Below are 111,324 nucleotides of genomic sequence, written 5' to 3' on the forward strand. Positions count from 1 at the left end.
GCGAACTGGAGGTTGCGCTCGCCCGCGTCCTTGGTGCGGATGCGCTCCTGCCACTTGCGCAGGCGGTGCATCTGGCTGCGCTTCTCGGAGGAGAGCGACCGGCCGTACGCGTCCTTGTTCTTCCAGTCGATGGTGGTCGTCAGCCCCTTGTCGTGCATCGTGTTGGTGGTCGGGGCGCCCACTCGGCTCTTCGACTGGCGCTCCTGGTGGTTGAACGCCCGCCACTCGGGCCCGCGGTCGACGTTGCGCTCCTCGACGACCAGACCGCAGTCCTCGCAAACTAGTTCGCTCCCGCCAGCGTCGGCGACTAACGACCCCGCCTCGCACTCGGGGCAGGTCTGAGAGTTCTCGGACTCGTCCTCTTGTACCGTCTCTTGCTCCCGCTCTCGCTGGCGGATCGGACCCGTCATGAGTCTGTAGGTAGGATGGTACGGTAGATAAACCCTGCGCGCCGATGCGCCGCAGGTTTCGACCCGCCCCGACCTTCGAAACCCTGGTCGCCCGGTGGTTCCGCCGGTCGTCGGCTCGTCCTGCACGGACCGCGCGTCGGCGCTCGACCGGCACCTCTCCGACCCGTCCCGCTTCCGCGATCCGCCGCGCGCTGTCGCGACCCGTCGCCGCGACTCCGCTACGGACCCCGCCTACTGGGACCCCTCTTCCGTCCCGTCCGCGGTGGCCTCCCGGTACTGGGCCCGCGTGACGGTGTATCGGTGGAGGTCCGCGACCCCGTCGTCGGTCGGCGCGAAGTTGCGGAGCACCCCGTCGTGCTGGCCGCCGAAGCGGTCGACGTACTTCTCGATGGCCCGGCGCGACCGGTCGTTGCCGACGCGGTGGGACGCGCCCACGAGCTCCAGGTCGAGGCGGTCGAACGCGAGTTCCAGCAGCGCCGCCGCCCGCTCCCCGGAGTACCCCCGGCCCCAGAACGCCTTCCGGAGCCAGATGCCCAGCTCGGCCGACCGGCGCTCCCAGTCGAAGTCGAGGCTGGTCGTTCCTGCGAGCCCACTCGCTTCCCCGTCGACCTCGTCGACGCGCACGCCCGTCTCGCCGGCCCCGTCCGGCGAGTGATCGACCTCGTCGTCGGCCCGGCCGGTCCCGCCGGCGGACGACTCGCTCGGCCGGGGGATCACCGCGTAGGTGGCCTGCTCGCGGTCGTCCCACTGGCGCTCGATGTCCGCGAGGTGGTCGCGGGTGTCCTTCGGCGTCTCGTGGGGGTCCCACATGGCGTACTCGCTGACCGCGTCCATGTTCGGCGCCCCGACCCGCATGTGGCGGTAGAGCTCCGCCGTCGTGACGTTCTCGCGGCAGAGCCGAACGAGTCGCAGTCGCTCGGTCTCGATCTCGTCGGGGAACACGTGTCGCACTCGGGACCGGACGGGGTTGTGTGCTTCGGCCCGCGCGGACCCGGGCGTCGCTCCGCGTCGGCCGCTGACCGCCGCAGAACAGCCGGAATCCAGTTTGGGGGTAGTGGTGACGGGATACCAGCCCGGGATGACAGACACTGACTATCAGCCAGGCCTGCGTTCGCCCGTTCGTTCTCCCGGGTAATCATTCTACGGATTCGTACGATACTGGCCATGGTCGGTGCGAAATAGACGACGTTGTCGGCTCGCCGCCGACTACTTTCAGTTTCACCGCGGTTGGCTCACCGCTTTAGTGGTGGCTCCCCACCGAACGACTATGGCAAGTTCGGTCGCGTCCGCCGGGAGGACCGAGCGCTTCGACGAACTCTGCGAGGCCATCGCCCGCGAGCGCGGCGGCGCCGACGTCTACCTCCAGGCCGCCGCCGTCCTGCGCCGGGAGAACGGGGCCTACTCGCTGGTCGGCCTGGAGGCCGGCGGCGAGCGCGCGGTCTACCACTACGAGGGCGTGTTCGCGTCGGCCATCCCGTTCGACGCCGGGGGCGTCCGCCAGCGCCAGGCCGAGACGCTGGCCCGCAACCGGAACGTCCGCGCGGCGCTCGCCGACGTCGAGTACGCGTGGGTCGCCCCGGCGTACCGGGACCTGGTCGAGTAGGACGCGTCGACAGACGGGGCCACTTCGCCTCCCGAGGTCCGGAACGTGACGTCCCGTCAACCGGTCTGCGCTCGCCGTACCCTACTCTTTTGGTGCCCCACTGTCAACGACCGCGCATGACCGAGGAGACCATCCTCTGCCCCGACTGCGGGTGGACCGGCGCGAAATCCGACATGGACGAGACCGCGGGGGTCCACTCGTGTCCGATCTGCGACACCGACATCGAGTTCGTGGACTGACCGCGGCGGTCGCGGCCGGGCACCGCGGACCGGCGCGACCCCCGGCCGACGCGCTCCGCGGGGCCGCGACTCCACCGCCGGTGGCCGGTTCTCGACCTCCGGAGCGGGCCGACCGAATCACCAACGACTAAGACCCCTCCAGCCAATCCGGCGTCCGATGAGACTCCAGAACTCGTTCATCGCCGCCACCGGCGTGGGCGAGAAGACCGAGCGGAAACTCTGGCGACAGGGGGTCACCCACTGGGACGACTTCGAGGCGGACCTGCTCGGCCCGAAGACGGGGGCCAACGTCCGGGCGTTCATCGACGACGCCCGCGACCGACTCGACGCCGGCGACGCCGGCTTCTTCGCCGACAGTCTGCCGAGCGGGAGCCTCTGGCGGGCGTACGGCAACTTCGCCGACGACGCCTGCTTCTTCGACATCGAGACCACCGGACTGGACAGCGCGCGCCACGACGTGACCACGGTCAGCCTCCACCGCGGCGGCGACACCCGGACCTACGTCAAGGGGGAGGACCTCACGGCCGACGCGCTCCGCGAGGAGTTCGAGGCGTCGAGCATGCTGGTCTCGTTCAACGGCAAGCGGTTCGACCAGCCGTTCCTCGAGGACTGCTTCGACCTCGACGTCTCGGTGCCCCACCTCGACCTGCTGTACACCTGCAAGCAGCTCGGGCTATCGGGCGGGCTCAAGAGCGTCGAACGGGCGGTCGGCATCGACCGCGACGACGAGGACGTCGACGGCCGCGAGGCGGTCCGGCTCTGGCACCGCTACGACCGCCAGGGGGACGACGCGGCGCTCGACCGGCTCGTCCGGTACAACCGGGAGGACGCCGAGAACCTGCAGACGCTGCTCGACCACGTCCACGAGCGGCTCCGCGCCGACGTGTTCGAGGCCCACCTGCCCGGATGACGTGGAAGCCCCACTTGCCCGGATGACGCGAAGGCCCACTTGTCTGGGTGACGCGGGGGCCCACTTGTCTGGGTAACGCGGAAGCCCACTTGCACGGGTGGCGACGGCCCACCGCGATTTGGCGCACGCGGGCCGACGAACCGTGCGTATCGGTCACAATAAAGACTAAATACGTATTCGTTGCCAAACTGGGTAGTGGCTCGAAAACGTCGTCTCCGTGCGGTTTTCGCAGTCCTGCTCGCAGTCACGGCGCTCACCGTCGGGACGGGCTACGCGATGCACTCGGCCGACGGGACGGTCGAGGACCACCTCGGTGCCGACGGCCCCCGCGACCCGAGCGCCCGGGTCGCCCCGCCCGCCGACGGCATCACCGTGATCGCGACCGACTCGAACTCGTGGCTCGGGAGCCGCGGGGAGGGCCCGCGAGCGCGGGCCGAACTCGTCGCGTTCGCGCCCGACGGGTCGTTCCTCTACTACAACGACTCCCACACCCGCTACTGGGACGTCGACCCGGTTCCGGGCACCAGGGCGACCGTCGAGTACGGCTACTCCGACCACCTCTCGGCCTCGGAGTGCCCCGACGAGTGGAACGTCTCCTCGTACGCGGTCGACCGCGAGACGTGGAACGAGTACCTGGAGGCCCAGCAGGACCTCTCTGTCTGCACGCGGAACGGCTACGAGCGCGTGAACCTCACGACCGGCGAGGTCTCCCACGTCTGGTCGCAGGTCACCCCCGGCAAGCCCGAGACCCGGTTCCACGACGTCGACCGCATCAACGACACCCACCTGCTGGTCGGGGACATCTACCTCGACCGGGTGTTCGTCGTGAACCAGGAGACCGGCGAGATCGGGTGGCGCTGGAACGCCTCGGACGCGTTCGCGCCCGCCGAGACCGGCGGCCCCTACCCCGAGGACTGGACCCACATCAACGACGTCGAACTCCTCCACGACGGCCGGGTCATGGTCAGCCTCCGGAACCACGACCGGGTGGTGTTCGTCAACCGGAGCGGGCTGATGGAGAACTGGACCCTCGGCGAGGAGGACGAGTACAGCGTCCTCTACGAGCAGCACAACCCCGACTACATCAACGAGTCGATGGGCGGGCCCGCGGTCGTGGTCGGCGACTCGGAGAACAACCGGGTGGTCGAGTACCAGCGGCGCAACGACACCTGGGTGGAGTCGTGGACCTACCGCGACGCCCGGATGCAGTGGCCCCGCGACGCCGACCGCCTGCCGAACGGCCACACCCTCATCACCGACTCGAACGGCAACCGCGTCTTCGAGGTGAACAGGCAGGGCGAGGTCGTCTGGAGCGTCGACGTCTCGTTCCCATACGAGGCCGAACGCCTCGGGACCGGCGACGAGAGCACCGGCGGACCGAGCGCCGCGAGCGCCGACCTCCCGTCCCGGACGCCGCCGATCGACGAGCAGGTCTGGATCGTCCTCAAGAACCTGATCCCGGGCAAGTACCTCAACGGGCTGATGTACATCACGCCGGCCTGGATGGGGTTCCCGGAGCTGTTCGCCGCGGTCCTCTTCGGGGTCGTCGCCCTCGTGTGGCTGCTCACCGAGTCGGTCTGGCTGGTCGCGCCCCGGCTCCGGTCGACCGCCGCGGAGTCGGAGCTCGACAGTCGGGTCGAGGACGACTGAGCCGCGGGACGCCGCCGACTCTCTGGCCCGAGTGGCGGATCGGGGGCGACAGCGGTGCTCGCCAGTTCGACACCCCTTCGCGTCTTCGCTCCTTGTCGCGAGTTCAACCCCCTCGCGCCTTCACTTCTTGTCGTGAGCTCGATATCTCTCGCGCCCTCACTTCTCGCCGGAGAGTCGCGACACCCGAATGGTCGGCAGCGACCCGAACAGTCTCTCGATGTCGTCCCGCGTCGGCTCGCCGGGAGTCGGCTCCGGGGCGTCCCGTCCGTCGACCGCTGGCTCGTCGGTGGTCACGAGCGACGACACGGCCCGACGGCCCTTGAATCCCGATTCCCACCGGTGCGTACCGCCGACGAGCAGTCCGTACCGCTCCCGAGGGCTCGGGAGCTACGGGTACGTCGACCGGAGGTGGGCGAGCGCGTCGCCGACGATCTCGTCGTCGTAGGTCCAGAACCCGGCGAACTCGCCGGGGCCGCGCTCCTCGGCGACGAGGGCGCAGTCCTCGCCGTCGGGGGCGTCGAAGACCACGAACCACGACTCCCGGAGCTCGGGGGTGTCCTCGGCGCGGACCGTCAGCCAGTCGGGTTCGGGCGGCCGCCAGTCGGGGACGCCGTAGGCGTGGACGTCGACGCCGCGGTGGGCGATGCGGGCGTAGAGCTCCCACTGCTCGCGGAACCGCGACAGGGCCTGGAAGCCGGCGTGGAGCTCGCCCCCGGCGGTCCGCCAGGCCCGCTCCTCGATCTCCCGGGAGGCCAGGATCATCCGGCGCCTGTCGTAGGTGCTGAACGTGGTGTTGCTGACGTGCTTGAGCACGTCCGGCGGCGACGCCTCGGCGAAGTCGGGCGCGTCGAGCAGGTCGGCCTCGAACGAGACCGAACGGCGGAGCTCGTCGAGGTCGCTGGCGGCGACGAACTCCCCGCCGTCGTGGAGCACGGCGAAGCCGTCGGGGCCGGCCGGGGCGTCGGCCTCCCGCACCGCGACGTTCTGGACCGCGAAGTGGTCCCGGACCGCTCGCACGGCCGCGTCGTCGCCGGCGTTGTACAGCGTCAGGGTCTGTTCGCTCCCCCGCAGGTCGGCGATGATGGACGAAAGCGTCATTCGATGGTCTATCGGGACGGTTCGCCGGATGGTCTTAAAAGTGATACGTCCGGCTCGGCGTCGGGATACACCGCAAGCGACAGGTATTACAGCGCACTGTCCTAACCCCCGATTATGTCCACTGGAGTCGTCCTGCTCAACTTCGGCGAGCCGGCCGAACCGACGCGGGAGAACGTCGTCGCCTACCTCGAGCGCATCTTCCTGAACAACGCCTCGCTCGAGGAGGCCGACACCGAGGAGGAGGCCCGCGAGCGCGCCCGCCAGCTGGCCGAGCGCCGGGTGTCCGGGCTCATGGAGGAGTACGAGGAGATCGGCGGCTCCCCGCTGAACCCGCAGGCCGAGGCCCAGGCCGACGCGCTGGCGGCCGAGCTCGACGACCGGGGGTACGACGTCGAGACGTACGTCGGCATGCAGTTCACCGAGCCGTTCGTCGGCGACGCGGTCGAGGCGGCCCGCGCCGACGGCGTCGACGAGCTCGTCGGCCTGCCGGTCTACCCGCTCTGCGGCGCGTCGACGACCATCGCGGCGCTCGACGAACTCGAGGAGGAGGCGGCCGAGCGCGACTGGGACGTCCCCGTCGCCGAGATCACGGGGTGGCACCGTCACCCGCAGTACAACGCGCTTCGCGCCGACAACGTCCGCCGGTTCGCGGCGGCCCACGACGTCGACCCGACCGACGAGGCCACCGAGCTCGTCTACTCGGCCCACGGCACCCCGCAGCACTACCTCGAGGAGGGCAGCCGGTACGACCTGTACGTCGAGGAGTTCTGCGAGGTGCTCGGCCGGAAGCTCGGCGTCGACTCCTACAGCCTGGGCTACCAGAACCACGAGAACCGCGACATCCCGTGGACCGAGCCCGACGTCGAGGAGGTCATCGAGGAACTGGGCGCCGACGACTCCGTGGAGCGCGTCCTGGTCGAGCCGGTCAGCTTCATGCACGAGCAGAGCGAGACCCTCTCGGAGCTCGACGACGAACTCCGCGAGGAGGCAGAGGAGGCGGGCCTGGAGTTCTACCGCGTCCCGGTCCCCCACGACGACGACCGGTTCCCCGGCGTCCTGGCGGACCTCGCCGAGCCGTTCGTCGGCGACTTCGACCCCGGCTACTACCAGTACCGGCGGTGCCAGTGCTCGGACTCGCCGAACGCGATGTGCCTGAACGCGCCCGTCGAGCGGACATGAGCGGCGACGGGGGCGAACCGCGGGGGAGCGACGAGCGTGCGTCCGGCGACGAGAGCGCGACCGCCGAGCGGAGCGCCGCCGCGGCCGGCCCCGACCGGCCCGCGGTCGGCATCGTCGGCGGCGGCATCACCGGCCTCTCGCTGGCTCACTACCTCGCCGAGCGCGGCGTGGCCTTCACACTGTTCGAGGCTGCGCCCACTCCCGGCGGCGTCGTCCGCAGCGACCGGGTCGACGGCCACGTGATCGAGCGCGGTCCCCAGCGCGTCCGGCGGACCGAGCGCGTCGACGGCCTCATCGCCGACCTCGGCCTCGGCGACGAGGTCCGGACCGCCGACCCCGACCTCCCGATCTGCGTCTACGCCGGCGGCGACCTCCACCCCGCGCCGTTCTCGGTCGAGGCGTTCGGCGAGACCGACCTGCTGTCGGCCGAGGCCAAGCGCGCGGTCCTGAGCGAACCGTTCACCGACCCCGCCGACCCCGAGGAGTCGGCCGCCGACATGTTCACCCGGAAGTTCGGCGCCGAGACCTACCGCAACCTGCTCGGGCCGCTGTTCGGCGGCATCTACGGCTCGGACCCGGCCCAGATGCCGGTCGGCCACGCCCTGTCGGGGCTGGTCGCGGCCGAGCGCCGGGACGGCAGCCTGCTGAAGACCGCCATCAAGCGCACGGCGGGCGGCCGCGACAGCCCGCCGGCCGTCTCGTTCGACGACGGGCTGGGGCGACTCCCCGAGGCGCTGGCCGACGCCCACGCCGACTCGATCCGGCTGGGGACGCCCGTGACGGCGGTGCGGGCGATCGAGGGCAACGACACCACTCGCTACGAACTGGAGACCCCGGAGGGAACCGAAGTCTTCGACCGCGTCGTCCTCACCACGCCCGCGGACCTCACCGCCGACCTCGTGGCCGACCTCGCGCCCGACTCGGCGGCGGCGCTCCGCGAGTTGAACTACAACCCGCTCGCGATGGTCTACCTCCGCGCGGACCTCGACGCGGAGGGCGACGTCGACCCCGCCGCGCTGGGCTACCAGGTCGGGTTCGACGAGGACCTCCGGACGCTGGGCGTCTCGTGGAACGACAGCATGTTCGACTGGGGAATCTACACGGCGTTCCTCGGCGGGATGCACGACCCGGCGGTGCTCGACGAGAGCGAGGAGCGGATGGGCGAGATCGCCGCCGAGGAGTTCGAGCGGGTGACGGGCGCACCTGCCGAGGCCGTGGACGTGAACGTCCTGCGGCGGGGCTTCCCGGCGCACGACGCCTCGTGGGACGCGCTCGACCGCGTCGACCTGCCCGAGGGCCTCCGGCTGGCGACCAACTACACCGCCCGGATGGGCGTCCCGAGCCGGCTCCGGGAGGCCGAGTCGCTGGCCGACGAACTCGCCGCGGAGCTATCGTAGTCGGCCGGGTCGGTCGCTCCGGTGGGCCCGCTGGCGAGGGCGGCCGCTCGGCCTACCACTCCCACTCCTTGGCCGTCTCGACGAACGCCTGCGCGTTCTCGACCGGCGTCTCGCGGTCGATGCCGTGGCCGAGGTTCAGGATGTGGCCCTCGGGGCCGGCCTTCTCGATGACCTCGGCGGTCCGCTCGCGCACGAACTCCTCGTCGCCGAGCAGGTACGCCGGGTCGAGGTTGCCCTGGACCGGCGCGTCGCCCAGCTGCTCGCGGGCGTCGGCCATGTCCACGGTCCAGTCGAGCCCCACCACGTCGGCGCCCGCCTCGGCCAGCAGGTCGAGCTTCCCGCCGGGGTTCCGGACGAAGACGACCGTGGGGACGTCGACCGCGTCCAGGATGCGCTGGTGGAGCGGCTGGACGAACGCCGCGTAGTCGTCGGGGGTCAGCAGGCCGGCGTAGGTGTCGAACAGCTGGATCAGGTCGGCGCCGGCCTCGACCTGGTACTCGACGTAGTCGACCACGACGTCGGCGAAGCGCTCCAGCAGCGCCCGGAACGCCTCGGGGTGCTCGACCCGGAAGCGCCGGACGGGCCGCTGCTTCTTGCCCGCTGGCCGGCCCGCGACGGCGTAGGCCGCGAGGGTGAACGGACCGCCGGTGAACCCGATGATGCTGGTCCGGTCGCCGACGCTCTCCTGGAGGCGCTCGAGCAGCGCACCGACGTAGTCGAGTTCCTCCCGGACGTCGGCGTGGCCCGCGGGCACCTCGTCGGGCCGGGTCACCGGGTTCTCGACCACGGGCCCGACCCCGCTCTCGATACGGTAGTCGAGCCCGAGCGGCTCCAGCACCGTCAGGATGTCCGAGAACATCACCAGCCCGTCGGGCTCGAACAGCTCCCACGGCAGGAGGGTGATGCGCTCGGCCACCTCGGGGGTCGAGATGGCCTCCCGGAACGTGTAGTCCTCGCGGATCTCGCGGTACTCGGGGATGTACCGGCCGGCCTGCCGCATCAGCCAGACCGGCGGTCGCTCGGTTCGCTCGCCGCGCGCCGCCCGCACCAGCAGGTCGCTCATTACCCCGGGCTTGGGACGGTGAGGGCTAATGGTTTCGGAAACGCGCCCGACGCACGGGCCGGCAGCCGGCGAGAGACCGGGTCGGCGAGCCCCTCTCGGTCGGCACTCGGTCCGGGCTACCTCGGCCCGCCGACCGCGAGCGACGTCACCGCGCGACGTCGTCGTCGAACTCGTCGGTCGCGACGACGATCTCGTCGACGGTGATGCGGTCGATGTTGTCCGACCGGAGCTCGTAGTACTCCTCGTCCTCGTCGAAGCCGAGCCGCGACATCACCCGCTCGGCGAGGCTCGGGTGGGGGTCGACGTAGGCGACCCCGTCGCTCACGTCGATGACCTCGCCCATCTCGTCGCCGTCGGCGTCGACGACCGTCTTGCCCTCGTCGCTGTCGTCGGGCAGCACGCGGACGTCGTCGGCGTCGGTCACGACCTCGCCGTCGGTGACGCCGGTGTCCGTCTCGACTCCGGTCTCTCGGACCTCGGTGTCGGTCTCGACGTCGGAGTCCGCGTCGCGCTCGACGAGCCCGGAGTCGACGGCCTCCTCGCGCACGACCTCGCGGTCGAGGAGCTCGCCCTCGATCACGTCGGCCGTGAGCCGCGACCGCTCGGAGATCTCCCGCTCGAGCAGCCGCCGGGAGGTGAGGTAGGTGGTGAGCACGTCCTCGTCGGTGACCTCGCTCTCGATGTCGTACGTCTCGGTGTCGACGACCTCCTCTCCCTCCGTCTCGGCGTCCACGTCGAAGTCCACGAGGTCGCCGCCGAGCAGCTGGCGGTGGACGGCGTCGACGTCGATGTCGGCGTCGACGTCCCGGGCCTCGATCTCCTCGGTCTCGGAGACGTCGACGTCGGTGATGTCGGTCTCGACCGTGTAGCGCTCGCGCTCCTCGATGGTGACGACCCAGTCCTCGCGGACCTCCACGGTGACGTCGAACGGGTACTCGTCGACGGCGACGGTCTCGACGTCGTCGGCGAGGAACCGGTCGGTCCCGTACGTCCTCGCGTAGTCGAAGTCGGCCTCCTCGGCGGTGACGTCGCAGGCCTGGCACTCGCGGTCCGCGAGTTCGACGTCCACCACGTCCCGGCCGACGACCTCCCGGTCGACGACCTCGCTCTCGATGGTCGCCTCCTCGACGATGGTCTCCTCGACCACCGTGGTCTCGGTGACGGTGCCGGTGACGGTCTCGCCCTCGACGAGCCGCCGCTCGGCCTCCTCGCGGTCGACGTCCTCGGCCCCGGAGACGACGCGGTCGAGCGCGTCGTCGCGGCGGCTCACCTCGAACGGCTCGCGGTCCTCGGCGTCGCCGTAGTACGTCACGGCGCGGTCCTCCTCGTCGACCTCCCGGTGGAACGTCTCCCAGTCGAGGCGCTCGTGGTCGTCTGTCAGGTCGGTCTCGCGGACGAGCCGTACCCGGTCGCCCTCGCGAACGGGGACGGCGTCGTGTTCGTCGGCCCACGCTTCGACGTCGTCGCGGTCGCTCGTGACTCGTGGTTCGGGCATGGTGCTCTCGTCCGAAGTTCGCGGCGCGATCCGGTTAAGCAGAACGGCCGCGAGAAGCGGTAAGAAGACGTTACGCCGGCGGTGAGCCAGCACACTCTTGAGGTCGCTGCCCCAACGACCCGACGGGGGAGAGACAGTATGAGCAACAGTGACGTTGACGCGGAGTACGACACGGACGACGTCGACGCGGACGTCGATCCGAATCCGTACGAGCGCGGGAAGTGGTTGTCGGGGCTCATCGCCCTCATCGGCGCGTGGATGGTACTGCAGGTGTTCCTGTTCGACATGGTCGCCTCGCAGTTCTGGAACGACATCATCGCGGGCGGGCTACTGCTCCTCGCCGGGGGCTACAACTACGCCCGTCGCGGCCGCGATCAGGTCGGCAGCGTCGGCGCCGCCGCGGTCGCCGCGCTGGTCGGGCTGTGGCTGGTCGTGGCCCCGTTCGTGCTCGGTGCAGACGCCAGCGCCGCGGCCGAGGCCGAGAACGCCTTCGTGTTCTGGAACGACGTCGTGGTCGGGCTGATCACGCTCGGCATCGGCGCGTTCAGCGCGTACGCGGCGCGCGACCAGAAGCAGGAGGCCCGCGCGCTGGGCCGCGAGACCTGACGCGGTGACCCGACCGCGAGTCGCTCACCGCCGTCGCGCCGTTCGCTCGGGTCCGGCTACCGAGTGACTCTTTTGCGTCGATACACCGCGACGTGGTACCGGGTGAGTACCACCGAGAGCGCGACGGCCGCCACCGCGAACAGGCCGACGTAGAGCAGCGCCCCGTCGTGGACGTAGCCGTTGATCAGTTGCAGCAGTCCGAACACCGGGAGACCGAACGAGTAGATGCCGGTCCGGACCGGGAACTCGCGGGCCATCCGGAGGAACGCGTCGCGGTCGTCTACCGCTCCATCGTCCATTGGTTCTCCCCCATATATCTCGTTCTTCGGCTTTCTGCGGCGGCCAATAGGCTTTTCGGAGCGCGGCGAGGCGGCCGGCTCGCGCGTCGTGTGGGGCCGCCCCACCGTCCGGGCCGGTCGGGGACGGCCGCGGTTTTCAAACCGCTCGCCACCGTTCTCACTGCCACACGACCGACCGCGACGACTCACCCATGCGCGTCCTCATCGTCCCCGAACTCTACCGGCCCGACGACCCGACCGCCAACGGCACCCTCGGCGACGCCGCGACGTGGGTCGCCGGGTGGTTGGACCGCGACCCGCACCTCCACGTCTACTGGCTGGTCCCGCCGGGGGTCCCCGACGAGGCCGTGCTGGCCGACCGCGAGCGGGTCACCGCGGTCCGGGCCGAGCCGTTCGGCGGGGCAGCGGCGGGAAGCGACATCTTCACCGAGGGCGGCTACAGCTGGGACGAGCTCGCCGCGCTGAAGCGCGAGATCTACGACCGGGGCGCGTACCTCGACGTCGTCGTCGACCAGCGCCGGACCGGCCGGTTCGACCTCCACAAGTGGCTCCGCGCGTTGACCGACCGGTGGGCCGCCGACGTCGAGCCGTTCGACGTCGTCGCCAACGTCCACGACCTCCAGGTGCCGTTCAAGTACCGCTACTGCTCGTACCGCGGCCCGTTCCAGGGCCGGATGGCGATGGCCGGCGCCCTGTTCGCCGACGGCATCTGGTTCAAGGCCGGCGTCGACGCCGACCGCCTCCGGGAGCACGCGACCGAGTTCTTCCGCCCCGACGTGGTCGACGAAGCGCTCGACGGGGCGGTCGAGACCGGGAGTCCCATCGACTTCTCGGCGTTCGAGGAGTCGTACGCCGACGAGCCCCGGACCCTCCACCTCGCGGGGTCGCTCTGGGCGAAGAAGCACGCCGACCGGTTGCTGGCGGTCGGCGAGCGCCTCCACGAGGAGCACGGCATCCGGACCCTGCTCACCAGCATGCAGCCCATCCCCGACGAGTACGCCGACCGCCCGTGGGTCGATGCCTACCCGGAGGCCGACCGGGCGACCTACGAGGCCGCGCTCCGCGAGGGCGACCTCGCGGTCTGCGCCAGCGAGTACGAGACCATGGCCCGGACCCCGTTCGAGCAGGCCGCCAGCGGGCAGGTGCTCGTGGTCCGGGACGAGCCGTGGGTCTACGACTGCGCGCCCGACGACTACGCGCTCGCCGGCCACCCGGAGGAGCTCGGCGACCTCGCGGCGGCGGCGGTCGAGGACTGGGACGCGGCGGTCGCCGAGAACCGCCGGCTCGTCGAGCGCGTCGAGCGCGTCCGGGACCCCGAGCGGTCGGCCCGCCGGACCCACGACGACCTCCGCGGACGCGTCGCGGCCAAGCGCGGGGCGTACGAACCGGGTCCGGCCGACGACCCCGTTCGCGCCGCGCTCGCAGACGGAGGCGATTCGGACGCGGCGCTGTCCTCGCAGACTCGCTCCCGGGCGGCGGCCCGAGCCTCGACGGCGGCGGAGGACGCGAACGCCGGCGGGCACGCTGACGCCGGCGGAGATGCTGACGCCCGGCCCCGGGCCGTCGACCTCGACGACCTGCGCGCGCGGACCGCCGACCACACCGACGACGGCCGGCCGGTCACCGCGGACGCGGACTACGCGCTCGCCGACCTGGTGTACGCGCTCCGGTCGCTGGGGTACCGCGACGCCGGGAACCCCGGCACGCCGGTCTTCGTCCGGGCGTAGCCGCGGGCGCTGTCGGTCGTGACCCCCGGCGGTCCGCGGGTCGCGACCGTCAGGACGAGGCCGAGGCCGACTCGTCGCTGTCCTCCTCGCCGCTCTGGCCCAGCTCGCGGGGGCCGAGCGAGGGCGCGGCGTCGACGTCCGGCGAGAGGTCGTCCCCGTGGATCAGGTCGGTCACGACGATGCGGACCGCCTGGATCACCAGCACGAAGAACAGCGGGAGCAGGAAGAACCCGTACCAGCCGAACAGCATCGGGCCGAGCAGGTACGCGAACATCATGATCCCGACGTGAATGTCGTTGCCGGAGATGTACGGCTGGAGGAACGTCTGGGGCAGGATGTCGAGGACGAGGAACGACACCACCAGCAGGCCGACGGGGTAGATCATCGCCGCGCCGCCCTGCCCGGAGGCGATCCACGCGAGGTACGCGACCACCGGGACGTAGACGACCTTCCCGACGACGAGCGGGACGAGGCTCGCCACGCCGGTCAGCAGCGCGAGCAGGACGGCGAACGGGATCGTGAGCGCGGGCGGCGCGAGGAAGTTGAAGCCGTAGTACACCACCGCCGCGAGGACGGCCATCACCAGCACGAACAGCATGTTCCCGTAGAAGACCGTCTCGAGCTCGTCGTCCACGGCGTGGGCGTAGGCGTGGCCCGTCGTCCCTCTGGGAGCGATCTCGTCGCGGAACCACGCCGCGATGCGGTCGTCGTCCCGCAGCAGGAAGAAGGCGAGACCGAACGACAGCGAGACGAGGACGAGAGCGCCCAGGACCGCGCCCAGCGCGGCCAGCGCGGCGTTGGCCAGCTGTCGGATCCTGCCGGTGTCGACCGACTGGACCCTCTGGGGGTTGTTCAACAGCGTCTGCAGGAGGTTCTCCTGGTTCGACGTGAGGCTCTCGACGTTCAACAGCGGCGACAGCAGTCCGGTGACCTCGGACATCCCCGAGAGCGCGGCTGCGTCCCGCAGGCCGGTCAGGAGGACGTATCCGACGGTCAGGAGTATCGGTCCTACGATGCCCAGCAGCGTCAGCGCCGCCGCCCAGCCGTCGCTGTCGATGTGCTCGTCGATCCGGTCGTTGACGGGTCGCGAGGCGTAGTAGAGGAACACGCCCAGCACGAACATCCCGACGAACGACCAGCCGACGTAGGCGACGCCCGCCGCTAACGCGACGACGTACAGCCACCACGCGATGCGGTTCCGGTCGTAGTCGAGGAACTCGTTCCAGTTCACGGGTATCGGGTCCGGTGGTGCTTCGGGTCGGTCGGCCGGTGGACCGCGTCGGTCGACCGCCGGCCGCGGTCGGGAGCCCGCCTCGTCGGGCCGAGGGCTCCGCCGGTCCGGTCGGTCAAATCGCGGTCGCCCCCGCGGCCACCGGGAGCGCGATGCCGGTGACGAACCGGGCGTCGTCGCTCGACAGCCACATGAACGCCGCGCTCACGTCCTCGGGCTGGACGATCTCGCCGAGCACGTTGTCCGGCCCGGACTGCTCGGCGATCTCGGCCATCTCCTCGCCGATGGACTCGACGATGCCGCCGGTCATCGGGGTGTCGACCGCCGAGGGGCAGACCGCGTTGACCGTCACGTCGTGCTGGGCCAGCTCCATCGCCAGGGTCTTGGTCAGCCCCAGCACCCCGTGCTTCGCGGCGGTGTAGTGGCCCAGCCCCGGCGACGCCACCATCCCGGCGGTCGAGGAGGTGTTGACGATGCGCCCGCCCTCGCCGCGGTCGACCATGTGCTGGCCGACGTGCTTCGCGCAGAGCCACATCCCCTTGAGGTTCACGTCGAGGGCGTGGTCCCAGGTCTCCTCGTCTAAGTCCATCAGCCCCGAGACCGGCGCGACCCCGGCGTTGTTCGCCAGGAAGTCGATGCGGCCGAACTCCGAGACCGCCTCCTCGACGCCGGCCCGGACCTCGGCCTCCTCGGAGACGTCCATCTGGACGCCCAGCGCCCGCTGGCCCCGCTCCTCGACCTCCCGGACGGTCTCGTCGAGCTCGGTCTCGTCGCCGAGCTCGTAGGTCGACTCGTCGGTGGTCTCGCAGATGTCGGCACACACCACGTCGGCGCCGTTCTCGGCGTACCGCAGCGCGTGCGAGCGGCCCTGCCCCCGGGCCGCGCCGGTCACGAACGCCACTCGTCCGTCGAAGTCGTACTCCGCCATGTTTCCGACGGAAGAACGGTAGCGAGTGGTAAAACGCTGTTCGCCGTCTGGAATCAGGGCTGGTCGCCGGAACGGCGCCTTTCGTCGGTGAGTCGTGCACTCGCGGTGTCGCAGTTTCCGTCCGTTCGAGAAGCACCGGTTCGGGCACGACGCGATCGGCGCTGGAACCCACCGAGTTCATTAAGCCGAAGTAACACGTACGTCGAATCACGGTAGCGGTCCCCGGGTGAGCACGAAGATGCCCGAACCAGACGACGTCGACACGTACATCGCCAACGCGCGCAGCGAGGCGCGGCCGACACTCGAGGAGCTCCGGAAACTGATCGAGTCCGCTGTTCCGGAAGCCCAAGAGGGGATAAAATACAACGTGCCCTTCTACGAGTTCCACGGTTCTCACGTCGGAATCTCCGCACAGCGGAACCACGCGACCTTCGGCATCGGTGCGGACGCGCTGCACAGTGACGACCGCGAGATGCTCGAAGAGAAGGGGTACAAGACCGGAACGGAAACCGTTCAGATCCGGTACGAACAGGAAGTGCCGACGGAGGAACTGACCCGCCTGCTGGAAGCGAAAGTGGCGGCGGCCAAACGAGCCGAAGAGTGAACGTCCGCTGGGGGAACCCGCTCCTGGATCAGGCGCGGTCGGGACCTCCGATTCGGCACTGAGACGACGAGGGCTGGGGATACCTCCGCCGGTCGTCGGCTGTCGCTCTTGGTCCAGAACCAGGCCCGGAGGCAGCTTTCGACCGGCCGACCCAGTAATTTAGGACTGCCCTTCGATTTTCGGATTCACGCGGCCGCTCGTCCCGATTATCCCATCTGATACTCGCGTCCAAAGGTATAACTTGGGTAGTTAAGAAGACGGGTCGTAATGAGTACACGTTCGCCCAGGCACTGGGTGACGGGGAAGTACAGCCACCGCCTCGGCGCGGCGCTGTTCGCGACCCTGGTCGCGACGATGGCGTTCGGCGTGGTGTTCGCGCTGGACGCCGCCCGGACGGGCGCCAGCCCGGTCGACGCGGTCGCGGCCACGCTGTTCGTCCTCGCGCTCCACGTCGGACTGCTCGGCATCGTCCTCGGCGGGAGCGTCGGCGTCGAGCTGCGGAACCTGACCGACGCCGCAGAGGCCGTCGAGCGCGGCGACCTCGACGTCTCGCCCGAGAGCGACCGGGCCGACGAGTTCGGGACGCTGGCGTCGTCGTTCGACTCGATGCGGGAGTCGCTCGACGAGGCGTTCACCGAGTCCGATGCGGCCCGCGAGGAGGCCGAGCAGGCCCGCCAGCGCGCCGAGGAGGCCCAGCGGGAGGCCGAGCGCCGGAACGACCGGCTCCGGGAGAGCGCCGCCGAGATCGCCGACGCCATGTCGGCGGCCGCCGACGGCGACCTCTCGCGGGAGCTCGACACCGACGCCGACATCGAGGCCATCGACCGCATCGGCGTCGCGTACGACCAGATGGCGGTCGGCCTGTCGGGCACCATCGAGGAGATACGGGACTTCGCGGCCGACGTCGAGCGGGCCAGCGACGCGGTCGCGGACGACGCCGCGGAGGTCGAGGAGTCCCACGAGGCGCTGGCCGACGACATCCGGCGACTGGCCGACGACGTCACCGACCAGACCGACCAGCTCGCGAGCGCGGTCGAGGAGGCCAACGACCTCTCGGCGACCATCGAGGAGGTCGCCTCGACCACCGACCAGGTCGCCGCGCAGGCCACAGACGCGGCCGAGGTCGGCGAGCGGGGCGCCGACCGGGCGACCGACGCGGTCGAAGCGATGGACGAGATCGCCGAGGCGGTCGCGGGGCTCGGCCAGCTTGTCGACGACCTCGACGACCGGATGGGCGACGTCGAGTCGACCACCGACCTGATCGACGACATCGCCGAGCAGACCAACATGCTCGCCTTGAACGCCAACATCGAGGCGGCCCACGCCGACGCCGAGGGCGACGGGTTCGCGGTGGTGGCCGACGAGGTCAAGCAGCTCGCGACCGAGACCCAGGAGGCCATCGACGAGATCGAGGGCATCATCGAGGGCGCCCGGGCCGACGTCACCGAGGTCACCCGGGAGATGAACGCCACCGAGTCCCAGCTCGACGTCAGCGTCGACATCGTGAACGCCACCGGCGAGACCCTCCAGGACCTGACGACCACGGTCACCGACGTCGACGACGCCATGGCCGAGATCAGCCGCGCGACCGACGACGGCGCGGCCGCGACCGAGGAGGTGGCGGCCGCGGTCGAGACCGTCCGGGAGTCGGCCATCGAGGTCGCGGACCGCTCCCACGAGCTGGCGGCCACCGCCGACGAGACCGTCGAGACCATGCGCGAGGTCCGGGAGCGCGCCGACGCGCTCGCCGACCGGACCGAGGACCTCCGCTCGATGCTGGCCGCGTTCGAGACCCGGAGCGTCGACCGCGACGTCGCCGGCGGGGTCGACCCCGATTCCGACGGCCCGGTGACGGGGACCGGTCGCTTCGACTTCGACGCGGTCGCGGGTGGTGACGATGATTAGCGCGTCGCTCCTCCACGCGGCGGCGGCCGTCGCCTACGGGGTCACCCTCGTCGTCCTGCTCGCGCGGCTCCGGCGGGTGCCGGCGAGCGCCCGGCGGTACTGCCGCCTCCTGGTCGGCGTGGTCGGCGTCGGGTTCGCGACCAGCGCCCTCGCGGCCGCCGGCGTCGGGGCCGTCACGGTCAACGGCCGCGAGCTGCTCCTCCCGAGCTTCGCCAACGACGTCGTCGCCTACTCGCTGCTCTGGGCGGTCACCGCGATGCTCGCCGACGTCCCTCGTCGCACGCTCGCGTTCGTCACCGGGCTGCCGGCCCTGCAGGTCGTGGCGTTCCAGTTCGGCGCCACCGCCGGCGGGCTGCTCGCCCTCGTCTCCATCGTCGTCGTCATCGGCGGCCACCTGGTGCTCGCCTCCCTGTTCCTCGGTCCCGTCTGGCGGGACGCCCAGGACCTGCCCGACGAGCGCCGGCTGCTCCACTGGAAGTCGCGCAACCTGCTGCTGTTCCTCATCGGGATGCTCATCGCGTTCGCGTTCGTCTCGCTGGCCGGCGCGTTCACCGAGTTCGGCACGACGGTCATCAGCCAGTACATCTCGGTGCTCATCCGGGTCGGCTTCGCCGGCTTCCTGTTCGCGAACGCCGACGCGCTGGCCGACGGCGGGGACGCCGCAACGCCCGTCGGCGGCGCCTCGACCCCCGAGCGCGGTCGGTCCGCGCCCGACGTCGCCGACGACTGAGCCGCCTCCCACTTCTCTTCCTCACCTCCCGGTCCTCTCGACGTCGCAATCGGCGAGTCCCCGTCGCGCCTAAACCCCGCCGTCCCCTACCGCTTCCATGGTCAACGCCTTCTGGCTGGACCGGGACCTCGAACAGACCGCGCGGTGGCTGGTCGACTCCCACGTCCTCTCGTCGGTGTTCGAGAACGCGATGGTGCTGACGACCGCGGTCCAGCTCAACGGCTACGCCGAGGGCGACCCCGAGGTCCGCGAGGCGCTCTACTTCACCCACGCCGACCACCCGCTGACGCGGTGGGCCGCAGCGTCGCTCGACAACTGGCAGTACCTCCGGGCGTACGCCGAAGCGGCCCACGAGGAGTGGCGCTACCGGTGGGACCACCCGCCCGAGAAGACCCACGGGAGCTGGGCGACCGTCGAGTCGCTGGACCGCGAGGCCGTCGCGGCGCTCGACTGGCCGGGCGAACCGGGCGACCCGCCGCAGGTCACCGGCGAGTGGACCGCCGACGACTACGTGGAGGCCTACCGGCTCTACTACGCAAACGAGAAGCGCGACCTCTACGAGTGGGCGAAGGACCGGACCGCGCCGCCGTGGCTCGACGAGTACCGGCGTGAACCCGCCTAGCCCCGGGCGTTCCGGAGGGGTGCGTCGACGCGGTTCGGACCGCGGTCGGGCCCCGCCCGTTTACGTAAACGCAAACGCTTGCACCGGTTCTGAACGATCTATCTCGTGCCGTGTGCCGTACCGAATCGCGCCGCCACCCGACTGTTGACACGGTCAGTCGTCCGCTGAAGCGCCGTCGGCGGGACGCTCGTCGCCCGCCGTCCCCGGGTCCTCACCGCCGACGGTTCCGCCGCCGAGCGTCCTGTAGCCCGCCGCAACCGCGTAGATGCCGACGACGCCGAGTCCCGCGCTCGCCAGCGCGCTCGCGGCGACCGTCGTCACGGGCGAGTGACCGTAACCGGTCGAGCCGTCGATGGCGGCGACCGCCATCGCGGCGACGAACCACGCGGCGGCCGGGACCGCGACGCGGGCGTTCTCGGAGAGCACGAGGCGGACGTCGTCGGTCGCGAACCGGGGAACCTCGGGCGCGAGCGCGACGCCCCGGACGACGACGTAGAGGCCGGCCATCACGACCCCGGCGGTCCGGGCCGGCCCGCCGACGTTCTGGTGCTGGACGACCCACGCGAGCAGGTTCCAGAACGCGAGGACTCCGGCGACGGGGACGCCTTCCGCGGCTAGTCGCTTCGGTAGGAGGGGCATGACCGACTCCTCTCGGGCCCGTCCCTTAAAGGGTGCTCTCCGTCGGCCGAGAGCCCTTTGTCCGTCTCCGCCGTCGTTCCGACATGCACCTCCTGGTCGCCGCACACGACTTCTACCCCGACCCGGGGTCCGGCGGCACCGGTCGCTACGTCCACGAGACGGCTCGGCGGCTCGCCGACCGCGGCCACGACGTGTCGGTCGTCACCCGCCGGCGGGGCGACGTCCCCGCCCGCGAGACCGTGGCCGGCGTCCGGGTCGCCCGCTACGACCTCTCGGTCGCCGAGCGGTCGGCGCCCGACATCGCGGCACAGCTCCCGGGTGCGGTCCGCAGCGTCCGCGACCACCTCGACGCGCTGCCCGACCCCGACCTCGTGAGCTTCCAGGGCACCGTCACCGACCCCGTCGTGGACCTGCTCGTCGACGACGCGGTCCCGCGGAGCGCCACCTTCCACAGCCCGTGGCCCACCGAGTACCGCATCCGGGCGGGCCACGAGGACCGGCCGTCGGCCCCGCGCCGCCGGCTCAACGCCGCGCTCCGCGAGCGCATCGAGCGGTCGGTGCTCGGCGACTGCGAGCAGGTCCTCGCGCTCAGCGAGTTCATGGCCGGGAAGCTCCGGGAGGTCCACGGCCCCGTCGCCGACCCCGACGTCGTCCCGGGCGGCGTCGACGTCGAGCGATACCGCCCGGACGCCGGGACCTACGAGCCGATGATCTCCGGTGGCGGTGACGAGGGGAGGCCGCGAGACGAGGGGCGCGATGCGACGACCGGAGACGAGGGGCGCACGGCGACGGTGACGCCGGACGGCGGCGCCGACGCCGAGACCGCCTTCCTGACGGTCCGCCGGCTCTCGCCCAGGATGGGCCACGGGATGCTCCTGCGGGCGTTCGCCAGGGTCGCCCGGACCCGCCCGGACGTCCACCTCTACGTCGCCGGCGACGGCCCGCTCCGGGGCGAACTGGAGCGGCGGGCCGCCGACCTGGACCTGGCCGACCGGGTCACGTTCCTCGGGTACGTTCCGGACGAGGACCTGCCGGCCGCCTACGCGACCGCCGACTGCTTCGCGTTGCCGACCCGGCGGCTCGAGGGGTTCGGCCTCGCCACGCTGGAGGCGCTCTCGTCCGGGACGCCGGTCGTCGCCACCCCGGTCGGGGGCACGACCGAGATACTGGCGGGCCTCCGGGACGACCCCCGGGTTCCCGCCGAGATGGTCGTCGAGTCGGTCGACGCGTCGGCGCTGGCCGACCGGCTGGCGGCGTGGGCCGACCTCGACCCGGCCGAGCGGGCGGCTGCCGGGCGGGCCTGCCGGGAGCACGCGACCGAGCACTACCGATGGGCGCAGACCGCCGACGCGCTCGACGCGCGGTACGCGGAACTCGTCTGACCGCTCGGAGGCGGCGTTCGATTGACCGTTCGAAGGCCGCGTTCGTCTGACCGCTCGGAGGCGCCTCAGAATCAGTCGTCGCTGCTTCGACTCGCTAGTCGCCGCTCGCGGGGCGCTCGGCCGGCGCGTCGGCGGCGGGCCCGGGAACCTCGGCGCTCGGCCGGTCGAGCGCGTCGGCGACGACCCGCCGGATGCGGCGCTGGAACCGCTCGCGGCCGAACCGGCGGCGGATGGCCCGCGGCCCCATGGGTCGGCGGAGCTCGCGCTGGCGGTCGGGGTCGCCCGCGACCGCGGCGAGCTTGTCGATCGCGTCCTCGACGCTCTCGTACAACAGCTCCTCGCGGTCGTTGACGATGGCGTGCTGGCCGCCGTCGTTCGGGACGAACGGGATGGCGCCGCCGGCCGCGAGCTCCGCGACGGCCATCCCGAAGTGCTCGTAGCGCTTGCCGTGGATGCCGTACCGGTGGTCGCAGACGCGCTCGACCAGCTCCTCGCGGGGCAGCTCGCCCTCAAGCTCGACGTACTCCCGGCCCGCGGCCATCGCCTCGACCTCCTCGCGGTACTCCTCGTCGACGGTCGGCCCGATGACGTGGAGGTGGAGGTCCTGCCCGCGCTCGCGGACGCCGGCGGTGATCTCGATCAGTTCCTTGATGCGCTTGCTGCGCTCGATGCGGCCGACCGTCACGATGCCGTCCTCGCGCTCGCTCCAGGGCCGGTCCTCGAACTCCCGGGTGTCGACCGGCGGGTGGACCACCTCGGGCCGGGTGCCGTAGGCGTCCTCGACCACGTCCGCGGTCCAGCCGGAGTTGGCCAGCAGCGCGTTCTGCCGGATGTCCTCGCGGTCGACCCCGGCGACCCGGGTCGCGAGCCGCTCGTAGAGGGAGTCCTCCTCGACGGTCGGGTGGAAGATGTGCTCGCGCTGGTCGCAGCTCACGGTCCAGTCGAACGGGAAGTGGACGTACTGGACCGAGTCCGATTCGAGGCCGAGCTCGTTGATGGTGCTGACCAGCAGGTCGAACTCGTCGCTCCGCCGCCGGGCGTACCGCCCGAGCAGCGCGTTCTGGAGCACGTAGTACTTGAGGCCGAACGTCCGGTTCAGCCAGGGCGCGAGCCGCCCCGCCCGCTCGACGGTCAGGTCCCCGACGTCGACCTCCGTGTCGAAGTAGTCGTTGAGCTCGCGGAGGTCGGGGTCGGTCAGCGTCAGGACCGTCACGTCGTGGTCGTCCTGGAGCGCCTCCAGGACGTTCATGGCGACCGCCTCGCCGCCCCCCTTCGACATCAGATCCATATGGATAACTGCAATTTCCCCCATCGTATCGCTCTCCTGTAAGATACAGTGGCCGGCCAAAGTTAGGCATTCTGGGCGGAGCGCGACACATCACCGGCGGAGTAGAAGCGACTGTAAGCCGGAAAACGTATTTTGGGAATGTGACGCGACGACGGAGGCGGTTCTGTGCCGGCGAGCGAACCGCTCGCGGGCAACCCGAAACTGTTCCGAGAGGAATCGGGTCCCGGTCCGGGCCGTCTGGGAACTGCTCGGCGCCGGACACCCCGTTCGACGGTGAGACGGGCTCTGGCGAATCGTCTCGCGGAAAAAAGCAGTTCGGTCGCGAACGGGCAGGTGCGTCCGCGCCGGATTCGTTCGGGTCGAATCGGGCGGTGGCGGGCCGAAGCGTTATCTACCCCTCGTCTGACTCAGTTGTCGCCGCGGTCCTCGAGTTCCTCCTCGATGTCGTCCAGTCGGTCCTCCAACCGCTCGATGTACTCCTCGACCTTGTCGTGCTGCTGCTCCCAGTACGCCTTCCGCTCCTCGCGTCGCTCGCCCTCGTACGTGCGCTCGACGTAGTCGATCCGGTCCTCGATGGCGGTCTTCTTCTCGTGTAGCTTGTCGAGCAGCTTTTCGAGCCGCTTCTTCTCGTACTTCAGCTTCTCGTACTTCCGGTCGTGGCTGTCCTGGTCGATCTCGGCGTCGTTCTTCTGGTCGACGTCGGCGTCGTTATCGCTGCCGTCCTGGTCGACGTCGGCGTCGTTCTCCTGGTCGACGTCAGCGTCGTTGTCCTTACCATCTTGGTCGACGTCAGCGTCGTTCTTCTGGTCGACATCCGCGTCGTTGTCCTTACCGTCTTGGTCGACATCCGCGTCGTTCTCCTGGTCGACATCTGCGTCGTTGTCGTCGCCGTCCTGGTCGACGTCAGCATCGTTTTCCTGATCGACGTCAGCGTCGTTATCGCTGCCGTCCTGATCCACGTCGGCGTCGTTCTCCTGGTCGACATCCGCGTCGTTGTCCTCACCGTTCTGGTCGACATCGGCGTCGTTCTCCTGGTCGATGTCGGCGTCGTTATCGCTGCCGTCCTGGTCGACGTCGGCGTCGTTGCGCTGGCTGACGTCTGCGTCGTTACATCCTCCGTTCTGGTCGACGTCGGCGTCGTTCTCCTGGTCGATGTTCGCGTCGTTGTCTCTGCCGCTCTGGTCCACGCTCGCCTCGTTGCTCTGGCTGATGTCGGCGGACGACTGTCCGTCACAGTCGTCGTCGACCGTGTGGGCGAGCGCGCCGCCGCTCATCGCAGCGCCGACGAGCGCCGTGGCGACCAGCAGCGCGAGTAGGGTTCGTAGTGCGCGTTTCATGGGTTGTCTCCTTGGTTCGGGTTCGCCGCTGGACTCGCGGGGTCGTTCCCCCGCAACTCCATCTGGACCGAAGCCCGCCCGCGCCGAAGAATGAGGTTCTCATTATCGCAAGCGCCTCGCGCTCCGACGATGCTAGCTATCTAGAGGCCGTCGGTCTCGGATACCTAGCCTCTCGATCTACCGCGACGGGGCGCCTCGCTCCGTACGTGAGGGAATCACGATGGCCTACAAACGATACGACTCGCCGAACCACCCCAGATGGGACGAACGGACGACCGATCCACAGCCCACCGACGCGCCGGCTCGGTGGCAGTCCGGCCGCGCTCGTTCCGGGAGATGCGCCGACCACGTCGACCACACGACCGGCACGGCGCCACCGTTGGTGACGCGCGCGGAGACGAACGACGACGTGCCGGTGGAACTCGCCGACGGGCCGAACTGGATCCGAATCACCGCCGAACTCCCCGACCGGTCGCTCGACGATGTCCGAGTCACCGCCGCCGGGGGCGCGATGCGGATTCGCGCCGCGCGCTCGTCGTCGGACCGGTCAGACGGCATCGACCGGACGATCGCGCTCTCGGGGGCCGCGGACCCCGGCGAAGCCGTCGTCGCGTACCGCGATCCGGCGCTGAGCGTCCTCGTTCCGAAGCACACCACCGGGTGAACGTTCACCGTGCCTCCGTCCTCACTTCCTGCCCCGGTTGATCGCGGCGAACTCCTCGAGCATCTCCTCGAAGCTCTCCGGCGGTACGTCGAGCCCCTCGCGGAGCTCCGTCGCCCGACGACGCATCCGGACGTACTCGCTCGACCCGTCGAGCTGCTCGGGGGTCTGCTCGGACTCGAGGACGGCGAGCTTGGCGGTGAGGCCGAACAGCTCCGAGACGGGGTCGTCGTACGACGCCGCCTCCAGCTGCTGGTCGATGGCGGCGAACAGGTCCTCCCTGTCGGTGGGCTTGCAGAGGTAGTCGTCGAACGGCATGTCGACGATCTCGAAGTCGGGGTTGACCGCCGTGACCATGATGACCCGGCACTCGTACCCACGCTCGCGGAGTTCCCGCAGCACCTTGTCGCCGGAGAACGGCATGCGGCGGTCGAGCAGGACCACGTCGACGTCGTCGTCCATCGCCGCCAGCGCCTCCTCGCCGCCGTACGCCGTGCGCACGTCGGCGTACCGCCGGCGGAGTCGGAGCGCGTACGCGTCGGTGACCTCGGGCTCGTCGTCCACCACGAGCACCGTGGCGTCCCGTGGTTGGTCCATGATAACAAAGGACAATGACTGTAGGACCCTGGCCGAGTTATACTTTTCGCGGCCCGGCGACGGGTGGCCGCCGAACGGCTCTGGCAGACCTCCCGGTGGCGGTTTCACCGCCGGACACCGGGGCCGAGCGAGTGGCCCAACCGAGAGCTATTAGTGACCATTGGTAGCAGGTATCACGGATGGGGCTGAGGCTACGGACCAAGTTCGTCGTCATCCTCGTGGCGATCACGCTCGTGCTGGGCGGGTCGATCTTCGTGGCCCTGGAGTCGTACCAGCGCGACGCAGTGGCCGAGACGCGCGCGAGTGTCGACCAGACCGCCCGGCTGGTCGCCGACCAGATCGACGCGTCGCTCCGGGCCACCCTCGACGACGTGGGGAGGGTCGCCTCGCGGCCGCGTGCGAGAGAGTTCGACGAGAGCGGCCGGTTCCTGGACGCGTTCCTCGCGAACTCGCCGTTCTACGCGGCGCAGGTCGTCGCCGCCAACGGGACGGTGGTGGCGTTCCGCGGGGACGTCTCGGCCGAGCAGCGCCGGGCGGTCGTCGGCGCCGACCGCGGCGACGTCCCGTACGTCGCGCAGGCGCTCCGGGGACGGACCTACCTCGGCGACATCCGGTACGTCGCCGAGACCGGCAAGCACGCCATCGTCTTCAGCGCGCCCATCATGCGGGGCGCCGAGGTCGAGGGCGGACTCGTGGCCGCGATGTACCTCGACAATCAGACGGTGTTCGACCTGCTCCCGCCGCTGAAGACCGACTCTCAGACGGTCGAGATAACGGGAAGCGGGGCGACGCTCAGCGAGAGCCACCGGACGTTCGGCGCGTCGGTCCGGAGTTCGGCGGTCGTCGAGTCAACCGGCTGGGAGGTGACCGTCACCAGGGACCGGACCGCGCTCGACGCGCGGCTACGGCGGCTGGTGGCGTCGCAGGTCGCGGTGCTGGGCGTGCTGCTGCTGGTCATGCTCGGGTTCGGCTACTGGCAGTACGCCGTGAGCCTCCGACAGACCGAGCGCCTCCTCGACGGGTTCGACAGGCTCGGCGCGGGCGAGTACGACCACAGGGTGTCGCTGCGCGGCGGTTCCGAGTGGGAGCAGATGAGCGCCGGCTTCGACGAACTGGCGGGGACGCTACGGGCCCGCGAGGCGTCGCTTCGCGAGCGCCAGCAACGCCTCGAAGTCCTCTATCGCGTGCTCCAGCACAACCTGCGCAACCGGATGAGCGTCATCCTGAACTACGCAGACGTCGTCGAGGAGACGGCCGCCGACGAGACCGTGTCGACCGCCGCCCGGACCATCCGCGACGTCGGCTGGGAGGTCACGAGCCTGAGCCGGAAGGCCAGACAGATCAGGAACGCCATCGAGGCCGACCACGAGCGCCGACCCGTCGAGGTGACCGACCTGGTCGCCGAGGTGGTCGCCGACGTCGGCGAAGAGTACCCCGGCGTCGCGGTGACCGCGTCGCTGCCCGACCCGGTCCGGGTGCTGGCCCTCCCGTCGCTTCGGCTGGCGGTCGAGAACGTCTGCGAGAACGCGTGCGAGCACAACGACAGCGCCGACCCCCGGGTCGAGGTCGAGGTCGCCACCGTCGAGCGCGACGGCGAGGGCCCGGACGGTGCGGGGTGGACGAGTGACGCGAGCGAGCAAGGAGAACTGGAGCGCGCCGAGGCCGAACCGGGCGACGGGGACAGTTGGGTCCGCATCGCGGTGGCGGACAACGGCCCCGGCATCCCCGCGCAGGACAGGACCGCCATCGGCGAGGGCCGAGAGACCGACCTCGAACACGCGAGCGGGCTCGGCCTCTGGCTGACCTACTGGGTGGTCGACAACTCCGGCGGACGGCTCCGGTTCGCCGAGAACGACCCGCGGGGCGCCGTGGTGACCCTGGAGCTACCGCGAGCCTCGACCGCAGACCGAAGCGACGGAGCGTCGTCCGGTCGCGAGCCCGGGGATAGCGTCCGGGCCGGTGGCTCCCCGACGGCCACTTGAACGTTCGAACTCGACCCGTTCGTCGTGGTTTCTGGGCTGACGGTGACGTTCCCGGCGAACCGGTCGTTGACGTACAGCTCGTAGGTGCCCGGTTCGTCGAACGACTCGACGAACACGGTCTGGCGGGTGCCGTTCGGCGCTATCGACAGGTCCCGGCGGTCGACCACGGCGTCGCCGCGGAGGAGCTTCACGACGTAGGTGCCGTCGGCCCCGCCGACGTTGGTCACCCGGACCAGGACCTCCACGTCGTCGCCGGTGCGGATCTCGGTGATGCTCACGACCGCATCCTCGATACGGAACTTCGCCTGCTTGATGCCGGTCGCGAAGTCCGCGAGCCCCGTCGCCCTCGCCTCGAAGATGTAGTGCGTGGGGTTCTCGTCGACGAGCTGGGTCGGGAGCTCGGTCCACGTGTCGTTCCGCTGCGTGTAGAGGGTGACGTCCTCCGGTCCCGTCTCGTTCCCGGCCAACTGGTCCTTCCGCACGCGGAAGACGACGCTGACGTTCCGGAGGTCCTCGTCGGGGATGGTGCTGTTCATGGAGACGAAGGCCGCGTCCTCGGTCCCGTCGCTCAGGTTGAACGGGGGCGTTCCCTCGAACCGCCGGGCGCTCTTCGTGACGTTGAGCGTGAAGTTGTCGCCCCGCGCGGGCGTGAACGTTATCGCGTCGATCGCCACCGCGTCGTCGCGGGTGAGCGGCCACGAGACGTTCACCGACTGGGTCACGTTCGCCTGGGCGTTCACGACGGACACGTTCACTATCGTCCGGTTGGCCAGCACCGTCGATGGCGAGACGTCGGCCACCATCGGCGTGTTCGTCAGCCAGACGTTGCGCTGGGGCTCGTCGGGGTCGTCGCTCATGACGTGGAGCGTCGCGAACCGCGCCCCCGATTCCGGCGGGTCGAAGGTCACCGCGACGGTCCGGCTCCGTCCGGGGTCGATCGTGAACGGACCCCCGTCGGCCACCTCGAAGACGCTCCGGTCGGGGCCGACCACGCTGACGGCCCGGACCGTCAGCGGCGCGTTCCCCTCGTTCGTCAGCGTGAGCGTCTCGGTGATCGATCCGTCGGTCGCGTTCTCGAACCGGAGCGTCTCCGGCCGGACCGCCACGTCCGGCGCGAGACCCGTCCCGCGGAGGTCGGCCGCGACCGCGTCGCCGTCGGCGGTTTCGACGCGGAGCGTCGCCGTCGCCGTCCCCGCCGCCTCCGGCGTGAACGCGACCGAGATCGCGCGGCGCTCGCCCGGTTCGAGCGTCCCCGCCCCGCCGCCGCGAAGAATCTCGAACGCCGCGGCGTCCGGTCCCGCGACGGCCGCCTCCTCGATGGCGACCGGAGCGTCGCCCGAGTTACTGACCGTGAGGAGCCGAGGGACGCGTTCGGTCGCCGGTCCGTCGATTCGGACGCGCCCGAAGTCGACGCGGGCCGGTTCCAGTTCGAGTTCGGCCGTCTGGCCCGTTCGGGCCGCGACGTCTGTGCCGGTCGGACGGAGTACCGCGGCGACCGGGGCCACGGACGTCGAGACGACAACGAGACACAGCAGAACCCCCGTCACGCTTCCCGCCCTCGATGTGTCTATTGGTATCATACCACGTACTTCGGTCTACGACCACCGCCGCCTTGTAGATACGGATGTCTCGGATTTCCGGAAGCGGGCAAGTCGCCGTCGGTCGGGACGGTGCGGAAGGCCGTGAGCGTGGCGAAGATTCACATGTAGTTGTGTGGTATACTATGGCATGGACAGCGTCCTCGACGACGTGACCGAAGGGGTGGTGGTCGCCGACCCCGACCTGCGGGTCACGTCGGCGAACGCCGTGGCGGCGGACGTCTTCGAGACCGACGCCGCGGCGCTCGTCGGAGCCGACCTCATGGAGGCGTTCCCGCGGTCGGCGGCGGCGACGTTCCGCGAGCACTTCGGCGACGGAGTCCCCGACCCGGCCGAGATAGCCTTCGAGGAGTACTTCCCGGAACTGGACGCGTGGCTGGCGGTCAGGACGGTCGCGGCCGGCGAGGGCCTCGCGGTGTACCTCCGCGACGTCACCGACCGGAAGCGCCTCGAACGGGACCTCGAGGACCGCGAGCGGGAACTGGCTCGACTCGATCGGAACAACGCCATCGTCCGGAACATCGTCAGGGACCTCGTGGGGGCGACGACCCGCGAGGAGATAGAGCGGACGGTCTGCGAGAAGCTGGCGTCGAGCGACCGCTACGCGTTCGCCTGGATCGGCGAACTCGGGATGACGACCGACGCGATCGAGCGGCGGGTCGCGGCCGGCGAGTACGAGGGAATCCTCGACCTCGTCGCGGCGGAGCGCGGCGACGACGAACCGACCGGCGCCGAGCAGGCGGCCGTCGAGACGGGCGAGACGCGGGTGATCGAACAGCTGGTCGACGACGAATCGGTGCCCGAACCGGTCCGGCGCGAGGCGTTCGCCAGGGGGTTGCAGTCGAGCATCGCGGTGCCGCTTCGATACGGAGACGCCACGTTCGGCGTACTCGGCGTCTACGCGACCCGCCCCGACGCGTTCACCGACCGCGAACGCGAGAGCCTGACGACGCTCGGCGCGACCGTCGGGTTCGCCATCAACGCGGCCCGACAGCGCAACCTCCTGCTGTCGGACACGGTGGTCGAACTCGCTTTCGACGTGACCGACTCCACGGCGTTCTTCGCGTCGGCATCGGCCCGACTCGACTGCGATATCGCCGTCGAAGGCATCGTCCCGCTGGACGAGAACTCGCTGCTCTGTTACGTCCGGGTCGATGGAGCCGACCTGGCGGACCTCTTCGACCTGGCCGCGGACCGGACCGACGTCGACATCGGCCGCATCGTCCACGAACCGTCCGCGGAGGCCGGCGGCCTCGTCGAGGTCACGCTGTCGGGCGGGTCGCCGGTCCTCGTGCTGGTCGAGCGCGGTGCGACGGTCCGGACCGCCGAGTTCGAGCGCGGCGCCGGGCTTGTCGTCGCGGAGCTCGGGGTCGGGGAGGACGTCCGGGAGGTCGTCGAAGCCGTCCGGGAGGCGTTTCCGGCGTCCGAACTCCGATTCAAGCGCGAGCGCGAACGGTCGGTGGAGACGGCCCAGGAGTTCCGGAGCGCGCTCCGCGAGCGGCTCACCGATCGGCAGCGCGTCGCGCTCCGGACCGCGTACGTCGGCGGGTACTTCGAATCGCCCCGTGACAGCACCGCCGAGGAGATCGCCGCGGCGCTCGGCGTCACCTCGCCCACGCTCCACTACCACCTCCGGGCGGGCCAGCGGAAGCTGCTCGGCGCCTTCTTCGAGGAGGAGACCACGGAGAAACGGCTCTCTGACGTCGACGAGTGGCACGCGAGGACCGGCGAATGACGACCGACGATACCCGCGGGGACGACGAGTCGCGGGGAGAAGCGAGCGACACGGCCGAACGGGGCGACCCGGCCGACCCGGGCGACGAGTCGCCGACGGAGACCGACGGCACCCGGTCGGCGGACTCCGGTTCGGGCGCCGACGCGCCGCAGACCTCCTCCCTGTTCCGGGCGTTCCCGGACCCGCTGCTCCGCTACGAGGGCGAGCGGGAGGCGGCCGTCGTCCGGGCGGTCAACCCCGCGTTCGAGCGGACCTTCGACGTCGACGGGTCGGCGGTCGCCGGCGACCCGCTGGCCGACCATCTGTCGGTCGATGCCGAAGGGACGACCGCGGCGGACGTCCGGTCTCGTCTCGACGACGGCGACCGGGTCGTGGTCGCAGTTCGGTGCGGTGACGACGAGCGGTGTCACTTCCGACTCCAGGCCGTCTCCGATACCGACGACGGGGCGGACACCGTCGTGGTCTACACCGACGTCACCGACATCGAGCGACGGGCGCGCGACCTCGAGGCACGGGTCGAGCGACTCGAGCGGTTCGTCGACGTCGCCGCCCACGACCTCCGGAACCCGCTGGACGTTGCCAAGATTCGGGTCGAGGCGGCCCGCGAATCGCCGGCGGACGTTCACCTCGAGAAAGCCGAAGCGGCCCTGGACCGCATCCAGCGCATCGTACGGGACGTGCTCTCGGTCGGGAGCGCGGAACCGGACCTCGCAGAGGGAACGTCGCTGAGAGGCGTCGCCGCGGCCGCGTGGTCGACCGTCGACACCGGCGCGGCGACGCTGGTCCTCGACGACGACCTTCCGACCGCGGTCGCCGACGCCGACCTCCTCCAGCACCTCTTCGAGAACCTGTTCCGGAACTCGATCGAACACGGCGGCGGCGACGTGACCGTGCGGGTCGGCGACCTCCCGACCGTCTCCACGAAGGGAACGAATAGAGGGCAAGCGGACGAGCGCGGGAAGTCTTCCGGTGCCCCGCCAGAACGGCGCGAGGACGAGGCTCGCCGGGGAACGAAGCCGACGGGCGGCGGATTCTACGTCGCCGACGACGGCCGCGGCGTCCCGCCGGCGGAGCGCGAGCGCGTGTTCGAGCCCGGTTACTCGACCGCCGACGGCAACACCGGCCTCGGACTGGTCATCGTCAGGCAGATCGCCGAGGACCACGGGTGGCGCGTCTCGCTCACCGAGTCCGAGTCCGGGGGTGCGCGCTTCGAGTTCACCGGCGTGCGGGCAGACGGCTCCGACTGAGTGACGGGGAATCCGATCTTCCCGACGCTTTGGCGGCCTCGGAACGGTCGAGCGCCACCACGTCCTCGTCGGAACTCGGACGAGACGGCTTCCAGCAATCGGTAGCACCGCTACCGCGCTGACTCACGTACTATCTAGAGCGGTTCTCCGGGCTCGCACCGCAAGCAGCTAGAGCCGCGTTCTACCGGAGTCGAGGTCTAATTACGACCGAGGAAGACAGATGATAGACGAGCGCCACGATACGGACGACAGGATCGCGGAGTACCCCGCCCGGGAGCCGGTGATTCCCGAGACCCACGACAGCTTCGAACTGACCGACAGCGCGGTCGTCGTGTACGACCGGACCGACGCCGACCGGTGGCTCTGGTCCGACGCGGCCGTCCGGCTGGCGGACCGTCGATGAGCCGTCCGGGAGCACCTCCCGGTGTTTCGGCCCGCCTCGGCGTGCGCGGCCAGCCGTCACAGACGGGCAGAACGCGGTTCGGCGGCCGCACTCGCCCGACCGAAAAGCCTACATTGAAGAGTTCCCGCGCGGACCGTATGGCGATTCGACTGGGCGCGATCGGACTGGGCGGCCTCGGGAGCATCGAACTCGGACTCTACGACGAGATGGACGACGTCGAGATCGCCGCGGGCGCGGACGTCTCGGCGGGCGCCCGCGAGGCGTTCGCCGAGCAGTACGGCGCGCCGGTCTACGAGGACCACGCGGCGATGCTGGCCGACCGCGACCTCGACGCGGTGAACATCGTCACGCCGCATACCCTCCACTACGAGCAGGCGATGGACTGCTTCGAAGCCGGCGCGGACGTCTTCCTCGAGAAGCCGATGGTCACGGGCATCGAGAACGCCGCGGCGCTCGTCGACGCCGCGGCCGAGCGGGGCCGGGTCCTGCAGGTCGGCTACCAGCGCCACTTCGACCCCCTCTTCCGGGAGCTCAGGCGGGTCGTCTCGTCGGGGCGGATCGGCGAGGTCCACGCCGCCAACGCCTACCTCGGCCAGGACTGGATCGAGCTCCAGCGCGGGTCGTGGCGGACCGACCCAGGGCTCTCGGGCGGCGGCCAGCTCTACGACTCGGGGAGCCACCTGCTCGACGCGCTGCTCTGGACGCTCGACGCGGAGCCCCGGCGGGTCGCGGCGCTCGTCGACGACCGCGGCGAGGCCGTCGACGTGAACTCCGCGCTGGCGCTCTCGCTCGATCGAGAGGTCGACGGTGGCAGTTCGGGTGACAGCGTCACCGCAACCGTCGGCGTGGTCGGCGACGGCACGAACGGCGAGCCCGACGAGGAGCTCGTCGTCTGGGGGTCGGAGGGCCACGTCCGGTACGCCGACGACCGGCTCACCGTCCACGAGGGCGGTGCGACCTACGAGGGCGAGGTGACGGGCGATCGCGACTTCGAGACGCTCACGCGCCGGAAGCTCGCGGACTTCGTGCGGGCGGTCGCGGACGGGACCGAGCCCGCGGTGCCGGGGTCGTTCGGACTCCGGGTGACCGCGCTCACCGAGGCGGCCTACGAGGCGGCCGAGACCGGCCGGACGGTCGACGTGGCCAAGCGGCTGGCGACCGCCCGCGGCGGGGCGGTCCCGGCCGACGACTGAGTTCTATATACCGGTCCCCGGTCCTATTATAAACGGCTTATAGCCGGTCTCGAAAACTCCGACGTAGAACATGTCCGCGCGGAGTACGGGACGGCGGGGGGCCAACCGATGACCGGTTCGCCGACGACCGTGCTGGCGGTCGACGACGACCCAGACGTCGCCGAGATGTACGCGGCGTGGCTCGACGACTGCGCGGTCGAGACCGCCGCCGGCGGCAGGGAGGCGCTGGGCCGCGCGAGCGAGGACGTCGACGTGATGCTGCTCGACAGGCAGATGCCGGACCTCTCGGGCGACGAGACGCTCCGGCGGCTCCGTCGTCGCGGGTTCCGGTTCCCGGTCGCGATGGTGACCGCCGTCGAGCCCGACGTCGACGTCGTCGAACTCGGCTTCGACGCGTACGTCTGCAAGCCGGTCCGGGGCGACGAGCTCCGCGAGACGGTGGCGGACCTCCGCCGCCGGGCGGCCTACGACGCCGAGCTCCGGGAGTACTTCGCGCTCGCGTCGAAGCGCGCCGCGCTGCGGTCGTCGCTCGACGACGAGGTGCTCCGGTCGTCCGAGAAGTTCCACCGGCTCACGGAGACGTTCGAGGCGGCGGCCGAGCGGGCGAACGCGTCGCGGGACGACCTCCTCGCCGACGCGGGGTTCGAGGAGACGCTCCGCCGGACGGTCGACCGCCCCGAGGACGGGTGAGCCGGCCGGTGTCGCCGGACCTCTCGCGGGCGCTCCCGGGCGTCGTGCGCCGGAGCTACACCGCCAAGCTGGTCGCCGCGCTCGCCGGCATCGCGCTCGTGGTCGCGGTGTTCGGCGGCTACATCTACTTCTACACGGGGAGCGCGCTCGAGGCCGACACCCAGCAGGAGACCATCGCGGCGGCCGAGACCGGCGCCGACCGGCTCGACGAGTGGCTGCGCCGGATGACCCTGGAGGCGAAGGCGGTCTCGGAGTCGGCGGCGTTCCAGTCGGGCGACCGGTCGCGGGTCGCGGTCCAGCTGTGGAACGTGGTGGACCGCGACGAGGACATCGAGGCGGCCTACTACGTCGACACCGCCTCCGGGAACGTGATCACGTCGACCGGCAGCACGGACGTCGTCTCGGCCGCGGGCATCACCCGTGCGTCGGGCGACCGCCGGCTGACCGACCTCGCCCAGCGGTCGCGCCGCGCCGTGTTCGTCTCCGACCCCTTCAGGCCGTACGAGGGGAGCGCGTCGGTCGTGCTGTTCGTCACCGGGGTCCCCGGCGAGGCCGACCGGGCGGTCGTGCTGGTGGTCAACATCCGGTCGGTGTCCCGGTCGCTCGCCGACGGCAGCGACGCCGAGTTCGTGGTGGTCAACCGGACCGGCCGGGTCGTGATGGCCGAGAACGGCAGCCGCATCCTGACCCGCGACACGGTGGCGCCCCGGCGGTTCGTCGGCGAGTCGGGGTTCCTCACGGCCGACGCCGGCGGTCGGTCGACCGCGATCGGCTACGCCGCGCTCGACTCCCGGCCGTGGACGGTGACGGTCCGCGAGCCGACCGCCGCGGCGTACGCGCTCCGCCGCGACATCGTGGCCCAGCTGCTCGGCCTGCTCGGGATCGTGCTGTGCAGCGCGGTCGTCATCGTGGCGACGTTCGGCCACAGCACCGCCCGTTCCATCCGGCGGCTCGCCGACAAGACCGACGAGCTACGGGACGGCAACCTCGAGGTGTCGGTCGACACCGACCGCGAGGACGAGCTCGGACGGCTCTACCGGGCGTTCGACGAGATGCGTCGCTCGCTCGGGGCCAGCCTGGAGGAGGCACACGGCGCCCGCCGGGACGCCGAGCGCGCCCGGGCGGAGGCCGAGCGCGCCAGGCGGGAGTCCGAGCGGCTCACCGCCCACCTCGAACGCACGGCCGAGCGCTACGGGGCGGTGATGCAGGCCTGCGCCGACGGCGACCTCGCGCGCCGGATGGACCCCGACGGCCGGAGCGCACCGATGGCCGCGATCGCCGAGTCGTTCAACGCGATGATGGACGACGTCCAGGAGCAGAACGAGCAGCTGGAGACCGTGACCAGGGTGCTGAGCCACGACATCCGCAACCCCCTGATGGTCGCGCTCGGCCGGGCCGAACTGCTGGCCGACGAGACCGACTCGGAGCACGCCGCCCCGCTGGTGCGGTCGCTCGACCGGATGGAGGACATCATCGCCGACGCGCTGCTGCTGGCCAGGGGCGACGCCGTCGACGCGACGACCCCGGTCGACCTCCGCGACGCCGCCGAGACGGCGTGGCAGCACGTCGAGACCGACGGCGCCACGCTCGCGGTCCCCGAGACCGCGACGGTCGAGGCCGACCCCGACCTGCTCGGCCACGTCTTCGAGAACCTGTTCCGGAACGCCGTGGAGCACACGGGCCCGGACGTCGACGTCGAGGTCGCGCCGACCCCGGACGGGTTCGCAGTGGCCGACGACGGGCCGGGCATCCCGCCCGAGGAGCGCGAGGCGGTGTTCGAGATGGGCCACACCACGAACCGGGACGGCGGCGGCACCGGACTCGGGCTCGCCATCGTCGACCGGGTCGCGGCGGCTCACGGCTGGGAGGTCTCGGTCGGCGAGAGCGAGACGGGCGGCGCCCGGTTCGCGTTCGCTATAGCGTAACCGAGCGCTACGTTCGGCTCCGTTCGACTATTAGCAACCGTTTTCCCGGTCGATTATCACTGTCTCGACAAATGGACGCGACCGAAGGCGGACGTTCCGCGCGGACGAGTCGCCGCCGCGCGCTGGCCGCAGTCGGGACCGGCGCAACTGCGCTCGCGGGCTGCGTCGGCTTCGGCGGGAGCGTCGCGACGACGACCACCACGTCGACCGGCGACGACCTCGCGGGCACGATACACGTGGCCGGGAGCAGCACGGTGTACCCGGTGACCGTCGCGGTCGGCAACAGGTTCTCGAAGCGCCACCCCGAGGTGACGGTGTCGGTGACGCCGACGGGCACCGGCGGCGGGTTCGAGAACTTCTTCTGTCCGGGCAAGGCGCCGCTGAACAACGCCAGTCGGGCCATCCGCGAGGGGGAGCGCGAGGCGTGCGCCGACAACGGGGTCGACCCGCTCGCGCTCCGGATCGCCACCGACGCGCTCACCGTGGTGGTCAACGAGGACGCCGACTGGGTCGACTGCGTCACGCCGGCGGAACTCGGGGCGGTCTGGCGGGAGGACGGCGCGGAGACGTGGCGCGACGTGAACTCGGCGTGGCCCGACGAGCCGCTCGACCTCTACGGGCCGACGACCGCGTCGGGCACCTACGACTACTTCTCGGAGGCCATCCTGGGAGACAGCGCCCACCGCAGCGACTACGAGGGCACCGAACAGGACAGCACCATCGTCGAGGGCGTCAGCGAGTCGACGTACGGGATGGGCTACTTCGGGTTCGCGTACTACGACCAGAACCGGGACGCGGTGAAGGCGCTGGCCATCGACGACGGCGAGGGGTGCGTCGCGCCGTCGCTCGACACCGCCAAGTCCGGAGCCTACACGCCGCTGTCCCGACCGCTTTTCGTCTACGTGGACCGGAACGCCCTCTCTCGTCGGCTGATACGGGCGTTCTGCCGGTTCTACGTCGAGCAGGCCGCGACCGACCTCGCCGCCGACATCGGCTACGTGCCGGTGTCAGACGAGCAGGCCGCGGCCAACCGGGAGGCGCTCGCCGCGGCCATCGACGCGGCAAGGACCGACGCGGCGACGACCGACTCGCCCGACGAATAGCGGCGCTGTCCGCGGAATCCGCCTCCACCGGGCAGCCCGGGTCGGCTTCCGCCCCGAGGCGTGACGAAAAGTGTTTCTATCGTGGACACACAATTGCGTTGATAATGCGAGAGCTCGACGAAACAGACCTCGAAATCCTGCAACTGCTCGTCGCCGACGCCCGCCGCCCGTACAACGAGATCGCCGACGCGGTCGACCTCTCGCCGCCGACGGTCTCCGACCGGATCGACCGCCTGAAGGAACTCGGCGTCGTGCGGCGGTTCACCGCCGACCTCGACCGGTCGCTGCTCTCGGAGGGGGTCGCGGTGCTCGTCGACCTCCACGTCGAACCCGGCCGGGTCTCGGAGGTCCGGCGCGGCGTCGAGGAGATCGACGGGGTCGAGCACGTGTTCGTGACCGCGGGCGGGAACGTGGTGTTCCACGCCCGCCTGCGGGACGGCGCGGTCGAACCCCTGCTGGCCGACGCGCTCGACACCGACGCCATCCGGGAGTACGACGTCCGACTGCTCACCGACTCCGCCTGGCACCCCGAGCCCCGCGGGGTCGAGTTCGCGCTGGAGTGCGACGAGTGCGGCAACACGGTCACCAGCGAGGGCGAGTCGGCCCGCATCGACGGCGACCTCTACCAGTTCTGCTGTCCGTCGTGTCGGGCCCGGTTCGAGGAGCAGTACGAGGAGCTGCAGGAGGCGGCCTGAGTCGCCCGCCCGTCGGACTCCGCGCGACGACCGGTGGCCTGATCGCGGTCCGACGCCGTCCGTGCGGTCCACTGCGACGGTCCCCAGTGCGGTCGCGTCCGACGGCCGTGCGGTCTCGCGCCACGGCCGGCCGCGGTCGCGGCACCGTCGTCGGCGTCCCGCCCGGTCTCTTTCCCGCCGAGACGGGTGTGAATCAATACGTATCGGGAACACGAACATTTATGATGGCGCTTTCAGAACCACCGTGTAAGACGCGCGCAAGACGTCTCCTCGGCCGGTGTCGGACCGACGCCGCCGAGCGGTCGCGCGGCGCGAGGTGCTACCAGCGTGCACGGACGACACACTCACTCGGCGAGCGCCGGTCGCGGATTCCGTGACCGGCCGGGCCGTCCCGGAGGTGGTCGCCGGTGACCGACGCCGACCGCGACTTCGGACCGGGCGAGTACCTCTGCTACCGGCTGCTCGTGGAGCTGGAGGCGTCCCGGAGCTACCCGGTCTCGGGGTCGCGGTTCCACAAGCTCAGCTGCATCGCCGACCGCCACCTCGCGTCGGAACTCGGCCGCGATATCCGGTTCCCGCGCCACTGGTACGTCTACGGCGAGGTGGTCGACGAGCAGTCGCTCGCCGGCGACTTCTACATCGCGCCCTCGGCGAACCACTGGTCGGGCCGGCGCTACCTCCCGGTCGAGGACGTCCACGACTGGGAGTTCGACGTGGGCACCGAGGCGAGGGCCGACATCGACGCGGCGGTCGACTGGACCGTCGACCAGTTCGAGCGGAGCAACGCCGAGGCGGTCGAGACGTACCAGTACCGCCACCACGTCCCCAACGAGTTCATCCGGACGTACAGCGACCTCCGGACCCGGCTGAAGGCGGTCGACCTCAACGAGCAGTACACCCTCGGCGACTTCCGGGTGACCGACCGCTCGACGAAGGGGTTCGTGGTCGACTCGCTCGCGACGATGGTCGACACCTACCCCCGCGACGACTACCCCGAGGCCTACGAGCTGTTCCTGGAGTGGTACGACACCGTCGAGCTCCTGCTGGAAGCCGAGGACCCCGACTACGACGCGGTCGAGGAGTTCCTCGACTCGTTCGTCACCATGCTCGCCCGCGTGGAGCTGCGGTTCCACCATCGGCGCCACATCCCCGACGCCCGCATCCGGGTCTGGGAGGACGAGCGGCTCGACGCCAAGGAGACGTTCGCCCGGAAGCTGGCCGAGCGCCGGGCCGACCTCCTCGACGAGCGCGGGCCCGCGAGGACGGTCGACCCGACCCGGCGGACCGACGGGGCGGCCGACTCCTCGGCGTCGGTGTCGTTCTCGCGCCGGCTCGACTCGTTCGACTAGCCCCGCGGCCGGTCGCGGCGTCCGGTGTCGTCCGGTCACGCTCGGCGCCGTCGTCGATGCACAGGCTGGGAGTCGCCAGCACCGATCGGACGCCGCCGATTCGACCTAAACACCATTACATGTCCGCCCGCAGGCTTATCCGGCCAGTATCAGAAAACCGAGAGTAATGAGGGCCGACTGATGTCGCCCGCGGAGCCGCTGTTCGCCGCGGCGGTCGCCTGCGCCAGCGCCTTCACCGCCGTCACCGGCGCGCTGTTCTGGGGCCGGAGCGACGCCGCCGTGACCCGCACCCTGGCGGTGATACTCGGCGCCCACGCGGTGGTGGGCGCGTTCGTCGTCGGCCAGGTGTACGCACCGACCCGGGCGCTCTCGCAGCTCGCGTTCCACGCCCAGCAGCTCGTCGGCAACGCGATCCTGCTGCTCTGGTTCCTCTTCACGGTGCTGTACGCGGGTCGGTCGGAGTGGGTCACCCGGCGACTCCTGGGGGTGCTCGGCGTCTACTACGCCGTCGAGGCCGCGGCGGTCGTCACGAACCCGGTCCACGGGCTGGTCTGGCCGAGCTTCCGGCTCGTCACCGACCCCTTCCCCTACCTGACGGGCGTCCCCGGGGTCGGGTGGCTCGTCACGCTCCCGGGACTGCTCCTGTACGTGGCGGGGCTCGGCCTCCTCGTCGAACACCGCTTCTCGAAGTCCCGCCTCGGCCGGCGACGCACGGGCCTGCTCGCGGCGGCCATGACCGTCCAGCTCCTGCTCCCGTGGCTGACGGCCTTCCGGCCGCTTGGTCCCACCAACGGCGTCCTGGTGCTGGGGTCGGTGCTGGTGGGCGCGCTCGCCGGCTGGGCGGTGTTCCGCGGCGAGCCGTTCGACGTCGCGCCGGTCGCCCGGATGACCATCTTCGACCAGCTCGACGAGGGCGTCGTCGTGGTGGACCGCGAGCGCCGGGTCCTCGACTACAACCGCCGCGCCGAACGGCTGTTCCCGGCGCTGGCCGACGGCGCGGGCGACCGGCTCGACGACGTCGCGCCCGAACTCGTCGACGACGGCGAGGTCGTCGACCGAGCCGTCTGCTTCCCCGAGGGGGAACGCCGCGAGCTCGCGGTCGGCGTCTCCACGCTCGCGACCGGCGACACCGTCAGGGGCCGGGCGCTCATCGTCCAGGACGTCACCGAGCGCGAGCGCTACCTACGCGACCTCGAACAGCACGCCGACCAGCTCGAGCGCTTCGCGAGCACGCTGTCCCACGACGTGCGCAACCCGTTGAACGTCGCCCAGGGGAACCTCGAACTGGCGCTCGAGACCGGCGACCGCGAGCGCCTGGAGGCCGCCGACGAGGCGCTCGACCGCATCGAGGGCATCGTCGACGACCTGCTGACGCTCACCCGCGAGGGCCAGACCGTCGAGGGCCGCGAGGCGGTCCCGCTGGCCGACCTCGCCCGGGCGGCGTGGCGGACCACCGACACCGGGGACGCCGCGCTGGAACTCGACCTCGGCCCCGAGGTGGCCGTCTACGCCGACGCGACCCGGCTCCGGCGCGTCTTCGAGAACCTGTTCCGGAACGCCGTGAAGCACGGTGGATCACCCGAGGAGGGCGACCGTCCCGACGAGACGCCGGTCACCGTCCGGGTCGGCGCGCTGGGTGCCGGTTCCGAGGGGCAGGCGGGTGGTTCGGCAGACGAGCGCGGCGAGGCCTCCCGCGGCTTCTACGTCGCGGACGACGGGCCGGGCATCCCGCCCGGGGACCGCGAGCGCGTCTTCGAGTACGAGTACACCACGTCCGCGACCGGGACCGGGCTCGGGCTCGCCATCGTCGAGACCATCGCCAGCGCCCACGGCTGGCGGGTGTCCGTCGAGACCGGGGCGGACGGCGGCGCCCGGTTCGCGTTCTCCGGCGTGGACTTCGTCGACGCGTCCGCGACCGAGGACGGCCGGGAGCCGCCGGGCGACGGTTCCGGCGACGCGGACGGCGTGAACGGAGACGCTGCTGACGGCGACGCCCCGGTCTCGACGGAGTGAGTCGACGCCACGTCCGTAAATATAAGCACGATTACCAAAACTCGTTTCCGGGAACCGTTTTGAGGTGTGCTCACGAATCTCGGGGCATGGCGACGAACGACTCGAACGACGCCCCGGACGACGCCTCGTTCGTGCGGGTGGCCGACGCCGACGAGCTCCGCGAGGCGGGCCGGACGGTGGCCCGGGCCGACGGCCGCGCGCTCGCGCTGTTCCACCACGAGGGGGAGTTCCGCGCGGTGGACAACCGGTGTCCCCACATGGGGTTCCCGCTGGCGGAGGGCACAGTCGACGACGGCATCCTGACCTGCCACTGGCACCACGCCCGGTTCGAGCTGTCGTGCGGCGACACCTTCGACCCGTGGGCCGACGACGTCCGGGCGTTCCCGGTCGAGGTCCGGGACGGCGAGGTGTACGTCGACCCCCATCCCGACCCCGACCTGCCGCCGGTCGAGCACTGGACGAACCGCCTCCGGACCGGCCTGGAGGAGAGCCTGCGGCTCGTGCTCGCGAAGTCGGTCGTCGGGCTGGCCGACGAGGACGTCCCGTACACCGACCCGCTCCGGGAGGGGCTGACCTTCGGCGCGCGGTACCGCGAGGACGGGTGGAGCTCCGGGCTGACCGTCCTCTCGGCGATGGCGAACCTCCACGACGAGCTCCGCCCCGCGGACCGCAAGCGCGCGCTGTACACCGGCCTCACCCGCGTCGCCGAGGACTGCCAGGGCGAACCGCCCGCGTTCGACCAGCCGTCGTTCTCGGCCCGGGACCTCTCCCGGGACCGCCTCGAGGACTGGTTCCGCGAGACCGTGGCGGTCCGGGACCGCGACGGCGCCGAGCGGTGCCTCCGGACCGCCGTCGCCGTGCTCGACCCGGAGCAGGTCGCGGACATCCTCTACCTTGCGGCGACCGACCACCTCTACATGGACGCGGGCCACACGTTCGATTTCATCAACAAGGCCTGCGAGGCGCTCGACCGCGTCGGCTGGGAACACGCCGACGAGGTGCTGCCCAGCGTGATCCCGCGGCTCACCCAGGCGACGCGCGCCGAGGAGCAGTCGTCGTGGCGCCAGCCCGTCGACGTGGCCGAGCTCGTCTTCGACGCGTACGACGAGCTCCCGGAACTCGCCGACGAGGGCGCCGACGAGACCTGGGACGACCCCGACGGCTTCGTCGACACGCTGCTCTCGGACGACCCGGAAGAGATCGTGACCGCGATGAAGGCCGCGGTGCAGAACGGCGCGACCCCCGCGGAACTCGCCGGCGCGGTGGCCCGGGCCGCGGGCGTCCGCGTGGCGCAGTTCGGCACCGCCAACGAGTTCAACGACTGGGACACGGTCCACCACACCTACTCGTACGCCAACGCGGTCCACCGGGCGGCGCTCCGGACCGACTCGCGGGCCGGCTATCGCAGCGCGCTCGCCGGCGCGATGAGCGTCTACCTCGACCGGTTCCTCAACACCCCGCCGGCGCCGATCCCGGACGGGACCGAGGTCGACGCGCCCGACGACCTCCGCGGGGAGCTGATGGCCGTCTTCGACGAGGAGGGCGAGGTCGACCGGGCCGGCCGCCTCGTCGCGGCGTTCCTCCGGGACGGTGGGGACCCCGCCGAACTCAAGCGCGTGCTCGGCGAGGGCCTGCTCCGCGAGGACGCCGACTTCCACACGCTCCAGAACGTCGAGGCCGCCTTCAGCCAGTTCGACCTGACCGACGACGGCGCCGCGGCCCGGGTCCACCTGGTCGCGACCGCGCGCTACCTCTCGGCCCACGCCCCCACGCGCCGGTCGGCCGAGCAGACCTACACCATCGCCGAGCGGCTCCACCGCGGCGAGAAGGTCCACGAGGCCTGACGCGGCCGCCGCGCCGGACCGCCGGCGACCGCCTCACGTCCGACGGGCGGCGGCGCGGCGTGCAACGGTCCGGAACGGTCGGTCCGGCGCGTGCAACGGGCTATTCGATCGTTACCCGGACGGCGACGGACTTACGCCGCGTCTACGCGCGTGAACGGTCTGAACCCGGTCGAAAACGGTGCGAATCCGGCCGAACTGTCGCGTGGGTTTACCCTCGCCGCGCGAATAGGTTCGGGCCGGGGAAGCACAGACATGGGGTTTCTCACTACCGTCAAGGAGACCGTTCTCGGCGCCGACGCCGAGGGAAGCGACGACCGCCGCGGTCGAACCGCCGCCGACGCCGCCGGCGCCAACCGGTCCGGGCGGCCGTCGGAGGCGGACTTCGTCGTCACCACGGGCCGGACGCGCGCGGAGGTGCTCCTCCGGCTGGTCGAGGAGCGCGGCGGCCGGGTGAAGCAGGCCGACCTGGTCAGGCGCACGGGGTGGTCGAAGTCGACGGTCAGCCGCCACCTCGGCCGGCTGGAGGAGGACGGCGAGGTCGACCGCATCCCGGTCGGCCGGTGCAAGGTCGTGCTGCTCCCCGGCGAGTCGCCGTTCGGCGACCGCTCGGACCCCGGGGAAGCGAGTCGACCCTGACGCGGCCACCGACTCGCGCGACGAGCGCCGACCGACGTCACTGCGTGCTCGTCGAAGATTTAGAAACAAAAATTGGGGGCCGGGATCGAGTTATTCAGAAAAGGATTCTGGCCGCTGCCCCCTCGTTTGTAAGGGGAAACTCGCATTAAGCTGGCTCCCCTCTGTTAGGACAAGGAGAGCAACATGGCGCGCACTGCACACCTCGACATCCGAGGCATGAGCTGCGCCAACTGCTCGGGGACGGTCGAGGACGCCTTGAGCGAGTTGGACGGCGTGGAGTCGGCGAACGTCAACTTCGCCACCGACGAGGGCACCGTCGAGTACGACCCGGCGGTCGTCTCGCTCGCCGATATCTACGGCGCGATCGAGGACGCGGGCTACGAGCCGGTGGCCCAGCAGGTCGCGATCGGCATCTCCGGGATGTCGTGCGCGAACTGCTCGGAGGCCAACGAGACCGCCCTCGAGGACACCCCCGGCGTCGTCGACGCCGAGGTCAACTACGCCACCGACGAGGGGACGGTCCGGTACAACCCCAACGACGCCGACCTCGAGGACCTCTACGACGCCATCGAGTCGGCGGGCTACGAGCCGATCCGGGAGGACGACTCGGACGGGGACGGCGAGACCGCGGGCGACCGGCGCGAGGACGCCCGCAACGCCGAGATCCGCCGCCAGCGCAACCTCACGATCCTCGGCGCGCTGCTGTCGGCGCCGCTGGTCTTCTTCCTGCTCGAGCACTACCTGTTCGACGGGCTGCTCGCCGACGAGCTGTTCGGGGTTCCGCTGGGCTGGGTCATGTTCGGCCTGGCGACCCCGGTCCAGGTGCTGCTCGGCAGGGAGTTCTACGAGAACTCCTACACCGCGGTCGTGCGCAACCGGACCGCGAACATGGACGTGCTGATCGCGCTGGGGTCGTCGACCGCCTACCTCTACAGCGTCGCGGTGCTGTTCGACCTCATCGCCGGGAGCCTCTACTTCGACACCGCCGCGCTCATCCTGGTGTTCATCACGCTGGGCAACTACCTGGAGGCCCGCTCGAAGGGCCAGGCCAGCGAGGCCCTGCGCAAGCTGCTGGAGATGGAGGCCGACACCGCGACCATAGTCGAGGACGGCGAGGAGGTCGAGATCCCCATCGAGGACGTCGAGGTCGGCGACCTGATGGTCGTCCGGCCCGGCGAGAAGATCCCCACCGACGGCGTGGTCCGCGAGGGCGACAGCGCGGTCGACGAGTCGATGGTGACCGGCGAGTCGGTCCCGGTCGAGAAGTCCCCCGGCGACGAGGTTGTCGGCGCCACCGTCAACGAGAACGGCGTGCTCCGGGTCGAGGCCACCAAGGTCGGCTCGGAGACCGCGCTCCAGCAGATCGTCCAGCTGGTCAAGGAGGCCCAGAGCCGCCAGCCCGAGATCCAGCAGGTGGCCGACCGCATCTCGGCGTACTTCGTGCCCGCGGTCATCACCAACGCGCTGTTCTGGGCGGTGCTCTGGTTCCTCTTCCCCGAGGCGCTGGCGGGCTTCGTCCAGTCGCTCCCGCTGTGGGGGCTGGTCGCCGGCGGCCCGACGGTCGTCGGCGGCGGCGTCTCGGTGTTCGAGTTCGCGGTGGTCGTGTTCGCCTCCGCGGTGCTCATCGCCTGCCCCTGCGCGCTCGGCCTGGCGACCCCCGCGGCGACGATGGTCGGCACCTCCATCGGCGCGCAGAACGGCGTCCTCTTCAAGGGCGGCGACGTGCTCGAACGGGTCCGGGACGTCGACACGGTGGTGTTCGACAAGACCGGCACCCTGACCGAGGGCGAGATGCGGCTGACCGACGTCGTGGCCCTCGGGCCGCGCGCTGACGGCGCCGGCGACGCCGAGACCGCAGCGGACGGCGGCGACCCGGCGGCCGACGGCGGCACCCTCGAAGCGCCGCCCACGGAAACCGACGAGGACCGCGTGCTGGAAGCCGCGGCCAGCGCCGAGAAGGGCAGCGAGCACCCGCTGGCGGAGGCCATCGTCGAGGCGGCCGAGGAACGGGGACTCGACGTCGAGGACCCCGCGGACTTCGAGAACGTCCCCGGTCACGGCGTCGAGGCCACGACCTCCCGCGGCGAGGTGCTGGTCGGCAACCGCAAGCTGCTGGCCGACCGCGGCGTCGACGTCTCGCCCGCCGAGGCGACCATGGAGCGCCTCGAACGCGAGGGCAAGACCGCGATGCTCGTGGCGATCGACGGCGAGCTCGCCGGCGTCGTGGCCGACGCCGACACCGTCAAGGAGAGCGCGAAGCGGGCGGTCGCCGACCTCCGCGAGTCGGGCCGCGAGGTCATGCTGCTCACCGGCGACAACGAGCGCACCGCCCGCGCGGTCGCCGAGCAGGTCGGCATCGACCCGGACAACGTCCGGGCCGAGGTGCTGCCCGAGGACAAGGCCGACGCGGTCGAGTCGATCCAGTCGGAGGGCCGCAACGCGATGATGGTCGGCGACGGCGTCAACGACGCGCCCGCGCTGGCCGCGGCGTTCGTCGGCGCGGCCATCGGGTCGGGCACCGACGTGGCCATCGAGGCCGCCGACGTGACGCTGATGCGCGACGACCCCGCGGACGTGATGAAGGCCATCCGCGTCTCGGAGGGGACGCTGGCGAAGATCAAGCAGAACCTCTTCTGGGCGCTGGGCTACAACACCGCGATGATCCCGCTGGCCAGCCTCGGCCTGCTCCAGCCCGTGCTGGCCGCGGGCGCGATGGCGTTCTCCAGCGTGAGCGTCCTGACCAACAGCCTGCTCTTCCGCCGGTACACGCCCGACCGCGACTACGAGCTGCTCGGGTTCCTGCGGTAACTACGACTCTTCCGCCCTCTCTACTGTTCCGACGTCTCGCCCCGCTTCGCTCGGTGAGCGTCGACTCCGTGCGGAGACGTACCAAACCCGCGGAATACTGATACCGCCTGCGGCCGGAGGTCGGGCCGTGACCGAACACGGACGCGGGAACCGGCGACTCTGGAACGAGTGGAGCGACGACTTCCAGGCCCTGTGGAACGCGGACACGGCGGACGGAGAGCTTCCGCCGGCCCCGTCCCCGTTCGCGCCGGACGCTCCGGGCGGCCGCCCCGCCGACGTCCTCTCTACCGTCGAGGGCAGCGACTACGTCGAGTTGGGGTGCGGCGGGGGCCAGGGGAGCGTCGGCACGGCCGCACTGGGCGCCGAGACCGTCGTCGGGGTCGACTTCTCCGGCGAGCAGCTGCGCCACGCCCGGCGGTTACGGGACTTCTACGGCGTCGACGCCCGGTTCGTCCAGGGCGACGTGACGGACCTCCCGTTCGCCGACGACAGCTTCGACCTCGCGTCCTCCGAGGCGGTGTTCCAGATGGTCGACCGGCTCGACCGAGCGCTCGCCGAGGCCCGCCGCGTCCTCCGGGACGGCGGCGTCTTCGTGCTCAGCGTTCCCCACCCGCTCTCCGAGAACCTCGACGACGACACGGGGACCGTCGAGGGCGACTACTTCGATCCCGGACCGCGGGAGATCACGATCGACGAGGGCTACGAGTCGACGCTGACCGTCTTCGACCGCACGGTCGCCGACCTCCACGACGCCATCGTCGACGCCGGGTTCGAGGTGCGCCGGCTCGTCGAGCACAGGCGCCACGAGGTCAGGGAGAACGACCCGTCGGAGAGCGACCTCCCCGAACCCCTCTGGCGGGTGCCCCAGAGCGTTCGATTCTGGTCGGTCGCGGGATGAGCGGGGGCGAACGGTACCGGTTGCCGACCGCGGCCTCCGACTGGAACGCAGCGCGCGGCGGTCACCTGTCGACCCGGTGGCACCCGGGCGCTGTTCGGTGCCGCGTCACCGCATCGCCCGCCTGACGCCCTCGTACGCCACTCCGCCCTCGATGATCAGTCCGAGCGCGACCGCGGTGGCGCTGAGCGCGGTGAGCCGGAACCAGTCGAGCGACCAGGCCGCGAACGCGACGGCCGTCGCCGTCAGCAGGAGGTACAGCAGCGTCGGGAGCAGGGCCGCTTCGTCCATCTGTCTCACCGGTCGACAGTTCTCGCAAGCGAGACAAAAATCTAACTGGTCGGGGCGGCGTTCCGCGACGGAAACCTTGACGACCGTCGGGACCCAACTGTCGGCCATGTCCCTCCTCCCCCTACACGCCAATCACGCCGGCGGTCTCGACCCCGCCGCGGTCCTGGTCGGCGCCGTCCTCGGCGTCGCCGTCTGGCGGGGGATCCGACTGCTCGCCGCGCGCGACGGCCGGACCCGGTGAGCGAGGCGGGGCGAGCGAGTCCCAGCGGGCGAGGCGCCCGCGGTCCGTCACGCGGACGCTCAGAACAGTCCCGTGACGAACCCCAGGCCCATGAGTATCAGCACGGCCGCCGAGAACGCCGGCAGGTAGGCGGTGTACCGCTCGACCCGCTGCTCGTACCGCTGGTAGCCCGCGATGAGCAGGAGCGTGAGGGTGACGATGCCCGCGACGACCGTCAGCGCGTAGGTGGTCATCAGCGAGAGGCAGTAGCTCGACCCGGCGCACATCGCGATGATCTCGAACTCCTCCTCGTGGGCGAACCCGAGGACGAAGGCGAACCCCGCGATGCCCCAGAGCCCGCGCTCGGCCGCCTCCTCGGCCGAGCCGTGGCCGTGGCCGTGGCCGTGGCCGCCGACGAAGGGCATGGCCGTCTTCAGTCTGCCGAGCAGACCGCGGTCGCCGTGGTCGTGAGCGTGTCCGTGGTCGTCGTGCAGGTGCTCGTGACCGTGGCCGGCGTCGTCCTCGTGGCTGTGCCCGTGGTCGTCGTGGCTGTGACCGTGGTCGTGGCCGTGGTCGTCGTGGCTGTGACCGTGGTCGTGTCCGTCGTGGTGGTGGGACTCCTCGTCCCCGTGGTCGTGTCCGTGGGAGTGGCTGTGCCCGTGGAAGTACTCCCGGACGCCGAGCAGGATGAGGACCGCGCCGGCGACGATGCCGACCGGGCCGCCGAGCTGGACCCCCAGGAGCTCGATCGGTTCGTTGATCTGAGTGAGCTCGAAGTAGCGCTTGGCGAAGAAGAAGACGACCACCATCGCGATGCTGCTGACGAGGTGGCCCACCCCGAGCAGGAGGCTCGCGGCGAAGCCCGCGAGCCACTTGTTCGACTGGTCGAGGGCGTAACTGGCCGCGACCGGCCAGCCGTGCCCGGGCTCGATACCGTGGGCCACGCCGAGCGCGACCGCGCCGACGAACAGTCCGACCGCGTCTCCCGGTACCATTCTCGCCGTGAGGTAGGGAGACCGGACCTAAACGGGTTGTTATTACCGGATCGGGGTCGGCGTAATACCGGCGGGCAGGCCGACGCGCGGTCGTCTCCGTCGGGGCGGGTATCGTCACCGCCTCCGCGCCCCGACGGGGTCGCAGTTCCCGTCCGTCGCCGCCTCGGACGGCGCGACAACAAGTTTCATTTGGGGGACCGAAGAACCGTCACTGGATGAGTGCCGACGACCTCGACGAAGTGGACCGGGGGATACTCTACCTCCTGCAGCAGGACGCGCGGAACCTCACGCCGGTCGACATGGCCGAGCGACTGCCGGTCTCGGAGGGGACGGTCCGGAACCGCATCGAGAAGATGGAGGACCGTGGCGTCATCCGGGGGTACGTGCCGACCCTCGACTACGAGGCGGCGGGGTTCCCGCTCGAAGTCGTGTTCACCTGCACGGTCGCGGCCGACCGGCTGGCGGACGTCTCCGAGGCGGTGCTGGAGGTCCACGGCGTCGTCAACGTCCGGGAGCTGCTCGCCGGCCAGGGGAACCTCCAGGTCACCGGCATCGCCACGGACCTCGCGGACGTGATGGCGATCGCGGCCGAACTCACCGAGCTGGGCGTGACCGTCGAGTCCCAGCGGCTCACCCTCGACGAGCACGTCCAGCCGTTCAACCACCTGGGCCAGGACGTCCCGGAGGACTGATTTCGGCGTCGCCGACTCCTGACGTATAGCTACAGAAAGTACAATATTTCACTGATTTCTTGCGTCACAGGAGAACGATACCCCTAGATTTTTGGCCAGAGCACGCCTCTCTCCCGTCGAGAAATGACTGGCAAACTCGGGCACTCCTACAGTCTCGACGACGGCGAGACGATGCTTGACGGGGTCACGAAGACGGTCGCCGCGGTGGTCGGCGAGGACGTCCGGGATCTCCCCGCCCTCTACGACGTTCTGGACCCCGACTGCCTGGAGCGACTCGTCGAGTCTGCCCGCTGCGACCTCCGGGTCTCGTTCACGTACGCGGGGTGCGACGTCGTCGCCGACGGCCGGGGGCTGGTCGCCGCGGCGCCGGTCACCGACGGGACCGGCCGGTCGTTCGGCGAGTGCACCCACTGCGGTTCGGCGTTCGAACTCGACAGCGACTACCCGGTCGCGGTCCGGCAGGCCGACGGCGACGTGACCTTCTTCGCGTTCTGCGACGCCGAGTGCCAGGCCGAGTGGGAGACCCGCAGCCCCCGGGCCGCCGACGACTAGCGCTCGCCCGACCGGCGTCGGACCCGGTAGCGACCGGTCCGGTCGCTCGACGGGCGGCCGCTGTCGGGCGCGGAGCGTCCGCCGCCGTCGCCTCTGGGAACCCGACTGCGACCGACGCCGAGAAGCCAGTCAGTTACCGCAGAAGGAGTGAACCGTTCGGTCCGGACGGCCCCGCGGGGCCGTCCGACGAGGAACGCCGGCCGTCACGGTCCGGACCGCGGGCGGCCGGCGGTGCGACCGTCTCCCGGCGGCGTCGCCGGCGTCCGGCGGCCCTACTGGACGAGGGTGTCGTCCTCGAGGTAGTGGTCGATGACGTGGACGTGCTCCTCGAGGTGCTCGAGGTGCTCGCGCAGCATCTCGGCGGTGGCGTAGTCGCCGAGGTTCTCGGCGAGCTCGATGTGCTCGCGGTAGCTCTCGATGATGTCGCCGTACATCTCGACGTCGTTCTCGAACGAGGTCCGGATGTCGTAGACGTCCTCGTCCTCGGGCTCGACCGTCGCGGCCTCCGAGAGGGTCGTCATGTTCGCGTGCGGGACCCCGCCGATGGCCTGGACGCGCTCGGCCAGCTCGTCGGCGGCTTCCTCGACCTCCTCGTAGGCCTCCTGGAGGAACACGTGGATGTCGTTGTGCTCGGCGCCGGCCACGTTCCAGTGGTGCTTGTGGAGCTGGTGGTACAGCACGTACGCGTCGGCGAGGTCGGTGTTGAGCGCGTCGATGATCTGCTCGGCCTTCTCCCGGTCGAGCCGCACCGGGTTCTCCTCGACGGTGCCTTCCTCCTGACGAACGGTCTTCTGGGTGCTCATTGCGGTCGTAGATTCGACCGCTACCCACTTGAACTTTTCCGTACGAGAACATTTTTTGGGTTTACCTAAAATATAGTCCTCGCGGACGAACTTTCCGTTCGCGATCCCTGTCAGACGTTCGCACTGTCCGCCGGTCGACCCGGTTGCCTGATACCGGTTGGCGTACCTGTGGCTCTGTCGGGATACGGGAACTACCGGGAAGCCGTCACTGCCGTCGACGGCGACTGTTCGACGGTCGGCCCGCTGGAATCGGCTGACAGCAGAGACGGAAAACCAGTTACTCCCGGACGTCGACGGTCACGTCGGTCGCGATCCAGCCGTCGGTGTTGCCCTCCTCGGTGAGGACGCTTCGTCCGGGTCGCGTTTCGAGCAGCGAGAGCGCGGGGGCCTCGGGTTCGCGGTCCTCCTCGGAGATTTCGTCGCGATTCGCCTCGGAACGTGCGGCCATACGCGAGCTTTAGGCAAACCTAAATCTTAAAGGTTCTGGTGCGGCGCCGCTGCCCGGACACGGAGGCGCGCCGGCCCGCCGACCGCCGGCCGAACCCGAAATGCCCAACCCCGCCGGGGAGCAACCCCCGGACATGCGAACCAGTCTCAACGTTCCCGACGAAGTGCTGGCGGCCTTCGACGAGACGTGGCAGGCCCAGGGGCTCGACTCGCGCTCCCGGGCGGTCCGGGAGGCGATGCGCGAGTACGTCGAGTCCCACGCCGAACTCGAGTCGACCGAGGGGCCGGTGACCGCGGTGCTGGCCTACGACTACGAGCACGACGCGGTGATCCACGACCTCCACGCGGTCCAGCACGAGTTCGGCGAGGTCATCACCGCGACCAGCCACGTCCACCGCGGCGACTGGTGCTTGGAGACCGCGTTCTGCCGCGGCCCCGCCGCGAAGGTCCGCGAACTCGTGTACCGGCTCCGGGACTTCGACGCGGTGGCGCGCGTGACCGTGATGACGCTGGGTGCGGACAGGGAGTGACCCGGCACTGAGCGCAGAGGGGTGACGTCGCGGCGGCGGCTGACTGTGGCCGCTCCCGGCGACCCCGGCCCGGATCACCTTGGCGAGAGGACAAGATTTTTGCTCCGCTCCGGAGACCCCTCCGACATGCTCCCCCGAACTCCCCCGCGAACGGAGGTGTCGCCCCGTGGAGTGGCGGTCTGACCGGAGCCTCCAGCTCCGGATGGGGCTGACGCTCGCGTTCGTCCTCCTGCTGCCGTTCGCGTTCGCCTACGTCATGCTGTTCCTGCTCAACACGGTCGGGCTCGAACTCCTCGAGTTCGCCACCGAGCGACCGTGGAACGGCGAGTTCTACGTCGACCCGCTCCTGTTGGTCGGCGCCGTGGTCGTCGGCTTCGCCGCCCAGTACGCCCTCGGCGACCGCGTCGCGCTCCGGTCGGTGGGCGCCCGGCGTGTCGACGCCGACGAGCGCCCCGAGCTTCACGCTGCGGTGACCCGCCTCTCCTCGCAGCTCGACCTCCCGGTGCCCGACCTCGCCGTGAGCCGGACCGACGTGCCCAACGCCTTCACGGTGGGTCGGTCGCCGGCCAGCGCCACGGTCGTCGTGACGACCGGGCTGCTCGACCGGCTCGACGCCGAGGAGCTCGAGGCGGTGCTGGCCCACGAGCTCGCCCACGTCAAGAACCGCGACGTGACCGTGATGACCCTGGCGTTCTTCCTGCCGACGCTGACCTACTTCGTGGCGATGGCGGCGTACGTCGTGCTCCAGGGCGTCTTCCACGTGCTCGGGGGCTTTCGCCACGCTGACGACGACGGCGCGAAGGGACTGGCCGTGGCCATCGTCGTGCTCACGGTCAGCGCGATCCTGACGCTGGCGGTCTCGGCCGCCTTCTGGGTCGGGAGCTTCCTGTTCTTCCGGCTGCTGTCGCGCTACCGGGAGTACGCCGCCGACCGGGGCGCGGTGAGCCTCACCGGCAACCCCGGCGCGCTCGCCTCGGCGCTCCGGACGCTCGACGAGACGATGACGGAACTGCCCGACGACGACCTCCGCGAGCAGGACGGCGGGCTCGAGGCCCTCTACGTCGCGCCCATCGACGCGCCGCAGTTCGGCGCCGACCGCGACCTCATCAGCCGCGACGTGTTCCCCGCGACCCACCCGCCGACCGAGGACCGCATCGAGCGCCTCCGCGAGATGGACCGCGGCCTCGAATCGCGATGACCCGGCGGCCCGACCGTCCGGACGTTCCCTCCTCGTCCCGACGACGGTTTCTGAAAGCGGGCCTCGCCGCCGCCGGCGCCGCGTCGCTCGCGGGCTGCGGCTACCGCCCCGGCGGCGGCGACGTCCGGTGGTCGGTCCAGACGGGGACCGGCGTCTACGCTCCGGACGTCGTACTGGGCGGCGACCGACTGCTGTTCGCGGTCACCCGCTCGCGGCGGTCCTTCGACTTCGGGTCCGACGGGTGGGGCGAGTTCGGGTCGCTGACCGCCTACGACCCCGCGACCGGCGAGCGGCGCTGGGAGCAGGAGACCGACCCGCTCGTGGCCGCGACCGCGAGCGGGGACTCGCTGGTCGTCGGCCACGAGGACGGCGCCCTCTCGGCGTTCGACCCCGGAGGGAAGCGCCGCTGGCGCGCTCCGGTCGACGGGACGCCCCGCGAGGTCGCGGTCGGCCCGGACCGAGTCTACGCGCTCGCTCGAACGGTTGCGTCCGCGTCCGATGGGAGCGAGTCGGACGCCGCCGGCTCCGACGCGTCCGAACCGACCGCGGCCCCGACCGCCGCCCTGCTCGCGGTCGGTCTGGAACGCGGCGAGACCCTGTGGCGCCGCTCGGTCGACGTCCGCGGCGACCGCACGCTCGTCGCCTCGTCGGACGGGGTCTACGCCTGCCGGTACCGGGGCCGGAGCGACCTGTCGGTGGTCGCCCGGTCGCCGGCGGGCGAGGTCCGCTGGCGAGTCGACCGCAGGGCCGGGCCGTCGGGCGGCGAGGGCGCCCCGGTCGTCGCCGACGACACCCTCTACGTTCCCACCGACAACGAGCTGTTCGCGTTCGGCGCGGCCGACGGCCGCGAGCGCTGGTCCGCGACGGTCGCCGATCTGCGCGGGTCGCCCGCGGTCGCCGGCGGGACGGTCTACCAGTCCGGCGCCGCGCTCGCGGCCCTCCGCGCCGACGACGGGCGCGAGCGGTGGACCTTCCGGCCGACGCCGGACGGCGATCGCTCGGCGTGGGGGACGACCGGCGGACTCGCGACGTCGGTGGCGGCGGCGGCCGACGCGGTCTACGTCGCTACTGGCCGCCGGCTCTACGCGCTGGCCGCCGGAAGCGGCGAGGTCCGGTGGCGGGTCGCCGCCGACCTGGCGTCCGACGCGCCGATCGTCGTCGGCAAGTCCGCCGTGGTCCGGACCGAGTCGGGCGTCCTCCGGGCGCACCGGCGGACCTGACCGACCGTCGTTCGATTCCAGAAACGAGTTCCGGGGGTCACTCCCGCTCGAACAGCACCGCGAAGCACAGCACCGCGACCAGCAGCAGCGCCACCGCGAGCCTGGCCCGCCAGGCCGCGGGCGACGGCGAGACCAGGCCCATGACGACCGCGGTCGCGCCGGCCAGCGCGATCCCGCCGGCGCCGACCAGCAGCGTCCCGACCGCGTGGGCGGCCTCGCCGGCCCGGGTCTCGGCCTCGGAGCCGACCTGGGCGCCGAGGTCCACGGCGTTGGTCCCGAGGGCGTGGACCGCCAGCGCGCCGGCGACGCCGCCGAAGACGGCGAGCGCCGACCCGCCGGTCTCGGCGACCGCCAGCGCGGCGACGACCAGCGCGGCCGCGGCCACCGCGAACCCGCTGGCCGAGTCGCGGGCGACCCACGGCGCGACCAGCACCGCGACCAGCCGCCGGGCGACCGCGACCACGAACAGCACGGCCCCGACCGAGCCCGCGACCGTCGCGGTCAGGCCGAGCGACGCCACGGTCTCGCTCCAGTCGGCGCCCACGGTCCCGGCGAGTCCGCCGGCCCGGTCGGGGAGCGCGACCGCGAGCAGGCCGACCGCGACCAGGGTCGCGACCCCGCCGGCGGCGTAGGCCACCGCCCGCGGCGGGTCGGTCCCGGCCCACCCGACGAACAGCGCCTGGAGCCCGCGGGCGGCCAGCACGCCGACGAGCCCGGCGAGCAGGACGGCCAGCGGGACGTGGAGCGCGCCGGTGGCCAGCACCAGCCCGACCACGCGGCCGAACACCGACATCGTCTCGAGGAACCCCGCGAACCAGCCCGGCCCCCACGAGGTGAGCGCGAGCAGGACCTGGAGCCCGAGCGCCGCCCAGTAGGCCCTCGGGAGGTCCTCGATCCGGACGTCGAACCGGTCGAGCGTCGCGGCCCGGAGGTCCCGGCCCTCGGGCAACCACCGGTCGAGCACCGGCACCGCCCAGTGGAGCAGCTCGACGACCGCCAGCACCTCCAGCTGGAGCACGACCAGCATCGCGAGCAGGCTGGACGTGGCGGCGTCGACGACGCCGGCGGTGCCGACACGGACCAGCGCGGCGAGCGCGCCCGAGTGGAGCAGCACCGCGGTGACGGCCCCGATCGACAGCACCGTGGCCGACCGCCAGAGCGCTCGGCCGGCCGGGCGCTCGACCCGCTCGTCGAACGCGACGGTCGCGTTGACGGCGGCCGCCGCGACCGCCGCGCCCGCCAGCAGGGCGACCGCGCCGCCGCCCAGCAGCGCGACGCCCGCGAGCGCGCTCACCCCGGCGACGATGCCCACGCTGCCGACCGCCCGGCGGGCGTTCGTCTCCGACTGGACGGCGCGGACGCCGAGCGCGACGACCACCGCGCCGGCCAGGCTGCCGACCACCGCCGGCAGGCTCCCGTCCGCGGCCCCGAGCGCGAGGCCCGCGAGCACCGCGACCAGCACGGCGACGGTGCCGCTGAACGGGGTGGCCCGGCGCTCGGGGACCCGCTCGGTCGCGTCGTCGGCGCGGGCCCACTCGCGCAGGCTCATCCCGACCACCTCGCGGTGGCCTTCGAGACGGCCGTGCGAATCGGCTCGTCGGGCGACCAGTCGACGACCTGGAGGCCGCCGGACCGGGCCGCGGCGAGCCGCTCGGAGCGCTCGATGCGCTCGAGGGCCGCGCCCGGCGTGGCGCTCTCGCGGGTCGGCGCCGCCCGCGCCCCGTCGGCGGCCCGGCGCTCGCTCGTGACGTCGGGGCTGACGACCGTCACGGCGTGGCCGTAGGCCCGGAACCGCCGGGCGACCTCGACCGCGTAGTCGTCTGCCATCGGCGACAGGAAGACGACCTGGGCGCCGGCCGGCGTGCGCTTGCGGAGCGTGTCGAACCGCGACTCGTTGGCCCGCTTGCGGCGCCTGTCCGAGAAGATCCCGACGTCGAGTTCGTCGGGCGGCGTCGCGTCCTCGAGTTCGGCCCGGACGCGGGCGACCTGTTCGTCGCCGCCCGCGGGGTCGAGGTACGCCTCCTCGGGGCCGAACAGCGCGAGGCCGACCCGGTCGTTGCGCCGGACGAACGCCTCGACGAGTCGCTCGGCGGCGTAGGTGCACAGTTCCACCGCGTCGGGTTCGCCGTCGCGACGGGCGACGTGGGCGAGCGTCCGGGTGTCGACGACGACCAGCACGGTGGCGGCCCGGGTCTCCCGGAAGTCGACGGTGGTGAGCTCGCGGGTCTTGGCGTAGCGCTTCCAGTCGATGCGGCTCATCGGGTCGGCCGGTTGGTACTCCCGGGTGGCGTAGAACTCCACGCCCTCCCCGCCCGAGTCGGTCGTGACCTGGCCGGGGTGCGAGGAGGTGTCGGCCGGCAGCGGGACGTCGTCGGCCCGCGTCCGGCAGGTGATCCGCGCGTCGCCGTCGGGCGCGTCGGGCGTCGCGGCCCGGCGGGTCGTCCGGCGCTCGGCGCTGCCGCCGACGTTGCGGGCCACGAGGGTCGTCTCGCCGAACTCGTGGGTGCCCCGGCGCGCCCGGACCGCGTACTCGAACGTCGCCTCCTCGCCCGGTCGGAGGCTGGTGCAGTGGCGGGGCGACCCGGAGACGACGGCCAGCCGCTCGGGCACGCCGTCGACGACCCGGAGGTCCGGCAGCGGCTCGTCGCCCTCGTTGCGGACCGTCAGGCTGACTTCGACGTCGCGGCTCGGCAGCGGCGATCGGTCCTCGATGACGCGCTCGACCGCCACGTCGAGGGAGGGCGGTCGGGTGCCGTACCGGTAGGCCGCGAACGCGAAGCCCACGACTCCGGCGAGGAACATCGTGGTGTTCTTCGTCAGGATGCCGCCCGCGCCCGCGAGCAGCGCCACGGTCGTGCCGGGGTCCCACCGCGGGCCGACGCGCACGGCGGGCGGTTCGTCGGCGTCGTCGTCCGACGGGTCGCCGCTCACCGTCTCGCCCGGTCGGTCCTCGTCCCGTTCGTCCGCCTCGTCGGCCGCGTCGGAGTCGGGGCCGTCCCGGTCGCGGCCCAGCGCGCTCGGTCCGTTCCGCGAGACGCGGAACGCCGCGGCGTAGATGACCCCGACCGCGCCCACCAGCAGGACGAGCGCGAGCGTCCGCTCGTTCATCGGCCGACCACCTCCCGCTCGGCGTCGGCGGCCTCGCCGTCGGGGGTGACCGCGACGCCCTCGGAGGATTCGGCGGTCCCGCTCGCGTCCTCCGTGTCGACCGTCTCGCTCTCGTCTGCGGCGCCGGCCGTCACGCCCGGTCCGAACACGTCGGTCGGGTCCTCGACGGTCGGTGTCTCGTCGGTCCCGGTGGTCTCGGGGCGCTCGCGGGCCTCGATCCGCTCGCGGCCGCTCACGTCGTCGCGGTCGAGCGCCTCGATCTCGGCGACGGCGTGGCCCGCCCACCGCTCGAAGTGCTCGCCGCTGGCCCAGTCCCGGATGCGGGTCCGGAGCGGCGCGTAGTTGCGCCGGCCGAGGAAGGCCGCCGCGCGGGGGTCGTCGGTCCACGCCCCCGACCCGACCAGGTCGGCGGCGGTCTCGCGGTCGACGTTCTCGACGTCCGCGACGACCGAGATGGCGGTCTGCAGGATCCGCTTGTGGGCCTTCCGGCGCCCGGAGGCGAGGGCGTCGGCCTCGTCGGGGTCGACGTCGAACACCGCGTCGACGTCGTGGCCCGCGGTCCGGTACTCGTCGTAGTAGGCCCGCTCGGGCGGTCGGGCCGGCGTCCAGCGGCCGGAGTGCCCGGCCGCGTCGTCGACCGCGCCGGTGGCGGTCTCGCGCAGCGCCTGCGCGCCGAGCAGGCCGGCCGCCAGGCCGAACAGCACGATGGCGGCCGGCGAGGCGACCGGCCCCGACAGCGGCCGGAACACCGCGGCCGGGAACAGCCACGGCAGGAAGGCAACGCCAAGCGCCAGCGCCAGCGCGGTCCCGCCGAGGGCCGCGAGCGTCCGGGGCCGCTGGAGCCGCGCGACCGCGCGGCCGAGGAGCCGGGCGATCACTCGCCGTCACCCCCGTACCGTCGCGCGGTCATTCGTCGTCCCTCCAGTGGTCGCGGAGCCGGTCGAGCGCCGACCGGGCCGAGTCGGTCCGGGCGTCCCGCGGCAGGTCGCCGTACCGGACCTCCCGGAAGGCGTCGGTGAGCCGCCGGACCGCCTCGTCGGGGTAGCCCCGCCGGACCGCGGCCCGGGCGACCTCGCCGGGCGTCCGGGCGCGGCGGTTGCGCACCGGCACCCGGTCGCGCAGCGCCTCCCAGGCCTCCTCGACGGTCGGGGGCCGGACGTTCTCGGGCTCGGCGGTCCGGCCACCTCCGGCGTTTCCGCTGTCCGTGCTCCCGCGCCCGCCGCCGAGGCTCGGCACGCTGACGCTCCCGAGGCTGGCGAACAGGCCGCCGCCGGCGCCGAGGCCGGCGAGCGCGCTGGGGACCGCGGTGAACGTCGCGGCCAGGCCCCGGGCGCCGATCCGGAGGGCGTCGGCGGTCCCGCGGCCGGCGGCCCCCAGGACGCTCCCGAGCGCGCCGCCGACCGCGCCGGTCAGCGACGCGGCGTCGTCGAGCAGTCGCGGGACGGCGCCCGACAGGCCAACGACCAGCGACATCGTCCGGGTCGGGACGCCGCCGAGCAGTTCGCCGACGGGGGTCCCCCCGACGACGACGGTGAACGGGATCGCGCCGCCGGCCGCGTTGACGGCGAGCACGCCCGACCAGAAGCCGGCGATGGCGAGACCGCCGACGATCGTCAGGCCGGCGAGGACGACGACGCCGAGCAGGTTCTGGCCGCCGCCTCCGCCGACGTCGGCTTCGCCGGCGGCGGTCGTGGTCGTCGCGGTGGCGGTAGTCGTTGTCGCAGTCGTCGTGGTTTCGTCTCGACCACTCGTCGTCGTGCCAGGGGGCGGGGACGTTGCGGTGGTGGGCTGTCGGTCGACGTCGGTGCCGCCTCCGGCGCCGGGCGGTGCGTCCGGGCCGCCGCCGAGGCCGACGCCAGCGGGCTGGCTCCCGAAACCGCTGGCGGGCAGGAGGGTGGCGGCGACTGCGACGGCGAAGACGCAGAGGGCGGCGAGGGCGGCGCGGCGGCGTTCGTGTGCCACGGTTGAGGGGAAAACTTTCAGTCAGATATATCTTCCTCTCCGTCATAGCCCAACTCGACCCGCCCTCCATGTCCCGAGACTCCCCGCCGAACGACCGCTCGTCGGACCGCCCGGCCCTCGGCCGGCGCGTCGCGGCCACCCTTGCGCTCGTGCTGGCCGCCGACGCGCTGTTCGTGGGCGTCGTCGCGTACCTGCTCCGGCCGTGGCTCCTCCCGCTGGTCGGCGGCGGCCTGCCCGGCGGCGCGTGGGCCGCGCTCGTCGCGGTGGCCACGCTCGCGCTCGCGTGGGCCCAGCTCCGGTACACCCGCCGGGAGGCGCTCCGGGCCGCCGACGCCCGGCCGGTCGACGAGTCGGCGTACCCCGACCTCCACGCCCGGCTCCGCCGGCTGGCCCAGACCGCCGGCGTGACGCCCCCGACGCTCGCCGTGGCCGAGACCGACGTCCCCAACAGCTTCACGGTCGGCGACCTGCGCGGCGGGACCGTCGCGGTCTCGACCGGGCTGCTCGACCGGCTCGACGGCGACGAGCTCGACGCGGTGCTGGCCCACGAGCTCGCGCACCTCCAGAACCGCGACGCCGCGGTGATGACGCTGGCGACGTTCCTGCCAGCGCTGGCCAACGACGAGTACTCGCTGTTCTCCGACGCGAGCGGCCCGGTCAGGACGCTCGGGCTCGGCCTCGCCGCCGTCGGCGGGTACGCGGTCAGCACCGGGCTGGTCGACGCGGCCCCGTTCAGCGCCGAGTCGCTGCTGGCGTTCGCCGGCCTGGTCGTGTTCACCGGGCTGTTCGGCGGGGTGGCGCTGGGCCTGCTCGCGCTCCCGGTGGTGGTCCTGAGCGGCCGGCTCTCGCGGTACCGGGAGTTCGCGGCCGACCGCGCCGGCGCATTGCTCGCCGGCGACCCCGCCGCGATGGCCGCGGCGCTGGAGGCGCTCGACGACGACGCGCCCGCCTCGCCGACCGAGGACGCCCGCGCCGCCGGCGTCCGGGAGCTCTGCTTCCTGCCCCACGGCATCGTCCGGACCGAGCCCGCCGACGGCGACGACCCGATTGCCGGCCTCCCGGTCGACGTCGAGACTCACCCCCCGACCGCCGAGCGCGTCGCGAAACTCCGCGACCTGGCGGCGGAGGGCCGGGACGGGTACCGGTAGGTCGGTCTTGCGCTTTCGACGGTCAGATTCTACCAGCGACTTCTCCACTTCGGCGCACGCTGGCGTCTCGGCGAGCGGAGCGAGCCGAGGCTCGCGGGAGCGAAGCACCCACGGCGGACCCTCGTGGTCCGCCAGGCGTGCGAGGGATGAGCAGCACAGCGAACGCAGTGAGCGAGCAGCGCAAGCGGCTGGGGAGGCGTGAGGCCCGCGGTTGCTGTGCGGTTGCGGGACAGCGGTGACGGCAGTAACTAGCTGCTCGGCTCTTCCACAGGTCGAACCTCCGGACAACCGACAGTTCGATTTCGGAGCGCAATCTACACTCTATCCGAGTCGAGCCTACCTGAACCGAACGCCGCCGAGATACAGCCCGTTCGGGACGACGAGCGTTCCGATGGGAGCATCCGATACGTCACCGACACCGCCGCTCCGGAGTCCAGCCGAGCCGAGTTTCTGGACGCCGACGAACGCGAGGGCGAAGCCGAGCAGCCGGCGAGCCGGGGAGGTCCCGACGAGGCGAACCGGCCCGAGCGAGCGCGCCGGACCGCCGGGGGAGTCGGTCTCGGACGTCGTCGGCGGTTCTCGGCGCGGGACGGTACGTCCTCGCGCGGCCGAGGAACTGAGCGAGGCGTGCGGTCGGAGGGGCGGAGACGATTGAACGGAGCGCGAGAGACAGAGACTGATTGCGACGGCCGCCGTCACTGGATCGCTACTGCTTCCTCCTGTCCGGGTCGCGCCCGAACAGCACCAGCGCGAAGGCGAGCGGCGAGAGCAGGCCGGCGAGGACGCTGCCGCCGACCGCGTACTCGGTGGCGCCCAGCGAGACGCCGCCGGCGGACTCGGCCGACGCCGCAGCCTCGTCGCCCACGACCACGGCACCCTTCATGCCCATCGCTTTGTGCGGAACGCAGGCGTACTTCGTGATTCCGGCCTCGTCGAACGTCTGCTCGAAGGTGTGGCCCTGCTCGCCGGTCAGCTTGCTCTCGAACGAGCCGTCCTCGGCCACGACGTTGTGGCTGCCGCCCTTGCCGGTCCACTTCCAGATTACGGTGGTTCCGGGGTCGACGCGAACTGCTGCGGGACCGAACGCGAAGTTCCCGTTGTTGCCCGCAGCGCCGACCGCCACGGTGACTTCCGACTGACCAGTTTTGTCGACGATCCCGTCGTAGTTCGAGACGCCTTCGAACCACGACGAGAGGTCGCCGCCCGACTGGGCCGCCGCCGGGCCGGCAAACCCTGTCGCGGCTGCGGTCGCCGTCGCCGCTGCGCCGACCTGTATCGCGCGCCGGCGGGTGTATTCTCGGGTCATCGTCCTACCCCTGGTAGCCGGCGTACTCCATCAGCTGGGCGAAGATGTCGGTGTCCATCGCCGACTCGTAGACGACGCCGTTGAGCATCCCGCCGGGGTACGACCGGCCGTTCATGACGTGGTTGACCTTGTGGCAGTGCATCAGGTAGATGCCGGGGTCGGCGTCGGCCTCGAACTCGATGGTGTGACGCTCGGCGGGCGCGATGTTGGTCACGTCCATGTCGTGGCGGGCGGCCTCCGGGATCACGCCGCCGTCCTTCTCGACGCGCCGGAACCGGTGGTTGTGGATGTGCATCGGGTGGGACATGTACCCGCCGTTGACCATGTGCAGCCGGACCGTCTCGCCCCGCTTGACGATGATCGGCGAGCCGTCCTCGGGGTGGAGGGTCCGGGGCGCGGACTTGCCGTTGATGGTGAAGACGTCGGGGTTGCGCTTGCGCGGGTTGTAGCTCGCGCTCTCGCCGGCCATCATCCGCGAGAGCGAGGAGTCCCACTCCTTCAGCGTGAGGAAGTACTCCCTGTCGGCGGGCTCGTACCCCTTCGGGTCGACCCGGAAGATGCCGAACATGCCCATCTCGATGTGGCGCGGGGTCTGGTAGTGGCAGTGGTAGAGGTGGGTGCCGGGCACGTTCGCCGGGATCTGGTAGGTGTGCTTCTCGCCGGGCTTGACGGTGATGCCCGTCGTCGTGGGCACGCCGTCGTTCTCCCACGTCTTCTGGACGCCGTGGAAGTGGAGCGTGTGCGGGCGCTTGCCCTCGGTGTTGTCGAGGGTGACCTCCATGTCCTGGCCCTCGGTCGTCCGGAGGATGGGGCCGGGGACGCTGGGGTCGCCGTCGTCGGCCTGGAACGCCCACACCTGCGGCAGCTCCACCGGCCCGCCCATCGAGTCGAGCGGGTGGACCGCGTGGGTGGCGGGCTGGGACTTGAGCGTGACTTTACCGCCCTGTTCGTCGACGTTCACGATCTCCGGCGGGCTCGTGGACGGGAGCGAGGTCTGGGACTGCATGGCTCGCTGCTGTGTCGCGGGTCGGTCGCGGCCGCTCGGGGCCGTACAGCCGGCGGCGGCGGCCAGGCCGCCCGCGCCGGTCGCCTTCAGAAAGTCGCGTCGCGACGGGCCGTCTCCGGGGGCTCCGATGTCGGTCATTGGTACAGTTCCACCTTCGATGGGCTACTTAAAGAGCGCCGGCGGTGATTCCCACGAGCTGGGAGGCCGGTTGAACATGTTCGGTGCGGTGGGCGGTCTCCGACCCCGGGCGAACACGTGCGGCCGAGACCCGGAGGCGGCGCGGCGGTCGCTGAAGTCGAACCAGTTATGTGTTCCCTGTCGGAAGGTGCGAACGGATGGTTCGAGACCCGGTCGGCGTGGAGGACGCGCCGGACCTCCAGGCGGTCCTCGACGCCCTCGACGACCCGGACTGCCGGGCCATCGTCAGACAACTCGACGAACCCATGACAGCGAGCGAGATCTCCGAGGCGACCGACATCCCGCTCTCGACCGTCTACCGCAAGCTCGACGCGCTGACCGAGGCGTCGCTGCTCTCGGAGCTGACCGAGGTCCGCAGCGACGGCCACCACACGACCCGCTACGACCTCGACTTCGAGGAGGTGACGTTCGCGCTGACCGACGACCGGGAGCTCGACGTGACCGTCTCGCGGCCGTCCCGCACGGCCGAGGAGCGGCTCGCGGACATGTGGTCGGAGGTGCGCAAGGAGACGTGACGGGGGACGTGCTCACGGTCACGGTGCTCGTGGTGGTGCTCAAGACCGTCACGCTCGCGCTCGGCGGGCTCACCACCTTCTTCGCCTACAAGGCGTACCGCCGGACCGAATCGCCGGCGCTGGGCGCGCTCGCGCTCGGCTTCGGCGTCGTCACGCTCGGCGCGTTCCTCGCCGGCATCGCCGACCAGGTCGTCGGCGTCGACCGGACCCTCGTGCTGGTCATCGAGAGCGCGCTGACCGCGGCCGGCTTCGCCGTCATCACCTACTCGATGTACGTCGAGTAGGGTCGCCCGCCCGGTGTCCGCGAGACGTGCCGCGCCCGGCGGGCGCGGCCGGCCTCACGCCGCGCCCGACTCCCGCAGGTAGAGGTAGACCGAGAGCCCGAGGAAGGCGACACTCAGCGCGCCCGTCAGCAGGCCGACGCTCCGGTACTCCATCCCGCCCAGCAGCCAGAGCACCCCCAGCGTGCCGACGTACACCGCCGCGAGCAGGTAGAGCATCGCCCGCCAGTAGCCCGTGAAGAAGAACAGGACGCCGACGACGAACAGCCCGGCCACGACGTAGAACCGGGGCTCGTCGGCCGCGGCGGCCAGGTAGACGTGGACCCCGGCGAGCGCGAGCGCGAGCAGCGCCACCAGCCAGTCGAACGCCGTCTCGCGCCCGCCGTGGGTCGCGCGTCCGATGCTCATCGGCGGCCCTACGACGTGCCCGGTTATGTGTCTGTTTCCCGGTCGCACCGCCGCGTTCCGGTTCCGGCCGGTGCCGGTCCCGGTGGCGTTCGGCCGGGTCCGCTCACACCGTCGCGCTCCGGTCGGCGACCACCACCGAGTCGCCGCCCCTCACCGCGATGACCGTCACCGTCACCCGGTCGCCGTCTCCGATCTTCGGCGACTCGAAGCGACCGACGCTGCCCGTACTCACGGACACGCCGGTGTCGTCGACCACCACTCGGTCGCCCACGCCGTCGAGTTCGACGGTCCGGCGCTCGCCGCGGACCTGGACCCTGACCTTGAGCGTCTCGGCGCCGGCGGTCGTCAGCCACGTCACCGTCACCCGGTCCTCGCTCGTCGAGTAGTCGACGGTCGCGGTGGCGTAGGCGCCCTGTTGACTGCCGGCGAGGCCGAACACCTGGGTCCCCGCCGCCGTCGCCAGTACCACCGTGATGCCGACCATCAGGACCGCGCCGACGGCGGGCGAGGTGGCCCGGTCCTCCGGCAGCGAGTCGGCGAGACGTGTTCGAGTCATTGAGTCGTTCGGCGGAGCCTCGCGCGGACGACACTTTGTTATGCGCGGACTGTCGGTGCGACGGGAGGGGTCGCGCCGAACGCAGCGTGGCGCTGCCGTCGTTCCAGGGGAGCCTGTTCGGGCGTACGCTCGGCGTACCCGCTCGGTCACCGCCGTCGGGGCCCTCCGGGCTCGATTTCCCCGCGGGTCGCCGTTGGTTCACCGGACGGGCGCGTTCGGTTTTCCCGCGACCGGGTTTCTTTTTGGCCGACTCCGGCAAAACTCGCGACAACTCCGCCGGTTTTACCAAAAAGCGACTTCCGAATTATAAATAATTAACTACATATGCCGCTCCGTGGTCCTTCTATTTGCATGTCCGAGAAATCCAACATGTCCCGCCGCTCGTTCCTGAAGGCGACCGGCGGGGCGGCATCGGCGGTCGCGCTTACGGGTACCGCGGCGGGTCAGGAGACGACGACCCAGCAGGGGGGTGGCGGCGGCACGCTGAACCTCATCAACACGGGCACGATGAGCACGCTCGACCCCATCAAGGCGACCGACACCGCTTCGGGGACGGTCATCCAGAACGTGTTCGACGCCCTGATGAACTATCCGAACGGGGAGATCGAGGTACAGAACCAGCTGGCGACCGGGTACGAGACCTCCGACGACTTCACCACGTACACGTTCAACCTGAAACAGGGCGCGCAGTTCCACGGGGACCACGGCGAGGTCACGGCCCAGGACTTCGTCTACTCGTGGGAGCGGCTGGCCGCCTCCGACCAGTCCCGACGGGCGTACTTCATCCTCGACTCCATCGGCATCAAGCACGAGACGACCCAGCAGAACGGCGAGGAGGTGTACAAGCCCGGGTCGCTCGCGGTCGAGGCCGTCGACGACTACACCCTCCGGTTCTCCATGGAGCAGCCGTTCCACGCGACGCTCCCGATGCTGGCGTACACGTCGTTCGCCGCGGTGCCGGAGGGCATCGTCGGCGACATCGAGGGGTACGAGGGCCAGATGAGCCACCAGCAGTTCGCGACCGAGAACCCCATCGGCGCCGGCCCGTTCGAGTTCGACCACTGGTCGCCCAACGACGAGGCCGAGGTGCGCGCGTTCGATAACTACCACGGCGAGGGGCCCAACCTGGACGCGGTCAACTGGCGCATCATCGAGGACGACAACGCCCAGTACACCTACGCGATGAACAAGAACGCCGACTACTTCCCGATCCCGACGACCTTCTTCAACCCGTCGAAGCTCAACGTCGAGCGGACCGACGACCTGGGTCGGGACGTCGGCACGTACGGGCCGGTCCGGAACGGCGAGACGCTCAACTACCTCGGGGTGTCGACCATCAGCGCCTACTACCTCGGCTTCAACACGAACCGGGTTGAGAAGCCCGCCCGGCAGGCGGTCGCGCACGCGATGAACCAGCTACAGCTGGTCGAGCAGGTGTTCAAGGGGCGCGGGACGGCCGCCTACCACTTCACGCCGCCGAACATCTATCCGGGCGGTCCCGACGCCTACGACCAGCACGCCAAGCAGAACTACCCCTACGGGTACAACCGGACGCAGCTCGACAAGGCCAGGCAGGTGATGGAGGACGCCGGCTACGGGCCGAACAACCGCTACCAGTTCAAGCTCACCATCTACGAGTCGAACGTGTGGCAGCAGGTGGCACAGCTCCTGCGCGACAAGCTCGCCAGCGCTCACATCCAGTTGACCGTCGAGCGGGCGCCGTTCTCGACGCTGCTCCAGCGCGGGCGCGAGGGCAACCTCCAGGCGTACTCGCTGGGGTGGATCATGGACTGGCCCGCGCCCGACAACTTCCTGCAGCTGCTCAACCCGCCCCAGACCGACACCTCGAAGGACGCGCCCATCTCGTACGTCAACTGGTCGGACACCGAGGCCGCCCAGCAGGCCACGCAAGCCTGGCAGACCATCCAGAACAATCCCGCGCCGACCGACCAGGCCCAGCAGGCCCGCAACGAGGCCTACGTGAAGATCGAGGAGGCCAACTGGCAGGACGTGGTGTTCCTCCCGGTCTACCACCAGACCGACGAGCGGTTCTGGTACCAGGACCTGAACGTCGAGAAGTTCGGCGCGGCGGGGCCGAGCCGCCAGATGTACAACACGACCGACTTCCAGTAGCGGCGCGGCTCGCTTCTCATCTTTCGCGGACGGGACTCCGGCGACGGGCGGACGAGTACGAGCGATTGCGCCGGTCGGTCCCCAGTGCGGGCGACCGTCGACAGCCCGTCACAGCGGCGTCCACTCGGTCGTGATGTCGCGGGTCGGGACGTGCCAGCGCTGCTGGGCGTCGTGGTCGCGGTCGGCGGCGTCGACCGCCCGGAGCTCGATGACGGCGTCGGTCGGCTCGGCCAGCGCCCGCACCGGGTCGGCGTCGCGGGCGGCCGGGAGGACGTAGTGGGCCATGGCGCGGTGGTCGCGGACGCGCTCGCCGACCGCCTCGAGGCACCGCCGGACGACCTCGACCCCGTAGTGGTCCAGCAGCGGGGCGAGCGAGTCGACGCCGACCCGGAGGTCGGCCGGCGAGAGGTGTTCGGCCGCGCTCGCGGCGCCCTCGATGGCCTCGACGAGCGCCCCCTCCAGGCCGCGCAGCTCCGGGTCGGTGATACGGGTCTCCCGGACGTCGGCGAGCTCCGGCGGGAGTTCGGCGTCGGCCGCGGTCGACCGCGGGACGCCCGCGTGGGTCACCAGCCGGGTCGTCTCGGCCAGCGGGCGCGGGGGTTCCCCGGGGTCCGGGAGCCGGTTCGCGACCCCCGCCGGCGTCGCGTCGGTGACGGCCAGCACCCGGTGGCGCAGCACGTCGGGGTCGCCGAACAGCTGGGCGCTCGCCCGCGTGAACACCTCGCGGGGCGCGTCGCCGACGACCAGGAGGTTGCAGCCGGTCGCCTTCAGCTCGTTCAGCAGCGACAGAAACGCCGCGGTGTCGTCGGGCGGCAGGTCGTCGGGGGCCCGCCGGGTGTGTCGTCCCGTCACCATGGTGTATTGTTACTCCGTTTCCATCTTCCGCGTTATAAAATTTCCTCTCGGACCGCCGTTCATCCAACGCCGCCCCGTCCGAATCAGGGCCCGGCACGCGCGACGGCTCGCCACCGACCGGTGCGGAGTCGGGCCCGACCGAGGTGGGCTCAGGTCCGAACGCGGGGGAGTAGGAACCGAACGCGGGGGAGTAGGAACCGAACGCGGGGGAGTAGGAACCGAACGCGGGGGTCGGACCCCCTGGATCATCGCGGGTGGGCCCGGCGACAGCGCGTCAGAGGATCCCGTCGTCACCGCCGCCGGGGTCGGTGCGCTGCAGCTCGACCGAGCCGGCCGGGACCCGGTACCGACGCAGGAGCCGTCTGGGCGCGTCGGCCGAGTCCTCGTCCCGGTCGACGTGGTAGCCCGAGTAGACCAGGCGGTCGCGCCCGACGTCGACGACCGCGTACCCCCAGTGGCTGCTGTCGAACCACTCGACGTGGGGGTTGCCGGCCTTGAGCGCCCCGACCACCGTCTCGGTGCCGTTCTCGGGGAACTCCCCGAGCGCCACGAGGTTGTCGCTGCTGACCGCGGGCGCCATGAACTCGACGCCGGCGGGCTCGCCGGGCCCGACGTCCGACAGGCCGTCCTCCCCGCCGACCAGCTCGTAGTCGGTCAGCAGGTAGGCCGCGAGGTAGCTGTGCATGTCGCCGGTCAGCGCCACCAGGTTGTCGACGCCGGCCTTCGAGAGCCGCGTCAGGACCCGCTCGCGCTCGGACTGGTAGCCGTCCCACGCGTCGGCGTTGACCGTCACCTCGCCGCCGTCGACGAACCTGAAGGCCGACGCCAGCACCTCGTTGCCCCAGAGCTTCCATCTTGCGTTCGAGCCGGTCATCCCGTCGAGCAGCCACCTCCGCTGGTCGTCGCCCAGCATCGTCCGGCCCGGCTCCTCGGCCGCGGTCTTCGCGGGGACCGACGAGTCGGACTCGTCGGGCTCGGGCGGCGGCGACCGGTAGAGCCGCTCGTCGGTCACGAACAGCGCCGCCAGGTCGCCGAACCGGAACGACCGGTAGAGCCGGAAGTGCTCCCTGATGGCCTCGGGCGAGAGCCCCGACCCGTCCTCGGCGGGCGGGTCGTACTTCACGCGCGCGGGAACGTACTCGGTGTAGGCCCGGATGCCCGCGACGTACAGCTCCCGCATGAACTCCGGGTCGTCGCCCCGCGGGTGCTCGGTGGTCTCGGGGGCGTCGGTCTCGTAGTTCCACCACCGGTCCGCGACGATCTCGTGGTCGTCCCACGTGTGGATCATGGTGTGTCGCCGGAGCGCCCGCCGGAGCAGGTCGTCCGAGCGGTACGTCCGGTAGAGGTGCCGGAAGTCGGCCAGGTCCTGTGCCTGGTGCTCGCCGCTCGGCAGGTCGATGGCCCGGTCGTCGGGGCCGTCCTCGCCGCCGTACTCGTAGATGAAGTCCCCGAGGTGGACCAGGAAGTCGACGTCGGCCTCGGCGATGTGACCGAACGCGCCGAAGTAGCCGTGGCGGTAGTCGTTGCACGAGGCGACCGCCAGCCGGAGCGAGTCGGGGCTCGCGCCCGGTTCCGGCAGCGTCCGGCACCGGCCGACCTCGCTGGCGTCGCCGTCGTAGACGAACCGGTAGTAGTAGCGGCTGTTCGGGCCGAGTTCGCCGTCGACGTCCGCGGTGACGGTGTGGTCGCGCTCGGGCCCGAACCGCTCGGGCGGGACGGTCCCGCGGTAGACCGGGTCCTCGAACGCCTCGTCGCGGGCCACCTCGACGGCCAGCGGCGTCTCGCCGTCGTAGGCGTCGGGGTCGAGCCGGGTCCAGAGCAGCGCGCCGCTCGGCGTGGGGCCGCCGCTCGCGACCGACTGGGGGAACACCGACGTCGCCGCCTGGCGGTCGACCGCGAACGTCCCGGGGTCGGCGGCGTCCGGGTCGGCCCGTGCGGCGACCGCGTCGGCGGCCGACAGCGTCGCCACCGCGCCGGAGAGGCCGGCCGTCCCCGTCGCTCGCAGAACGTCTCGTCTGGAGGGCTGGTCGTCGGGCACGGACGCTGCGACGCCGCGCAGCCGCTTAAGCGTGGGGGCGGCGATTACGGGGTCCTCAGCCGGCTCGCGACCGGTTTCCCGGGCTTCGAGGTCAGCCGACCGTCGGGTAGTTTCCGGCTCTCCGTCGGCTGGTACAGCGAAGTCGATTGTTTTATTGATTAGGATAGATCATCGCTGCCAACACATGGACCGAGCACTCGCAGTCGTCGACGCCGACGCGTCCACGAAGCGACTCGTCCGGGAGGCGGGCGAACTCGCCGCCGCCGTGGGGGCCGAACTGGTGTTGCTGCACGTCACGACCGACGAGGAGTACGAGGACAAGCGCAAGGCGATGGAGTCGGTCCCCGACCGGTCGGTCGTCTACTCCGCGCCGGAGGCCCGCGAGGGCGCCGAGCAGTTCGCCGCCGACGTGGGCCGCGAGGCGCTCGACGGGGTCGACGTCTCGTGGGAGGCGGTCGGGGCGGTCGGCGACGAACAGGAGCAGATCCTGCGCACCGCCGAGGGCCGGGACTGCGACCACCTGTTCATCGCGGGCGAGAACCGCTCGCCGGCCGGCAAGGCGCTGTTCGGCGACCTCACCCAGTCGATCATCCTCAACTTCGACGGTCCGGTGACCGTCGTGACCGAGTAGCGACGGCCCGGTCGCGGTCGTGACCGAACGGTCGACGGTCCCGCCGCCGTCGTGACGCAGCAGCCGACCGCGACGACCCAACGACTTTCCTCCCGGCGGCCGTCCGGCCGGGTATGAGCCTCTACGAGCGGGTATCGGACCTCCCGCTGACCGTCGAGTCGGTCGCGTACGACCGCCTGGAGCGCGAGACCGCGAAGTTCACCCGGGCGACGACCGTGGTGTCGCTGGCCGGCGAGGGGGAGGTCGGGCGGGGCGAGGACGTGACCTACGACGCCGACCTGCACCCGATCCCCGACCGGTTCGACCTGACGGGCGAGTACACCGTCGACTCGTTCTCGGCCGCGCTGGCCGACCTCGACCTCTTCCCCGACGCCGACCCCGACGCCCACTTCCGGCACTACCGCCGGTGGGCGTTCGAGAGCGCGGCGCTCGACCTCGCGCTCCGGCAGGCCGACACCCACCTGGGCGAGCGACTCGACCGGTCGTACGACCCGGTGCGCTTCGTGGCGAGTCCGCCGCTGGGCGACCCGCCGAGCGCCGACGCCGTCCGGCGGTGGCGCGAGCGCGACCCGGACCTGGAGTTCAAGCTCGACGCCGACGACGGCTGGACCGACGACCTGGTGGCCGACCTGGCCGGCGCGGGCGTCCGGGTGGTCGACTTCAAGGCGCTCTACGAGGACGCCGACGTGGCCGGCAGCGCCGACCCCGACCTCTACCGGCGGGTGGTCGAGGCGTTCCCGGACGCGGTGCTCGAGGACCCGGCGTGGACCGCCGCCACCGCGGCCGCGCTCGACCCGGCCAGCGACCGGGTGTCGTGGGACTACCCCGTGACCGGCGTCGAGAGCGTCCGGGACCTCCCGTTCGAGCCCGACTGGCTCAACGTCAAGCCCTCGCGGTTCGGCTCGGTCGAGTCGCTGCTCGACACCGTCGAGTTCTGCGAGGACCTCGGCATCGAGATGTACGGCGGCGGGCAGTTCGAGCTCGACGTCGGCCGGCGCCAGCTCCACCTGCTGGCCGCGCTGTTCTACCCCGACTCGCCCAACGACGTGGCGCCGAGCGCGTACAACGACCCCGACCCGCCGGCCGACCTGCCCGGCAGCCCGCTCTCGATCGGCGACGTCCGCGGGTTCAGGTGAGCGTCGGCCGCTACCGGACCGCGACCTCGAAGCGCGCACCGCCGAGTTCGCTCTCGCCCAGCGAGACGGTCCAGCCGTGGGCGTCCGCGATGCTCCTGACGATGGAGAGGCCCAGCCCAGACCCGTCATCGGTGGTCGTGTGGCCGTGCTCGAAGACCTTCTCGCGCTCCTCGTCCGGGATCCCCCGTCCGTCGTCCTCGACGTAGAAGCCGACCGCGTCGCTCAGCGGGCCGACGCGGACGGTCACGTCCGCGTCCGAGCGAGGGCTCGTCGAACCGTGTTCCACCGAGTTCCGGAACAGGTTCTCGAACAGCTCCTGCAGCCGCCCGCCGTGGGCCTCTATCTCGACGAGGTCGCCCGCGACGTCGAGCGTCGCGTCTCCCGTCGAGACGTTCGCCCACGCCCGACGGACCGCGGCTTCGAGGTCGACGGACTCGGTGTCGCTGACGTCCTGGCCCTGCCGGGCCAGCTCCAGCAGGTCCTCGATGAGCGACTCCATCCGGGCCAGCGCCGACTCGGTCTTCTCGAAGTGGCGGTCGACGCCGGTCTCGCGGGCGAGTTCGAGGTGGCCCTGCGCGACGTTGAGGGGGTTGCGGAGGTCGTGGCTCACGACGCTGGTGAACTCCCGGAGCCGCTCGTTCTTTCGCTCCAGCTTCCGCTTGCGCTCCCGGCGCTGGGTCACGTCGCGGGCCGACCCGAGGTGGGCGCCCTGGCCGTCGTACGTGATTGCCTGGACGCTGAGTTCGAGGTACCTGACTTCGCCCTCCCGGGTCCGGATGCGGAGCTGGTAGTGGGGCGTCTGGCCCTCGTTCTTCCGGCGCTCGACGAGCCGGCGGACCCGGTCGACGTCGTCCTCGTGGACCACGTTCCACACCGGCATCCCGATGAGCTCCTCGCGGTCGTACCCGGTGAGCTCCGACACCCGGTCGTTGACGAACTGGAACCGCTCGTCGTCGTGGATGAAGATGGCGTCGTGGCTCCCCTCCACCAGCGTCCGGTACTTCTCCTCGCTCTCGCGCAGCGCCGCCTGGGAGTCGATGCGCGAGACCACCGCCGAGACGTGCGACAGCAGCAGCTCCGCGAGCTCGCGGTCGTCCTCGTCGAACGCGTCGGTCTCCCGGGAGCCGGCCTGGAACACCCCCCGGTCGCCCACCGGGACGCTGAGAATCGACCGGTACTCCTGCTGGACCGGTTCGGCCTCGTCCATCCGGCGCACGTCGGCGACGACGAACGACTCGCCGGTCTGGTACGTGCGGCCGGCGATCCCCTGGTCGGCCGCCAGCGACTCGTACCCCTCGGTGGGCATCTCCGTGGAGGTGGCCACCGGGACCAGGTAGCCGTCCTCCTCGACGTCGATGCCGCAGATGTCGAACTCCAGGATCTCCTCGGCGGCCTCGACGCCGAGCCGGTAGACCGCCGACTCGTCGTGGCAGCCCTCCATCTCGGAGGCGACCTCGTGGAGCTCCTCTATCTTGCGTTTCTCCTCGCGCAACTCCTCGCTCATGGTCGTGGTCGGTTTCCCGCCGGACTCCGGCGCCGCGCCCCGGGGCCGCCGGGCGGCACCGCGGCGGTGCCGACCCCTCTCGGGCCGGGCTCGGTCGGTAGGTCGTCACCGGGGATAGAAGTAGATTTCCCCGGTCCGCGGTTCGAACGTCCCCGCCGCGGGGTCGGCTGAGGGCTCCCGGCGGCCGTCCGGCGGTTCGAGCGCATGTGGGTTGGTCTCCGACGAACCTTACGGATTACTGGTAAAAACAGATTTCGTTACAGTGCGGAAATCACACATTTACTCGCTCTCTCACGTCCTCGGCGACCGACCGGACCGTCTCGTACTCCTCGTCGCCGTACGCGACGAACCGGACGTCCGACAGCGAGTCGGCCTCGTGGGCGGCGAGCTCCTCGCAGATGATGCGAGCGCCCTCCCGGAGGTCGAACCCCGCGACCCCGCAGCCGAGCGCGGGAACCACGAGCGACTCCGCCCCCAACTCCTCGGCCGCCGCCAGGCTGTTGCGGGTCGCGTCCCGGACGCTCTCGGCTGTCGCCTGCCCGTCGCCGTAGTGTGGCATCGCGGCGGCGTGGATCACGTAATCGGCGTCAAGGTCGTAGGCGTCCGTGACCGCCGCCTCGCCCAGGTCGATCGGCCCCTTCGCCATCGCCGCCTCGTTCAGCTCCTCGCCGGCCGCCCGGCGGAGCGCGCCCGCCACGCCGCTGCCCATCCGGAGGCTGGTGCCCGCGGCGTTGACCAGCGCGTCGGCCCGCTGGTCGGCGATGTCGCCCTGGATGACGCTGAACTCCATACGCGGGCCACGTCCGCCGGGCCAAAAGGCGTGACGGTCCGGGCGACCCGGCGGGCGGCGCGGAGGCGGGGGCACTGCCGGCGCGGCGGTGTCACCGACCGGGACCCGGGGCGTCGTCTCGACCGGGACGCGAGGCGCCGCCTCCGAGTAGATTTTCGCCCTGCGTCGCCGGAAAGAGGACAAAACCCATATATTCCGGCTGGCTGTATCGGGGTGTATGCCGAACGACTGGAAGGCGCGCCTCTCCCGGCCCTGGGTGGTCCGCGCCGTCGTGTTGCTGGTCATCGTGTCGCTACTCGCCCCCTCCGCGGTCTCCGCGCTCACGTACGAGCCCTCCCACTCCGACCTCCAGAAGGGGACGATCGAGTCCCCGGCGGAGGGGACGACTGTCATCTCGATACAGGGGTTCAAGTTCCAGGGGCAGTCGAGCGGGAAGAAGCCCGCCCGCATCGTGGGCGTCGGCCCCCGGGGTGACGTGAAGTGGATCCACAACGGGAGCAACCTCGACGTCACGTGGTTCTACGACGTCGACCCCGTCAACGGGAGCAACCTGCTGGTCAGCGGGACCCGCAAGGGCGGGACCACCGTCTACGAGTACGACCCACAGAGCGACGAGATCGTGTGGCGCGAGCGGTTCGACCACGTCCACGACACCCACGACGTCGACCTCATCAACGGCGACCAGCTGCTGCTCGCCAACATGCGGAACTACAACACCACGACCGAGGTCAACGAGGACCGCATCTTCATCTACGACCGCGGCAGCGACGAGGTCGTCTGGGAGTGGCAGTTCCGCAAGCACACCGACTGGACCAAGAAGCAGGGCGGCACCTACGCGGCCCCGCCGCCGAAGAACGACTGGACCCACGTCAACGACGTCGACAAGATCGCCGAGGGGCAGTACCTGGTCTCGCCGCGCAACATGGACCAGGTGATGGTCATCAACCGCTCGACGAAGGAGATCGACATGCGGCTCGGCAGCGACCAGAACTACTCGGTGATGCACGAGCAGCACAACCCCCAGTACCTGGAGAGCGCGAACGGCACGCCGACGATCCTGGTCGCCGACTCCGAGAACGACCGCATCGTCGAGTACGCCAAGCGCGGGCAGAACTGGGAGCGGACGTGGCAGCTGGGCTCCTCGAAGAGCCTCAACTGGCCGCGGGACGCCGACCGCCTCCCGAACGGTAACACCCTCGTGGTCGACTCGATGAACAACCGCGTGATGGAGATCACCCCGTCGGGCAAGATCGTCTGGGAGTTCTACGCGCCCTGGGCCCCGTACGACGCCGAGCGCATCACCTTCGGCGACGAGGCGGCGGAGGCCGAGAACCTCTCGACCATCGCCGACATGAACGCGAAGGGCGAGTACGCCATCACCAACAGCGCGGGGCTGACCCCCGGCACGGGCGACCGCCTGACGTTCGCCCAGTGGATGTCGGCCGCGTTCGCCGGCACCCCGATCGCCGAACCGGTCGACGCGTTCGCCGAGCGGTGGGCCCACGTCACGCCGTGGATCCGCCCGGTCTGGATGGGCCCGTGGGACTTCGTCGCCGCGGTGTTCGCCGCCCTCCTGCTGATCGTCTGGGCGCTCGGCGAACTCGTCTACAACCGCGAGCGCATCACCAGGGGCGTCCGGCGAATCGCCTGAGGGGACTCCGCTGCGCTCCGAGGGTCGATCGTCGCTCGGTATCGCCCCTCTCCTCGGGGAATCGGCGTTTGGTAGAACGTGACTACTCTCCTGATACGTCCTGCGCTCGGATTCCTCCTCCTGAGAGACCACCCCGTCGGAGCCGAAACACGAGATACCGCGGAGGATCAGCAGGCGAGCCGCTGTCCGGATCAGCGAGCCGTTAGACACCGCGGCTCTCGAACGCTGAAAACGTCAGCTGACGGCGAACCGCGGAACCGAGAACCGTAACGGGACCTACGAACCGTCGCACGAAGCGGTGTCGACGAGGAGTTCCGCACCGTCGACACCGGCGGCGAGGGTGACGATTCCGGTGGTCGAGCAGTCCGTGATCTCCCACTGGACGCTGCGTTCGAGCGCCGGGTTCGGGTCGTCGACGGCGCCTGTGAACCGGTACGTGTCGGCGGTGACCTGCCGCTCGAGGACCGTCGAACTTTCCGGGTCCAGCACGACGGATTCACCGATGGGGTCGGAGTCGTCCGTCCTCGTGAGCTGGACCCACATCTCTCGTCGGTCGTCCGTCGCGTTCGTGACGCTGATCAGAATCGGCGTCTCCGAACCGAACGACCGGACCGACTGGCATCCCGCGAGGGCGGTCAGCCCGCCCGCACCGAGCGCGAGAACGCGTCGACGCGCGACTGGAGGGCACATGTCCGAACTGTGATCGAGTACTGGTTAGAGCTTTGTGGTAACGGACCAGTTCCCTCCGAGATTCTCGTCCCGGACGCTTCCGGCATCGAAGTCGGTGAATCCGCCGAGGAACCCGGTGTCCCGGAACGCGGTGCCCGCCCGGGATGGATCCCGTGACTGGTGACTCCCCTCGGCTCGCCGCAGTTCCTCACTCCCCGGAGTCGCGCTCGGCTTTCCACTGCTCGATGCAGTCCTCGCTGCAGAAGTGGTAGGTCCGCGCGACCACGTCGCCGACCTCCGAGACGCTCTCCTCGCGGAACATCGGATGGGGCTCGAACAGGTCGATCGTCTTCCCGCAGACGACGCAGCCCACGTACTGGCTCTCGGCCTCGCCCTCGTACTCGCCGTACAGCTCTGGCATACCGAACGGTACGCTGGCGACAGGGGTATGTGTACCGCCGCGAGTTCGGCGCGCCGGGTCCCGCTCCCGGCGCCGGCCGCGCCCGCGTCCGCGGCCCGTCGACGGCCGATGCATTCAGTGGCGCTCGCGACGTGTCCCGGGTCATGAAGGCCGTCACGGTGGCCGGCGACCGCATCGAGTGCGACCAGCTCGAGGAGGGCCGGCACGGGGTCGTGCTGTACCACGCCGACCGCGTCGTCGGGTACGTCCCGTACGAGCGCTTGGAGCGGGTCGCCGAGACCCGGAGCCCGGTCGCGTCGAGCTCGATCCGGTCGATCGGCTACGACGACGAGGAGGAGACCCTGGAGGTCGAGTTCGAGAGCGGCGGCGTCTACCGGTACGCCGACGTGTCCCGCGAGACCTACGAGGCGTTCCTCGGCGCGCGCTCCCACGGGTCGTACTTCCACGAGAACGTCCGCGGGCAGTACGACTACCACCGCATCCGATGACAGCACCGCCGGCGTCGACGCCTGTCGCTCCGGTCCGGTTCGACGACGGTCGGAATCGGCCGACGGTCGTTAAAGCCGGCGGGTCGTAGTCGGGCGAACGCGGACATGTTCGACCGGATCGCGGTACCGACCGACGGGAGCGAGGGGGCCGAGCGCGCCGCCGGCCACGCCCGGGCGTTCGCGCGGACCTTCGGCGCGACGGTCCACGTCGTCAGCGTCGCGGACGAGCGCCGGCGGGCGACGACCGACTCCGCGGAAACGACCGACTCCGCTGCGACGACCCCCGCGACGGACGGCGAGGGCACAGACCGCCGCGACAGGCTCGAACGGGAGGCCCGGGCGGCCATCGCCGCGGCCGCGGACCTGCTCGGCGACGGCGTCGCGGTCGAGACCGACCTCCTGCACGGCCGGCCCCACGAGGCCATCCTCGGCTACGTCGCCGACCGAGACGTCGACCTCGTGGTGATGGGGACCCACGGCCGGACCGACCTCCGGCGGGCGCTCGTGGGCGGGACCACCGAGCGCGTGGTGCGGCTCTCCGAGCGACCGGTGCTCACCGTCGGCCCGGACGCCGACCCGGCCGACGGCTACGGGACCGTCCTGATCCCGACCGACGGGAGCGACGGCGTCGAACCCGCGGTCGACTGCGGGCTCGCGGTGGCCGCGGCCTTCGGCGCGACCGTCCACGCGCTCTACGTCGCGGACGTCCGGAGCTTCGTCGCCGACGAGGAGGCCGACGTCGAGGCGCCCGACGCGGCGCTCGACCTGCTCGAAGATCGCGGCGAGGACGCGGTCCGGTCGGTGGTCGAGCGAGCGGGCGACCGCGGCCTCGACGCCGCCGGCGACGTGGTCGACGGCGTGCCCTCCCGGGCCATCGTCGACGCCGCCGCCGACCGCGACGCCGACCTCGTGGTGCTGGGCACCCGCGGCCGGACCGGCCTCGACCGCCTGCTGCTGGGTAGCGTCGCCGAGAAGGTGCTGCGGCGGGTCGACTGTCCGGCGCTGACCGTGCGGCGGAGCGACGACGAGGAGTGATGCGGGCGGCCCGCCCGGTCGACTCAGTCCGAGCGGGGCGACGTCGTCCGGAGGTACCGCGACCCGGTGCGTCGGGGCTCGGTCTGCGGCGCGCCGGCGTCCCGGACGTGACGCGGCGGCTCGGCGGTCGGAGTCCGGGACCGACGCGGGCCGCCGTACCGGTCCGGGCCGCCGGCGGCGCGGCGGTCGCCGGTCGCGCTCGCCACCGCGTCCCCGCTCTCGGCCGACTTCTGGCGCTCCCGCTTGGCGGGGTGGCCGAGCCGGCGCTCGACCGACGCCACCCGGTCTTCCCGGGGTCGGTCGCGGGTGCGGTCGTCGTCGATCTCCACCGACGTGATGACCCGGTCGCCCGCCACCGCGCGGTGGGCCGCCTCGACCGCGTCGAACACCTCCGAGAGGTCGTCGGCCTCGATCACCGTGTCGGTCGGCGTCGTCTCGTAGTTCACCTCGAACGCCTCGAGCGCGGCGACCGCGCTGGCGACCGCGTCGGACATGCTCCCCTCGCTGGCCGGGATGACCTCGAACCGCGCGACGACGGTCACGCCGTCTCACCTCGCGGGCGGACGGTTCGTCCGGGCTCCGGCGTGGGCTGGCTGGCTGTCATGGTCCGGGTGAGGTACGCCGACGCGGCGCAAAGTCCTTTCTTCGCGCGGGCGACAGCGTCAGGTTCCCGACACCCGAGGTGACGGCCCGCCGGCAGGTGTGCGAACAGTTACCGTCGATGGCCGCGTACCCCTGACTATGGCAGGCGAATCGCTCGGACGGCGGGCGCCGCGGCGACGAGTGGACCGGATGCGGGAGCTCGAGCGACGGGTCGGCCGCCTCGAGGCCGAACTCGCGTGGCTCCGCCGGGCGGTCGAGGCCGACGGGGAGGACGCCGGCGCGGTGGCGGTGGGCCCGTGCCCCGGGTGCGGCCGGGGCGTGCTGGTCCGGCGTCGCGACGAACTCCGGTGCTCGACCTGCGGGTACGTCACGTTCCTCTGAGGGGGTCGGTCCGGCCTCTCCGGGCCGATCGGACTCACTCGCGGCCCCGGGGCTCGGTCGAACTACCGTCGGCCGACGATGACTCCGCGACTGCAGCGAGCTTCTCCTGGTCCATCTCGTCGAGCAGCGCCAGCGCATCGGTCACCCACTCGAGCAGCCCCTCGCGGTGGCGCCGACGCATCTCGCCCAGCGAGACGGGGCTGTACACGTGGACCCGGCCGCCCTCGGCGAGCGACTTCTCGCCGTACTCCACGACGCCGAGGTCGCGCAGTTGGTTGAGCTGCCGGGTCACGGTGGTACGGTTGATGTCGAGCGCGCTGGCGATCTCGTCGGTCGTCGCCTCGTCCTCCTCCATCAGGTGGACGGCGATCGCTATCCCGCGCTCGGAGACGTCGAAGACCTCCGGCAGGAGCGACTCCAGTTCGGGTTCGCTGACCGCGTCGGCCGCGATCGAGTCCATCTCCGTCCCGCAGCACTCAGGGCTACCGTCGTCGATGGCGACCGAACCGCAGTCCCGGCAGGCGTACGCGGCGACGCGCGAGCGGTCTTCGTCGGAAGTCACGCTACCGACTATCGGCGGAGAGGCCCAAAGTTGTTCTCCCGGCGGCGACGCTCTGCATCTCGGTACAACGGTCGGGACGGTAGCCGAAATGCAGCGTTACCTCACAAACAATTCTCGCGTACTACACCTGCGCGGTCCCTCGACTGACGTGGCTGCAACCGGTGGCCGGGGCAGAGCGGACTGCTCTGCCGACCACCGAGTTCGAAAGCAGTCGTAGCGGCGAGTCACCACCGGAGCGGACGACACAGTCCACGGAGACATCCATGACGAACGAAAACAACGAGTTCGAGGCGGACGGGCGGAACGCGCGAATAGAGACGGTTACCGAGAACCTGGGGCGAGCGTTCGACTCCCGACGGGGGTTCCTGAAGAAGGGGGCCGCCGCGTCCGCAGCGGGCCTCGGCCTCTCGGCGGGCGCCGGCAGCGCCGCGGCGTCGGGCGACAGCGGTCAGAAGTACGTCGACACCCTCAACTACGCGCTCACGCTCGAGCGACTGGAGGCGACGTTCTACTCGCGCGGACTCGGGGAGTTCAGCGAGGACGACCTCGTCGAGTCCGACCTCATCGACGACTTCGGCGAGCCCGTGCAGTCGACCCTGTACGAGCAGTTCGAGGCGATCGAGAGCCACGAGGAGGCGCACGTCGACGCGCTCGTGAGCGCGGTGGAGAAGCTCGGCGGAGACCCCGTCAGCGAAGACGAGGTGGCGTTCACCTTCGACCTGAGCAGCCCGGAGACGTTCATCAAGACGGCACAGACCCTCGAGACGACCGGGGTCTCGGCCTACGACGGAGCCATCGACCTGCTGAGCGGGAGCGACGAGCTGTTGACCGCCGCGGCGACCATCGCCACGGTCGAGGGCCGACACTCGGCGTACCTCAACGGGCTCACCGGGAAGTCGCCCTTCCCGGACGCGTTCGACGAGCCCCTTCCGCCGGAGAAGGTGCTCGACATGATTCAGCCGTTCCTCGAGTGACGAGCCCGTAGCGGGTCGATCGCCTTCGTCCCTTTCTCAGTCGCCGTAGTGCGCGAACTCCGCGAGGTTCCCGTCCGGGTCGCGGACGTAGACGGACTCCGTCTCGCCGCGGGCGCCGACTTTCGCGACCGGCCCCGCGACGAGTTCCACGCCCGCGTCGGCGAACCGCTCGGCGAGCGCCGCGACCGGTTCGTCGACGACGAGACAGAAGTCGGCCGAACCGGGCGCGGGGTCGGCCGCGTGGGGGTCGTACTCGTCGCCGGCCGGGTGGACGTTCAGCTTCGCGTTCCCGAACGTCAGCGCGACCCGGCCGTCGCCGAACGCCTCCCTGTCCGCGACGCCCAGCGTCTCGGCGTAGAACTCGCAGGTCTCCTCGACGTCGGTCGCGTACAGGACCAGGTGGTCGATCGCAGTGACTGCCATACCGTCCCCTCGCGGGGTGGCACCGAAAGTCTGTGCCCGGGCGCCTCGCCTCTCCGTGCGGACCGCCCGGCTCACGTCAACTTTGAAGTCTCCCCTCCGCGAACGTCAACTCGATGTCACTCATCGAGCGCCTGCTCGGCGACGACGGCGACGACGCGCAGGACCGGATCGAGACCGCCCGCGAGGCCGCCGACGACGCCCTCCAGCAGCGCGTCGACGGCGACGCGCGCGGCATCGAGGACGCGGCCGTGACCGGCGTCGCGGTCGTCAACGAGGGCCCCGACGACGAGCCCGTGACCGTCCCCATCGCGCGGTTCTCGCTCGGCGAGGACGTCGAGTCGCCCGACTTCGACCTCGTGTGGGACCTGGTCGGCGAGGCGATCAGCGCCCTGGCGCCCGCTTTCGAGACCGAGGACGTGTTCGTCCGCCACTTCGACGTCCAGTTCACGTTCGACGGGGACGAGCTGTTCGAGGCCGAGGAGTGCCGCCGGGTCGCGGTCCCGCCCGAGCTCGCCGACCGGTTCGTCTCGGCGGCCGGCTTCGGCGTCGACGACCTCCGGGCCGCGGTCGAGGACGGTCACGACATCGACGACGAGGTCGCGCCGGTCGCGTGGGGCGAGTGCAAGGACTATAGCCGCAACGCCGGGATGGCGGTCATCGCCGCGAGTTCCGCCGCGAGCGCCAGCGCCGCCAGTTGCGCCGGGGCGGGGAGCGCGGCCGCGGGCTGCGGCGGCGCCGGCGCGGGCGGCGTCTGAAGCCGACTTCCGTCAGCCGTCGACCGGCTCGGCGCCGAGTGCCTCGGCCTTCGCCTCGGCGCGCTCGGCGATGGAGGGTCCGGCCGCGAACGCGACCCGGACCTCGTCGCCCTCGTAGGTCACGTCGCGGACGTCCGCGTAGTCGTAGAGCCACGAGACGAGACTCATCGCGTCGTCGCGGTTCGGCAGCACGAGCTCGGCTGTCCGCCGGTCGGGCAGCGCCGCGGCGATGCGTTCGCGGAGCGCGTCGAGGTTCCGCCCCGCCGCGGCGCTGACGGCGACGGGGTCGGAGACGAGCTCCCGGATCGCGTCTTCGCGGGCGGCGAGTTCGTCGTCGGACAGCAGGTCGACCTTGTTCAGCACCGGGACGACCTCGCCCTCGGCGTCGGCGAGCAGGTCCAGGCCGGTCTCGACCTTCCGGCGGAGCTCGGCGGGCGGGTCGCTCGCGTCGGCGACCAGGGCGACGCAGTCGGCGTCGCCGGTCGCCGAGAGGGTGTCGTGGAACGACGCGACCGTCTCGTGGGGCAGGTCGTCGACGAACCCGACGGTGTCGGTCACCAGCGTCCGGTACCCCTCGACGGTGGCCCGGCGCGTCGTCGTGTCGAGGGTCTCGAACAGCCGGTCGCGCACTTCGGCCGTGCCCTCGAGGTCGTCGTGGTCGGGCTCGCGGGCCGCGAAGTCGAGGTCGTCGGCGAGCCGGTGGAGCAGGGTCGACTTCCCGGCGTTGGTGTAGCCCGCGAGCGCGACGAACGCGAACCCCTCCTCGCGTCTGCGCCGGCGCCGGGCCGCCGCGTCGTCGCCGCGCTCGGCGAGCTTCCGGTCGAGTTCGTCGATTCGCCGCTCGATGTCGCGGACGCGCCGGCCGCCCCGCTCGTCGTGCGCGAGGTCCTCGCCCGCCAGTTCGCGGGTGATCCGCTCGCGGACGCGGGGCAGGTCGTACGCCAGCCGGGCGCGCTCGACCTGGAGCGCGGCCCGCTCGCCGCCGGCCCGCGCCGCGAAGACGTCGAGCACGAGCCTGCGCCTGTCGAGGACCGCGGTTCCATCGGGACACGCCTCGGCGAGCGCGCAGTGCTGGCCCGGCGAGAGGTCGTTGTCGACGACGACCGCGTCGGCGCCGACCCGGGCGGCAGTCGCTGCGAGCGCCTCGACCTTGCCCGGGCCGAGGTTCGCGGCGGGGTGTTCGGCGCGCGTCTGGGTCACCGCCGCGGCGACCTCGTACCCGGCGGCCTCGGCTAGGCTCCGTATCTCGTCGGCGTCGGGCGCGCCGGCGTCGGCGTCGTCCGGGTCGGCGCGCTTTGCGATGACTGCGTCCTGTGATTGCATAGGTGAGTGATTCGTGGTGGTGGCGATCGCTCGTCGCTGCCCCGACTCGGTGCGGCGATGCGAGGCGAACCCGCCTCGCGGCGACTATATCGCGAGCCCGGACCGGACGACGCCCTGCGGACGCGACGGTTTGCCCCCTAGCGACCACGGAATCCAGCGACGGTGCGACGACAGCCTTTGCTTCGGGCTATCGGCACTGGAGCTGCGGAGACGCCTCGTTCGTCGCGACCGCGGACGTTCGGCCGGTCAGCGGCGGAGGAGAGAGGTCTTCATACGACCGTGACAGCACGTTGTCGGGAAACCGTGATAAAGATTCGGGACCCGCGGGTTGGTGTAACGCGGGGCGGCCGCGAGTCCGGCAACCGGACCTATGGGCCGGGAGGTCGTACGCCGGGTGCATGAACACCGCAGAGGTCCTCGTGGCAGGGCTCGAATCGGAGGGCGTCGAGTACGTGTTCGGCCTGCCCGGCGAGGAGAACGAGGCGACGATGTTCGCGCTCCGGGACTCCGAGATCACCTTCGTCCCGGTGCGCCACGAGCAGGGCGCGGCCTTCATGGCCGACGTCTGGGGCCGGCTCACCGGCGACGCGGGGGTCTGCCTCTCGACGCTGGGGCCGGGCGCGACCAACCTCCTGACCGGGGTGGCCGACGCGAACCTCGACAAGGCGCCGCTGGTGGCGATCACCGGCCAGGGCGGGCTCGAGCGCCTCCACAAGGAGAGCCACCAGGCCATCGACGTGGTCGACATGTTCGAGCCGGTGACCAAGTGGAACGCCCAGATCTCGGACCCCGGCATCGTCCACGAGTCGGTCCGGAAGGCGTTCAAGACCGCCGAGTACGAGAAGCCCGGCGCGACCCACCTCGAACTCCCCGAGGACGTCGCCGACGAGGACTGCGAGGTCCGGCCGATGGCCCAGCGGAGCCGCGTCAGGCGGCCCGAGCCCGACGTCCCGTCGCTCGACCGGGTCCGGGACCTGCTGGCCGGGGCCGACCGGCCCATCGTCATCGCGGGCAACGGCGCGGTCCGGACCGGCGCCAGCGACGCGCTCCGGGAGTTCGTCCGGACGTACGACCTCCCAGTGGCGGCCACCTACATGGGCAAGGGCGCGGTCCCGGACGACGACGACCACTCGCTGCTGACGCTCGACTCGGGCGACCACGAGGAGGCCTCCGACGCCATCGACTCGGCCGACCTCGTCATCACGGTGGGGTACGACATCGCCGAGCACGACCCCGCCGACTGGAACCCCACCGGCGAGACCACCGTGGTCCACGTCGACAGCGAGCCCGCCGAGGTGTACGAGCACTACAACCCCGACGTGGAGGTCGTCTCGGACATCGCGGCCGCAATCCGGGAGCTCGACGCCTGCTGCGACGAGATCGGCGCCGCCTTCGAGACCGACTGGTACGACGACCTGCGCGAGCACATCCTCGCGGACGTGACCGCCGACCCCGACGACGGCGACCCCTTCACCGTCCGGCGGGTGCTGCCCGCGCTCCGGGACGCGATGGCCGCCGACGACGTGCTGCTCTCGGACGTGGGCAGCCACAAGATGGCCATCGCCCAGAACTTCCTGACCTACGAGCCCAACACCTGCATCGTCTCGAACGGGCTGGCGTCGATGGGCATCTCGGTCCCCGGCGGGCTGGCGGCCGACCTCGCGGTCGACGCGAACGTGGTCGCCGCCACCGGCGACGGCGGGTTCATGATGAACGCCGCTGAGCTCGAGACCGCGACCCGGCTGGGCTGCGGCTACACCGTCCTGCTGTTCCGCGACGACGAGTACCGGCTCATCACCGAAGAGCAGGTCGAGCACCGCGGCGAGCACTTCGGCACCGAGCTCGGCAACCCCGACTTCCGGACGTTCGCCGAGAGCTTCGGCATCGAGGCTTACCGGCCCGGCGACTGGGACGAGCTCGAAGACGCCCTGGCGGCCGCGATCCCGAGCGACGACATGTCGCTGGTCGAGGTCGTCGTGGAGTAGGACGGCCGAACTCGGCGCCCGACGAGGCGGTCGGCCGGCGCTCGCGACCCCGGAGTCGGTTTCAGTGGGTTCTTTATCGCGGACCGCCTCCGGGTTACCGTGCAGTTACCGGGGGACTCAGACGCGGCGGCGTCCGCCCCTGTCCGCGTGCTCGCGGTCGGACGTCTCCCGTCCGGGGCGGGCGAGGGCGTCGGCGCGCTCGAATCGAACGCCGCGGGCGTGACCGTCGAGCTCGTCGAGACGGCCCGCGCCGCGCTCGACAGCCTCGAACGCGCTCCGGCGGCGTGCGTGGTCAGCGCCGCGGAGCTTCCGGACGCGGACGCGGTCGCGCTCCTCGACGGCGTCCGGGCGGCCGCGCCCGGCGCGCAGTTCGTCGCCGTCGGCGAGACCGCCGACGCCGACCTCGCCGAGGCGGTGCTGGCCCGCGAGCGAACCGACTTCATCCACTGGCGGGGCGAGCCCTACCAGCGCCGACAGCTGGTCCGGCGGGTCGAGAGCGCCTTGGCGCGCTACCGGGCCGAACGCGCGGCGGCGAACTGCGAGCGGAACGAGGCCGAGCCCGAGTCCGGGGCCGCGGACGACCTCGTCGGGGCCGCCCTCGACGCGCTCCCGGACGTCTTCTTCGTGCTCGACGCGCAGGGTCGGCTGGTCCACTGGAACGACCGGGCCAACGCGGTGACCGGGTACGACGACGAAGAGCTCGCCGGCCGGGACCCGACCGACTTCTTCGCCGGCGCGGCCGCCGACCGGGTCGCCGCGGCCGTCGGCCGGGTGTTCGAGGAGGGCCGGGCCAGGGTCGAGGCGCCGCTGGTGACCCGGGACGGCACCGAGATCCCCTACGAGTTCACCGGCGCCCTGATGACCGACGACGACGGCGACCCCGTCGGCATCGCGGGCGTCGGCCGGGACGTCACCGAGCGCAAGCGGCGGGAGGCCGACCTCGAGGCCTCGCGCGAGCAGTACCGCAAGCTGGTCGACACCGCGCCGGACGCCGTCTTCATCGTCGACGGCGACACCGGCGTCATCGTCGACACCAACGAGGCCGCCGAGGAGCTGCTGGGCAGGTCCCGCGAGGAGATCGTCGGGATGCACCAGACAGAGCTCCACCCGCCCGACGAGGCCGACCGCTACCGCCGCCTGTTCGAGGAGCACGTCCGGACCGGCGGGGTGGTGCGCGACGACGGCGACAACTACGTGGTCGACGCCGAGGGCCGCGAGATCCCGGTCGAGATCAGCGCGGGCATCACCGAGATCGGCGGCCGGACGCTCAACCAGGCGGTGTTCCGCGACGTCACCGAGCGCCGGCGCCGCGAGGAGACGCTGGCGACGCTCCGGTCGGTCACCCGCGACCTGATGGCGGCCGAGACCAGGGCCGAGATCTGCCGGATCGCGGTCTCGACGGCCCGCGACATCCTCGGGCTCCGGATCTGCGGGGTCCACCTGCTCGACGAGGCCGACCGCGCGCTCGAACCGGTCGCCGCGACGCCCGAGGCCGAGGAGCTGTTCGACGGCGTGCCGAGCTTCCCGGCGGGCGAGGGGCTGGCCTGGCGGGTGTACGAGTCGGGCGAGCCGGAGCTCTACGAGGCGGTCGGCGACCGGGAGGACGCCTACAACCCGGCGACCCCGATCGAGACCGAGATGATCCTCCCGCTGGGCGACCACGGCGTGCTCACCGCGGGGTCGACGGTGAGCGAGCGGCTCACCGAGGCGGACCTCGACCTCGCGAAGATCCTGGCGGCCAACACCGAGGCCGCGCTCGACCGGGCCGACCGCGAGCGGACCATCGAGCGCCAGCGCGACCAGCTCCAGGCCGAGCTCGACGAGGTGTTCGAGCGCATCGACGACGGCTTCGTCGCGCTCGACGACGAGTGGCGGTTCGTCTACGCCAACCGGCAGGCCCGCCGGCTGCTCGGCACGGGCGGGGCCGACCCGGTGGGCGACGTCGTCTGGGACGCGCTGCCCGAGCTCCGGGAGTCGGGCGTGCGCGAGGCGTTCCGGCGGGCGACCGAGACCCAGGAGCCGGTGTCCCACGAGGAGTACGTCGACGCGTTCGAGGCGTGGTTCGAGTTCCACGCCTACCCCTCCGAGAGCGGGCTGTCGGTGTACTTCCGGGACATCTCCGACCGGAAGCGCCGGGAGACCCAGCTCGAGCGCCAGAACGAGCGGCTCGAGTCGTTCGCCAGCATGCTGGCCCACGAGCTGCGCAACCCCCTCTCCATCGCCCAGATATACGTCTCGAACGCCGCGGCCGGCGACGAGACCGCGTTCGAGCAGGTCGAGGACGCGCTCGACCGGATGGACGACATGATCGACATCCTGCTGGTGATGACGCGGGGCTCGGACGCGACCATCGACCGGGAGCCGGTCGACCTCGCAGCGACCGCGACCGAGGTGTGGAGCGAACTCGCGACCGGCGACGCCCGGCTCAGCGTCGAGACCGACCGCGTCGTCGAGGCCGCGGGCAGCCACGTCCAGCACCTGCTGGAGAACCTGTTCAAGAATTCGGTCGAGCACAGTCCGACGAGTTCCGACTCGGGGGCCCGCGAGGACGCCCCGCTGACCGTCCGGGTCGGCGACCTCTCGTCGGGGTTCTACGTCGAGGACGACGGGCCGGGAATCCCCGAGGAGGACCGCGAGCGGGTGTTCGAGGCGGGCTACACCACGAACGACGCCGGCATCGGCCTCGGCCTGACGTTCATCTCCCAGCTCGCGGAGATCTACGACTGGGACTGCCGGCTCACCGAGAGCGAGGCCGGGGGCGCCCGGTTCGAGTTCTGCTCGGTGTCGGTCTTGGAGTAGGGGCCGAACATGTTCGCTCCGATTACCGCGGACCGGGAACCGGAGGGGGTTTATAACGCCCATTGGCCGGAACCTCCAGGTACCGATGAACTCCGATACCCCGCGTTCCGGCGGCGCACTGGACCGACGAACGTTCCTGAAGGGCGCGGCGGGCGTGGCCGGCGCGGCCGCGGTCGGCGCCGGCGCGAGCGTCCCCGCGGCGGCCCAGTCGCCCTTCGGCGGGTGGTTCGACGGCGTCTCGAACTACGACGGCGTGGTCGACGAGACCGGGAAGTCCGAGGTCACGGTCGAGGTCGGCGCTAGAGGCAACAACGGGAACTTCGCGTTCGGCCCGGCGGCGGTCCGGGTCGACCCCGGGACCACCGTGACCTGGAAGTGGACCGGGAAAGGCGGTTCGCACAACGTGGTCGCCGAGGACGGCTCGTTCGAGAGCAAACTGACCGGCGAGCAGGGCCACACCTTCTCTCAGAGGTTCGACCAGACGGGCATCGTGAAGTACGCCTGTTCGCCCCACAAGGCGATGGGCATGAAAGGGGCGGTCGTGGTCGGCGACGTGGCCGTCGAGTCGGCGACGACGTCGTCCGGTTCCGGGTCGAAGCAGTCGGGCGGGTCGAGTTCGGGAGGCGGATTCGGCTCCTGGTTCGACAACGTCTCGAACTACGAGGGCGTGGTCGACGGGACGGGCCGGTCGGCGGTCACGATCGAGGTCGGTGCGAAGGGCAACAACGGGAACTTCGCGTTCGACCCGCCGGCCGTGCGAGTCGACCCCGGTACGACGGTCGTCTGGAAGTGGACCGGCAAGGGCGGTTCGCACAACGTGGTCGCCGAGGACGGCTCGTTCGAGAGCCAGATGGCCGGGAGCGCAGGCCACGCCTTCGAGCACACCTTCGAGGAGACTGGCATCACGAAGTACGCCTGTTCGCCCCACAAGGCGATGGGCATGAAGGGCGCCGTCGTGGTCGGCAGCGAGGCGGCGTCCGAGGAACCCACTGCAGGGTCGCTCGACGGTGGCGGGTCCGGCGGCTCGGGCGGATCCGACCTCGAGGACACCCTCACGGTCGGGCTGGGCGGCGCGCTGGTGGTCGGCCTGCTCGGCCTCCCGGTCGCCGAGATGCGCAAGCGCCGGAAGGAGTCCCAGTAGGTCCGCCTCCGTTTCGGGGTCGACGGCTGCTCTCCTCCGGTCCGCGGTCGGCGGCTACTCCATCGAGACCTCGACGTCCTCCTCGCTCGCGTCCGCTTCCTGGACCCACACCGTCTTCTTGTTCACGAACTCCTCGATGCCGTGCTCGGCCAGCTCCCGGCCGTAGCCCGAGTCCTTCACGCCGCCGAAGGGGAGCCGCGGGTCGGACTTCACCAGCTCGTTGACGAAGGTCATCCCCGCGTCGATGCGGTGGGCGAGCCGCTCGCCGCGGTCGAGGTCGGTGGTCCACACCGACGCGCCCAGCCCCAGGTGGACGTCGTTGGCGACCTCGACGGCCTCCTCCTCGTCCTCGACCTCGAAGACGGCGGCGGCCGGCCCGAACACCTCCTCGCAGGCGGCCACCGCGTCCCGGGGCACGTCGGTCAGCACGGTCGGCGGGTAGTAGAACCCCTCGCGGTCGAGCGGTTCGCCGCCGAGTTCGAGGGTCGCGCCGTCGTCGACCGTCTGCTGGACCTGCTCGTGGAGCGACTCCATCAGGTCCTCGCGGGCCTGCGGACCGAGGTCGGTGTCCTCGTCGGTCGGGTCGCCTACGGTCAGGGCGTCCATCTCCGCGACGAATTTCTCGACGAACTCGTCGTACGCGTCGGTGTGGACCACAAACCGCTTGGCCGCGATGCACGACTGGCCGGCGTTGAGCGTCCGGGCCTGCGCGCCGACCCGGGCGGCCGCCTCGAGGTCGGCGTCGTCGAGCACCACGAAGGGGTCCGACCCGCCGAGTTCGAGCACCGACTTCTTGAGGTTCTCGCCCGCGGTCTTCGCCACCGAGCGGCCCGCCCGGGCGCTGCCGGTCAGGGTGACCGCCTTCACGCGGTCGTCCTCGATGACCTGCTCGGCCCGGTCTGAGTGGACGATGAGCGACTGGAAGACGCCCTCGGGGTAGCCGGCCTCCTCGAACACGTCCTGGATGGCCTCGGCGCACCCGGGGACGTTCGAGGCGTGCTTGAGCAGGCCGACGTTGCCCGCGGTGAGGTGGGGCGCCGCGAACCGGAACACCTGCCAGAACGGGAAGTTCCACGGCATGACCGCCAGGATCGGCCCCAGCGGCTCGTAGGAGACGTACGTCTCGGCGTGGGCCGGGCCCGGGTGGTGGTCGTCCTGGAGGTGCTCGGCCGCGTTCTCGGCGTAGTAGTCGCAGACCCACGCGCACTTCTCGACCTCCGAGCGCGCCGACGAGAGGGGCTTGCCCATCTCGCGGGTCATCAGCTCGGCGTACTCGTCGGCGTTCTCCCGGAGCACGTCGCCGGCGTCGGCCAGCAGCTGCTGGCGCTTCAGCATCGGCACGTCCTTCCACTCGTCGAAGGTCTCCACCGCCGCGTCGAGCGCGGCGTCGACGTCCTCCTCGGAGTCGTCCGGTATCGGTTCGAGCGCCTCGCCCGTCGCGGGGTTGGTGCGGTCCATGACGTGCGCGCTACGACCCCCAGCGGGTTGTAGCTTCGGGCGATCTGCGCCGGCGTTCGCCGCACAGCACGCCCCCCGCACAGCACACCCCCTTAACAGATGGGCGCGGGCTGTCTTCGCCCGCCGCCGACCGACCCGGCCCCTCGTCCGGCGATAGTTCGCCCTCGCCAGGCTAGGCACTCTTTGTTCGCGGGCAAGCCGAGCGTACCGTCACAAGATACTTATCGGATTTCGTCGAATCCCTCACGAGACCCGCACGATTCGGGGGGAGACGACCGTGCGGGGGGTGGGAAATCCATGACACGAACACGCACGAGTGTACTTCTGACAGCTCTGCTCGTCGTCAGCGCGGTGACGGCGGGCGTGACCGGTGCAGTGACGAACGGCGCAGAGACGACCGATCGAGCTCAGGACGACGGCCTCGACGAGGTGGCCGTCGACTCCGGCGAGACGTTCTGGCAGGGGCAGTTCCTCCGGTTCTCGGCCGGCCAGGCCAACGCCAGCGAGGTCTGGGAGGTCCGCCGGGTGCAGAACGGCCAGGTCGGCGGGCTCGCGACCCAGGTGCTGCTCGACGCCAACGGCTCGGCGACGTTCTCGACGAACAACCTCCAGGGCGACTACGTCATCGTCGACGAGAACGGCCAGCCCGTCGTCGTGCAGAACGGCGCGGTCCGCGGCGTCGGCAGCGTGAGCGCGGCCAGCTTCGAGGTGTCCCAGCAGACGCTCGACGCCAGCTTCGCCGACGAGAGCGTCGTCGCCGGGGACGGCGACGCCGCCGCGACCGACCTGCAGGTCCAGTCGAACCGGGCGGGCTACAACTTCTCGCTCACCTCCGATCAGCTGAGCGCGTCCCAGCTGGCGGACATCTTCTCGGACGTCGAGGTCCGGAACGGCCGCGCCGTCTCGACCCGGACCGCGAGCGACGACGCCGTCTTCGACGCCGACTTCAGCGGGGTCGAGCCCGGCACCTACAACGTCACGGTGGTCGCGGCCGGCGGTAACGTCCAGGACGTCGCCACCATCGAGGTGACCCGGGCCGCCGAGGGCTCGGCGTCGCTCTCGAACGGGACCTACACCGAGCAGCGCGGCGACGTCGTCGAGTTCAACGTCACCTTCGACGGCACCGACCGCGCGACGGTCACCGTCGGGTCGCAGTCGGTCGGCTACCAGTCGCGGTTCACCGTCGTCGACGCGAACGGCGACGGGGTCGCCACCGTCCGACTGAACACCTACGAGGCCGGCGTCTCGCCCGACTCGCCCGGTATCTCGGTCGCGGGCGAGGACAACTTCACCGACTTCGAGCTGCTGACCGACCCGGTCCCCAACCGGCTCGACGCCGCGACCTACCCGGTCCAGGTGTCGGTGGGCCAGACGCGGACCGCCGTCGGGTCCATCGTGCTGAACGAGCGCTCGACCGGCGGCATCCAGGTGTGGACCGCGCCCGACAGCGCCGACGTCGACAGCGTCGCCGGGCTGGCCGAGGTCGCCACCCGGGACCAGGACATCGCCTACCAGGACTGGGCCGTCATCGAGGTCCAGGCCTCGGGCCTCTACGGCTACGTCCAGAACATCTCCGACCTGAACAACAACACGACCGGCGTGTCGATGAACCTGACACGGCTCGGCGAGATCAACGTACCCGACGAGCCCGTGTCGCTCCAGCAGGGCCGGCTGCTCGTCGACGAGTCGGGCAACCGGTTCTTCTTCGTGGTCGACTCGAACGCGCTCGAACCGAACGCGACCTACCGCGCGACGTTCAACCTCACGGCGGCCAACCCCTACATCGAACCCGGCAACGAGACGTCGCTGGTGACGAACTTCACCGTCGTCCCGCGGAACGCGTCGTTCGACCGGCCGATCCGGGTCCCGTCGGCGAGCGGGGCGACCATCTCGGGCGACAGCACCCTCGCGCCCGGAACGGAGCTGACCGTGGAGGCCGCGAACGTCGACCAGAACCCGTTCCTCAAGCGCCAGACCGCGACCGTCTCGGAGGACGGGACCTGGGAGGCGACGTTCGACTTCTCGGACGTCCCCGCGGGCACTAACTTCACGGTGTCGCTCGCCGAGCTCGACGTCAACGCCACCGGCCGGGTCGTGAGCGAGGGCGGCGGCGCCGCTGCCCAGCAGACGACCGCGGCGGCCGAACAGACGACCACGCCAGCCGAACAGACGACCGCGGCGGCCGAGGAGACGCCGGCCGCCGGCGCCGAGGAGACGACCGCTGCCGCCGAGGGCGCGGCCGAGACGACCGCGGCTGACGGCGCCGCGGCCGAGGAGACCACGACCGAGATCGGCGGTGCGGAGACGACCGCTGTCGCCGAGGAGACGACCACGACCCAGACCACGACGGCCGCGGCCAGCGCGCCCGCGCCCGGCTTCGGTCCCGTGGCGGCGCTGGTCGGCCTCGCCGTCCTGCTCGCTGGCGGCGCGCTCGCGTCCCGGCGGCGTTGAGCCCGGACGCGGCGGCCGTCTTCCGAACGTCGGTATTCCCGAATCCGGGCTGCGGGGGCCGCTCCCGGACTCTCCGGGCCGGCCCCGTGCGCTCGTAATCAGGCCTTACCGCCGGCACGAGCCGCGTTTCCGGCCGAACGCCCGGTGGGTCTCCGGCTGAACGCTTGCCGCGTTTTTTGGCCCCGCAGGTCTCACCCCGGGCCATGACCACGACCGCAGACATCGCCGACTTCGCGCTCGGGCTCGACTTCGCCGACCTGCGCGAGGAGACGGTCGACGAACTCCGGAAGCGGGTGCTCGACTCGGTCGGCATCGCGGTCGCCGCGATGGACGAGGAGCCGGTCGGCGTCGTCGGCGACACCGTCGCGGAGTTCGGCGGCGAGGGGTGCACGCTGTGGGGCGGCGGCAGTTCGGCCGACTCCGGGCCCGCGGCCGGCGCGGGGACCGCGTCGCCGCCCGACGCGACGATGTACAACACCGCCCTAGTGCGGTACCTCGACTACATGGACTCGTTTCTCGCCCCCGGCGAGACGCCCCACCCGAGCGACAACATCGCCGCCGTCGTCGCGTGCGGAGAGTACGGGGACGCCTCGGGCGCGGACCTGCTCGCCGCCGTCGGCGTCGCCTACGAGGTCCAGGCCGCGCTGGCGTGGAACGCGCCGGTCCGTGACCGCGGCTGGGACCACGTGACCCACACCGTGATTTCCGCTGCTACCGGCGCCGGCAAGATACTGGGTCTGGACCGCGAGCAGCTGCGGTCGGCCGTCGGCATCGCGGGCACCGCCCACAACGCGCTCCGGGTGACGAGGACCGAGGGCATCTCGGCGTGGAAGGGCGTCGCGTCGGCCAACGCCGCCCGGAACGCGGTGTACTCGGCGTTCCTCGCGAAGCACGGGATGGAAGGACCGGTGAACCTCTTCGAGGGGAGGAAGGGGTGGAAGCAGACCGTCTCGGGGGAGTTCCGGGCGGAGTTCACGCCCGCCGAGCGGGTCCACGACGTGATGACCAAGAAGTACGTCGCCGAGACCTACGCCCAGTCGGCGGTCGAGGGGATCATCGAACTGGCCGAGCGCGAGGACATCGACCCCGACGAGGTCGAGAAGATACGGCTCGACACCTTCGCGGGCGCGAAGCTCATCATCGGCGGCGGCGAGGGGAGCCGCTACGAGGTCGAGACCAAGGCCCAGGCCGACCACTCGCTGCCGTACATGCTGGCGGTCGCGCTCATCGACCGCGAGCTGACCAACGCCCAGTACGAGCCCGAGCGCATCCGGCGCGACGACGTCCAGCGGCTCCTCCGGAACGTCGAGGTCTCGGCGGACGAGGAGCTCACCGAGCGGTTCGAGGACGGCGAGATGCCGGCGGTCGTCGCGGTCGAGACGGCCGACGGGACGACCTACCTGGTCGAGAAGGACGAGTTCGAGGGCCACCCCAACGACCCGATGTCGTGGGACGAGATCGAGCGCAAGTTCCACGAGACCGCCGGCGAGCGCTACGACCGGGACCGGCGCGACGAGATCGTCGAGACGGTGCGCTCGCTGGACGAGCGCGACGTGTCGGACCTGGTCGCACTGCTGGACTGACGCGTTCCGCTCGGTCGCCCCGGTCGACTGACGAGCCGGCGAGGCCGTCAAGCCGGAACAGTGGGCCGAACGCGTTCGGGACAACCCCTTCTCGCGGACGCGGCCTCACTTCGAACATGGAGACCGCGAGCGACGACCGCGAGCACGACGCCGACCTCGACAGCGACGTCGAACCGATCACCGACCGGGTCCACGACAACTCGTGGTCGGCCAACTTAGAGCAACCCCACCACGCCGAGAGCCGGGACCTGGTGGTCCGGCAGGCCGAGACCGCGGTCGAGCACACGACCGCCGGCAACCACGTCAACCTCGTCACCCACGGCGACCACGGCCACCCGGAGACGTATCTCTACGACGCGCTCCGGGAGGCGTTCGGCGACGACGTGTCGTGGGAGTACGTCGAGCAGTGCGGCTGCGGCGGCCACGTCACCCGGGTTCACGTCGAGTGAGTGGCGCGGAGGGGCGTCGGGGCGCCTCGGCGCTCACTCCCCGTCGCTCACTGCCGGACGTACAGCATCGCGATGCCGGCTATGAGCAGGCCGACGCCCCACCAGATCGAGTCGCCGGGGAGGAACGCGAGCAGGAGCGTGACGACGCCGGACGAGACGAGCGACCAGCCCATCGTGGTCTGATAGGTCACGGGGGACGCTACGGCGCACGGGAAGTTAGGTCCGTGGGGCGTCGGTCACTCCAACTCGTCGCCCAGCGCCTTCGCCGCCAGCAGCACCGGGTCCCAGACCGGGCCGAACGGCGGGGCGTAGCCGAAGTCGAGCCGGCCGACCTCCTCGACCGTGAGTCCGGCGTGGAGCGCGGTCGCCACCGCGTTGATGCGGTGGGCCGCGCCCTCGGCGCCGACCATGCTCGTGCCGAGCAGTCGGCCGGAGTCGGCGTCGGCGGTGGCGTGGACCACGATGCGCGACCAGCCCGGGTAGTAGTGGGCGCGGGTGATGGTCGTGACCGTGGTCGAGACCGGGTCGAAGCCGGCCGCGCGGGCCTGCTCGTCGTCGAGGCCGGTGCGGGCGACCTCCCGGTCGAACGCCTTCATCACCCCGGTGCCGACGATGCCGCCGACCGGGGTCGGTCGGCCGGCGACCGTGCGCCCGACCGCCCGGCCGGCGCGGTTGGCCGCCAGCGCGTAGGGCCACCGGACCGCCTCGCCCGTCAGCAGGTGGCGCTTCTCGGCGCAGTCGCCCGCGGCGTAGACCCGGTCGTCGCCGGTCCGGCCGAACTCGTCGGTCCGTATCGCGCCGGTCTCGCCGAGGTCGATGCCGGCCGACTCGGCCAGGTCGGTCTCGGGTTCGACGCCCACGTCGCAGAGGACCGCCTCGGCCTCGATGCGCCCGGCGTCGGTCTCGATCGCGCGCACCCGGTCTGTCCCCTCCGCGGGCCGAGCGCCCTCCTCCGTGGCCCGACCGGTCCCCTCCTCCGTGGCCCGACCGGTCCCCTCCTCCGCTTCCGCCTCGCCGACGAGTCGCTCGACCGAAGTGCCGAGGTGGAGCCGCACGCCGGAGTCCCGGAGGTGGTCGGCGACGACGTCGGCCACGTCGGGCCCGAAGACGGGCAGGACGTGCGGGCCCGCCTCGACGACGTGGACATCGAACCCGCGGGCGACGAACGCCTCGGCCATCTCGACGCCGATCTTGTTCGCGCCGATCACGACCACGCGCTCGACGTCGGTCTCGCGCAGGTGCGAGCGGAGCCGCTCGCCGTCGCCGGACCCGGCGTCCGGGTGGGCGGGCACCTCGGCGTCGTCCTCGCGGACGACGTAGCTCCGGAGCGCCCGCCCGGCCTCGAGGTTCCGGACCGCGAACACCCCCTCGAGGTCGGTGCCGGGCGCGTCGGGGAGCGCGGCCCGGCCGCCGGTGGCCAGCAGCAGGTCGTCGTACGGCTCCTCGTAGCGCTCCCCGTCGGCCTCGACCGTCACGGTCCGCGCGTCGGGGTCCACGGCGACGACCTCGTGGCGCCGCCGGAGGTCGATGCCCCGCTCCTCGACCAGCTTCCGGGGCTCGACCACCTGGAGCTCCTCGATGTCGGCGATCTCGCCCTTGACGTAGTACGGGATGCCGCAGGCGCCGTACGACACCCAGTCGCCGCGCTCGAACACCACGACCTCCCGGTCGGGGTCGTCGCGTTTCGCTTTCCCGGCCGCGCTCATCCCCGCCGCGTCGCCCCCGACCACGAGAAATCGGTCGCTCATTCTTCGAGGCTGATTCGACGGCGCGACACAAATCGGTTGGGTCGTCTCGGGACGGTGGACTCAGAGAATCACGGGACCGATCGTGACGGATCACGTCCGGAACGCCCCGCCCGCACGGGTGGATTTCCGGGGTACACGCTGGTGGTCAGCGTAACCGAGCGCGAGCCGACTGACAGGTTCCCCTCGGCTGGCCAACAGTGAAGTGGCGGTTCGTCGTATCGGGGTCGGGGTTTCCGATGGACAGAGCATTCGACTTCCTGCACGTCAACGAGCGCGAATCGAAGCCGCGGGAGAAGGGCATCACCGAGATCCGGGGGCCGTACTACGACCCGATGGGGCCCAGGGAGCTGCGGGACATCCTCGAGACGATGGGGGCGTACGTCGACATCTACAAGTTCTCCGGCGGGTCGTTCGCGCTGATGCCCGAGGAGGCCGTCGAGGAGCTCATCGGGGTCTGTCACGAGTACGACGTCCAGGTCTCGACCGGCGGGTTCGTCGAGAACGTGCTGGTCCGGGACCACGACAAAGTGGAACGCTACGTCGAGGCGGCCGAGGACCTCGGGTTCGACATCGTCGAGATCTCGTCGGGGTTCATCGCCGTCGACACCGACGACCTGGTGGAACTGACCGAACTGGTCGGCGACCACGGGCTGAAGCCCAAGCCCGAGATCAATGTCCAGTTCGGCGCCGGCGGCGCGTCGAGCGTGGAGGACCTGGAGAGCGAGGAGGCCATCGACCCGGCGAGCGCCATCCGGGAGGCCCGCCGGCACCTCGACGCCGGCGCGTACAAGATCATGGTCGAGTCCGAGGGCATCACCGAGCGCGTCAGGGAGTGGCGGACCGACGTGGCCTTCGAGATCGCCAACGAGGTCGGCGTCGAGAACTGCGTGTTCGAGGCGGCCGACCCCGAGGTGTTCGAGTGGTACATCAAGAACTTCGGCCCGGAGGTCAACCTCTTCGTCGACAACTCCCAGATCGTCGAACTGGAGTGCATGCGGTCTGGCCTCTGGGGCAAGAAGAGCTCGTGGGGCCGGGTCGCCTCGTTCGACCGCGAGGCGCAGTGACCGGGCGGACGCGGGGCGGCCGCCTCGCCGCGACCACCGGCCGTCGGCGGCCCGGGCCGTAACAGGGACACCGCCCAGTCCCGTTGGACCGGTGTGTTCGGAACCGGACGCGGCGTCGGCGTCACCCAAGCGCTCCACGGAGCCGCGGACCGACCGGTGCTCGTGCTCTTCGCGGTGACAACCCAGCTCGGCGACGTCTGGTTCCTGTTCCTGCTCGGCGGCGCGCTCTACGTCGCGGGCGACCAGTTCCCCCGGTGGGGCATCGACCGCCGTCGGGGGCTGTTCGTCCTCGGGCTCGTGCTGACGTACGTGGGGCTCATCGGCGCGCTCAAGAACGTGTTCCTGCTGCCGCGGCCGCCGGGCGCGGGCGAACCGCCCGGCCTCGGGTGGCTCCCGTCGGCGCTCCGACCGCTGCTGGCCGGCGCGGCGACCGCCGACGGGCCCGGGTTCCCGAGCGGTCACGCCCTCGGGACGACGATGTTCTGGGGCGGGCTGGCGCTCGTGCTCGACCGCTGGACGGCCCGGTCGCGGCTGGCGGTCGCGGCCGCGGTCGTCGTCCTGGTCTCGCTCTCGCGGCTGGTGCTCGGCGTCCACTACCTGGTCGACGTCGTCGTCGGCGCCGCGCTCGGCCTGGCCGTCCTCGGCGGGCTCTACCGGCTGACCGACCGCGGGACGAAACCGGCGCGAGCGCTGCAGGTCGCGGTCGCGGTCGGGGCGGCGGGGCTGCTCGCGGGCGTCACCTCCGACAGCGTGTCGGCGGTCGGCGGCGCGGTCGGCGGGTGGTTCGTCTGGCGCGGCATCGCGGCGGCGACGCCCGCCCACCCGACGGACGCCCGGGAGGCGGTCGCGGGATTCGCCCTATTCGCCGCCGCGGCCGCGCTCTTCGGCGCGGTGAACGTGCTCGACCCGTCGTACCTGCTCACGTTCCTCGGCGCGGCCGTCGCCGTCGGCGTCGTCGTCGCGGCGCCGCTGCTCGGCGAGCGACTGCTGTGACCGGCGGGTCACGGGCCGTGGGGTCCGACTCGACGTCCCGATTCGGCGTCCGGGCCGCCGCCCTACCGCCCCGCCGGCGCCGGTGGCGACGCCGACGCCCGTGTCGATTGCGAGACCGAGCGCGAACGGCCATCCCTAATGTCCTCGCGTCCGAACCCCGAACCGATGCGCGCCGCAGCCTTCGCCGAACTGACCGGCCCCGACGGGGTAGCAATCGTCGAACAGCCGACGCCGGAGCCCGGACCCGGGGAGGCGGTCGTCGACGTCGAGGCGTGCGCGATCAACCGCCACGACCTCTGGATACTGGAGGGCGACTCCGCGATGGTCGAGGCCGACGACCTGCCCTTCGTCAGCGGCCTTGACGTCGCGGGCGTGGTCCGCGCGGTCGGCGACGACGCGACCGGGGTCGAACCCGGCGACCGGGTCGTCCTGTGTCCGAACCGGACCTGCGGCGCCTGCCGGTTCTGCCGCGAGGGGCCGGAGAACCGCTGCGAGAACTTCTCGCTCTACCACGGCGGGCTCGCCGAGGCCGCCCGGGTCGAGGCCGACCGGCTCGTCGCGCTCCCCGACTCCGTCGACGCGACGACCGCCGCGGCGCTCCCGACCGCGTACGTGACGGCGTACCGCATGCTCCGGCAGGCGGAGGTCGGACCCGGCGACCTCGTCTTCGTGCCTGGCGCGACCGGCGGGGTCGGCGTCGCCGGCGTCCAGCTCGCCGACGTCCTCGGCGCCGAGACCGTCGGGACGTCCTCGTCGGCCGACAAGCTCGACCGGGTCGAGGCGCTCGGGCTCGATCACCCGGTCCGGGGCACCGACCCCGACGAGCTCCGGCCCGCGGTGGAGTCGGTCGGCGCGCCCGACGCGGTCCTGAACCACCTCGGCGGCCCCTACACTGGGCTCGGCCTCGACGTCGTCCGCCGTGGCGGGCGCGTGGTCGTCTGCGGCCGGACCGCGGGCGGGCGGTCGGAGATCGACGTTCCCGACCTGTTCCTGGGCCACAAGCGGGTGATCGGCAGCACGATGGGGACCCAGGCCGACCTCGAGACGCTGGTCGACCTGGTCGCCGCCGGGGAGCTGTCCCCCGAGATCGACCGGACGTACCCGCTGGAGGCGACCGGGGAGGCGTTCGCCGCGATGCGGGACCGCGAGAGCGTCGGCAAGCTCGTGGTGACGAACTGAGGGTCGCGGGGAAAGCCCCTTTACCTCGGCATGCGTCTCTTGCAGTATGAGTTCGAGTGACAGGCCGACCGTCGAGGACGTGATGTCGACCCCGCTGGAGACGATATCGAAGGACGCGACGGTCAGGGAGGCGGCCGAGCGGATGCGCGAGAAGGACATCAGCGCGCTGGTCGTCCCGACCACGCCGCGGGCCATCGTCAGCAGCACGGACGTCCTCGACGCCGTCGCCGACGGACGGGACGTCTCCGAACTGAAGGTGGCCGACGTGATGACGACCGACGTCGAGACCGCCACGCCGGACCTCTACATGGAGGAGGTCGCCGCGATGATGACCACGTACGGCATCAAGCACCTCCCGGTCGTCGACGACGACTACGTCGGGATGGTCTCCTCGACCGACGTCACCGCCCACCTCTCGTAGCCGAGGCGGCGAACGGTGGTCCATCGGTAGCCCCCGTCGCCGGTTCGGTGCCCGACGGGCACCGCGGCCCGTCGCTCGCGACCGGTCCCGGACCCGCTCGCGGCCAGACCTCTCAAGGCGCGGGTCGTAGTGGGGACGGACACGGATGTCTCAGGCCGAGAAACTCAGAGTCGGCGTCATCGGCGGCGGCTACATCGGAACCACGGTCGGACGGCTGTTCAACCAGGACCCGCGCTCGACGGTGACCGCGCTGGCGGACGTCAGCGCGGAGACCCGCGAGACGGCGGGCGACACCCTCTACGTCGGCGAGGGCTCCCAGTACGAGGACTACCGCGAGATGCTCGACGCCGAGGGCCTCGACGCCGTGCTGGTCGGGACGCCCCACACGCTCCACCACGAGATGGTGACCGCGGCGCTCGACCGCGGCCTCCACGTCTTCTGCGACAAGCCGCTGACGACGGACCTCGAGGAGGCCCGGGACCTCGCCGAGCGCGCCGAGTCGAGCGAGCGGGTGCTGATGGTCGGCTACCAGCGCCACCTCAACTCCGCGTTCCAGACCGCCCGCGAGCGCTGGCGGGGCGACGACGGGCCCGACCTGGAGCCGGCCTTCCTCAGCGCCGAGATCACCCAGGACTGGATCGACCGGTTCGAGGGCACGTGGCGGACCGACCCCGACCTCTCGGGCGGCGGCAACCTCTACGACACCGGGAGCCACCTCATCGACGCGGTGCTCTGGACCACCGGGCTGGTCCCGGAGGAGGTCAGCGCCGAGATGGTGTTCGCCGACGACGAGGGCCGGGTCGACCAGCGCGCGGTCCTGACCGTCGAGTTCGCCAACGGCGCCCACGGCACGATCTCGGTCCACAGCGACGCCCCCTGCGTCCGCGAGCACATCCACGTCTGGGACGACGAGGGCGCGGTCTACCTCGAGGGGCGCCAGTGGGAGGAGCGCGAGCTGGAGCGCATCGACCAGGACAGCACGACGGTCATCCCGTACATCGACCGGAGCAAGCAGCGCGACAAGGCCGAGGCGTTCATCGACTGCATCGAGACCGGCGAGGAGCCCCCGGCCACGGCCCGCGACGCGCTGGCGGTGACCGCGCTCACCGAGGCGGCCTACGAGGCCGCCCGAACCGGCGAGCGCGTGGCGGTGGAGTTAGATTAGAGCAAGTCGTCCACCGCGCCTGACTCGCCGAGGTCGGTCAGCGCTCGGTCGATCAGTTCCCGCACGACGAACTCCTCGTAGTGCTGGGTGTCGCAGTACTCGCACGGGCGCATCTCACGGGCCACCGCCGCGATCTCGTCGCCGTGTTCCTCACCCAGTTCTTCGACGAGCGACAGCAGCTCCGCCCGGACGAGTTCGCTGGCGTCGGCCAGCTGCTCGTCGGCACCGTCGGGGAGGTCGTAGGCGTAGACGCGAGTGTTCGACCTGTAGTACTTCCGCGTGGCGCCGCCGGCCTCTTCGAGCCGTGCCAGTTCCACGATCCCGGCCTCCGAGAGGACGTTCACGTGGTGACGAACCGTCGTTTCGGCCTTCTGCTCGCCGCGGTCGGCGAGTTCCTCGCGGAGTTGGGCGACCGTGAGTGCTCGGTCGGCCAGCGCGTCAACGATCTTGGCGCGCACGTCGTTCTCCAGCGCCTTCGCTCGCTCCGGGTCGGTGGTGACGACGTTCCGGACCGACACGTCGGTATCGAGAAGTGCCATCTACCGGCGGTTCGGGCGCGAAGGTCGTAAGGGTGGCGTTACTGACGTCGTACCGCTACGAGATTCATCGTAATGCTTTTCGCCGCTGCAGGTGAACTGCCCCACGTGACGAGAACCGAGGTCCAGTACCGCGTCGGCGGGATGAGCTGCTCGTTCTGCACCGAGAGCATCAGGAAGGCGTACGACCGGACCGACGGCGTCGAGGACGCGAGCGTCAGCCTCGCCCACGAGGAGGTCCGGGTCCGGTACGACGACGCCGAGGTGTCCGAGGTCGAACTGAGGGACGCGCTCCGGGACCTCGGGTTCACCGTCCGGGACCCCGACAAGGAGGCCCGCTTCGAGCAACAGCAGGCCGAACTGGACCGCGGCAAGCGCCGGCTCGCGGTCGCCGGCGCGCTCTCGGGGCTCACGGCGGCGATGATGCTGTTCATGGTGCTCGTCCGCGGGCGCTTCGAGTCGACGTCGACCGCGATGGACCTCGCCGCGCTCGGCGTCGCGCTCGCGACGACGCTCGGGCCCGGCCGGTACATCCTCTCGAAGGCGTACAACAGCCTCCGGCGGGGCATCCTGAACCAGCACGTGCTGCTCGAAGCCGGCGCGCTCGCCGGTCTCGCGGGCGGCCTCCTGGGCCTGCTTGCCGTTCCGTCGTTCCCGACGGTCCACTTCTTCGCGGTCGCGACGTTCGTGACGACCTACCACGTCCTCTCGGAGTACACCAGTTTGCTGGTCCGCACGCGTGCCTCCCGGGCCGTGCAGGACCTGCTCGACCTCCGGCCCGACACCGCCAGGCGGGTCGTCGAGCGGGGCGACGAAAGTGACGCCGACGGAGGCGATGACGGCGACCGGACGGTCGAGGAGGTCCCAGTCGACGAACTGTCGGTCGGCGACCGCGTCCGGGTGAAGCCGGGCGAGCGCGTGCCGGTCGACGGCGTCGTCCGCGAGGGCGAGAGCGCTGTCGACGAGAGCGTGGCGACCGGCGAGTCGGCGCCCGTCGACAAGGCGCCCGGCGACGAGGCGGTCGGCGGCAGCGTCACCCGGACCGGGAGCCTGCTCGTCGAGGTCACCGCGACCGGCGAGGACGCGTTCCTGAACCGGGTCGCCCGGGAGGTCGAGGCCGCGCGGGCCATGAAGCCCGGCGCGGTCGCGCTCGCCGACCGGGTGCTGCGGTACTTCGTCCCCGGGGTGTTCGCGGTCGCCGCGGCCGCGGCGCTGGCCTGGACGCTCGGGCCGGTCGCTCTCGGCGGCGACCCGGACGTCCAGCGCGCGGCGTACGCCGCGCTCGCGGTCCTCGTGCTCGGCTACCCCTGCGCGCTCGGGATGGCGACGCCGCTGGCGCTCGTCCGGGGCGGCGGCGTCGCCGCGAAGCGGGGTATCCTGATGCGGAGCGCCGACGCCTTCCACGCCTTCCGCGAGGCCGGGACCGTCGTCCTCGACAAGACCGGGACGGTGACGAGGGGCGAGCCCGCGGTCGAGCGGACGATTCCGGTCGGCGACGCCGACGAGACCGACGTCCTGCGCGCGGCGGCGACCGCCGAGGTGTACAGCGAGCACCCCCTCGCCGACGCGATCCTCGACCGCGTCGCCGAGCGAGGCGTCGAGTTCCCCACGCCCGACGAGTTCGACAGCGTCACGGGCAACGGCGTGGCCGCGGCGGTCGACGGCCGCGAAGTCCGCGTCGGGAAGCCCGGCTGGGCCGCCGACCTCCCCGACGAGGTCCGGTCGGACGCCGCTCGCCTCCGCGACCGGGGGAACACGGTGGTCGTGGTCGCGGTCGACGGAGCGGCGGTCGGCCTCGTCGCGCTGGGCGACCCCGTGAAACCCGACGCCGAGGAGGCGGTCGCCCGGATGCGAGCGGCGGGGCTGACGCCCGTGATGCTCACCGGCGACGACGAGCGGACCGCCCGCGCGGTCGCCGACCGGGTCGGCATCGAGGACGTGCGGGCGGAGGTGCTGCCCGGCCAGAAGCGCGAGGAGATCCGGCGGTTCCAGTCGGGCGACGACCGCGTGGCGATGGTCGGCGACGGCATCAACGACGCGCCGGCGCTGACCCAGGCCGACGTCGGCATCGGGGTCGGCGCGGGCACCGACGTCGCCATCGAGAGCGCCGACGTGGTGCTGGTCGACGACCGCCTCGGGGGCGTCGTCGAGGCCCGCGAGATCGCCGACCGCAGCTATCGGAAGACGAGACAGAACCTCGCGGCCGCGTTCGCGTTCAACGGAGTGGGCGTGACCGCGGCCACGACGGGCCTCGTCCACCCCGTGTTCGCGATGCTCGCGATGGTGCTGTCGGTGTCGGCGGTGCTGCTGAACAGCTTCGGCGGGCAGTTGCTGCGCGGCGAGCGCCCGACCGCGGACTTCGCCGGCGCGACCGACGCCGAGTCAGAATGAGGGGTGCCGCTATCGTCACCGCCGCTCAGTCCGAGGAGATGTCGGCCGCGACCTCCCGCACCGCCCGCTTCGCTTCTACCTTCCCGTCGTAGCTGGCGCGCTCGGCGCCGACGTCGACCACGTCGTCGCGGACTTCGCCGTCCATCCCCTCGGGGACCGGGACGTCGAGCAGCGAGCACGCCGTGGGCGCGAAGTCGACCAGGTCGACCGTGACCCCGGTCTCGCTCTCGACCGGGCCGCCCCAGGCGTAGAAGACCCCGTGCATCTCGTTCATCGAGGTGTGCGACCCGGTCTTGGGCGGGTCGGCGAAGATGCGCTCGGTCTTCATCGTCTGGGGGTACTGGATCTGGTAGCCCGGCGCGGGCATGCAGACCAGGTCCGGCCGGGTGTCGGCGTACTCGTCGCCGTACACGTCCTCGCCGTACAGCACCGAGTCGATGACCCGGTCGCCGCGCTCGGGGTGCTCGATGGCCAGCAGCTCCTCGCGGAGCCGCTCGCGCACCTCGTCGTACTTCCGGGGCGGAATCGCGCCCTCGTCGTGGTCGTCGGTGTTGAGGTAGATCTGGCCGCCGCTGGCGACCGTGAACGCCGCGGTCTCGCTCCAGTCGATGTCCTTCTGCGAGATGGTGAGCAGCTCGGCGAGGTCCGGCCCCGACCCGCCGCCGCTGGTGCGGGCCACGCCCATCTTGAGCTTCGAGAACAGGTTGAGCTCGCTCATCACCGTCTCGACCGCGTCGTAGACGTGGTTGTAGCCGAACTGCTTGAGCCGGGTCCACGGCCGGGACTGCAGGTCGAGGTAGCCGGCGTCGTACAGCCACGAGTTGAGGTTGATGGTCTGGTACACCGGGCCGTGGCCGTGGTCCGACAGCACCAGCATGGTGTCCTCGTCGTCCATCCGCTCCATCACCCAGCCGAGGAACTCGTCGTACAGTTCGAGCAGCTCGAGCGGCTTGTCCTCGTAGCGGGCCGCCACCTCCGGGTCGTGCTTGGGGTGGGTCTCGTCGAGCACGTGGCCGAGCACGTGGAGCACGTTGTCCGGTCCGGAGAACACCAGCGAGTAGAAGTCACAGGGGTACTCCTCGAGCAGGAGCTTCGCGACCTCGATGCGGTTGCGCTCGATGGCGAAGAAGTTGTCGAGCAGCCCCTGGAGGTTGCCCTCGTCGCTGCCGTCGTCGTACCCCTCGTACGGGTCGACGTCGTACCCGCCCACCCGCTCCTCGATGTCGCGCCGGAGCTCGTCGGGGTAGGCGTACGACCCGGAGGGCGGCGTCGTGATGTTGTCCGAGATGTGGAACCCGTCGGTCCGCGAGGGCGGGTAGCCCGGCATGACGTTCATCACGCCCGACCGCCGGCCCTCCGCGTCGAGGTACTCCCAGACCGGCACCGACTGCTCGCGGAGGGTCTCGGCGTCGACGAAGTCGGTGGCGTAGCCGCCCTCCTCCTTGAGCATGAAGTTGTAGACGCCGTGGTTGCCGGGGTTGCGCCCGGTGGCGAACGAGCTCCAGGCGATCATCGACAGCGGCGGCACCGTCGAGCGGGTGGTGCCGTCGGTGCCCTCGGCGCGCATCCGCTCGAAGGTCGGGAGCCGGCCGGCGTCGATGCCCCTGTCGACGAGCTCGGGCGGGACGCCGTCCAGCCCGAACACGTGGACTGTGCCGTCGCTCATCGTCACTTCTCGAGGTACCCCAGCTGTTCGAGCCGGTCCTCGACCACGTCGTCGTCGGCGCTTCGGGCGCCGGCGTCGGCCGCGTCGCCGCGCTCGATCTCTGCGGCGGCGGATTCGAGCACGTAGGCCGCGAGGTCGGCGGCGTCGTCGAAGCCGTCGAGTCGGTCGGCGAGCAGTTCGTAGCGGTCGTCGAGGTCGGCGGGGAGCTGTATCGTGGACATAGTTGATTACTGGTTGCGCGAGCGCGAGGGGGTCGGTCGGCGGCGCTTCAGCAGCCGGACCAGGAAGAGCATGACCGCCAGCCCGTGCTTGACGGGGTTGTGGGTCTGGCCCTCCAGGTCGTCGTACCGGGCGTCGATCGCCCGCTCGGTGATGGTCAGCCCCTCGCTGGTCGCGGAGTCGATCATCTCGCTCTCGACGCCCATCCCGTCGGTCGTGATCGAGAGCCGTTCGAGGCACTCCGGCGAGAACGCCCGGTAGCCGCTCTGGGTGTCGGTGAGGTCCGAACCGGTCACCCGGGAGGTGCAGTAGTCGAGCACGAGCTGGCCCAGCCGGCGGTAGACGGGGGTCTCGTCGAGCCCGTCGTCGGCGAGGTACCGGCTGCCGACGACCATGTCGGCGTCGCCCTCGACCACCGGCTCGGCCAGCTGGGGGACGTCGGCCGGGTCGTGCTGGCCGTCGGCGTCGAGCAGGACCAGCGCGTCGCAGTCGGTGCGACGCGCGTGGGCGAAGAGGGTCCGGACGGCGGCGCCCTTGCCCCGGTTGGTCTCGTGGCGCAGGACCGTCACGTCGGCCTCCGCCAGGAGCGCGGGGGTCCGGTCGGTGCTCCCGTCGTCGACGACCACGACCTCGTCGGCCCACCGCTTGACGCCGAGGACGGTGCTGCCGATGGCGCTCTCCTCGTTGTAGGCGGGGATGCCGGCGACGACGTGGGCGCCGTCGAGCGACTCCGCGACGGACCGGGCCGACCGCCCGCCCTCCGCGACCTGTAAGCTCATGGTTCCTTCGGCGTATCCATCCGTTTCTCGCCACTTTGTTCTCCAGCGCCTAATCCGGAACAGAGGGCCTCTGACCGGCTATAAGTCGGCCGTACGCCGGTCGGTCGTGGTGCGAAGCGGTACCCTGAACCTAGTGCTGGGTAAAGCGAGAGTTTACTGCCAGGAGATGTCGCCGCTTACGCCGGTCGCGGCGTCGCGACCGGTGTGTAGGCCGCCCCACCCGGGTTTCAGCCCGCGTCAGACCACGGACTCGTAGACGGCCTCGATGCGCTCGGCCATCCGGTCGAGGCCGATGTGCCGGACCGCCTCCCGGCCGTCGCAGGGCCGAGGGTCCTCGAGCACGTCGGCGAGGCCCGCGGCGAGCTCGTCGTCGTCGTCCGAGACGCGGGAGGGCGAGACGCCGTCGAGTCGGTCGGCCACGTCGCCCACGTCGGTCGAGACGACCGGGAGGTCGCAGGCGAGCGCCTCCTTGACCGAGTTGGGCGACCCCTCGCGCTTCGAGGTGAGCAGCAGCGCGTCGGCGGCGTTCATGTAGGTGGCCACCTCGGCGTGGGGGACGCCGTAGACGACCTGGAGCTCCACGTCGGCGTCGACCCGGTCGCTCGCCCGGTCGACGATCCGCCGGGCGCGCGGGTGGTCCTTCACCTCCTGGGAGGGCGGGTACGGGAACAGGACGTGGCGCTTGTCGGAGTCCCAGCCCAGCTCCGCGCGGGCCTCGTCCGTCGGCCGGGGCGCGAACCGGTCCATGTCGATGCCGTGGGGGATGACGCGGCACGGCTGGTCGAGCTCGTCGGCCATCTCCTCGGACATCACGATGACCGCGTCGCAGTAGCGGGCGCACTGCTTCGAGAGCCACCCGTACTCGCCCATCAGGTCGGTGCCCCACAGCGACAGCACCACGGGGAGCCGGACCTGCGCCAGCGCGGCCGGCGCGGTCAGCCCGTAGTTGGCGTGGACCACGTCGTACCCCTCCAGCGACTCGCTGATCACCTGGGGCACGAACCGGAGGTAGTCGCCGGCCGACCGCTCGGTGACGTCCTCCCGGGCGACGTGGTCGCCGGGCGGCGTCATCGTGGCGCACTCGACCCCGCGGCGCTCCAGTACCTCCGTCTGCTGCTGGAAGAACCGGGCGTCCTCGTTCGAGACCAGGTTGAGCACGTTCATCGCCGGCCCCCGTCGCTCCGGAGCGTCTCGGTCCCCAGCGCCACCGCGCGGTCCCGGTCGGGTCCCCGGGGCGAGACGCCGGTGACCCCGGCGACGCTGCCGGGGGCGCTCCCCTCGGCCTCGCCGACTCGCTCGGCGACGTCGACGATCACCCGGGTCAGGTTCACCTTGTCGCCGACGAAGTCGTCGCGGAGGTTGCGCCAGCGCTCGGCGGCGCCGTCGTCGGCCAGGATGTCGGTCGCGGCGTCGAGCACCGCGTCGAACTCCCGGAGGTTGTAGATGAGCCCGGCGCGCTCGAGGTCGATGAAGTTGCCCATGTCGTCGTCGCCGACGAAGGAGTTCGAGCGGATGGCGGGCGTCCCGAGCAGCGCGGCCTCGGTCACCATGGTCTGGGTGTCGGCCACCAGCAGCGACGCCTCCGCGAGGGCGTCGTGGAGCAGCGCCGGGTGGAGGTCGAACGGCCGGGCCGGCGCCTCGTCTAAGTCCATGTCGCCGCCCTCGTCGGAGACGAACACGGTCGCGCGCTCGGCGAGGCGGTCGACCAGCTCCCGGCGCCTCTCGGGGGTGAAGCCGGCCTGGCCGACGTCGTGGTGCGAGCCGAAGGCGTTGAGCCTGACGATGACGAACTCCTCGTCGGGTCCGACGCCGAGCTCGTCTCGGATGTCGGTCTGGGGGTCCCACTCCTCGGGGTGGAGATAGGCGCACTCCTTGAACCCGCGGAACTCGTAGTGCTTCTCGCCGAGGTCCTTCTCGAAGGTGTGGGGCGTCAGCACCGCGTCGGCCAGCGGGACAGAGACGGCGTGGTCGAGGTCGGTGTTGCCCGAGTCGTCGACCAGCACGACCGGCACCCGGCCGACGGCCCCCGCGAGCGCGGCGTACGCGCCCCGGCCGAAGACGCAGTCGGGGTCGTACCCCAGCGTCCGGCGGACGATGTTGACGGCGTGGCTCGGCAGCTCGCGGACCAGCGAGAACTTCTCGGTGTCGCACCGGCCGTACAGCTCGTAGGGGAGGTCGTAGTAGTCGAGCAGCGCCTCGGTGCAGCCGTAGTCGCGGGCGAGCACGAGGGTCTCGTGGCCCCGGTCGCCGAGCGCCGCGACTGCGCGCCTGTACTGGTGGACCTGCGCCGGCGTGTTGGCGAAGAACAGATACTTCATGGTAGTGTCGTCCGGCCGAGACCCGCGCGGGGCCCGGCGGTCGGTGACCGGGAGTTCCGCCCGCACGGCCATTGTTATGCGGCGCCTGAAACCGCCTCCCCGCCCGGAAGGCGATGCCGTCAGGCTGTCGGCCGATGCCCTCGACCGGGACTCGCTGCCGTGTCCCGTAAGCCGCGTTCCCCATCCGAGGATGAATTTACCGGCCATCAAACTTATAATTACGCGCAAGCTATCGTCTATCCGTAACTCATGCACGACCTGACTGGTTTCCAGCGGGACTTGCTGTACGTCATCGCGGGCAAGGACGAACCGCACGGACTCGCCATCAAGGAGGAGCTCGAGACGTACTACGAGAAGGAGATCCACCACGGCCGGCTCTACCCGAACCTCGACACGCTCGTCGACAAGGGACTTGTCGAGAAGGGCCAGCGCGACCGCCGCACCAACTACTACGCGCTGACCGACCGCGGTAGCCGCGAGATCGAGGCCCGCCGGGAGTGGGAGACCGGCCACCTCGGCGAGACGTCCTCGATAACCGCGTAGTCCCGCGACCGCTCGAACCGGCCGTCCCGCCGGTCGTCCGACCCCGCCCGCGGTCGACGACGGCGGTCCCGCACCCCGTCCCCGGCGCCGTCAGGTGCCCTCCTGCGACCTCACGAGACGCAGCAGCGGCTATCCTCGCGGCCGCTCAGGCCGGCCGGACTGCCGACTCGGCGTCGGCCTCGGGCGCGCCGGGCCTCGACCCCGCCGTCTTCCGCTCGGCAACAACGCACTTCCCCGCGGCGACCGACCACCCGTCATGGCGACCATCGTCGGCATCGAAGTGGACGGCGGCGCCGTGCTCGCGGGCGACCGCCGGCTCACCGAGGGCGGCACAGTGTCGAGCGACAGCAAGCGCCACGTCTTCGACCTCGACGGGGTCGGCGCGGCCGCGGTCGGTGCCGGCGGCGACGTCGACGAGTTCCGGCGTCGGCTCGACGCCGAGGTGGACTCCTACGAGACCGAACACGGCGAGCCGATGAGCATCGACCGCCTCGTCAGCGTCGCGAGCGACGTCGCCGCCGCGGAGGGGGTCGAGGCCGTCGTCGCGGCCCGCGACGGTGACGACGTGCCGCGGGTCCGGGGCATCGACAGCGACGGCGGCGTCATCGGGGACGACGCGCTCGCCTTCGGCTCGGGGGCGCAGCTGGCGCTCGGCGTGCTCGAAGGCCGGGAACAGGGCATCGGCCCCGACGACGCCGAGGCGCTGGCCCGCGACGCCGTCGACGCCGCGGCCGACCGCGACACCGACACGGGCGGGGAGGTCGACGTGTACCGACTGGACGGCGAGCCGGACCCGGTCTGAGGCGACCTGCCGTCCCGCCGGCGCTGCCCCGGGCCGTGCGGCGACCGCCCGCGTTCCGGGGTCTCACCTTCCTTTAAGGGCGTTCGGGTGCTACGTCCGGACGACCATGA

The 111,324-nt window shown here is 71.4% G+C and carries 104 protein-coding genes and 3 pseudogenes (1 of these 107 only partly in view); 62 read left to right on the plus strand and 45 right to left on the minus strand.

Annotation, left to right across the window (positions count from 1 at the left end; genetic code table 11):
• Together ACQUQF_RS22555 and ACQUQF_RS22560 are read right to left on the minus strand one after the other, a co-directional pair.
• Positions 1-410: transcription initiation factor IIB (locus ACQUQF_RS22555; protein ID WP_435181519.1), on the minus strand; the 410-nt coding region annotated here is incomplete at its 3' end.
• Between the two features lie 231 nt (positions 411-641).
• Positions 642-1,352 (minus strand): GNAT family N-acetyltransferase, encoded by a 711-nt coding sequence (locus tag ACQUQF_RS22560; protein ID WP_435181520.1) that lies wholly within the window; start codon positions 1,350-1,352, stop codon positions 642-644.
• A 325-nt stretch (positions 1,353-1,677) separates the two neighbouring features.
• Between ACQUQF_RS22560 and ACQUQF_RS22565 the strand changes: the two genes are divergently transcribed.
• The 4 genes from ACQUQF_RS22565 to ACQUQF_RS22580 all read left to right on the plus strand — a co-directional run bounded on the left by ACQUQF_RS22565 (position 1,678) and on the right by ACQUQF_RS22580 (position 4,812).
• On the plus strand, positions 1,678-2,013 hold the full coding sequence (locus ACQUQF_RS22565; RefSeq protein ID WP_435181521.1) for a hypothetical protein: 336 nt from the start codon (positions 1,678-1,680) through the stop codon (positions 2,011-2,013).
• Between the two features lie 116 nt (positions 2,014-2,129).
• Complete coding sequence (locus ACQUQF_RS22570) at positions 2,130-2,252, plus strand: hypothetical protein (RefSeq protein ID WP_435181522.1); 123 nt, start codon at positions 2,130-2,132, stop codon at positions 2,250-2,252.
• Positions 2,253-2,409: 157 nt separating this feature from the next.
• Positions 2,410-3,162, plus strand: a complete 753-nt coding sequence (locus tag ACQUQF_RS22575; protein ID WP_435181523.1) for a ribonuclease H-like domain-containing protein — start codon at positions 2,410-2,412, stop codon at positions 3,160-3,162.
• 195 nt (positions 3,163-3,357) lie between these two features.
• Positions 3,358-4,812, plus strand: coding sequence for an arylsulfotransferase family protein (locus tag ACQUQF_RS22580; protein WP_435181524.1), 1,455 nt, complete (start codon positions 3,358-3,360; stop codon positions 4,810-4,812).
• A 156-nt stretch (positions 4,813-4,968) separates the two neighbouring features.
• On the opposite strand, the gene ACQUQF_RS22585 is transcribed toward ACQUQF_RS22580, so the two are convergent.
• Together ACQUQF_RS22585 and ACQUQF_RS22590 are read right to left on the minus strand one after the other, a co-directional pair.
• Complete coding sequence (locus ACQUQF_RS22585; RefSeq protein WP_435181525.1) at positions 4,969-5,106, minus strand: hypothetical protein; 138 nt, start codon at positions 5,104-5,106, stop codon at positions 4,969-4,971.
• A 93-nt stretch (positions 5,107-5,199) separates the two neighbouring features.
• Complete coding sequence (locus ACQUQF_RS22590; RefSeq protein ID WP_435181526.1) at positions 5,200-5,910, minus strand: DICT sensory domain-containing protein; 711 nt, start codon at positions 5,908-5,910, stop codon at positions 5,200-5,202.
• A gap of 114 nt (positions 5,911-6,024) precedes the next feature.
• Between ACQUQF_RS22590 and hemH the strand changes: the two genes are divergently transcribed.
• Together hemH and hemG are read left to right on the plus strand one after the other, a co-directional pair.
• Complete coding sequence (gene hemH / locus ACQUQF_RS22595; RefSeq protein WP_435181527.1) at positions 6,025-7,089, plus strand: ferrochelatase; 1,065 nt, start codon at positions 6,025-6,027, stop codon at positions 7,087-7,089.
• Positions 7,086-8,486, plus strand: coding sequence for a protoporphyrinogen oxidase (gene hemG, locus ACQUQF_RS22600; protein ID WP_435181528.1), 1,401 nt, complete (start codon positions 7,086-7,088; stop codon positions 8,484-8,486). The genes hemH and hemG overlap by 4 nt, the downstream gene beginning before the upstream one ends.
• A 52-nt stretch (positions 8,487-8,538) precedes the next feature.
• Here the strand turns inward: hemG and hemE are convergent, their stop codons facing one another.
• Both hemE and ACQUQF_RS22610 read right to left on the minus strand, forming a co-directional pair.
• Positions 8,539-9,549 (minus strand): uroporphyrinogen decarboxylase, encoded by a 1,011-nt coding sequence (gene hemE, locus ACQUQF_RS22605; protein ID WP_435181529.1) that lies wholly within the window; start codon positions 9,547-9,549, stop codon positions 8,539-8,541.
• 145 nt (positions 9,550-9,694) lie between these two features.
• A complete protein-coding gene (locus tag ACQUQF_RS22610) occupies positions 9,695-11,044 on the minus strand; it encodes a hypothetical protein (RefSeq protein WP_435181530.1) in 1,350 nt (449 codons plus the stop codon).
• Between the two features lie 138 nt (positions 11,045-11,182).
• On the opposite strand from ACQUQF_RS22610, the gene ACQUQF_RS22615 reads away from it, so the two are divergent.
• Positions 11,183-11,650, plus strand: a complete 468-nt coding sequence (locus ACQUQF_RS22615) for an SPW repeat domain-containing protein (protein WP_435181531.1) — start codon at positions 11,183-11,185, stop codon at positions 11,648-11,650.
• A gap of 56 nt (positions 11,651-11,706) precedes the next feature.
• Here ACQUQF_RS22615 and ACQUQF_RS22620 read toward each other — a convergent pair whose 3' ends face one another.
• Complete coding sequence (locus ACQUQF_RS22620) at positions 11,707-11,949, minus strand: hypothetical protein (protein WP_435181532.1); 243 nt, start codon at positions 11,947-11,949, stop codon at positions 11,707-11,709.
• Between the two features lie 191 nt (positions 11,950-12,140).
• On the opposite strand from ACQUQF_RS22620, the gene ACQUQF_RS22625 reads away from it, so the two are divergent.
• Positions 12,141-13,676 (plus strand): glycosyltransferase, encoded by a 1,536-nt coding sequence (locus ACQUQF_RS22625; RefSeq protein ID WP_435181534.1) that lies wholly within the window; start codon positions 12,141-12,143, stop codon positions 13,674-13,676.
• A 49-nt stretch (positions 13,677-13,725) separates the two neighbouring features.
• Here ACQUQF_RS22625 and ACQUQF_RS22630 read toward each other — a convergent pair whose 3' ends face one another.
• Both ACQUQF_RS22630 and ACQUQF_RS22635 read right to left on the minus strand, forming a co-directional pair.
• Positions 13,726-14,907 carry an AI-2E family transporter gene (locus ACQUQF_RS22630; RefSeq protein WP_435181536.1) on the minus strand — a complete coding sequence of 394 codons (1,182 nt, stop codon included), beginning with the start codon at positions 14,905-14,907 and terminating at the stop codon, positions 13,726-13,728.
• A 115-nt stretch (positions 14,908-15,022) separates the two neighbouring features.
• Entirely contained in the window at positions 15,023-15,835 is an 813-nt protein-coding gene (locus ACQUQF_RS22635) for a mycofactocin-coupled SDR family oxidoreductase (RefSeq protein ID WP_435181537.1), read from the minus strand.
• A gap of 226 nt (positions 15,836-16,061) precedes the next feature.
• Between ACQUQF_RS22635 and ACQUQF_RS22640 the strand changes: the two genes are divergently transcribed.
• The 4 genes from ACQUQF_RS22640 (at position 16,062) to ACQUQF_RS22655 (ending at position 19,696) form a co-directional block, all read left to right on the plus strand.
• Entirely contained in the window at positions 16,062-16,439 is a 378-nt protein-coding gene (locus tag ACQUQF_RS22640; protein WP_435181538.1) for an iron chaperone, read from the plus strand.
• A 267-nt stretch (positions 16,440-16,706) separates the two neighbouring features.
• Positions 16,707-18,344, plus strand: a complete 1,638-nt coding sequence (locus ACQUQF_RS22645) for a methyl-accepting chemotaxis protein (protein ID WP_435181539.1) — start codon at positions 16,707-16,709, stop codon at positions 18,342-18,344.
• Positions 18,337-19,074 carry a rhodopsin gene (locus ACQUQF_RS22650; protein ID WP_435181540.1) on the plus strand — a complete coding sequence of 246 codons (738 nt, stop codon included), beginning with the start codon at positions 18,337-18,339 and terminating at the stop codon, positions 19,072-19,074. The genes ACQUQF_RS22645 and ACQUQF_RS22650 overlap by 8 nt, the downstream gene beginning before the upstream one ends.
• Positions 19,075-19,171: 97 nt before the next feature.
• Positions 19,172-19,696, plus strand: coding sequence for a hypothetical protein (locus tag ACQUQF_RS22655; RefSeq protein ID WP_435181541.1), 525 nt, complete (start codon positions 19,172-19,174; stop codon positions 19,694-19,696).
• A 153-nt stretch (positions 19,697-19,849) separates the two neighbouring features.
• Here ACQUQF_RS22655 and ACQUQF_RS22660 read toward each other — a convergent pair whose 3' ends face one another.
• Complete coding sequence (locus ACQUQF_RS22660; protein WP_435181542.1) at positions 19,850-20,335, minus strand: hypothetical protein; 486 nt, start codon at positions 20,333-20,335, stop codon at positions 19,850-19,852.
• 83 nt (positions 20,336-20,418) lie between these two features.
• On the opposite strand from ACQUQF_RS22660, the gene ACQUQF_RS22665 reads away from it, so the two are divergent.
• Positions 20,419-21,717 carry a glycosyltransferase family 4 protein gene (locus ACQUQF_RS22665; protein WP_435181543.1) on the plus strand — a complete coding sequence of 433 codons (1,299 nt, stop codon included), beginning with the start codon at positions 20,419-20,421 and terminating at the stop codon, positions 21,715-21,717.
• A 94-nt stretch (positions 21,718-21,811) separates the two neighbouring features.
• Here the strand turns inward: ACQUQF_RS22665 and ACQUQF_RS22670 are convergent, their stop codons facing one another.
• Positions 21,812-23,005, minus strand: coding sequence for a glycosyltransferase family 4 protein (locus ACQUQF_RS22670; protein ID WP_435181544.1), 1,194 nt, complete (start codon positions 23,003-23,005; stop codon positions 21,812-21,814).
• 407 nt (positions 23,006-23,412) lie between these two features.
• Complete coding sequence (locus tag ACQUQF_RS22675; RefSeq protein WP_435181545.1) at positions 23,413-24,342, minus strand: curlin; 930 nt, start codon at positions 24,340-24,342, stop codon at positions 23,413-23,415.
• 220 nt (positions 24,343-24,562) lie between these two features.
• Here ACQUQF_RS22675 and ACQUQF_RS22680 point away from each other — a divergent pair, with 220 nt between their 5' ends.
• Positions 24,563-25,006 carry a hypothetical protein gene (locus tag ACQUQF_RS22680; RefSeq protein WP_435181546.1) on the plus strand — a complete coding sequence of 148 codons (444 nt, stop codon included), beginning with the start codon at positions 24,563-24,565 and terminating at the stop codon, positions 25,004-25,006.
• 21 nt (positions 25,007-25,027) lie between these two features.
• Here ACQUQF_RS22680 and ACQUQF_RS22685 read toward each other — a convergent pair whose 3' ends face one another.
• Positions 25,028-25,600, minus strand: coding sequence for a response regulator (locus ACQUQF_RS22685; RefSeq protein ID WP_435181547.1), 573 nt, complete (start codon positions 25,598-25,600; stop codon positions 25,028-25,030).
• Between the two features lie 179 nt (positions 25,601-25,779).
• On the opposite strand from ACQUQF_RS22685, the gene ACQUQF_RS22690 reads away from it, so the two are divergent.
• Positions 25,780-27,582: a sensor histidine kinase gene (locus tag ACQUQF_RS22690; protein ID WP_435181548.1), complete on the plus strand. Its 1,803-nt coding sequence runs from the start codon at positions 25,780-25,782 to the stop codon at positions 27,580-27,582.
• Between the two features lie 332 nt (positions 27,583-27,914).
• Here ACQUQF_RS22690 and ACQUQF_RS22695 read toward each other — a convergent pair.
• Positions 27,915-29,162 (minus strand): annotated as a pseudogene (locus ACQUQF_RS22695) (choice-of-anchor D domain-containing protein); the annotation flags it as partial.
• A 148-nt stretch (positions 29,163-29,310) separates the two neighbouring features.
• On the opposite strand from ACQUQF_RS22695, the gene ACQUQF_RS22700 reads away from it, so the two are divergent.
• The 14 genes from ACQUQF_RS22700 (at position 29,311) to ACQUQF_RS22765 (ending at position 47,719) form a co-directional block, all read left to right on the plus strand.
• Complete coding sequence (locus ACQUQF_RS22700) at positions 29,311-30,915, plus strand: bacterio-opsin activator domain-containing protein (protein WP_435181549.1); 1,605 nt, start codon at positions 29,311-29,313, stop codon at positions 30,913-30,915.
• A complete protein-coding gene (locus tag ACQUQF_RS22705; RefSeq protein ID WP_435181550.1) occupies positions 30,912-32,162 on the plus strand; it encodes a sensor histidine kinase in 1,251 nt (416 codons plus the stop codon). Before ACQUQF_RS22700 ends, ACQUQF_RS22705 begins: the two co-directional genes overlap by 4 nt.
• Before the next feature lie 220 nt (positions 32,163-32,382).
• Positions 32,383-32,565, plus strand: a complete 183-nt coding sequence (locus ACQUQF_RS22710) for a DUF7331 family protein (protein ID WP_435181551.1) — start codon at positions 32,383-32,385, stop codon at positions 32,563-32,565.
• 137 nt (positions 32,566-32,702) lie between these two features.
• Positions 32,703-33,758, plus strand: a complete 1,056-nt coding sequence (locus ACQUQF_RS22715; protein WP_435181552.1) for a Gfo/Idh/MocA family protein — start codon at positions 32,703-32,705, stop codon at positions 33,756-33,758.
• Between the two features lie 108 nt (positions 33,759-33,866).
• Positions 33,867-34,448 carry a response regulator transcription factor gene (locus tag ACQUQF_RS22720; protein ID WP_435181553.1) on the plus strand — a complete coding sequence of 194 codons (582 nt, stop codon included), beginning with the start codon at positions 33,867-33,869 and terminating at the stop codon, positions 34,446-34,448.
• Complete coding sequence (locus tag ACQUQF_RS22725) at positions 34,445-36,373, plus strand: ATP-binding protein (RefSeq protein ID WP_435181554.1); 1,929 nt, start codon at positions 34,445-34,447, stop codon at positions 36,371-36,373. The genes ACQUQF_RS22720 and ACQUQF_RS22725 overlap by 4 nt, the downstream gene beginning before the upstream one ends.
• A gap of 71 nt (positions 36,374-36,444) precedes the next feature.
• Positions 36,445-37,476, plus strand: coding sequence for a PstS family phosphate ABC transporter substrate-binding protein (locus tag ACQUQF_RS22730; protein WP_435181556.1), 1,032 nt, complete (start codon positions 36,445-36,447; stop codon positions 37,474-37,476).
• 104 nt (positions 37,477-37,580) lie between these two features.
• A complete protein-coding gene (locus tag ACQUQF_RS22735; RefSeq protein ID WP_435181557.1) occupies positions 37,581-38,171 on the plus strand; it encodes an AsnC family transcriptional regulator in 591 nt (196 codons plus the stop codon).
• Between the two features lie 407 nt (positions 38,172-38,578).
• Complete coding sequence (locus tag ACQUQF_RS22740; protein ID WP_435181559.1) at positions 38,579-39,520, plus strand: hypothetical protein; 942 nt, start codon at positions 38,579-38,581, stop codon at positions 39,518-39,520.
• A gap of 180 nt (positions 39,521-39,700) precedes the next feature.
• Positions 39,701-41,533, plus strand: a complete 1,833-nt coding sequence (locus tag ACQUQF_RS22745) for a sensor histidine kinase (protein WP_435181560.1) — start codon at positions 39,701-39,703, stop codon at positions 41,531-41,533.
• Between the two features lie 86 nt (positions 41,534-41,619).
• Positions 41,620-43,377, plus strand: a complete 1,758-nt coding sequence (locus ACQUQF_RS22750) for a Rieske (2Fe-2S) protein (RefSeq protein ID WP_435181561.1) — start codon at positions 41,620-41,622, stop codon at positions 43,375-43,377.
• A gap of 252 nt (positions 43,378-43,629) precedes the next feature.
• Entirely contained in the window at positions 43,630-44,013 is a 384-nt protein-coding gene (locus ACQUQF_RS22755; protein WP_435181562.1) for a helix-turn-helix transcriptional regulator, read from the plus strand.
• A gap of 183 nt (positions 44,014-44,196) precedes the next feature.
• Positions 44,197-46,821 (plus strand): heavy metal translocating P-type ATPase, encoded by a 2,625-nt coding sequence (locus ACQUQF_RS22760; RefSeq protein ID WP_435181563.1) that lies wholly within the window; start codon positions 44,197-44,199, stop codon positions 46,819-46,821.
• A 127-nt stretch (positions 46,822-46,948) separates the two neighbouring features.
• Positions 46,949-47,719, plus strand: coding sequence for a class I SAM-dependent methyltransferase (locus ACQUQF_RS22765; RefSeq protein ID WP_435181564.1), 771 nt, complete (start codon positions 46,949-46,951; stop codon positions 47,717-47,719).
• 105 nt (positions 47,720-47,824) lie between these two features.
• Here the strand turns inward: ACQUQF_RS22765 and ACQUQF_RS22770 are convergent, their stop codons facing one another.
• On the minus strand, positions 47,825-48,016 hold the full coding sequence (locus ACQUQF_RS22770; protein ID WP_435181566.1) for a hypothetical protein: 192 nt from the start codon (positions 48,014-48,016) through the stop codon (positions 47,825-47,827).
• Between the two features lie 97 nt (positions 48,017-48,113).
• On the opposite strand from ACQUQF_RS22770, the gene ACQUQF_RS22775 reads away from it, so the two are divergent.
• Positions 48,114-48,248 carry a hypothetical protein gene (locus ACQUQF_RS22775; protein ID WP_435181567.1) on the plus strand — a complete coding sequence of 45 codons (135 nt, stop codon included), beginning with the start codon at positions 48,114-48,116 and terminating at the stop codon, positions 48,246-48,248.
• A 59-nt stretch (positions 48,249-48,307) separates the two neighbouring features.
• Here the strand turns inward: ACQUQF_RS22775 and ACQUQF_RS22780 are convergent, their stop codons facing one another.
• Positions 48,308-49,222, minus strand: coding sequence for a hypothetical protein (locus ACQUQF_RS22780; RefSeq protein ID WP_435181569.1), 915 nt, complete (start codon positions 49,220-49,222; stop codon positions 48,308-48,310).
• Between the two features lie 215 nt (positions 49,223-49,437).
• Between ACQUQF_RS22780 and ACQUQF_RS22785 the strand changes: the two genes are divergently transcribed.
• Positions 49,438-49,914 (plus strand): Lrp/AsnC family transcriptional regulator, encoded by a 477-nt coding sequence (locus tag ACQUQF_RS22785; RefSeq protein WP_435181571.1) that lies wholly within the window; start codon positions 49,438-49,440, stop codon positions 49,912-49,914.
• 123 nt (positions 49,915-50,037) lie between these two features.
• The gene (locus ACQUQF_RS22790; RefSeq protein WP_435181573.1) at positions 50,038-50,466 is read left to right on the plus strand and encodes a DUF7576 family protein; all 429 of its coding nucleotides are present in this window, start codon (positions 50,038-50,040) and stop codon (positions 50,464-50,466) included.
• A 272-nt stretch (positions 50,467-50,738) separates the two neighbouring features.
• On the opposite strand, the gene dpsA is transcribed toward ACQUQF_RS22790, so the two are convergent.
• Positions 50,739-51,269, minus strand: a complete 531-nt coding sequence (gene dpsA / locus ACQUQF_RS22795; RefSeq protein WP_435181574.1) for a DNA starvation/stationary phase protection protein DpsA — start codon at positions 51,267-51,269, stop codon at positions 50,739-50,741.
• Between the two features lie 277 nt (positions 51,270-51,546).
• Positions 51,547-51,717, minus strand: a complete 171-nt coding sequence (locus ACQUQF_RS22800) for a hypothetical protein (RefSeq protein ID WP_435181576.1) — start codon at positions 51,715-51,717, stop codon at positions 51,547-51,549.
• 133 nt (positions 51,718-51,850) lie between these two features.
• Here ACQUQF_RS22800 and ACQUQF_RS22805 point away from each other — a divergent pair, with 133 nt between their 5' ends.
• The 3 genes from ACQUQF_RS22805 to ACQUQF_RS22815 all read left to right on the plus strand — a co-directional run bounded on the left by ACQUQF_RS22805 (position 51,851) and on the right by ACQUQF_RS22815 (position 54,664).
• A complete protein-coding gene (locus ACQUQF_RS22805; protein WP_435181578.1) occupies positions 51,851-52,246 on the plus strand; it encodes a CopG family ribbon-helix-helix protein in 396 nt (131 codons plus the stop codon).
• Between the two features lie 166 nt (positions 52,247-52,412).
• Positions 52,413-53,444 (plus strand): M48 family metalloprotease, encoded by a 1,032-nt coding sequence (locus ACQUQF_RS22810; RefSeq protein ID WP_435181580.1) that lies wholly within the window; start codon positions 52,413-52,415, stop codon positions 53,442-53,444.
• Positions 53,441-54,664, plus strand: a complete 1,224-nt coding sequence (locus tag ACQUQF_RS22815) for a PQQ-binding-like beta-propeller repeat protein (RefSeq protein ID WP_435181582.1) — start codon at positions 53,441-53,443, stop codon at positions 54,662-54,664. The genes ACQUQF_RS22810 and ACQUQF_RS22815 overlap by 4 nt, the downstream gene beginning before the upstream one ends.
• Positions 54,665-54,701: 37 nt before the next feature.
• Here ACQUQF_RS22815 and ACQUQF_RS22820 read toward each other — a convergent pair whose 3' ends face one another.
• Genes ACQUQF_RS22820 through ACQUQF_RS22835 form a run of 4 tightly spaced genes read right to left on the minus strand, consistent with a single transcriptional unit; the run spans position 54,702 to position 59,734 of the window.
• Positions 54,702-56,213 carry a DUF7519 family protein gene (locus ACQUQF_RS22820; RefSeq protein ID WP_435181584.1) on the minus strand — a complete coding sequence of 504 codons (1,512 nt, stop codon included), beginning with the start codon at positions 56,211-56,213 and terminating at the stop codon, positions 54,702-54,704.
• Complete coding sequence (locus ACQUQF_RS22825) at positions 56,210-57,772, minus strand: DUF58 domain-containing protein (protein WP_435181586.1); 1,563 nt, start codon at positions 57,770-57,772, stop codon at positions 56,210-56,212. The genes ACQUQF_RS22820 and ACQUQF_RS22825 overlap by 4 nt, the downstream gene beginning before the upstream one ends.
• Positions 57,769-58,650, minus strand: coding sequence for a DUF7269 family protein (locus ACQUQF_RS22830; protein WP_435181587.1), 882 nt, complete (start codon positions 58,648-58,650; stop codon positions 57,769-57,771). Before ACQUQF_RS22830 ends, ACQUQF_RS22825 begins: the two co-directional genes overlap by 4 nt.
• Positions 58,651-58,678: 28 nt before the next feature.
• On the minus strand, positions 58,679-59,734 hold the full coding sequence (locus ACQUQF_RS22835) for a DUF4129 domain-containing protein (protein ID WP_435181589.1): 1,056 nt from the start codon (positions 59,732-59,734) through the stop codon (positions 58,679-58,681).
• A 68-nt stretch (positions 59,735-59,802) separates the two neighbouring features.
• Between ACQUQF_RS22835 and ACQUQF_RS22840 the strand changes: the two genes are divergently transcribed.
• Positions 59,803-60,882: a M48 family metalloprotease gene (locus ACQUQF_RS22840; protein WP_435181591.1), complete on the plus strand. Its 1,080-nt coding sequence runs from the start codon at positions 59,803-59,805 to the stop codon at positions 60,880-60,882.
• A gap of 826 nt (positions 60,883-61,708) precedes the next feature.
• Here ACQUQF_RS22840 and ACQUQF_RS22845 read toward each other — a convergent pair.
• A pseudogene (locus tag ACQUQF_RS22845) lies at positions 61,709-62,188 on the minus strand (halocyanin domain-containing protein); the annotation flags it as partial.
• A gap of 4 nt (positions 62,189-62,192) precedes the next feature.
• Entirely contained in the window at positions 62,193-63,332 is a 1,140-nt protein-coding gene (locus tag ACQUQF_RS22850) for a multicopper oxidase domain-containing protein (RefSeq protein ID WP_435181593.1), read from the minus strand.
• Positions 63,333-63,529: 197 nt separating this feature from the next.
• Between ACQUQF_RS22850 and ACQUQF_RS22855 the strand changes: the two genes are divergently transcribed.
• Entirely contained in the window at positions 63,530-63,907 is a 378-nt protein-coding gene (locus ACQUQF_RS22855) for a helix-turn-helix domain-containing protein (protein ID WP_435181595.1), read from the plus strand.
• Positions 63,904-64,191 carry a DUF7521 family protein gene (locus ACQUQF_RS22860; protein ID WP_435181596.1) on the plus strand — a complete coding sequence of 96 codons (288 nt, stop codon included), beginning with the start codon at positions 63,904-63,906 and terminating at the stop codon, positions 64,189-64,191. Before ACQUQF_RS22855 ends, ACQUQF_RS22860 begins: the two co-directional genes overlap by 4 nt.
• A 54-nt stretch (positions 64,192-64,245) precedes the next feature.
• On the opposite strand, the gene ACQUQF_RS22865 is transcribed toward ACQUQF_RS22860, so the two are convergent.
• Together ACQUQF_RS22865 and ACQUQF_RS22870 are read right to left on the minus strand one after the other, a co-directional pair.
• Positions 64,246-64,596 (minus strand): hypothetical protein, encoded by a 351-nt coding sequence (locus tag ACQUQF_RS22865; protein WP_435181598.1) that lies wholly within the window; start codon positions 64,594-64,596, stop codon positions 64,246-64,248.
• A 103-nt stretch (positions 64,597-64,699) separates the two neighbouring features.
• Positions 64,700-65,152, minus strand: coding sequence for a type IV pilin (locus ACQUQF_RS22870; protein ID WP_435181600.1), 453 nt, complete (start codon positions 65,150-65,152; stop codon positions 64,700-64,702).
• A 351-nt stretch (positions 65,153-65,503) separates the two neighbouring features.
• On the opposite strand from ACQUQF_RS22870, the gene ACQUQF_RS22875 reads away from it, so the two are divergent.
• Positions 65,504-67,285: an ABC transporter substrate-binding protein gene (locus ACQUQF_RS22875; RefSeq protein WP_435181602.1), complete on the plus strand. Its 1,782-nt coding sequence runs from the start codon at positions 65,504-65,506 to the stop codon at positions 67,283-67,285.
• A gap of 108 nt (positions 67,286-67,393) precedes the next feature.
• Here the strand turns inward: ACQUQF_RS22875 and ACQUQF_RS22880 are convergent, their stop codons facing one another.
• Positions 67,394-68,140: a DUF7504 family protein gene (locus ACQUQF_RS22880; RefSeq protein WP_435181604.1), complete on the minus strand. Its 747-nt coding sequence runs from the start codon at positions 68,138-68,140 to the stop codon at positions 67,394-67,396.
• A gap of 274 nt (positions 68,141-68,414) precedes the next feature.
• Positions 68,415-70,178 (minus strand): alkaline phosphatase D family protein, encoded by a 1,764-nt coding sequence (locus ACQUQF_RS22885; RefSeq protein WP_435181606.1) that lies wholly within the window; start codon positions 70,176-70,178, stop codon positions 68,415-68,417.
• A 184-nt stretch (positions 70,179-70,362) separates the two neighbouring features.
• On the opposite strand from ACQUQF_RS22885, the gene ACQUQF_RS22890 reads away from it, so the two are divergent.
• Complete coding sequence (locus ACQUQF_RS22890) at positions 70,363-70,809, plus strand: universal stress protein (protein WP_435181607.1); 447 nt, start codon at positions 70,363-70,365, stop codon at positions 70,807-70,809.
• Positions 70,810-70,922: 113 nt separating this feature from the next.
• The gene (locus ACQUQF_RS22895) at positions 70,923-71,945 is read left to right on the plus strand and encodes a hypothetical protein (RefSeq protein ID WP_435181608.1); all 1,023 of its coding nucleotides are present in this window, start codon (positions 70,923-70,925) and stop codon (positions 71,943-71,945) included.
• Between the two features lie 10 nt (positions 71,946-71,955).
• Here ACQUQF_RS22895 and ACQUQF_RS22900 read toward each other — a convergent pair whose 3' ends face one another.
• Complete coding sequence (locus tag ACQUQF_RS22900) at positions 71,956-73,449, minus strand: PAS domain S-box protein (RefSeq protein WP_435181609.1); 1,494 nt, start codon at positions 73,447-73,449, stop codon at positions 71,956-71,958.
• 271 nt (positions 73,450-73,720) lie between these two features.
• Positions 73,721-74,239: a macro domain-containing protein gene (locus tag ACQUQF_RS22905; protein WP_435181610.1), complete on the minus strand. Its 519-nt coding sequence runs from the start codon at positions 74,237-74,239 to the stop codon at positions 73,721-73,723.
• 217 nt (positions 74,240-74,456) lie between these two features.
• Here ACQUQF_RS22905 and ACQUQF_RS22910 point away from each other — a divergent pair, with 217 nt between their 5' ends.
• Positions 74,457-75,890, plus strand: coding sequence for an aryl-sulfate sulfotransferase (locus tag ACQUQF_RS22910; protein WP_435181611.1), 1,434 nt, complete (start codon positions 74,457-74,459; stop codon positions 75,888-75,890).
• Between the two features lie 276 nt (positions 75,891-76,166).
• Here the strand turns inward: ACQUQF_RS22910 and ACQUQF_RS22915 are convergent, their stop codons facing one another.
• A complete protein-coding gene (locus tag ACQUQF_RS22915; RefSeq protein WP_435181613.1) occupies positions 76,167-76,580 on the minus strand; it encodes a hypothetical protein in 414 nt (137 codons plus the stop codon).
• Between the two features lie 187 nt (positions 76,581-76,767).
• Positions 76,768-76,980 (minus strand): DUF7576 family protein, encoded by a 213-nt coding sequence (locus tag ACQUQF_RS22920; protein ID WP_435181615.1) that lies wholly within the window; start codon positions 76,978-76,980, stop codon positions 76,768-76,770.
• A 143-nt stretch (positions 76,981-77,123) separates the two neighbouring features.
• Here ACQUQF_RS22920 and ACQUQF_RS22925 point away from each other — a divergent pair, with 143 nt between their 5' ends.
• Positions 77,124-77,468, plus strand: a complete 345-nt coding sequence (locus ACQUQF_RS22925; protein ID WP_435181617.1) for a KTSC domain-containing protein — start codon at positions 77,124-77,126, stop codon at positions 77,466-77,468.
• Between the two features lie 105 nt (positions 77,469-77,573).
• Entirely contained in the window at positions 77,574-78,503 is a 930-nt protein-coding gene (locus ACQUQF_RS22930; RefSeq protein ID WP_435181618.1) for a universal stress protein, read from the plus strand.
• 230 nt (positions 78,504-78,733) lie between these two features.
• Here the strand turns inward: ACQUQF_RS22930 and ACQUQF_RS22935 are convergent.
• A pseudogene (locus ACQUQF_RS22935) lies at positions 78,734-79,045 on the minus strand (thiamine-binding protein); the annotation flags it as partial.
• Positions 79,046-79,244: 199 nt separating this feature from the next.
• Here ACQUQF_RS22935 and ACQUQF_RS22940 point away from each other — a divergent pair.
• Positions 79,245-79,487: a hypothetical protein gene (locus ACQUQF_RS22940; RefSeq protein ID WP_435181619.1), complete on the plus strand. Its 243-nt coding sequence runs from the start codon at positions 79,245-79,247 to the stop codon at positions 79,485-79,487.
• Positions 79,488-79,521: 34 nt separating this feature from the next.
• Here ACQUQF_RS22940 and ACQUQF_RS22945 read toward each other — a convergent pair whose 3' ends face one another.
• A complete protein-coding gene (locus ACQUQF_RS22945) occupies positions 79,522-80,049 on the minus strand; it encodes a helix-turn-helix domain-containing protein (protein ID WP_435181620.1) in 528 nt (175 codons plus the stop codon).
• Positions 80,050-80,312: 263 nt separating this feature from the next.
• On the opposite strand from ACQUQF_RS22945, the gene ACQUQF_RS22950 reads away from it, so the two are divergent.
• The gene (locus ACQUQF_RS22950) at positions 80,313-81,023 is read left to right on the plus strand and encodes a ferritin-like domain-containing protein (protein WP_435181622.1); all 711 of its coding nucleotides are present in this window, start codon (positions 80,313-80,315) and stop codon (positions 81,021-81,023) included.
• Positions 81,024-81,059: 36 nt separating this feature from the next.
• On the opposite strand, the gene ACQUQF_RS22955 is transcribed toward ACQUQF_RS22950, so the two are convergent.
• Positions 81,060-81,446, minus strand: coding sequence for a VOC family protein (locus ACQUQF_RS22955; protein WP_435181624.1), 387 nt, complete (start codon positions 81,444-81,446; stop codon positions 81,060-81,062).
• A 113-nt stretch (positions 81,447-81,559) separates the two neighbouring features.
• Between ACQUQF_RS22955 and ACQUQF_RS22960 the strand changes: the two genes are divergently transcribed.
• Positions 81,560-82,201, plus strand: coding sequence for a hypothetical protein (locus tag ACQUQF_RS22960; RefSeq protein ID WP_435181625.1), 642 nt, complete (start codon positions 81,560-81,562; stop codon positions 82,199-82,201).
• A 12-nt stretch (positions 82,202-82,213) separates the two neighbouring features.
• On the opposite strand, the gene hflX is transcribed toward ACQUQF_RS22960, so the two are convergent.
• Positions 82,214-83,524 carry a GTPase HflX gene (gene hflX / locus ACQUQF_RS22965; protein ID WP_435181627.1) on the minus strand — a complete coding sequence of 437 codons (1,311 nt, stop codon included), beginning with the start codon at positions 83,522-83,524 and terminating at the stop codon, positions 82,214-82,216.
• A 398-nt stretch (positions 83,525-83,922) separates the two neighbouring features.
• Between hflX and ACQUQF_RS22970 the strand changes: the two genes are divergently transcribed.
• The 3 genes from ACQUQF_RS22970 (at position 83,923) to ACQUQF_RS22980 (ending at position 89,449) form a co-directional block, all read left to right on the plus strand.
• Positions 83,923-85,509, plus strand: a complete 1,587-nt coding sequence (locus tag ACQUQF_RS22970; protein ID WP_435181629.1) for an acetolactate synthase large subunit — start codon at positions 83,923-83,925, stop codon at positions 85,507-85,509.
• 99 nt (positions 85,510-85,608) lie between these two features.
• Positions 85,609-88,308, plus strand: a complete 2,700-nt coding sequence (locus tag ACQUQF_RS22975) for a PAS domain S-box protein (protein ID WP_435181631.1) — start codon at positions 85,609-85,611, stop codon at positions 88,306-88,308.
• An 85-nt stretch (positions 88,309-88,393) separates the two neighbouring features.
• A complete protein-coding gene (locus ACQUQF_RS22980; RefSeq protein ID WP_435181632.1) occupies positions 88,394-89,449 on the plus strand; it encodes a halocyanin domain-containing protein in 1,056 nt (351 codons plus the stop codon).
• Between the two features lie 54 nt (positions 89,450-89,503).
• Here ACQUQF_RS22980 and ACQUQF_RS22985 read toward each other — a convergent pair whose 3' ends face one another.
• Entirely contained in the window at positions 89,504-90,907 is a 1,404-nt protein-coding gene (locus tag ACQUQF_RS22985; protein ID WP_435181633.1) for an NAD-dependent succinate-semialdehyde dehydrogenase, read from the minus strand.
• A gap of 297 nt (positions 90,908-91,204) precedes the next feature.
• Between ACQUQF_RS22985 and ACQUQF_RS22990 the strand changes: the two genes are divergently transcribed.
• From ACQUQF_RS22990 to ACQUQF_RS23000, 3 genes are all read left to right on the plus strand, one after another.
• Positions 91,205-93,358 (plus strand): BGTF surface domain-containing protein, encoded by a 2,154-nt coding sequence (locus ACQUQF_RS22990; protein WP_435181634.1) that lies wholly within the window; start codon positions 91,205-91,207, stop codon positions 93,356-93,358.
• 203 nt (positions 93,359-93,561) lie between these two features.
• Positions 93,562-94,941 (plus strand): MmgE/PrpD family protein, encoded by a 1,380-nt coding sequence (locus ACQUQF_RS22995; protein WP_435181635.1) that lies wholly within the window; start codon positions 93,562-93,564, stop codon positions 94,939-94,941.
• Positions 94,942-95,057: 116 nt separating this feature from the next.
• Positions 95,058-95,390 carry a CGCGG family putative rSAM-modified RiPP protein gene (locus tag ACQUQF_RS23000; RefSeq protein WP_435181636.1) on the plus strand — a complete coding sequence of 111 codons (333 nt, stop codon included), beginning with the start codon at positions 95,058-95,060 and terminating at the stop codon, positions 95,388-95,390.
• 47 nt (positions 95,391-95,437) lie between these two features.
• Here ACQUQF_RS23000 and ACQUQF_RS23005 read toward each other — a convergent pair whose 3' ends face one another.
• The gene (locus tag ACQUQF_RS23005; protein ID WP_435181637.1) at positions 95,438-95,581 is read right to left on the minus strand and encodes a hypothetical protein; all 144 of its coding nucleotides are present in this window, start codon (positions 95,579-95,581) and stop codon (positions 95,438-95,440) included.
• Between the two features lie 45 nt (positions 95,582-95,626).
• Positions 95,627-97,138, minus strand: a complete 1,512-nt coding sequence (locus ACQUQF_RS23010; RefSeq protein ID WP_435181638.1) for an FAD-dependent oxidoreductase — start codon at positions 97,136-97,138, stop codon at positions 95,627-95,629.
• 236 nt (positions 97,139-97,374) lie between these two features.
• On the opposite strand from ACQUQF_RS23010, the gene ACQUQF_RS23015 reads away from it, so the two are divergent.
• From ACQUQF_RS23015 to ACQUQF_RS23035, 5 genes are all read left to right on the plus strand, one after another.
• Complete coding sequence (locus ACQUQF_RS23015; protein ID WP_435181639.1) at positions 97,375-98,202, plus strand: phosphosulfolactate synthase; 828 nt, start codon at positions 97,375-97,377, stop codon at positions 98,200-98,202.
• A gap of 93 nt (positions 98,203-98,295) precedes the next feature.
• A complete protein-coding gene (locus tag ACQUQF_RS23020) occupies positions 98,296-99,195 on the plus strand; it encodes a phosphatase PAP2 family protein (protein WP_435181640.1) in 900 nt (299 codons plus the stop codon).
• A 165-nt stretch (positions 99,196-99,360) separates the two neighbouring features.
• Complete coding sequence (locus tag ACQUQF_RS23025; RefSeq protein WP_435181641.1) at positions 99,361-100,374, plus strand: alcohol dehydrogenase catalytic domain-containing protein; 1,014 nt, start codon at positions 99,361-99,363, stop codon at positions 100,372-100,374.
• A 46-nt stretch (positions 100,375-100,420) separates the two neighbouring features.
• A complete protein-coding gene (locus tag ACQUQF_RS23030) occupies positions 100,421-100,795 on the plus strand; it encodes a CBS domain-containing protein (protein WP_435181642.1) in 375 nt (124 codons plus the stop codon).
• Between the two features lie 145 nt (positions 100,796-100,940).
• Entirely contained in the window at positions 100,941-101,960 is a 1,020-nt protein-coding gene (locus tag ACQUQF_RS23035; protein WP_435181643.1) for a Gfo/Idh/MocA family protein, read from the plus strand.
• On the opposite strand, the gene ACQUQF_RS23040 is transcribed toward ACQUQF_RS23035, so the two are convergent.
• Positions 101,957-102,499: an ArsR/SmtB family transcription factor gene (locus tag ACQUQF_RS23040; RefSeq protein WP_435181644.1), complete on the minus strand. Its 543-nt coding sequence runs from the start codon at positions 102,497-102,499 to the stop codon at positions 101,957-101,959. The genes ACQUQF_RS23035 and ACQUQF_RS23040 overlap by 4 nt on opposite strands.
• A 105-nt stretch (positions 102,500-102,604) precedes the next feature.
• Here ACQUQF_RS23040 and ACQUQF_RS23045 point away from each other — a divergent pair, with 105 nt between their 5' ends.
• Positions 102,605-104,887: a heavy metal translocating P-type ATPase gene (locus ACQUQF_RS23045; RefSeq protein ID WP_435181645.1), complete on the plus strand. Its 2,283-nt coding sequence runs from the start codon at positions 102,605-102,607 to the stop codon at positions 104,885-104,887.
• Positions 104,888-104,912: 25 nt separating this feature from the next.
• Here ACQUQF_RS23045 and ACQUQF_RS23050 read toward each other — a convergent pair whose 3' ends face one another.
• The 5 genes from ACQUQF_RS23050 to ACQUQF_RS23070 all read right to left on the minus strand — a co-directional run bounded on the left by ACQUQF_RS23050 (position 104,913) and on the right by ACQUQF_RS23070 (position 109,869).
• A complete protein-coding gene (locus ACQUQF_RS23050) occupies positions 104,913-106,553 on the minus strand; it encodes an alkaline phosphatase family protein (protein WP_435181646.1) in 1,641 nt (546 codons plus the stop codon).
• Positions 106,554-106,555: 2 nt separating this feature from the next.
• A complete protein-coding gene (locus tag ACQUQF_RS23055) occupies positions 106,556-106,774 on the minus strand; it encodes a hypothetical protein (RefSeq protein ID WP_435181647.1) in 219 nt (72 codons plus the stop codon).
• Positions 106,775-106,780: 6 nt separating this feature from the next.
• Complete coding sequence (locus ACQUQF_RS23060; protein ID WP_435181648.1) at positions 106,781-107,551, minus strand: glycosyltransferase family 2 protein; 771 nt, start codon at positions 107,549-107,551, stop codon at positions 106,781-106,783.
• A gap of 237 nt (positions 107,552-107,788) precedes the next feature.
• The gene (locus ACQUQF_RS23065; protein WP_435181650.1) at positions 107,789-108,715 is read right to left on the minus strand and encodes a glycosyltransferase family 4 protein; all 927 of its coding nucleotides are present in this window, start codon (positions 108,713-108,715) and stop codon (positions 107,789-107,791) included.
• On the minus strand, positions 108,712-109,869 hold the full coding sequence (locus ACQUQF_RS23070; RefSeq protein ID WP_435181652.1) for a hypothetical protein: 1,158 nt from the start codon (positions 109,867-109,869) through the stop codon (positions 108,712-108,714). The genes ACQUQF_RS23065 and ACQUQF_RS23070 overlap by 4 nt, the downstream gene beginning before the upstream one ends.
• A 249-nt stretch (positions 109,870-110,118) precedes the next feature.
• On the opposite strand from ACQUQF_RS23070, the gene ACQUQF_RS23075 reads away from it, so the two are divergent.
• The 3 genes from ACQUQF_RS23075 to ACQUQF_RS23085 all read left to right on the plus strand — a co-directional run.
• Positions 110,119-110,412, plus strand: coding sequence for a PadR family transcriptional regulator (locus ACQUQF_RS23075; protein ID WP_435181654.1), 294 nt, complete (start codon positions 110,119-110,121; stop codon positions 110,410-110,412).
• A 256-nt stretch (positions 110,413-110,668) separates the two neighbouring features.
• Positions 110,669-111,214 carry a 20S proteasome subunit A/B gene (locus ACQUQF_RS23080; protein WP_435181656.1) on the plus strand — a complete coding sequence of 182 codons (546 nt, stop codon included), beginning with the start codon at positions 110,669-110,671 and terminating at the stop codon, positions 111,212-111,214.
• Positions 111,215-111,320: 106 nt separating this feature from the next.
• Positions 111,321-111,324, plus strand: partial view of a SelT/SelW/SelH family protein gene (locus ACQUQF_RS23085; RefSeq protein WP_435181658.1) — the beginning only. It continues 239 nt past the right edge of the window; 4 of the gene's 243 nt are visible here — the first part of the coding sequence; it begins with the start codon at positions 111,321-111,323; the stop codon falls past the right edge of the window.

It is taken from the genome of Halorussus sp. AFM4 (assembly GCF_051194995.1).
Lineage (GTDB): Archaea > Halobacteriota > Halobacteria > Halobacteriales > Haladaptataceae > Halorussus.

What these genes read in the sequence shown, in the direction of transcription:
- ACQUQF_RS22565 (WP_435181521.1), top strand. Translation starts at nt 1,678, where the DNA reads ATGGCAAGTTCGGTCGCGTCCGCCGGGAGGACCGAGCGCTTCGACGAA.
- ACQUQF_RS22570 (WP_435181522.1), top strand. Translation starts at nt 2,130, where the DNA reads ATGACCGAGGAGACCATCCTCTGCCCCGACTGCGGGTGGACCGGCGCG.
- ACQUQF_RS22575 (WP_435181523.1), top strand. Translation starts at nt 2,410, where the DNA reads ATGAGACTCCAGAACTCGTTCATCGCCGCCACCGGCGTGGGCGAGAAG.
- ACQUQF_RS22590 (WP_435181526.1), bottom strand. Translation starts at nt 5,910, where the DNA reads ATGACGCTTTCGTCCATCATCGCCGACCTGCGGGGGAGCGAACAGACC.
- hemH (WP_435181527.1), top strand. Translation starts at nt 6,025, where the DNA reads ATGTCCACTGGAGTCGTCCTGCTCAACTTCGGCGAGCCGGCCGAACCG.
- hemG (WP_435181528.1), top strand. Translation starts at nt 7,086, where the DNA reads ATGAGCGGCGACGGGGGCGAACCGCGGGGGAGCGACGAGCGTGCGTCC.
- hemE (WP_435181529.1), bottom strand. Translation starts at nt 9,549, where the DNA reads ATGAGCGACCTGCTGGTGCGGGCGGCGCGCGGCGAGCGAACCGAGCGA.
- ACQUQF_RS22610 (WP_435181530.1), bottom strand. Translation starts at nt 11,044, where the DNA reads ATGCCCGAACCACGAGTCACGAGCGACCGCGACGACGTCGAAGCGTGG.
- ACQUQF_RS22615 (WP_435181531.1), top strand. Translation starts at nt 11,183, where the DNA reads ATGAGCAACAGTGACGTTGACGCGGAGTACGACACGGACGACGTCGAC.
- ACQUQF_RS22620 (WP_435181532.1), bottom strand. Translation starts at nt 11,949, where the DNA reads ATGGACGATGGAGCGGTAGACGACCGCGACGCGTTCCTCCGGATGGCC.
- ACQUQF_RS22625 (WP_435181534.1), top strand. Translation starts at nt 12,141, where the DNA reads ATGCGCGTCCTCATCGTCCCCGAACTCTACCGGCCCGACGACCCGACC.
- ACQUQF_RS22635 (WP_435181537.1), bottom strand. Translation starts at nt 15,835, where the DNA reads ATGGCGGAGTACGACTTCGACGGACGAGTGGCGTTCGTGACCGGCGCG.
- ACQUQF_RS22645 (WP_435181539.1), top strand. Translation starts at nt 16,707, where the DNA reads ATGAGTACACGTTCGCCCAGGCACTGGGTGACGGGGAAGTACAGCCAC.
- ACQUQF_RS22650 (WP_435181540.1), top strand. Translation starts at nt 18,337, where the DNA reads ATGATTAGCGCGTCGCTCCTCCACGCGGCGGCGGCCGTCGCCTACGGG.
- ACQUQF_RS22655 (WP_435181541.1), top strand. Translation starts at nt 19,172, where the DNA reads ATGGTCAACGCCTTCTGGCTGGACCGGGACCTCGAACAGACCGCGCGG.
- ACQUQF_RS22660 (WP_435181542.1), bottom strand. Translation starts at nt 20,335, where the DNA reads ATGCCCCTCCTACCGAAGCGACTAGCCGCGGAAGGCGTCCCCGTCGCC.
- ACQUQF_RS22665 (WP_435181543.1), top strand. Translation starts at nt 20,419, where the DNA reads ATGCACCTCCTGGTCGCCGCACACGACTTCTACCCCGACCCGGGGTCC.
- ACQUQF_RS22670 (WP_435181544.1), bottom strand. Translation starts at nt 23,005, where the DNA reads ATGGATCTGATGTCGAAGGGGGGCGGCGAGGCGGTCGCCATGAACGTC.
- ACQUQF_RS22675 (WP_435181545.1), bottom strand. Translation starts at nt 24,342, where the DNA reads ATGAAACGCGCACTACGAACCCTACTCGCGCTGCTGGTCGCCACGGCG.
- ACQUQF_RS22680 (WP_435181546.1), top strand. Translation starts at nt 24,563, where the DNA reads ATGGCCTACAAACGATACGACTCGCCGAACCACCCCAGATGGGACGAA.
- ACQUQF_RS22685 (WP_435181547.1), bottom strand. Translation starts at nt 25,600, where the DNA reads ATGGACCAACCACGGGACGCCACGGTGCTCGTGGTGGACGACGAGCCC.
- ACQUQF_RS22690 (WP_435181548.1), top strand. Translation starts at nt 25,780, where the DNA reads ATGGGGCTGAGGCTACGGACCAAGTTCGTCGTCATCCTCGTGGCGATC.
- ACQUQF_RS22700 (WP_435181549.1), top strand. Translation starts at nt 29,311, where the DNA reads ATGGACAGCGTCCTCGACGACGTGACCGAAGGGGTGGTGGTCGCCGAC.
- ACQUQF_RS22705 (WP_435181550.1), top strand. Translation starts at nt 30,912, where the DNA reads ATGACGACCGACGATACCCGCGGGGACGACGAGTCGCGGGGAGAAGCG.
- ACQUQF_RS22710 (WP_435181551.1), top strand. Translation starts at nt 32,383, where the DNA reads ATGATAGACGAGCGCCACGATACGGACGACAGGATCGCGGAGTACCCC.
- ACQUQF_RS22715 (WP_435181552.1), top strand. Translation starts at nt 32,703, where the DNA reads ATGGCGATTCGACTGGGCGCGATCGGACTGGGCGGCCTCGGGAGCATC.
- ACQUQF_RS22720 (WP_435181553.1), top strand. Translation starts at nt 33,867, where the DNA reads ATGACCGGTTCGCCGACGACCGTGCTGGCGGTCGACGACGACCCAGAC.
- ACQUQF_RS22730 (WP_435181556.1), top strand. Translation starts at nt 36,445, where the DNA reads ATGGACGCGACCGAAGGCGGACGTTCCGCGCGGACGAGTCGCCGCCGC.
- ACQUQF_RS22735 (WP_435181557.1), top strand. Translation starts at nt 37,581, where the DNA reads ATGCGAGAGCTCGACGAAACAGACCTCGAAATCCTGCAACTGCTCGTC.
- ACQUQF_RS22745 (WP_435181560.1), top strand. Translation starts at nt 39,701, where the DNA reads ATGTCGCCCGCGGAGCCGCTGTTCGCCGCGGCGGTCGCCTGCGCCAGC.
- ACQUQF_RS22750 (WP_435181561.1), top strand. Translation starts at nt 41,620, where the DNA reads ATGGCGACGAACGACTCGAACGACGCCCCGGACGACGCCTCGTTCGTG.
- ACQUQF_RS22755 (WP_435181562.1), top strand. Translation starts at nt 43,630, where the DNA reads ATGGGGTTTCTCACTACCGTCAAGGAGACCGTTCTCGGCGCCGACGCC.
- ACQUQF_RS22760 (WP_435181563.1), top strand. Translation starts at nt 44,197, where the DNA reads ATGGCGCGCACTGCACACCTCGACATCCGAGGCATGAGCTGCGCCAAC.
- ACQUQF_RS22775 (WP_435181567.1), top strand. Translation starts at nt 48,114, where the DNA reads ATGTCCCTCCTCCCCCTACACGCCAATCACGCCGGCGGTCTCGACCCC.
- ACQUQF_RS22780 (WP_435181569.1), bottom strand. Translation starts at nt 49,222, where the DNA reads ATGGTACCGGGAGACGCGGTCGGACTGTTCGTCGGCGCGGTCGCGCTC.
- ACQUQF_RS22785 (WP_435181571.1), top strand. Translation starts at nt 49,438, where the DNA reads ATGAGTGCCGACGACCTCGACGAAGTGGACCGGGGGATACTCTACCTC.
- ACQUQF_RS22790 (WP_435181573.1), top strand. Translation starts at nt 50,038, where the DNA reads ATGACTGGCAAACTCGGGCACTCCTACAGTCTCGACGACGGCGAGACG.
- dpsA (WP_435181574.1), bottom strand. Translation starts at nt 51,269, where the DNA reads ATGAGCACCCAGAAGACCGTTCGTCAGGAGGAAGGCACCGTCGAGGAG.
- ACQUQF_RS22800 (WP_435181576.1), bottom strand. Translation starts at nt 51,717, where the DNA reads ATGGCCGCACGTTCCGAGGCGAATCGCGACGAAATCTCCGAGGAGGAC.
- ACQUQF_RS22805 (WP_435181578.1), top strand. Translation starts at nt 51,851, where the DNA reads ATGCGAACCAGTCTCAACGTTCCCGACGAAGTGCTGGCGGCCTTCGAC.
- ACQUQF_RS22815 (WP_435181582.1), top strand. Translation starts at nt 53,441, where the DNA reads ATGACCCGGCGGCCCGACCGTCCGGACGTTCCCTCCTCGTCCCGACGA.
- ACQUQF_RS22820 (WP_435181584.1), bottom strand. Translation starts at nt 56,213, where the DNA reads ATGAGCCTGCGCGAGTGGGCCCGCGCCGACGACGCGACCGAGCGGGTC.
- ACQUQF_RS22825 (WP_435181586.1), bottom strand. Translation starts at nt 57,772, where the DNA reads ATGAACGAGCGGACGCTCGCGCTCGTCCTGCTGGTGGGCGCGGTCGGG.
- ACQUQF_RS22840 (WP_435181591.1), top strand. Translation starts at nt 59,803, where the DNA reads ATGTCCCGAGACTCCCCGCCGAACGACCGCTCGTCGGACCGCCCGGCC.
- ACQUQF_RS22850 (WP_435181593.1), bottom strand. Translation starts at nt 63,332, where the DNA reads ATGACCGACATCGGAGCCCCCGGAGACGGCCCGTCGCGACGCGACTTT.
- ACQUQF_RS22855 (WP_435181595.1), top strand. Translation starts at nt 63,530, where the DNA reads ATGGTTCGAGACCCGGTCGGCGTGGAGGACGCGCCGGACCTCCAGGCG.
- ACQUQF_RS22865 (WP_435181598.1), bottom strand. Translation starts at nt 64,596, where the DNA reads ATGAGCATCGGACGCGCGACCCACGGCGGGCGCGAGACGGCGTTCGAC.
- ACQUQF_RS22870 (WP_435181600.1), bottom strand. Translation starts at nt 65,152, where the DNA reads ATGACTCGAACACGTCTCGCCGACTCGCTGCCGGAGGACCGGGCCACC.
- ACQUQF_RS22875 (WP_435181602.1), top strand. Translation starts at nt 65,504, where the DNA reads ATGTCCGAGAAATCCAACATGTCCCGCCGCTCGTTCCTGAAGGCGACC.
- ACQUQF_RS22880 (WP_435181604.1), bottom strand. Translation starts at nt 68,140, where the DNA reads ATGGTGACGGGACGACACACCCGGCGGGCCCCCGACGACCTGCCGCCC.
- ACQUQF_RS22890 (WP_435181607.1), top strand. Translation starts at nt 70,363, where the DNA reads ATGGACCGAGCACTCGCAGTCGTCGACGCCGACGCGTCCACGAAGCGA.
- ACQUQF_RS22895 (WP_435181608.1), top strand. Translation starts at nt 70,923, where the DNA reads ATGAGCCTCTACGAGCGGGTATCGGACCTCCCGCTGACCGTCGAGTCG.
- ACQUQF_RS22900 (WP_435181609.1), bottom strand. Translation starts at nt 73,449, where the DNA reads ATGAGCGAGGAGTTGCGCGAGGAGAAACGCAAGATAGAGGAGCTCCAC.
- ACQUQF_RS22905 (WP_435181610.1), bottom strand. Translation starts at nt 74,239, where the DNA reads ATGGAGTTCAGCGTCATCCAGGGCGACATCGCCGACCAGCGGGCCGAC.
- ACQUQF_RS22910 (WP_435181611.1), top strand. Translation starts at nt 74,457, where the DNA reads ATGCCGAACGACTGGAAGGCGCGCCTCTCCCGGCCCTGGGTGGTCCGC.
- ACQUQF_RS22915 (WP_435181613.1), bottom strand. Translation starts at nt 76,580, where the DNA reads ATGTGCCCTCCAGTCGCGCGTCGACGCGTTCTCGCGCTCGGTGCGGGC.
- ACQUQF_RS22920 (WP_435181615.1), bottom strand. Translation starts at nt 76,980, where the DNA reads ATGCCAGAGCTGTACGGCGAGTACGAGGGCGAGGCCGAGAGCCAGTAC.
- ACQUQF_RS22925 (WP_435181617.1), top strand. Translation starts at nt 77,124, where the DNA reads ATGAAGGCCGTCACGGTGGCCGGCGACCGCATCGAGTGCGACCAGCTC.
- ACQUQF_RS22930 (WP_435181618.1), top strand. Translation starts at nt 77,574, where the DNA reads ATGTTCGACCGGATCGCGGTACCGACCGACGGGAGCGAGGGGGCCGAG.
- ACQUQF_RS22940 (WP_435181619.1), top strand. Translation starts at nt 79,245, where the DNA reads ATGGCAGGCGAATCGCTCGGACGGCGGGCGCCGCGGCGACGAGTGGAC.
- ACQUQF_RS22950 (WP_435181622.1), top strand. Translation starts at nt 80,313, where the DNA reads ATGACGAACGAAAACAACGAGTTCGAGGCGGACGGGCGGAACGCGCGA.
- ACQUQF_RS22955 (WP_435181624.1), bottom strand. Translation starts at nt 81,446, where the DNA reads ATGGCAGTCACTGCGATCGACCACCTGGTCCTGTACGCGACCGACGTC.
- ACQUQF_RS22960 (WP_435181625.1), top strand. Translation starts at nt 81,560, where the DNA reads ATGTCACTCATCGAGCGCCTGCTCGGCGACGACGGCGACGACGCGCAG.
- hflX (WP_435181627.1), bottom strand. Translation starts at nt 83,524, where the DNA reads ATGCAATCACAGGACGCAGTCATCGCAAAGCGCGCCGACCCGGACGAC.
- ACQUQF_RS22970 (WP_435181629.1), top strand. Translation starts at nt 83,923, where the DNA reads ATGAACACCGCAGAGGTCCTCGTGGCAGGGCTCGAATCGGAGGGCGTC.
- ACQUQF_RS22980 (WP_435181632.1), top strand. Translation starts at nt 88,394, where the DNA reads ATGAACTCCGATACCCCGCGTTCCGGCGGCGCACTGGACCGACGAACG.
- ACQUQF_RS22985 (WP_435181633.1), bottom strand. Translation starts at nt 90,907, where the DNA reads ATGGACCGCACCAACCCCGCGACGGGCGAGGCGCTCGAACCGATACCG.
- ACQUQF_RS22990 (WP_435181634.1), top strand. Translation starts at nt 91,205, where the DNA reads ATGACACGAACACGCACGAGTGTACTTCTGACAGCTCTGCTCGTCGTC.
- ACQUQF_RS22995 (WP_435181635.1), top strand. Translation starts at nt 93,562, where the DNA reads ATGACCACGACCGCAGACATCGCCGACTTCGCGCTCGGGCTCGACTTC.
- ACQUQF_RS23000 (WP_435181636.1), top strand. Translation starts at nt 95,058, where the DNA reads ATGGAGACCGCGAGCGACGACCGCGAGCACGACGCCGACCTCGACAGC.
- ACQUQF_RS23010 (WP_435181638.1), bottom strand. Translation starts at nt 97,138, where the DNA reads ATGAGCGACCGATTTCTCGTGGTCGGGGGCGACGCGGCGGGGATGAGC.
- ACQUQF_RS23015 (WP_435181639.1), top strand. Translation starts at nt 97,375, where the DNA reads ATGGACAGAGCATTCGACTTCCTGCACGTCAACGAGCGCGAATCGAAG.
- ACQUQF_RS23025 (WP_435181641.1), top strand. Translation starts at nt 99,361, where the DNA reads ATGCGCGCCGCAGCCTTCGCCGAACTGACCGGCCCCGACGGGGTAGCA.
- ACQUQF_RS23030 (WP_435181642.1), top strand. Translation starts at nt 100,421, where the DNA reads ATGAGTTCGAGTGACAGGCCGACCGTCGAGGACGTGATGTCGACCCCG.
- ACQUQF_RS23035 (WP_435181643.1), top strand. Translation starts at nt 100,941, where the DNA reads ATGTCTCAGGCCGAGAAACTCAGAGTCGGCGTCATCGGCGGCGGCTAC.
- ACQUQF_RS23040 (WP_435181644.1), bottom strand. Translation starts at nt 102,499, where the DNA reads ATGGCACTTCTCGATACCGACGTGTCGGTCCGGAACGTCGTCACCACC.
- ACQUQF_RS23050 (WP_435181646.1), bottom strand. Translation starts at nt 106,553, where the DNA reads ATGAGCGACGGCACAGTCCACGTGTTCGGGCTGGACGGCGTCCCGCCC.
- ACQUQF_RS23055 (WP_435181647.1), bottom strand. Translation starts at nt 106,774, where the DNA reads ATGTCCACGATACAGCTCCCCGCCGACCTCGACGACCGCTACGAACTG.
- ACQUQF_RS23060 (WP_435181648.1), bottom strand. Translation starts at nt 107,551, where the DNA reads ATGAGCTTACAGGTCGCGGAGGGCGGGCGGTCGGCCCGGTCCGTCGCG.
- ACQUQF_RS23065 (WP_435181650.1), bottom strand. Translation starts at nt 108,715, where the DNA reads ATGAACGTGCTCAACCTGGTCTCGAACGAGGACGCCCGGTTCTTCCAG.
- ACQUQF_RS23070 (WP_435181652.1), bottom strand. Translation starts at nt 109,869, where the DNA reads ATGAAGTATCTGTTCTTCGCCAACACGCCGGCGCAGGTCCACCAGTAC.
- ACQUQF_RS23075 (WP_435181654.1), top strand. Translation starts at nt 110,119, where the DNA reads ATGCACGACCTGACTGGTTTCCAGCGGGACTTGCTGTACGTCATCGCG.
- ACQUQF_RS23080 (WP_435181656.1), top strand. Translation starts at nt 110,669, where the DNA reads ATGGCGACCATCGTCGGCATCGAAGTGGACGGCGGCGCCGTGCTCGCG.